Genomic DNA, 82,872 nt, shown 5'->3' with positions numbered 1-82,872 from the left:
TGAGTTCGACCATATCCTCTCATCGCATCAATGCAAGTATCCACGGGTAAAACATTGGTGTCACCATGCATCATTAATGGGTAGTTCATGGGAATCGGTTTGCCTTTGATGCTTGAAGGGGTGACATTTTGAACATCTTGGGGTGAAGTGGAATGTCGGCTTTGCAAAGGCGGGGATTGCGCTGTTTGTTCTGGTGGTTTCAAAAACTGTGGTCGTGTGGCGAGGGAATTAACTCTTTGTTGATAGTCACTATCCGTTTCAATAATTGCCCCGAATTTCTTGGTCATATTCTCCAAAGTTTTGGCAGGGATGGAGCTATCAACCAAGTTAAATACCGCTAGACCTTTTTGGGTTTCCCTGATAACATCTTCTGTTGGTACTTGCTGCCATTCAACTTTTTGAGCAGTTAACCATTTAGTCACAGTCTCAGCTTTCTGGTTGTCAACAGCCAAACCCATGACTCCAAGTTTTTTGTTTGATTCTGTAGAAAATAAGAAAGTAGTCCGCTCTTTAATATGATGTAGAATTTTCGCACTACTCTCAATCATCTCTTGTTGTTCAGAATTAACCGATTGAGTCCCAAAAACCTGAAATTCCTTCGTCCAAATAGTAGGATATTCAACGGTCTTAGGGTCAATTTGAGCGCAAATAACAGAAAAATTACTTTCAATAATAGTGGGTGCGGGTGTTAGTTGTCCGGTTTTGAGCAGTCCAAGCTGTCTGAGCGCGTCTTTGTCTTTTTTAAAGTGCAATACTCCCAAGGGTTCACCATTGAGAAATACTGCATCTCTAGTTTTAGAAGCGGAGGTTTCGATAGTCAGTTTTCGGTAATCTCGATCCGAGAATGACTGACCAGAAAAATCATAAAAGTTAATTTTATTGATTTTGAGGAGATTACCATTTGGGGACTCACCTAGCACAAAAGCTTGATCTCCAGTTTCGGAGATTGACGTGAGCTTTAATTTTAGGGGATTACCATTTTTTAAATAATCAACTTGTTTTAACTGCTGGACAGAATCGCTGTCTAACTCCCCTAATGTTTTACCATCTAACTTAATTTTTACTGTTTTGTCAGTCACCGGCACAGTGCCAAATTCTAAGTTTACGGGTTCGGCGTTAAAAACAAGTCCTGCATAAGAGAAGTTCTTGAGTTCGCGGATAGTAATTTCAATCGGCTCGTTTCCTGGTAGTCCAATAGTTGCTTTGGCAGTAGCAGGTTCTACCCCAATGAAATTAGCTTGCGCCTTTGTGCCAATTGGTAACATTCCAGCCCTGGTTTCGAGCATGGCGAATTCCTTATATTCGCCGTCAGCATCCTGGACAAACATTAGTCTGGAAACGTGGCGTTCATGTCCCGGTGGGTGATGAGAGGCTCTGATTTCTATTGGGTGTTTTTCGTCTGGGTTCCACTTTCTGCCCAAAAATTCATTTGCTTCATTATTAAGTGTGACTAACTTCGGTTCGCTAAATTGCAGTTTCTCCAAGCGGGAGATAATCTCATTGGGGAAAGCAGCGAAGGCAAAATTAGAGACTTTTTTAGCGATCGCTTGGGGGTTTGCGTTTTCTTTACGTGCAACTTCGAGTTCATCCTGGCGGGATGCACAGATATTCCAAGCGGCGGCAGCAGATGCAAGTTTTTCTGACTCTGGGATAGAGGCATAAAATGCTTCTGCCGTCTCCTGCGCCAAGGCAAAGAGTAGTTTAGTTTGGCTTCTAGTAAGTTCTGGTTTTAGTTCTAGGAGTTTAGCTCCCTGCATGGTCATCCCCGCCTTGAGATTGTGGTCAGTCACAGATTGTTGGCTAACTGTCCCCAGGTTGCGGTAGGCGGGTTTCTTATCCTCCCCAATCTCACCATTGATTTGTGCAAATGCTAGTAATTTGTGGGGGCGTTCTTTAGTTCGCCATTTCTCTGGTATTTCGTCTAGGCGAATGTTCAACGTTTGGGCTTTCCAAATCAGAGGATGTTCGTAATGGGTGAGATTGGTAATTTCGAGTTGGCAAGACTGTGGAGTTTGGATGATTGCTGATGGCCCTTTCTCGGTTTCCCGCCGTCGCTCCATACGTACCGCAGCATTGAATTTCCGATCAAACTCGTATTTGGCGGCGATCGCTGTAAATTTTTGCTGTGGTGTAAATTCTACCCCTTTGAATAAGTCTCTAAACTGGACGATGGGGCGCGATTCTAACTGTGATTGCTGGAAATATTTATTGGTTTGGCTAATTAATAATTCTACTGGTGAGTAGCCCTTTGGTGTTATCCCCGTGCTTAAATAAACTGACGAAGATTTCTTATCTTTAATATAATTAACATCACGATACAAGTAGCGGCTGTTCTCCCGGATTTTATCCATCTCAGGTTTTTTTGCACTTTTGAATAAATCAACCGCTATTTGGTTTTGATAACATCCCTCACCAATCATTTCTCGGTACATCAGGCGGTTAACATCCATCGCCTGTTGAATAATCTCTCTTCTTCTGTTAGAATTCTCTGCTAGAGCTACAACAGATTGCATGAAAGGTTTGTACTCTGCTCTAATTGGTTTGGGCTTCTCGCCATATTCCTGTTCAAATAAACTTTGATAATGGCTAGAAACTTGGTCTAAATAAGTCAATTGTTGTTCTAAAGTACCGTAAGTTTTAAGTACCTCAATTTCCGATTCTAATGCTTCCAGTGCTGTCACTTGATTGTTGATTATGCCCACGCTGATGCTATCGCTCATGTGAATAGCGATTTTTTCAAATGGGGGCTGGCTTCCATCAGTGGGATCATAAAATGATTGTTTTTTGAGCTTAACCGTGGGCGAATAGGCATTTTGGGGAAGATTTCTTCGCTCTGCCTCTGCTGTTAAATTGGGGTATAAGCTAGCTTTTGCTACACCAATGCAGTCGCCATCGTAGTCTCGTGCTTGGCGTTCTGATTCGGTTTCTGCCGGATCTATAAAATCAACATCAATCCCTCGTCCTTCTAACTCTGTAATTCTTTGCTGTATGCGCTTGTGGTCTTCGTCATTAACTACAATTATGCCTTCTAAGGGTTCACCATCTGGAGCAACACGGTCTTTAATGTGTTTATTAGTAGAAACACACAAGCCATTAGAGTTAAGAAAAGGAGAGCGAAAGTTAAGAACTTTTTCTCCTTGCTCCAGCCAAGGGGCACAGATTTCACCATTTTTTAGTTCCTTGGAAGGAATAATCATTGCTCGGTCAAAAGTAAGCATTTTCCCAATAGCAATATCTCGCCACTCACTTTGTACAAAACGACTTAATTCCTGTTTGACCTTCTCAGTTTCTAATAGCTGTTGATGACCAAGTAAATCAGCTTTAATGACTTTGTACATAAACAAGTCATCTTTAGCACTCTCGTCATCCAACTCCTGATCTGCATCTAAGTCATTATTTGTCCCTAAGTTTTTAACATTTGTTTCTTGATTGATAATGTCTGATGTTTTTAATTTACTTTGGCTCAATGATTCTTTACGTTTTTCGTATCTTTCACAATAGTAAGCAGCAACAATTCTTGGGTCATCTTCAATAGAGGCTAATCTTTGAGCTTGTACCTCTAGTTCTTCGGCAAAATCTTTAATTCCTTGGGGGAAAGATGCCAGCAGTTGGGAGATAGACATCTGACCTTGTTGAGATTGTGCTTTTTCGGCTAACCAAATATTTTGCTGATATAATCCTGGTTGAATTTGAGGTTTAGTAGGGCCTTTGGGTCTATCCTTGTCTGTTCCCTTAAAACTGCTTACGGGAAGAATTATATCGATTTTTGGTTCATTTTTAGAATTTGCATATTTTATTCTATCTAGTCTGTATGGTCGCAGTGTTCCTTTGCCAAAGCGATATTCAGTCGTATCTTCTCCAACTCCATCTACCCAACCAAATCGATGTTGAATTACACGATAGCTTTTATCTGTTTGGGATTCCCTTAAGGTTAGCTTGTCATAAAGTTGTGTTGAAATCTGCCCATAACAATCGCCAACTAATTTATATGCCAAATCATTCGATAATATCCCTCCATTTTCACCCCTGTTATCAGTAGAATCATCTACTACTAAAATGTTTAGCTTTTCGTGAATCGCATTTTTACAAGCCCCAAGTAAAATGGAACCATAAGCACCCCGGTCTTTACTATCTGGACAAATTTTTTGAATTGTTTCTAAACATTCTTTATCTCCATAAAGTAAGCGAGTCTTAGAAGATAGTAATAAAATTTGTCCATCTGGATGATTCTTTAGTTCTTCAGCAGTGCTGTATTCATCAGAATGTCCAAATGAGAATTCTTTGTCAGGAAAGTAAAATTCTAGTAAAGTATTACTGAGCTTTTCAGTTAAAATTGATTGAGAGTCGGTTCTGCTATCGTCTATATAGATCCACTGATTTAAACGAGGGTCAAAATGCTTTAATTCCAAAGTCATAAGATTTGAAATTTGATGAATATTAATTAAATTTTTGAGAGGTTTTTATGTCAAGGATTAAGCGTTGGATAAATATGAATAATGAAGAATTCAACCCAGATGGAAGTTTGAAAAGTGAAGCTCGGCAAGAAATGTTATCCAAAGGTGAAGATCCAGGAGCAATTGATAGTTATGCTCGTAGAGCAAAAGAAGAGTATGACGAGTGGAAACACCTGGACGAGACTGATCCAGAGCCGTGGCCAATCTACACAGCCTACGATTTCTTCACTGAACAAGAAAAAAAAGAATTTAACCCAGATGGTTCTCTCAGACCTGAATATGTAGAATACGCTCAGAAAATTGGTATCAGTGAAAGTGCCCTCGAACAACTTGAGTGGCGCAAGAAAATGGAGGTTGATAATTACAATAAAGTGTCTGCCGATCACGTAGAACAAGGCATCAACTTTGGTGCATGGTTGATGAGAGGAAGGATTGAAGATAGCAGAACATACGGACAACGTCGGCAGCAGATGGAGCAAGACCTGCGTAACTTTGAGGATGTTGACAGCTTGCCTTTCGACAAAGATACAGCATATTAGGTGAGCCGAAGCAGAGCGAGTGATAATATAAGCTGAAAGCATTATCAAACAACGCTCTCAGCTTTTTAGTGGCATCCTTTTACATCTGCAATTGCTCCCCTTGCACTGAGCATAGCCTCTCCAAGAGTTGTATTGCGACTGGGCGAAAAAGCGGATTGTTTGGTTAATTGGACTGCCGTTCTATAGCTGGAGGGATTACCCCAGGAGATCGCACAACTGACTTGTTGGAAGCGGCAGCAAGGAACGCAAACATTCCTAAAATAGCAAAGGACGTAATAATCACTTGCTGTACGGATGCAAAGACCGACTTTTCTTTCTCCTTTTGGACAGTAATGCGATTCAGATTCTGTTGAAATGCCGAGAAATACAAATAATTCAACACTTGTTTACACAAGGTAGGGTCTTCACCTATCTGTACTTTCTGGCACAAGAGAATTTCTAGATGCTCCCGGCGGCGATCGCTTGTAGATAAATCGCGGTCATCCCACAGTTTTACTTGGGTTGCATCTAAAGGTCTATCAATACCTAATAAACTCATAAATATGGCCTCATTTGATTTAGGAGTTAGTTGAGGGAACAGGTGTAATTGATAAGTCAATTACACCCTACTGTGCTTTTTGAAAAATGGAACTTATACCTAACTTAAGAAGTTTAAATATGCTTTCAAAAAAGAACTAGCAACTTGAGTACTGAAAAAATCAAAGCTCAGGTTGCTAGTAAAGTTTGAAAATATATGCTATATTTCCCAGTCAAAATCTTCAGTTGGAGATGGAGATAAAACCTGTGCTTTCGGTGGTGGCTGGGGTGTATCTGGCTGCAATGGGTTCGTCCCATCCTGAAATAATTCTTGTGCCAGAGTCCGCCCATCTGAGTCAATGTCACTACTCAAGAAATACTCCAAAACCTGCGGTGTAGCACCATCAATTGCTGCTTGTGCTAGTAGGGATTTGATGAATTGGGGAGATGCTTCACTATCAGCTAGTACCTTCAAGGTTTGCTCGGCATCTTGGATGGTCATTCTGGAGATATCTTTAACTCCAACTTCATCCCAGACATCCCCGAAATACTGTCTATATTGCTGATTGAAGTCTTGCTCTTGGGCAAATCGTGATAATTCTTGTACCTGCAAATGTGTCGTCTCTGGCATATCAATTTGCTAATGTTAATTGTTCACGCTTGTTATTGTTTGAGCCAACCATCTTGAGCAATTGTTGATTAAGATAATTTTGAGCCGAAACGTAGAGATTATCCCAGATAATTGGGTTCCGGCAGATTTTACTCCCAACTGTATTGCCAGCTAACTTCTCTGATACCAAATACTTGCGGTAGTAGTTTGCCCATAAATGCTCTAGAAAATCAAGGGCGAAATCATCAAAAGGAATTAACCAGTTATAGTTCTCATCCAAAAAGACTCGATAGGCGGCAACAATGGGCATAGCAATATCAGCCGGCGCACTAAACCCAAATGAGTAGCGGCTATCGGGTAACAGCGTATTCTTTCGCGCATCAATTGAAGCTAGGTCTACCCCTTTTTTCTTGGGGTTGGTGATGTAAGCTTCAATGGTTTTGAACAGTTGTTGCTCAATCCACATAGCCTTGGACAGTAGCGGCAACAATTTTGACAACCTTTGTCTTTCCGCATCGCTTAAAGAGGGATTGTTGCTGACAGGTGGATGCTTACCTTTAGATTTATTCGGGTTGTACTTGTTCCTGTCCAAGCAATTCATCAACTTAATCAAATGGTTGACATTACACTGTGGACTCTTGGGCACACCACTTTGATGTTGATAGTAAGCAATGCGGAATTTTATTTCTTCCTCCATCTCTAATTTTGCTAAAAACTGTTTGAGAAATTTATAATCACCTCTGGCATTAACTTTAGAACGTGCATCTACTGGGGCTGATGTGTTGGATGCCAGAGCTATATCTTTCGCTTCGTCTTCACTTAGCCCAATATGGATTGTGACTTTGACTCTGGCTAGAGAGAGGTCATACTTGTTTGCTCTAGCTTGCTTAAATGCTAATACTGTATGCCCACCGTTGATAATGCCATCGTTGCCGCCTTCATTAGCCTGTAGTACCTCTAACTCCAGTTCAGTTTTATTTTTGGGCAAAACCTTGTTAACACACAGTACAATTCCGTTATTTCTTTGAAAGAATTTTTCCGGCTGGGTGGTGAGTGAATCAAATAGTTGTTTGTACGTTGAGGTTTTAGGATTAGGTTCGCGGATATTTGGTTCTAGGGGTAGGTCGGAGGGAAAACTATCTACATGGGCGGTAGCAATAATGCAGTTAGAATTTGCATTGATGTACTGGTCTATTTTCAAAGTCCAATTCTTGGGCATATTCTTGTTCTTGTATAGGTCAACATACTTAACAAACACTTCCCTTTGGCGGGCCGTTGTCCGTTGAGTGCATCCATCAAGGTTGATTTCCCACTACCACTCACCCCAGCAATCACAATAAACTCGTTAGGTAAGAACGACAGCTAGTAGTGTAGCAACCCAAAATTGCTACGTGGAGGTAAGCAAGGGAGCAGGTTCGCTAGTGGGAGAAGGGGAGAGATTGATAAGTTAAGTTCTTTCCCCTCTGCCCCTCAGCCCCTCCGCTCCTCTCTCCTCTGCTGACCACTACGCTTGCGTTTCCTTGGCAGAGTACTAGATTTCATTGAGTAACGTTGTCGAGGCGAGTATGGGGTAGCTATTTTTTCAATTGCAAGCCTTGGGGTTAGAAGAACTTGCTAGTTAAATATCCATTTTTAGCCCTCATCTCGGCTACCGACAAAGGAGAAGGTGGCTGAACATAATAATCAGGGACTAAAGGTTTATCTTGGCGATCATATTTTAAATTCAAATCCAGCATTTTGATATGGCTAATGTGAGATCCCCAAACATCACATACTCTATCTCCTAATCCCATTGTGTCTAGATATTTAGGAAGCTCCATCCCACCATTCCAGCAAATGGGAATGCCAACACTTTCAAAATGTTGGGTTAGCTCGTGACGTACAAAAGTTGCTGTTCCCCCACAAATTAGCACCTCATCCATAACAGCTATACCTTTTACCCATCGTAATAAGGCACGGGTGTATTCTTCACGAACTAGGGGTAATATCTTCTCGAATAAATCTACATCCAATTGTATTTGCTCTGGTTTATTTTTCCGTGATAATCGACGTAATGAGTCAAAATCCCCATCTCTGGCTTCTACTATTGCTTTAACTAAGCGTGAATCTTCTTTGGACAAACCTACCGCAGTTCTTTCAACAAACTGACTCACAAGCCAATTCATCCCTAAATCCGTTGATTCCGCTTTTGATGAATTGCCTTTCATTGAGAGGGTAAAACTAGCATTCCTATACCCCAACATCAACATTCCTATATTTTTTTGGAAATAGTTGACATTGACATTACGGCTGCGATACGTCAATAGTCCAGCCCCTTCTAGTGCCGCATTAAAACTTCTGATTTTACATTTGAACTTCCCTGTTGGTGTTTTGACACCTGTTTTTAATCTCTGTGTTAATTGTTTACCCAAATGATTGGCATGAGCTATTTCTCCTGGTGGCAACAATATTTGTAAATAAATCCCCAAATCAACTTTTACCCCCAATTCCAACCGCCGAATTGCCAACCACATCAATGCTGCTATCTTCGGTAGGGCATAACTGTATTTCAAGTCTCTGATTGCTGATGTCCCAGCAAACATACTTTTCGATAATGCGCCTAAAACATAATATTCTTCACCAATACCTATCCATACTGTATTGTCTTGTACCGAGGATTGACTTGATAAAAACTCTATTGAACCATAGCCCACATCTGCTATCTCTGGTTCCATCGTTATTACCATTGGTACTCCGTCTGGGTATACCTGTGCTATCGCCTTGGTTGTACTCGCCCCTAAATCCAACGTGAGGACAACTTTTGTGGACTCGGCAGAGTCCGAAATGCTCTTTCTATTCATGTTTTATTCCTTGCTTTCGTCCCGTTATTACTTTCTCTATCTCAAAAGGCAACAAAATTTGTGTCTGGATCTAGCCCAGCTTGAAAACATGATTGCGAATCAGGCGATGTCTACGACTTGGCTTGCGCCTACGCTCTAACCGTTCCAGCCCAACATCTGATTAGCCTGTTTTACCTCTTCTGGAATTTCCATTTGCATCCATTCTTCATCTTCATCCGCGTTTAACTGTCCTGTTTGTGACATTTTTCCTAAGATGGATGCGTTCTCGGATGATGTTGTCACTGTTATTTGAGGCTTAATTAATGAATTAATTGCTACTGGGTCATTCTCTATTCCACAAATCCGCCGTATACAGCTTATTTGTGCTTCTAACTCTCCAATTGCCCAAATACCATTCTGCCTTAGCCTTTCATCCCTGACCCCTGATGACAATAATGCTAAAGGTAGCCAGTGCTTCTTGAGCGTAGCCATGACCAATTCTGAGAAATCTTCCTCTAACGCTAGTGGCGTAGATTTTAGATAGCTGATTATCTTTCCATCTATAGTCTCGGCGACCCTTCTAATGGAAATTATTTCCTGTTTTATTTCATTCATGCTTATTCCCAAAAATTCCAATTACTGGAGTCAAACATTTTTAGGTAAAGCAGTTCCATTTTTCACTTAAGCACATTTAAAAGGTTAAACCTTTCTCGTCTCATTTTAAAACAAATATTTTTTATTTTTCATTTGCTGTTGATTAAAATTAATTTTGCAATCATTGAATCTTTACATGTCTTCATATCTAAATTCTTGGCGAAATTCCCAACTTTTCACCCTAAGTCCGCAACCTTTGCCTACGACACGCTACACGAACATCAAGATTGGGGATGGTGAAACCCTCTTTGGGTTTAAGTTCCTCAAGAAAGCCTTACTACCCCGCTCACCCCACACCCTAAACCTCACGCTTTACACCGTCTACCCTTTCAACATACTCTGAAAAGTCAGGTGAATTTATCTTCTCTTTTAAATTTACTAAGGCACACAATTTAGTAGACTTTCTCAGTGCTAAAAAAGTATCCCTGAATACTTTACTCAACTGGTAGCTGTTGGGTAGCTCTACAGGTGATAAACAGCTACCTGTTATGACACAAAAAAATCAGTTTGTTATAGTTTCATGACTTCCCAACTGGTAGCTGTTGGGTAGCTCTACAGCTACCAGTCTGGCATCAAATTTTGAGAAATAAAATAGGGTTGAAGCCTTACCAGTACTGCTTTTGAGCTACTTTTTTACTCCATTTTTATTCTCAATAACTTCAAAATTATTGAGAATGCGTACTACAAGCTTGTTGCAATTCCACTTCAAAAAAGCAGTTTTTTTCTGTTTGTGCTACGAAACACTACTAAAAATTACAATTTAGCGCTGATTAACTTTGAGCGGCTACTGAAAAATTCTGTTATCAACCATTTTATTCTTGAGGTATCCCTGAAAAAATCCGTGAGCAGTTAGTTTACTCTTGAGTAATCTCGAAAAATTCTGTGAGCAGCCCATTAATTCTCATTAATTAAGGGTTATTGACAGGTAAATAGCCCAAAACCCTTGCTGTTGCGTGGTTTTTTAGTCCAAGCCCTAGAAAGTCTGGTGCTTCCTACTTAGGCTGAAACTGTGCCGGAAGTGACTGCGATACTAGCGGAATATTGGGATGGCGGGAGAATTGCCTGTGAAATGCTGTAGGGCGGCTTAGAATAGTCGTACTTACTACGGTTATTTCCCCATTTTCGCATCTGAGCGATTTGGCTTTAAAATAGGCGTGAAATCGGGAAAAAACAGCAAGAATTTGAGTGATATTTGTTTCTCAATCAGTCAGCCCAAAAACTTGTATTTCCAAATTTTAGCGTAAAGAAAAAATGGCATACGCGATCGCGCGATTAAAAAAATTAAAGCGGGGTAATATATCAGGGAGTGCATCTCACACCGCACGAGAGAGAGAAACCCCTAATGCAGATCCCACTCAAAAAAATATTCGGTTCATCGGTAGCCTCAACCCACAGGAACGACTAGAGGATTTAGTCTTAGCCAAGATAGGGGACTCGGAGCAGAAGCGGAAGATTCGCACTGATGCGGTGTACTGCGTGGAGTTACTGTTGAGTGCATCGCCCAGTTATTTCCGTCCCAGCTGCCCCACTCAAGCCGGTTACTATGAACCACAAAAGCTGGATGAATGGCTAGAAGCGACTCACCAGTGGTTAGCGGATGAATATGGCAATCGCATTGTCCGCGCCGAGTTACACCTGGATGAAGCCACACCCCATATTCACGCTTATTTTGTGCCTTTGGATGATGAGGGACAGCTACGGTGCAATCATTTCTTTGACGGACGGCAGAAAATTCATGAGTTTCAGGATTCGTACTACCAGACAATGCGGTTAATTGGGTTGGAGCGTGGGATTAGAGGAAGTAAAGCCCAGCACCAGGACATCAAAGACTTTTACCGCATTGTGGAGGAGGGGCGTGACTTAGAAGTTGATGAGCTAAGTGCAGCGCAATTGAAGGCCAAAGCTGCCGACCGAGACAGGGCGAATCAACGTAAACAGGAAATGGAAGCTACAGCCAAAGCTCTCTCAGTTGAGAATGACCAATTACGGCGGCGGATAGAGCAATTGGAGCGAGATAATCAATCAATAAAAAAACTTACCGAATGGTCAACTGATTTAGCTTTGGATGATGTTGCTTGGGAGTTGGGACTGTGGCGTAAAGGGAATGAATGGGTTGGAAGAAACCACATCATTAATATAGATGCCTCTCAATTTACTGACTTTGGCAATGGTTCTTCGTTAGGGGGTAACAGTGCTATTGATTTAGTCAAGCACGTTAATCAATGTAATCAAGCCCAAGCGATCGCATGGCTGGGGGAGAGATTTGGTGAAGCTGGGGCCCAACGTGCAGCGAGCGCTCATGCTCAAAAAGTTACGGCTCTTATTATCCAAACTCAACCAGTACCCCAATTCACTCCACCGATTGAGGATAAAAAACAGTGGCAGCAAGTAGAACATTACCTAACTCAGAAACGAGGCATACCTTCTGATTGCGTACAAATGTTACATAACCAGGGACTAGTTTATGCCGACTCAAAAGCAAATGTAGTTTTTGTGATGCGGGATCTCAACGGAAAAACCAAAGGAGCATTTTTAGAAGGGGCAGCTAATAATTTCTCTGGTTATGAGTTAGGTACAGTTCGCCGTGATAACTGGTTTTACTTTACTTTGGGGAAAAAGCCTAGCGAACAAACTAGTACTGTCGTACTGTCTGACTCTCCCATTGACACCATTTCAGTAGCCATGCTGGAATATCAGGTTAAAGGAATACCAGAAAACAGAACAGTTTACATGGCAGTAGATGACACTTCAAATTTACCTGTTGAAAGATTACGTAATGTTCCTTGTGTACAAGTAGCTTTTACTCAATCAACTGCGGCACAGGCTGTTAAAGAACTACTGCCACACTCGACTCAACTCAAGTGCGAAAGTCGGGATTGGAATACGCAGTTAATCAATTTCTCCCATCAATTGCAACAACGTTATTCACAACAAAAACACGAGGAATTAGAGCTATAGTTGCAAAAAAGTCAAGCTACTCTAGTACCGATTTTTTCAGTACTAAAGTAGCTAGTAAAGAGTTTTAGCTATCAATAATATTGGGGTGAAATTTAACTAAATCCCTAATGAATGATGAGTTAATTAAACAAATATTTGGATTAATTAAGCTTAACAATAAGCTGATTGCTGTCGAGTCTCCATTGCAAGAGAGGGTCAGGCTGCTCATCAATCTAGCCAGTGAATGCGAACAATACAATATTAACTGTTACCTGTGGACGCTGGAGGATGATGCGCTACAGCAGTTATCTACTAATGAGGAGGGATTAAGTTTACAAAGAGTTGACCAGTATCAGGCGATCGCCAAAAGCAGACGCGAACATTACTTTGAAATTCTGCGGTTTTGGAAAACCACTGATTTACAGGGCATTCTCATACTGGAGGGCATATTCCCCTGGCTGGGTGAAGTTACCACTGACCCCGATTTCTTTTTGACTTCCGAGTGGATTAAGTCAGCCCTCATTAACCTGAAGTTGTACAATTGCAATGCTAACAAGACAGCGATTCTCTTAGGGTCAAACGCCACTGTGTCATCTGACATTGCCCCCGAAGTTCCTACCATTGTGCAACAACTGCCAGCTATAGAGGAAATAAGCACTTACTTAGCTCAAGTATTACCTGATTACAGCCGCAGCGATATTCATGCGACAGCGAACGCCTCAGTAGGGATGTACTTGGCAGACATTGACTATGGAATCAGACAGGCAATCGCAAATCATGAAATTACACCGGATGAGTTAGTAGAAAGACTGTCCGCTTACAAAATCGAACTGTTTAAGCGGATTTATAATATCCAATTTCTACAACCCCCTAGCACTCCTATCGGTGGGCTGGAACTGATGCAGCAAGCGTTTAAAACTTATAAGCGCCTTCTATCCACATTAGCTAAAGCCTATAATCTGCGCTTACCCAAGGGGATTTTATTAATCGGCCCACCGGGAACAGGAAAATCTTACTCGGCTAAAGCAAGTTCTGCACAATTGGGGCTACCTCTGATTATCTTAGAGTGGGGTAGTTTCCGCAGTTACGGTAATTTGGCTGAGTACAAGCTAAAAAGCTTACTCGCACTGGTAGACCGAATCAATCATGTCATTCTCTATCTCGATGACTTTGATAAAGGATTCGCCGGGGATGATGATTTATCCAAACGCCTAGCTGGTATGCTTTTGACCTGGATGCAAGAACGTACTAGTGAGGTTTTAATTATCGCTTCGGCTAACAATATTCAATGGCTACCACCAGAGCTAACCAGAAGTGGACGCTTCGATGAAATTTTCAAGGTGGATCTCCCAAATTACGGCGAACGGCACGAAATATTCAAGATTCATCTAGCTAAATTCGATCCTCGTTTCCGTGACCGGGGCGATGGGTACAGCGAAGAAGAATGGAAAAGGTTACTCAAAGCCACGCAGCGATGTGTCGGTGCGGAGATTCAAGCCATTGTTGAACGTGCCGCCGTCTTTAGTTTCTGTCAAATGTTTGGTGATGATGTTGCACCAGCTAGCGAACTGCCATCACTTGAGATTACATTGTCGGCATTGTTGGCAGCAAGGCAGAGTATGAATCCTCTGGCCATCCGCGAAGCTGACCGAGTTGAAAGTATGCGTAACATTGCGGCTTTACATGGCCTTCCATCTAGCCCGATTGATTCATCTATATATAGTCTCGGCAATGTTGATATTTTTGGTGAAACATGAAAACTTTAAAAATTAATTCTGAAAAGGATTTATATGTTGCTGCTTTCAAGTTACTGAACATACTAGGCCCTGTTGCTGGAGTATTAATTATCATTGGCACTGTGGCGCTGGGTTACGTCCAAACTCGTCCCCAGGATTTACCAGTTACGCACCTTCTCACGAAAGGCAATCGCACATTTAAGCTCTCAGTCGCTTCTACACCAGAGCAATTAGAGAAAGGGCTGAAATTTCGCTCATCCTTAAATGGCGAACGCGGGATGTTATTCAACCTGGGAGGAGAAATTTACAACGTGCCTTTCTGGATGTACAAGGTAAATTTTCCATTAGACATCTTTTATCTTAAGGACAATGTGGTGACAACTGCGGTTTACAATGCCCAACCGTGTTACAAAACCCCTTGTCCCATCTACAAGGGGAAAGTTGCCTCCCAAGTGCTAGAGCTAGTAAAAGGCGCTGCCAATATCAAGGTTGGCGATCGGCTGAACATTCAACCGTTATCAGTTTTGCCTAAGAATAATATTGGTATTTATAGCGGCAATTATTTGAAAACCAAAAATAATCGCTAGTAATTGTATAACGTATTTTTTAAAAATCAAGAAACTATAGTACTGAAAAAAACAGTACCTAAATAGCTTCATGTGTTGAATCAAATATGGCAATCTATTTATGGGAAGAGTATGGACATATTGGGAATTTGATCACCCTTTAGGTAGCACGGTGCGGGTAATCTCTACCCCATTAGGGCTAGAGATATTTGCCGAAGATGTGTTTAACATCGTTGCAGCAGAACTGAATAACAAAAAGGTAGTACTGATGAATATTCACAGTCAAGAACGTTATGTAGTTATTGAAGAAGAGGTAGTAAAAGTAAAAACTTTAAATTTTACAGCCATCAATACCTTAAAGACGATTGTCAAAGCGGACTTGATTAATAAATTTGTGCATTGGGTACGAATTAAAATCCGACCGATATTTCAAAGACAGTATCTGTAAAACAATTAGTCAATATTAAAAAGAATCAAAGAAAATGACAATTTTACACATTGAACAAAACAACCAAAATATGAATAGCAGTTTGCCAGAAATAAGCACTAGTAACACAGAGCTAAATAAGCCATTATCTAGCGATACAACGGGAAAATCCCCTATTAATACAAAGCCTAAAAATTCGGCAAACACAGACAACAATGGGAATAACAACAATAAAAATAATCCACAACAACTAAGAAGATTAGTAATGGTGACAGGAGATAAAGGAGGTGTTGGTAAGTCAACCTTTGCCAGAGGTTTAGCGCAAATTTACATAGATAACACAGTAAAATTTGTCGGGTTAGACGCGGATAATTCTAATCCACACTTGATCAGATTTTATGAAACATCTGCAAACATTCAACGTTTAGATATATCTAACTCAGATAAATTAGACGAATTTGTAGATAATTTAAAAGAATTAGTGTATCCCAAACCAAAAGAATCGGGGGAGAATCAAGAGGAACAATCTTTGATACTACTAGAAACGCCATCACAATTTCTACCAACTCTAAAAATTTTAATAAAAGAGATGGGGTTTTTAGGCGTGGTAAATGATAAATGTCAAATGCGGGTAACTATAGTAGTAGTTATAAGTACAATAGTTGATTGTATAAATCAATTATTAGAACTTTATAGTTACTGTGGTGATAATGTTGATTATGTAATAGTAAAAAATTTGTTTTACGGAGAGGTAGAACAATTTAATTTTTATGATAACTCGCAAAAAATAAAAGAAATAGAGCAGCAAGTAAAAGCAAAAAGTCATACTTTCACAAGTATAACTATGCCAAAGTTAGCGAAAAAGTCTTACGATTATTTGGATGTTAAAAACATGACATTTAGACAAGGGATTGAACAAGATGAATATCCGTCTGTATTTGGGAGAATCCTAAGCTGGTTGAACAACTTCCAAGGGCAAATAAAGCCAATCAAAGATTTATTTGGCATAGAGAAGATTTTATCTGAATAGGAATAAGAATGTCAAAGAGAATAATTATAACTGTAGGAGATGCGCGGGTAGGTAAATCTACAGTTATCAAGCTATTGCTAGAAATGTTAGCCCAACAAGGAAAACGGATCAAGGTTTATAACCAAGAATTATTCCCTGTATTTAAAGCTTATGAGCAATTAGCAACCATCAAAAAGTTTGATTTATCAAATGACGATGCTGATGCAATAACAGATGACTTAAATCATCCTGAGTTAGATGTGATGATTGTTGATATGCCCGGACAAGATATTGAAAAAGTAATTCAATATATTGAGAGTGCTAGCTTATTTGAGGTTGTAGTAAAATTTGGTTGGAATTTAACATTTCTTCAACCTATTTCTCACAGGGAAGACTGTATATATTACTTAAATGCAATCATCCAGAACGCGACTAATAACGCTAACTACGTGGTGGTGAAAAATTACCATTTTGCGCCAGAGTTTAGAGAATATGAGGAGAAGATACGGAAAAAGCTGTTAATCATAGGAGGGACAGAAGTAGAATTAATGGCTCTACATCGAAATCATTATCAAGCTATGGAAAAGGCTGATAAACCATATTCACAAGTTTGCCAGGATCTCTCAATAATTTTATTTTGGAGAAGCTTCATTTTTCAGTGGATTAAAAACTTTCGTCATTCAGTAATGAATAACAATTTGGCTATTAAATATCTAGGGCTTGATTGATGACACTACAAGACACATTACAAGGTTATTCCCCATCAGAACAAAAACGCATAGTTGAAGGGGCATATCAACTAGGAATTACACCAGACGATCCAGTTTTTAGGGTGATGGCGACACTGGGCAGATATGAAGAAACGATCATAGACCTCCAGGCAAGAATGGAGGCAATGATAGAAGCGTGGGCAGCACTGATAGACCAAAAACTGGATAAGACAAGCAAACAAGCCGAGTCAATGCATTATACAGTTGTGTCAAATGCTGTACGTGATGAGATCAAAAAAATCAAGCCCACCGGCACAGGCATGAAAGTGCAGGCAGGCTGGGGATTGGGGACAGTATCTCTTGTGTGTGGATTAGTCGCGGCTGGCAGTACCTTGCTGGGTTCGCTGACCACATGGAATCTGGTGCAAAATATAGGAACGAATCAGTCAGTAGTAGTCTCACGTAACGAGATAAAGATTCTCCAATGGGCAAAATCCCAAGAGGGTAAACAGATGTATCAAATCATCTTAAAAAATCAAGCAGCAATTGAAGCTTGTCAAACACAGCAGAGTAAAACCCAAGGCTATTGTTTAATTCAAGTAGGTAAGTAGCTAACCTACCTGAAGGTAATCTTGTTCGATGTAGCCAAGTTTACTAGCTTCAATCAAAGCATTGACGCGATCGCTGACATCCAACTTCGCAAAAATCTTGTTAACATGCCCTTTGACAGTACTTTCAGTAATAAATAACTGCTCGGCAATCAGCTTATTAGAAAAACCGACTGCCATCAAAGAAACAATTTGGATTTCAGTATTAGTGAGATTATCTTGATAAGTCTTACCTTTGATTTTCTGTGGGTGACAAAAATTCCGTCGGCTGATATAAGGGTCAAAAAAACACTGATGGTCATAAAAAGTTGTTTTTATGGCTTCTAACAAAAGAGGAACATTGTTCTTTTTGAGAAGGTAAGAATCAGCGCCGGCATTTAAAGCTGATTGAACAGTGCTTTGAGAAGAATGGGAAGAAAGAACAACAACTTTAGTGTTGCTATTGAGTTTGACCTCTTTAATCACTTCTAGCCCAGATATGTCCGGTAAACCAATATCCACCAAAATCACATCGGGATTTAATTCCTTAACTAAATTAATCCCTTCAATACCAGTACGAGCAACGCCGACCATTTCCATGTCTGGTTGTTGATTGATAGCAGTAGTGATCCCCAACCTAATGAGTTCTTCATCCTCAATGAGCGTTAATCGAATCATAGATCACTTCGATTATAAGATGACTCAATATTTATAACATAGTTGTTGGTGTTAAGCCTTTTACTTTTTGTGTCTGTAATATAAAATATAAGTAATCAAAAATCTTTCCAGATGAATGAAAGAAACTTTAGTACTAAAGTTTGATTGGATAATTTTTTTTATAACTAAAATAAAAGTATTCTCAAATCTTGTAGACATAATTAGCACTTATTCATAAAAGTAGCCAAAATCACCATCTGTCGTTGGAAACACAGTTATGCAACAGGAAGTTTTAAGCATATTAGGTTTGTTACACGATGTTTCAAACAACTATCAAGGAGCATCGTTAGTTTTGAATCAGATAATTGATGGTGCTTATGGACAGTCTTTAGAAGAGATCAAACCGTTGCTGATCGCTTTACAACAAACCAATGAGCGAGGGGTGAGTTTGATTCAATCTGAAAGAACTGCTTTTTTTGAACTAAATCCAGCGACAGTGGAGCAGTTTGATATGTTAAGTTTTTTACAAAATAATTATTCTCGATTCAAACCAATAGCGCAGTATCATTCCTTGAATCTCCACTATGAAACTCAGTCATCGTACAAGCATGGAACACAAGTACGAGGTGATAGCATAAGTATTGACAGAATGCTGTGTAATCTTGTGACAAATGCTATTAAGTACACTCTTGCCGGAGATATCTTTTTAAGGCTGCTCAATCAAGGTGATGATTTAATTATTGAGATTGAAGATACCGGCTGTGGGATTGCCGCCGAACAAATTTCCAATATATTTATCCCATTATGGCGAGCGCCAAATAGCAATTTATTACATCAATCAGGGATGGGACTAGGACTGTACATCGCCTTATGTGTGGCTCATGCTCATGGTTTGAGGATAAGCGTAAACTCGGTAGTTAGACAAGGAACTAAATTCATCATTATATTTCCTTACAAAGATAACGGGGTTTATGGGGTTGATGGTAGGATGTTGCCCAAGTCACAGAGGTTACAAGATGCGTTACCTATATGATGTGAAACTTTGGGACAGAATCGAAACAGGAGTGGAATTTCTAATTTTTGTGGCTTTGATGATAGCGGCAATCATTAAACTGGGGCACAACGATTTTTTACAAGCATTGTTTTACATAGTATTAGCTGTCATCATCTCACCCTGGTCACAATTCGAGCGGGTGACTAAGCGATATGTCTTAGTAAGTGCGTACATTCTTGGGTTGTTTGTCGGGTATTTTAGTTAGTCTAACTCTGGGCCGTCAGAAGATGCCTCGTTTTGTTGTTGCTGTGGCGGTGGCTGTTGCTGTTGCACTCTTATATCGAAGTTGATCAGCTTTTGTGTTTCTTGTGGTGAAAGGTGATTGTGTATTACCTTATATTCTTCCTCTTCTTCTACTTTATAAGCACTAAAAGCCGATTGATTATCACTTTTGCGCCAAACAGTCAGACGCTGCATACCTTCTCTCATCAACAAATTTAATTGATAAGCCATGCCTTCATAGACTCGACCGCCAATAGTATCTTGTCCCTTTGTAACGATAATATTCATTAGTGCAGGAATGAGAGACTTTTTAGCAACCTCATCGTTTTTACTCTCAACCGATTTTGACTGTTGACTGTCAACAAAAGGCAGTTTGCGCCCTTTAGTTTCTAATATCTGCTGTAAGAATGTCTTTTTATTTTCATTGATTAAATCTTCAACTCTTGTTGAGTTATCTATATCAGGTGTTTCCTCGGATTTATTTAAACCAAATTTTTGAGCGTATTCTTGGTAGTATTTTTCCTTAAGGGATTGCCTGTAATCTTCAGTACTTTGAGCATTTCGGGACACAGATAAAGTATTTTTCACCTCACCAATAATATTTTCGCGCTGTGTGGGGTCTAGCGCAGAGATTGAGTGTATTGATTGTGAAAGTGGGTATTTCTCCATCATCAGCGCCAGTCTGTAAGCCATTTGGTTGTCAGAAAAGCCACTGTTGCGGTTGATGGTAGTGATGGTTTCGGCTACTGAGCTAGATTGCATAAGTATTACAAAAGAAGAATTCAGGAGTCAGGAGCCAGAATTCAGAATTGAATTCTGAATCGATTTAGTGGATAGCGCCGGTGGCAAGCGAGTCCGCGTACCCCCAATACTGTTCGGTTAAGGCAAGAGACGCGATAAATCGCCGTCTCTACGAAAGACTGATTATTGTAAAGACGGCGATTCATCGCGTCTTTGTGATGATTTATCGCATCTTTGCAATCTAGAATTTTCATCAAAAAACCTTAACCGAACCGTATTGCGCGTACCCCTACGGGGATCTTGCTACGCTTTTAGCGTCTGTCTGCGACACGCTGCGCGAACGTAGAGAGCGTCTGAATCATGGTCTAAAGCCCCCGACAAGTCTTGGAGACGCTGCGCGAACAGACATGGGGTATTCTGACTCCTGAATTCTGATTTCTGACTCCTTTTCATAATTCTAATTCCTCTGAATTAGTAGTAGGTTGTTGCGGAGTGTGAGATTTTTGGGAATGTACTTCAACCTTGGGCGTATAGGTATTGTTAATAACCTGGCTACGAGTCTTGAGCAAATCCTGAATCACATCACTCAAAGGAGGAAGAGAAATATCAGTTTGCCCTTTGTTGTGCTGCTCGAATTGACTTTGAAGTAGAATTTTTTGGTAAAGTTCACGTTGCTCCCCAATAGTCAGCTTGCCAGTTTGCTGAATTTTAGATTGAAATTCTAAATGTCCTTGTGCTACAGTCTCATGACTTGAACCATCTTTTTCTAACTGCTCCCAATATTGTTTTAAAACTGGATGTAGTGGTAGCACAGCGTTGTCTTGTTTTGGAGAATTAAAGCTTGCTTCTTGTGGGTGTGATTGTGTCTTGCGATCTGGTACGTTGGGCGTAGATTGAGTAGATTGGTGTGACTGATCATCATCTAAATTACGGGTAATTTCGGGATGAACGGGCAAGTCGATGTCACGGGTATCTGTCGGGTTGCCTAACATTGCTTTGTAATTAATATGCAGCTTTTGAGCCAATAGTCTTAACTTCTCCAAATCAGCTTCAGTGATAGCCATCGCTTGGACTTGATGAGTCATACCAGTGTCAGTTTTCTCAAACTGAAAGCGAACAGCTTCCCGATTTGTACCATTGTGTTCAGTTTTGAGTAATTGCAGAGTAGATGTATTGTCACTGGTTTGCCGAAAAATAATCCGGTAATTGCCCAAGGTTAAGTCGTCTTTCTCGAAGCTAGTAATACTTTGTGTGAGTATTTTTAATACCTCGTTTTCTTTGAAACTTTCTAAAATATTGTGTGTGCCTTTAGGAGAGACTGAACCAACGACAGAAGCTATTTTGCGAGGGTCTTCATCAACAGAGGGCAATTCTTTACCAGCTTTCAGGTAGTCAGCCACTAACAAAAACTCCTGCCTTTCAATAGGCAGAATGTTAATTTGTTTTTCTCCCCAAATTTTTGGCTCAGACTCTATTTCTGTGTAAGAAAGTTTAATATTGCCTACGTGTCCCCATTTATCAGCTTGAAAAGTCATTAACTCTACATCATCATGACGACGATAGATACTGTATTTATCAGCACCATGATTTTTGATTACAAAAGCATCAGCATGGTAGATTTTGCCACTGGTCTGCTGTTGTTCATCTTTAGCCTCAACACCATATTTTTTTAACAAAGTATAAGCAGCAAAAGCTATTTGTTTATTCTCGCTAGCTTCTAGGCGCTTTCTAAAAAAATTAGGCTCATAAACTGTAACATTTTCTTTTTTAGCCCAAGAAGAACTAGTTACAAGAGTTTCAGTTGGTTGGGCTGGCTCCGGGGCAACATCTATATGGATAATGTCTGAATCAATAACTTTTATATCTATAATCTGTGAACCAGGGTCAATAGGTGATTTAGCACGACTTTTTTTAAATACACCAATGTTTGGTTCTAATTCGGGATCATCTATCACAGTAGAGCCTCCTTTTTGTTGATCAATTTTTTTGACTGTGCCATCCTTGAGCTTGATAGTAAAACGTAAATTATCAAGTTGATTTTGATGCCACTCCTCTAGAGATATAGCCCCGGCAGATAACTTTTCAAAAGCTTCTTTTCCTTGTGAAACTATAAAATCATCTACACCTTTATCCGGCCCTGGCAGCGTTACTACTTTAACGACAGCACCAAATTCTTGTAATAAGCTTCCTGTTTTCCAAATATCTCTTTGGATATTGAGCTTAGTTTCAGGCTTCGTTTCATAATCAAAGCAGATTTTGATTTCTCTACCAGAAGTTGCGAAAACAGCTAACTCATCAGCCAGATAGGAATCACCAATTTTCTTGCCCCACTCGTTTTTAGGTGAGCGATAGCCGGAGGAAATTCCCGGTAGTCCGATGGCTGCGTGACCTTGGCTTAACAGACTAGCCGCCTTCTTCGCCCCCTCTGTAATGACGAGTGGAATATTGTGTTTATATACACAATACCAAAAACCATTCAAGCGATCGCTATCGCTGGGGTTTACTCCAGCTTTTGAGTAAATATTTTGGGCAATTTCCCCTGGAACATCTAGTAAGAAAATACTCAAATCAACTGATGGTGGATGCTCATATTTAATGAACTTGCCTTCAACCGCAACATTGAACCCATCTTTTTTCACGGTTTTGGGTCTGGGGCGGTTTGGCTTATAACATCCCCATTCTTTAATTTGAGGTTGCTCACCAGGGGTAAGATTTGCAAATGTGCGCGGGTCTACCCCTGAATTACACCACCAGCCACCTGCATCTAGATGGGAATAGAGTTCTAAAAGCCTAATAGAAAGGCTACCTGTATTTGTACGTGAGAGTTTGTCGCTGATCATCAGCCGTTCCCAAGCTTCATGTTCGCCACCGACATAGCTAAAGTGAAGACTAGAGAAGTTGAGATGTGCAATTTCTGGTGCGATCGCGCTGCCTACTACGAGTTCGTGCCAATGTTGCGGATCAATATGTTCTGGGTGATGAGGGATATGTTGAGTATTTTGTGGCTCAAGTTTTTTACTACTTATGCCATTGTTGGCGCTTTCAACTGTAAAAAAAACATTTCTATGGATGGAAGCATTTAAACCTAGATTATCTTGGTCTTGAATAGGTAGATATTCCTGGGTGTTCTGCCACATCTGTATAGTTAAAAACTCAACAGATGTGGCAGAAGGCGGAAGAATTAAGGGGGAATTGGGGTTAGGTAAAACTGGAGGTAAATCAGGCTCAGGAGGAAATTTAGACGGTGTTATATCATTACTGCCGGGAAGAAGTTTAGGCAATAAATATGCCATTATCTCTTCTACTTGTTCTATTGACTCATCTGTTACACCTTCAAAGTTACCTTTAGACCATTTCCAGCCACCATCCTCATCAGGAGTAAGAAAATAAGTTTCTTCCCCTATTTCAATTCGACATTTTAAATCAATAGCTGATTCTATTGATTTGTAAATAAACTCTCCTAAATGATAAATAAAAGCTCTAATAAAATGCTGACTAGCTCTAGCGTAGGCAGAAGTGAGTTGCAAATGTCGTTCATCAAACATATTTTTTGTTAGTTATTTATATACTGTGCGTTGTGATGTACTCTTACTTAAGGACAACAGTTGCAGCGGATCTGTAAATATTTATTATTAGCAGGGTTTTCTAAGATCCGAGAACAAGATTGACGTAAAACCTCATATTGTTGCCACTTAGCCCCCAAGTATTTGATATCAATGAGCTTACCTTGGGGAGTAACCCGATTAAAAATAATATGAATGTAAACGTTACTTGCATTAATATCAAAAAAACAAATGTACTGCAAATCATCCCAGCCAATACCATGAATATATTTATTAACAATTTGAATACATAATTGTTGATTTAGGTTAATATAAATATTTTTCAAACTGATAACAATATATATTCCCAAACTCTTAAGTCTTGGTCTAGTTCCAGACAAGGTATTAAAATTGTCAATGATTTGAGTCGGAGGAATATTAATGTCAATGAAACTACCATTAGCGAGAATATACTGTTGAGATAAAGTTTTAATTAAGTCAAAATTATCAATCTTCAATTCTTCAATAGTCATTTTCATAATATTAAAACCCGATATCAGAAGGAACTTGGTCTTGATTAACCATACTGCCAACATTTTTTGATGTCAGGCCGGAATTATTAGAAACAGCTTGAGGAGTTTGGGGAATGGGAAAGCGTAACTCAACTTGCCTAACTCGTAAAGCTAAATCCTGCCCAGAGGGAAATTTTTGCGTACTTCTCCTAGCTAGTAAACTAACAATTATCGCCCATTTAAGTTGATTGTATTTCTCAATATTTTTCAGAGTCTGAGAAATTTTAATAGTTTTCAAAAGTGGAACTGAACCTTCCTTTTTGTTAGCATAAGTAGGGTTAATGAAAACGCATTTACCAGCAATTAACTTCAGAAATTGAGCCGATTCAAAAAGCTTTCTAGTTTTTTCTTGCTCACTAATACTAGTGCTATTATTTTTACCCCCAGTAGAACGGCTTTTTTGCTTGTACTTAATCTCTTCATCACCTAAGAAGTTGGAGAATAATTGCGCCGACTCGTTCTCACCAGGATTAAATATAAACTTAGTGCTGCAAGCGCCAAGGATAGCCTTAGCGATATCTTTACCGTAGTTCTTCTCAAGCTGCCCCATATTTTGAAAGCCGATAATACCGCAAAAGCCCTCAGAACGAGATTCATTCAGCCATCTATATAAATCAGGTAAGTAAATTGAAGGTAATTCGTCCAATGCAACGATTAATGGATCAAGTCGCTTTTTGGCAATGTTACGGGCGATGGTCATGTGTAAAATGCTGGTCATGAGAGGCCCTACTGCATCTCGGCGTTCTCTGTCTAACCCGAAAATAATCATCTGCTTTCCTTTAATTTCCAAAGGTAAAGTCGTCTTTCCAATGAAGCAGCCTAGTGTGTTTTTGGCCATGAATCGCGTAAACATAATACTGGCGGTAGCAACAATGCCTGCAACAGTCTTTTCAGATGCAGCAGAACTGAACAGTTGCCCAAAAGCAATTTTTACCCAAGGATTGAGAGAAGCAGCCATCAGGCGTTTGACCATAAGTTCGCTAGAAAGTATCGCGGCGCAAGTCATAACATCTGCGAATTGACCGAACTCTTTAGCTAACATTAGAATTGCCTGAGTCAGCTGATCCCCCGATGGGCCAAAGAACCCATCTTCAGTTGAATTACCCAGAAGTCGAAAATTCTTATTGATGACGGTTGAAATTTGTCGGGATGATTCGGCATCACTACTATCCCGGAGAAAATCTAAAGGATTGCAGACTTCAGATTCAGGAAATCCCGGTGCAAAGATGTGGACATTATAGCCCTTGTATTTGGCGTAGGCAGCAACTTTCGCTTGAGAAGGGTACTTAAAGTCATAAACTATACATGGAAAACCCTGATCAATAGCCGAGTAAATCATCGGGTTAATGGCGCTGAATGTTTTTCCACTACCGGGAGCGCCGATAACTGCTGTACCTCTTTGCACATCAGGGATATAGAAAGTAGTGTCACCACCTTTTCCCTGATGCTTACCAATGTAAAGTGCCGCACTATCACATTGGGGATTGACGATTTGCAAGATGGCTTTTTTCTGAGCAGTTGCAGTTTCTTTAGCTCCACCCCAATAAGAGGTAGCAATTTTCTTCTTGTTACCATCGCCAAAAAATACCCTCATCAAAATATAAGCACCAAGTAAAGACAAAACTGTTAGCCTATTGGGGGTAAATAAATGATGAGTGTATTTGCCAATTGCGTCATTATGATTTTGTAATTGCTCAAATCGAAATCCTTGAGGATTAGCGCTATTTACTTTGAAAGATTTGCTCATTTTAAGGTAGAGAATTAGGTTGACCAAGCCCCAAAGGGGCAGGGTGTAGGGTGTGGGGTATAGGGGAAGAATTAGCCTCAATAACCAGTGGGTCACTTGCCTCCACCAATACCATCTTCCCTACACCCAACACCCTACCCCCAACACCCTATTCTGGTTGACCAAGAACGATGGGGTCTTTCTCTTGGTACTCAATAAAAGGTACAGGCCCTATGAAGTATGGACTGCAAGTGCGACCAATGAAAGGGATGGTTTTACAAATACGGAAGAACATAGTAGTCTCCACCTTTCCACTGCCTTCATAAATATTCCAAACAACTTGCTTAAAGCTGGAGCCAAAGGGGTTTCGACCAGTAGGCTCTTTACCATCATTAAGAGCTTTTAAAATGCCAAATCCACCATTAACCTTTTGGAATTTCCCAGATATCCACTGTGTTCCAGTAGTCTTACCAATGCCTGACATTTCCGTATGAGCGCAATTATTTTGTAGACAGGGAACATTAAAGCCATCTTGGTAGCTACCAGATATGGAACGGGTACGGTTAGCTTCAATATCTCCCAATGGCAGATCAACTTTGGCAACAAATGAAAGGTCAAGTGTTCGTAGTCCTGGCAAATTATCCCATGTCAAAGTTGATAGTCCAGGTACTCCGTTAATTTTGGAGTCTTGCCAATTCTCAAATCTATTAATAGATGTGTTTTGAATGTCGAAAATAGATGTTAGTGAGTAATTTTTTAAATTTATTACTCTTCCTAATGGAACGTCACGTAAACGAGAATTCTGGCTGGCGTTACCTATTGTGCCCACAGTAATTCCAAATCTTCTCAAAAAATCGCTCACAGGTTTAACACTTGTAACATTCCTATTACCTAAACCAGGAATCGCTTCGGTTAAAGATGGTAAAGTTTGCCATCTTGTTAATTGAAAATCATCTAATGTTAACCCACTTAAATTGATTCCTTGTACTGAAGCTATGGTTGAGAGATTTAAATTTTCTATTGCTAATTGAGGTGTTTCAAAATCCCCTAGTTCCATAAACTCGCTAATGCTTTGTCCTGCCGTCCAGGTTCTGCTTTCTGTACCACCTCTTGAACCAGGATAGGTCACACTGCCACTAAGAGAAATAATCATGTCGCTGAATTTCAAACGCGACCAATCAGGAGTCAACCCATTAGGGGAATTGATAACGGGTACTTGTGCTGAAGCCTTGGGCAGCAAAAAGCCTACAAAAGAATTCAATAGCCCATATCTTATGAAACTATGAATCAATAAGCTACCTACTAAACCCAAAAAAATGAAGTAACGTAAGGCGTTTTTATTGGGTCGTAAAGATGATTTCATAAGCCATTACCTTGCGTTAAATTATCAGAACTCTTACTCAAAGCAATTAATTTGTTAACTAACTCTTGAGAGATAGAAGCCTTATTAGCAGCAGTAGAAATGTCATCACCTGCTTGTAAATAACCGATTAACTTTTGCAAGCGCTGGTGTAGTTCATCTTGCTGATTTATCCATGCACTTTTAATAGCGACAACAATACCGCCTCGAATTTGGTTAATTGTTTGCTGTGTTTTAACTAATGATTGCAATTGAGGTTTTGGGGTTGTTTGTTCTCGTGCCACATCAGCCTTGATCGCCACTTGACTATATTTAGGAGTGCCATTACTTGTTGCTAGTCGAAAACTGTAAGTCTTGCGTTCACCAGAGGATGACTGCGTAACTACTGTTAACAAAGTGGTAGATGTTTGCGGTATTCCGGGAATGTTTACTCTCAATATCCGCCGCAGATGAATCAGCCCTGCACCGGGATTAGAGCAATTCTCCTCCAGTCCCTCTAAGCAACCATCTGTGTCAAGCAGAATTTGCGATGGGTCGTCTAAGCAAACTTTTTTGATAGTTTCGCCAAGCTCGTAAAATGAAATTGCTACACCGTGACCATTCCAAACGTTGATAGTTTGTAAAATTGCACCTTGGCCACTAGCTTGAGTTTGTTTGATGGTGCGAACGACTGGTGCGGCAATTGTGGATAGTGGTACACAAGCAAATGCGAGAGCCAATGGTATACCAATCAAAAACTTTTTCATGGCAACTCCAAAGAACGATTTACATTAAAAGTGACTTTGGTTCCCTGTGGAATAAACCAAGTATTAGGGCGAGAAGTAATTTCTTGAGTATTACGTTGATTACGTTGGCTGATGTTTTGGCTAACTTGACCAAAAAAACCTGACATTAACGCACCTGTGAGATTGCGCTGATTGCCAGTACTACGTTTGCGAATCCTACCTGTGAATTCATCAGAAATTTCTTCTTCACTATCCGGTTGGTTCATAATCTCCCCAACCTTCCCTAATGCAGACACAGCACCGCCAAACAAGTCACTACGGGCAATCTCGCCACCCCTGTCCTGAAATCTTCGAGCTATTAGGGGTCTACCACCTTCCCCTGTCACGGAAATCGCACCCGCAGAAATCGGATATTCTGTATTATCTTTGATGATCCCCCGAACAGAAGCGACAGCGTAACTGCCGCCATCAACTGAAGCTAACTCGACTGTCAATAAAGTACCCGAAGGGATTGCCACTTGCCCATAGTTATCGCGTAAATCCTCTTGCAGTCTAGCAATAGACTTAGTGTTATTAGAGGTTAGTGTTTGTGTCTGTGTCTGCCCTGAATTATTAACTGTGGTTTGAACTAATGGGGTAACAATCACACCACTAGCAAAAGTGCCAACTGTCAAATAACGAGTTTGCTTACCTTGGAGAATTTGGCTTTCTTGAGGTAAATAATTGTTAGCTAAAGTAATCTTGTTAACTTTAGAAGTCGCTTGCCACCTGGGGCGGATCTTTTCAATCGACTCGCTTGAGTTTTGCGGCGTGGTTTGGTCAAAATTATTTGTATCTGTTTCTTCATTTTGTTCATTCGGTTGATTTTGAATTGCTTGAGCTTGAGCAAGATATGGATCTAATGAAGATTGTTTACTGGTGCTAGTTTCGGTGTAGGCGATTTTGCCATAAGAACCGATGCTACGAAGTTTGTTCAATTGCTCAAGGGGATCTTGGGGCGTGAGTGTCCGCGCTCTTATAGAGGGTCTTGGAGAAAAACTCGTGCGTGTTGGTGGCGGAGTGTAGGTTCTAATCGCTTGTGGTGCAGTCTGAGTTACGCGACGTGGTTGTGTATTTTGAACAGTCCGTGGCGCAGGTTGTGGAGATAGTGGGCTAGATGGCACGACCTTTTGGTTTACTGAAACTGGTACTGGCGCTGGTTGGTCAAATTTATTTTTGTTAATGCGACCTAACTCATCTTCTTGATCCGACAGAGCTAGTTTTGCACGCGCATCACCGTCTCCCTCATCACTTTCTTGGGCTTGTTCAGTGGTGGGTATTTCCTGCGTTTTCAGAGCAATCTTTGGTGCTGGTGCGGGATTGAAAACACCATTGAGCATCAAAAATATTGCTAAAAATCCAACTCCAAAAGGGACAGCAATTATTGCTAGTCTTGACCAAGGAGAAGTGACAATTGTGTGCTTAGTCGCTACTAATAAACTTTCCGGTTCTGGTGCTTTTTTACCATTAGTTTTATTAGCATCATCTAGATTCAGCAAATCCTCTAAAGTCGATACAGACCCATTTTTATTATTCTCTTTACTCATTTTCTTTTGCCCAAATCTAAATCGACAATTTCGGTAATTTCTAATCCGGCTCTCCGGGTGGCATAGATTTTCTTAGCTAATTCGCTAGTATTAGCTGGGATATACTCTGGATTAGAAATTGATGAAAGTGTAATGGTTTTATTAAAAGTAATCCCTTTGCCGGAATTATCACTACGTTCAAAAGTTACCAGCGTTCCAATAAAATCTATTTCCCATTTTCCATCTCTGAGTTGCCGTGGCTGTGAAATAAATCTAGGGATTAAAGATACTTGCGTATCACCATTGAATATGCCCGTGGGAGTAATTGAGGCTAATTTTTTCAGAAATGCGGCTCTAAATCCTCCATTTTCACTCAAAGCAAAGGCAGCATCATAAGCTTTACTTGTGACTCGACTATTAGATTTATTATTAATCTTGCCTACTTCTACCCCAGTATCTTGTTTAGTAATAGGTTCGCCTTTTTCATTGAAAACTTGTACTATCCCATCCCAATTAAACATCTTAATGAAGGTATCAGAAATAAACTTTCTAATCACTTCATCAGAGCGTTCCCCAGGGTCTACTGCCCTAGCGGAAATCGTCTCACCTGATGATAATTGTACCAGGGCTAATTGCTTTTGATTTAGTATGCTGATTGCCCCATAATTGAGAAATTGTAATAAGAGGGAAAATCCCGCCATTGAAAACCCAACTAAAGAGATTATTCCTACTCTAGTTGTCACGTATTTGTTGTAACTAAGTAGTTGTAATGGTTCTCTGGGTTGAGTTTTACTTTTTTGATTCAGCATAGGTTTTATTTAGCTAATTTTCCGACTAAACTACCACCTTTAGTAGCAACACCTTTAGCAACCTCAATGGCAATTGAACTATAAGTTTCAGCAGCTTTATTAATTTGAACTAAAACAGAAATGCCACCACCAGCCGCTAAACCTGTAGCTAAGAATGGCGCAATTATACCAATTGTAAATAGGAAGAACATTGGCTGATAAGATTTAGAATCAGCGACTAATTGCCCAGCGAAGCCAACAATGATATTGAAGCAGAGCTTGCCAAAACCTATACTGAAATATCCGACTAACCAACTGTAGATTGATTTAGCTCCGTAAGGTAGCAGAGAACCACCAACAGCTACAGGCCCCAGCAGTGCTGTTACGAGCATAGTCAGTTCAATTCCCCATTGATAAGCCCCATTCATCCCGACTAGAATGATAGTAATTACGTCTGTTATCGCCGACCCGACAAAGGCATTAATGGGAGACATAATTACATCTGTAACTGTAGCTTTTCCTTGAGCTACGTCCTTGTAAGAATCGATAGCGCCATCAATCGCATCGATAAACCAAGAAAATACCCCATTATTTTTATTAAATTTATCGGGATATGTCTTCGTTAAATCTTCCTTCGCTTTTGTTAAACAGTTTATCTGCTCTTGTTGACTTAAGGATGAATTTTTGCACTTACTAACAGCTAGTCCGATAGCGCTACGTGCAGCTTCAGTGCCTAATGCACTTTCGTATGCTTTCTTGAGATCAATTCCTGCCGCCGCCTTACTAAGAACTATATTGTTTACATTATTAATATAGTTCCTAATTCCTAATGTTGAATTACCTAAAACTTTTCCGTTATTAGATAGCAAAACAATTACTATTAACGGCCAAATAAAATCTGTATAAGCTCTTTGTTCTTCCCCCGCCATCATTTTTTTTGTCCATTCAACGACAAAGAAAGTTAGTGTTGCTATAGCGAATAAAGCACCAACGTCACAAACTGCCCAGTATACGCCTCCATCAAGAGTATTAACCCACAATTCGTCAAATCCTTTCGCTACTGAAGCTGAATTTTCTTTTGCTAAATCAGCTAAATCGCCACCATCTAGTTTGGCTAGTAAATAGTACATAGTTAATATCCTTTTTTGACCAATATTTATCAACCACTCGTACAGAATTAATGCTCAATTCTGACGCTTTGGCGGAGCAACTCCTGCTCCGCTCCTGAGTTCTGAATTCTTCTTCTTGAAGAAGGCAGAAGGAACTTTTTCGTTGGGGATTCAGACCCCAACCAATTGTAATCACCGTATAGACGGTGGGGTTTTATACCGCAAGTTCGCCTTCTCTTCTCCTTCGGAGACGCTAGCGCGAACGAGACGCTGCACGAACGGTCACAGGCAGAGGAAGGAGGCAGTATTCCCTTCTGCCTTCTGCCAACTGAGCCTCCTGCCCTCTGCCTTTCTTGATAAACCTTTAGTCGTTAGCAGATGTCGCATTTAACCGTGCATTAAGTACGACTTCATGTACTAGAGACAATCTGCCATCTTCTTCGGAGTTCTCCTTTTGCCTTTGGGAATCAAGATGCTCCGCTACTTGCGTTAGCATCAAGTTAGAGTAAGCATTGTCCTGTCGGGCTAATAAAGAATCAGTACGCTGCTGTGCCAACATTGACACAATTAAGCCGTTCTGAGACGCGATCGCTTTGAGAACGTTTTGAGAGGCATCCATGTTCTGAGCTTCATCAGAAATATCTTTTGCAAGTTGAGCGATTTGTGCAGTAGTATCAATTTTCTCTTGAGTTTGCTGCTGTCCTTTTTTTCCAATCACGCTGGCAATCGAACCAAGCGTCAGTTCACGCTCTAGCTTCTGTGCTTTTTCTTGGGCGACAGGATAAGAATAATCATCCTTAAGCGTATTTTTCAATTGTTCAGCCGAAGCAATTGGGTCAGGCGCACCCAATTGTCCAATAGAACTATCAATTGCCGCATTAGCATTTTCTTTGATGTCACCCCAAGCACTGTTAATCTCACCCTTGGCCCATGCTTGAATTTCCGAAACTTCTCCTTGAAGATCCAATACGATAGAACTAAAAAAATCGTTGATGCTGATGCCATAGCTAGGTGCAGCAATAAAGAAACTGCCAACTGTAGCAGAAAGTATTACCCCAATTGTCCGCTTTTTCATTTAAACTACCTGTCTTGTATGTGATTTTGAAACTAAATTCTTCGCTAATTCTGATAACTCTTCCCCCCGAATCATTCTGATATAATCCTCACTAAATTTGACTAATCCAAGTAGAGGATTATCTTGATAGTGCTTGAGAAACAAACTGCGTAATTCTTGTTCGTTTGGATTATTAGCAACTGAGGCTAATAAACAGTAGGCAGGATAATAGCGACAGAATGTGAGTTTGCCGTTATCATCAAGCAACCATTGTGAGTAAATCCCCGACTTTTTTGGATAAAAAGCTTCTGTACTGTTGACCCTGATGATTTCAATAGGATATTTAAAGCGAACAATAAACGGGTCAACGGCTGATGATTGAATCCTGCCTACTAAACGTGTAGTGATATTGGCAAATATCTTCTGTGCAGATGCGCTCTGATATATAGTCTCTGGTTCTTGGGCAGAGATGATGACGCGGATACCAGACTTCGCACCATTGGCACACAATCGCCCAATTAACTCAGCTATCGCATCAAATTGGAATAAGATTGGCGCTTCATCAAGGAAGAAGATCGAAGCTTTTGATGATAATGCACGACGTAATGCCGCAGAGTATGCACTAAGAGCGAGTATGGCAGCATCAGCTTCACTCGATAAATTACGTAAAGCGAATACTAACAATTTGGCATTAGTTCTAAAACTGGATGGGCGTGAGATTGATTGTCCTACTCTGGTACTCAACCAATAATTTATTCTCAGCCTGATTTGCTCTAAGGCTTCGGAAATCTCTTGACTCTTACTAGCAATAGAATCTAATTGTATGAAAGCTGGAGAACAAAAATTATAAAAATCTTTGAGTGTCGGAGTCTCGTTCCATTCTTTAGTCCCAAATCCATTTTGTATTGCTGACTTGTAGCGTGATTTAATTTCATCATCATTAAAAAATGTTTTTAAAGCTAAAGCAATGATTGACTCAATATTGGTGGTAATCGTTGGGCTGACACCAATCATGCTCGTCCCCATCACCATTGTCATCAGCACTGATTTGAGAAATTCCTTAAAATCGTTCAATCGCTCATTTCTCAGTTCTGCATCCAGAGAGCGTAAATCAGGAAGTTCAAAAAGATTGTTTGATTCTTTGGAGATGTCAAAGTATGCGCCATTTTCACCCAGCAGATTTGTGTAGTCGGTGAATGTAGAAGTACCATCTGGCTTGGGATAGTCTAGTGCCACTACCGGAATATCTTGTGCTAGCGCTGGGGTAAGAATACCTGCCACCAGCACAGATTTACCTGAACGAGTTGCGCCGAAGACTGCCAAATTCTTGTGGTTTTGGTACAAGTCTAAATGTACTGGTGTGCCGCCTTCTTCTGCAATTAACTCAAAGCCAGTGCGATCGCCTGTAGCAGTCCTAATCAATGGCATCAGCCCTGGTGCTTCCGAACTAAAATATGGCAGTCGGCGGTTAAAAGGCTTGGTTAACAACGGCTCCCAAACAAATGGGCAACACTGCAACCATAGCTTCCAGGCGTATTCAATCTCCCGGTCAACTACCGCCGGACGCAAGAAATAGCTGGCAAGATATCGGCAAGCTTCGTCTAATTCCCGTGGGGTTGGGCGGTGGACGAGAAAAGCAACTGCGGTATGCACTACTACACTACCTTTATATATTGTCTTCTGCGCCTCTACCGCTTCTTCAATATTCATGCCTGACTTGACATCAATATTTCCTTTCTCTGTAGATAAAGAAGTGCTGGTAATTGATTGCTTGGTAATGCGTTGAAGATTTGTTTTAGAGATAGTTTGATTTGCCTTTGTTACCTGACAAATAACCTCGGTATCATAAATACTATCTCTAGAGATTAATTCCCATAGATATCGCAGTTGGGCTTGTTCGTCATACCACCCCCCTGGCTTTTGGCTGAAGTTGAGCGCCCCAATATATTTATTTTGTAGTTTTATCCATTTTCTATCGAAAAATGGCACAGACTCCTCATTCTCTAACATCTGGTGGCGGATGTGAAAATCGCTCGTCTGAGTTTCTACTATTCCATCTATTGGGTCAATTTTTAATGGATTAGGGATTGCCGGAGGAGTAGAGCAATTAAGCTGTTGCCAAATTGTTGACCAAATTTCTTCAGCACTTAAAACCCTAATCCCCAACTTCATCTTGTTGCCCAGGATAGCTGACCACTGTAAAAATCCATCGTTAAATGAATTTTGCAGAATATTTTCAATTCTAGTATTGTTATGGGCGTGAATTTCACCTGTAAAGCGAAACCAGCCCTTTTCTAATTTTCTAATCAGAGATTCTATAAAATCCTTAGACCGTTCATCGTCATCAATAACAGTGTAAGTACACCATAGTCTCAAAAACTTATTCTTCCTAGCTCCACTTTCCGTTAGTTTTTTAGTCCTTAATCTTTCACTACGTATTAACAATTTTAATTGGTCAATCTGACAATTACTCTCTAGCTTGGACAGTTCTTCTTGTCGGTGATAATCAGACGTAAAAGAACCTAAATGTATTGTTAAGTTTTCCCCTTCGGGAATTTCTTTTAGCCCCGCTTCTATCCCCTCAAAGATAGGCAGCATTTGCGATGATTCTAAATTCGGATGAATCCCTAAACAATCAAAGCAGAATTTAATTTGAATATTTTCACCTTTTTTAAGAATTAATGCGCCTACCCCCTGCCTACCTCCTAAGTTGAGGTCGCAAATACCCGCTAAATGGATAATATCTTCAAAGGGAGTGAGCATTTTCACAACACTAATCTGCTCTTTTTCTAATGCGACTTTACCTAACTTATCTTTAACTTTCTTAGAAGAATTTGGCATAAATTTACCAATCACTGAAATTTAATTATCTTCAAAATTGCGAATTGCGAATTGCGAATTGCGAATTGGTTTATGTCTCATATATCCCCTACTAATTCGAGGGACGCTGACGAATTTACCGAAAAAGTCTTTATTTGTAGAAATTGTCCACCATGTTGCCCATCCCCAAGCAATACTTAAGCTAGTACCTAACCAACTTGTTTTCAGTAGATAATTAAAGATAAATACATTTACTACTGCTATTAATGTCCAGGCAAATATTTGATCGGCAGGGAATGGCCCTAGTCTTGGTCTTTCTCCTAAAATCCGATTTACTGTCCGAAAATCATGTTTATTTGACATATTTACTGAATTTAATCAAGAGTTATCAGCTATTAATTCAAATACGTATTTATCAATAACTGATAACTTAAAAAGCTTTCTTACTAAACCTGAACAATCAAACCAGTAATTAAATCTCCAACAAAAACTGCCATAACTATGATTAATGGAGTTCTTGCTAGCGTCTGCCAGTCTTCATCATTCCGGGCAGATTGAATAATCCGAACTAGACTGATCCCAACATATAATAGGAATAAAGCTCTTAATACATTGAAAAAAAGCGCGATAACTGCTGCTGTTTGTCCATTGCCGGCATTACCAAAAGTGGTGGTCATCCAAGTTTGAGCATTATTGAAGAACTGAGCATTAGCTGGAGCCGCCGCAAAATCAATTAGGCAAATTACTGCTAACAGCGCAAATAACACTGCATAGAGATTAATTCCATACTTCCTTTGTAGTTTATCGAAGTTAGTAAATAATGCTTGTGACTGTTTCGGCAAGGCAATTACGACGGCAGACGCAATCATAAATCCACCCATCAATATATTGTGGACAGACATCTCTGCTATCATCAACACACCAGTCACACCCATCAGTGTGAGTGTGCCTTTTTTCGCCCTGTCATTCTTCTCCTCAGGTAAAAGTGTTCCTGTTGCTGAAGCAGCAAAATCTGGGTATCCGTAGTCAGTACGCATCTGCTTTCGTTCTCCTGAACGATATCTTGAGGGATAGGCACATTCTTGAATAAGTCAACCCCAAAATCCACGTACTCTGGTACGGAAAAAAACAGAACTGTAGTACTGTATAAACATTTCTAACAGCAATAATCTACGTAGATAAAAATCTCTTTCTTGTATTATCAGTCTTTGTGCTTGATATACTCACATCCTTAATCATTAATTAGTATAAATCTTTGTGCAACATCTTCAGTAAGTGCCAAATATGGGGGATTGACTATTGACTATTTTTATGATGTAAAACGTCAATTAGCTTTAACAAAGTTTGGGGGTTTAAGTTAAGAGCCTAATTAAAATCCCCGTTACAAAACTGTACTTCCGACTTCCGACTTGTTTAAGTATCCTTACTCTCCATAAATTCAACTTTCCCTTCGATACCTCACCATGTTTTGCATCATAACTAAAAACTGTTAAAACTTGATTACATGTATAGAACAAATATGTATAATACTTGCAGCTTGTACTTCAGCATTTGTTAGAAGTAGATATTTGGTCAAGCAAGGAAATTGGAAATTAATTTTCACGCATCATTTGTTGGAGTATTTATGAATAAAAGAAAAATATTTGCAGCACTTGTTTCAATAGGTGTAGGACTATACTTAGGAGCTTGCCAGTCTGAAAGAGACTTGGTTGCTCAGGCAGAGAATGACTTAAAACAGGCTTATGCGGCGGCAACTGATGATGAGCAAAGCCAAAAAGATAAGGAAGTACAGGAGCAAATAAGGCAATATGTAGAAGAGACACCTAACTTATATAGAATAACTTGGAAGGTATGCGGAGACGGGAACGCTCCGTACAAAAACGGAACAAGGTGCAACGAAACCAAAATCCCTCCAACTAAGGGATATTTCGAGCCTGTCTATGTGTGGGGAGCGAATGGAGTCCAATTTGTTAACAAACAGGACTTTGTAAGAAATTTTTGGACTACAGGATTATTCGTCAAATCAAGAGGGTGCTTAAATTTAGGGAAGCCGCGAGAAGAAGGCTTGTACAATGTGAAAAATTTCATGCTCAAGAAAACAGGCACTACTCCTACGCCAGAGAATGTAAAAGTTGAAGTTTTGTCAAAAGAAGAGAAGCAAAAGGTAGTGGAACAGGCTTTTAAGGATGCAGAAGTAGAAAATTATGCGCTGAAAAATTTCGGTGTGTCAGCAACCACAGGATTAATACCCACTGGGAAAACTTGCTTAACAGTCGACGAATGGAAGAAAACGCAATCGTAGTAAAAATCAGGCACTAGTTGTTAGAGAGATCACAATTCAACCTCCGCAATTACTTCCCATTCCAGCACCACCAGCCACAGATATCTAAATAGTCCAGCATAGTCCAGCGCAGCGATCGCTTCCCATTGCAGCACCACCAGCCAAATCGGTTTGGGGTCAGAGGGAACAGTGAAACCCAAAATTTTTGATGTGAGCAGCGCAGTCAACAGCGATCGCCGTTTCTAAGTTTCTAAGTTAGTTCAGCCAGTAAATAGTTTTGCTCACGCACATCAGTTATTTAGCAAAGTTTTGTAGTTTTTTATACTTAATTTTTGCAGTCATTGATTACTTCATGCTTATACTAAGGGATGGCGTAACCGATCGCTCTATGAAAATCGCAATTTGCCGACCATTGGTCGGCAAAAACTTAATTATGATTCTGAAAAACTAATCCTTTATATGAGCCAAGATCGAGGGTGTTAAAAGGAGCGGGAATTTGCAGACCACCATGCCAAACGATGTCTGTGCCTTCCCTTATGCCCTCTGTATGACTGGTTTTCTGTAATCTAAAGTACCTTATTTTACGCAATTATAACTATTTTAGGCATCGCTATGCAGTAAAACTTTCTGCATTATACTCATCTAGGTAAATAGGCTAAATAAACCTATTACCAACGTATTTGTTTACCTAGACAAGTATCATGATACAGCACAGGAATTTCATTCCATGTTAAACTTGTATTTTTAACTGTGTAATTTACGACATCATAAACTAACTCGCAATCACCTAAAGTTCCTTCGCCCATTAGGGAGCATCTTGGCGTTCGTAAATAGAATTCATTAAAGTAAAATGGCACATCAAATTGGGATAATCTCTTTTAGTCGTAAATATTTTTACCCCTGACCAAGATGCCAGCGCCTTTAAAAGTTGACCTGTCACCAATAGAAGATCAAGCCCTACTAGCACTCACTCAAGCAAAAGGTATACCACCAAGAACTCAAAGTCGTGCCACTGTACTACGATTATCAGCCGCTGGATGGACAGTGCTAAAGATCGCACAATACTTAAAATGGCATCCACAGACTGTACGCGACACAATTCATCGCTGGTACTGGGGCAAACTCGATAGTTTGTGGGATTGTTCGCGTCCGGGTCGCCGTCGCCGATGGCATAACCCAAATATCAAGTCTCTGCTTCAATTCAAAATATCTTTATTTAGCTATCAACTTATTTTTATTTTATTTTCTTACATCTCTTACATCTATTTAATGCTATTTCTCCACAGTCATGGCGTTTCTACTACTTATGCAGTCAAAATTTACAGGCAGTACAAGGATGAAGCACTCGCTACTCTCACCAGTAATCCCTACCAGTTAGCTGCTGACATCTACGGTATTGGTTTTCTGAGAACTGATAAAATTGCCTTTAATTTAGGAGTTGCGCCTGATAGTCAGTTCCGTTACCGTGCTGGTTTAATTCATGTTTTGAACGAAGCTGCTGCCGATGGGCATTGCTATTTACCCCAGCCAAAACTCATTGAGAATGTTATCAAACTGCTGACTACACCAGATCACACACCTGAAGAAGATGCCCTCGCTGATATTATCAAAGACATGGCACTCAAGGATGACTTAATCCGCGAGAAAAGCTCAGACCAAACGCTACTATGTTATCTACCAACCTACTTTCACACCGAACAGAACCTTGCTCAATTAATACAATCTAGATTTTGCCAACCAGTTGCACAAGATATGCCTCGTGTTCGCGCCTGGATTGAGCGCTTCACCAAGAGTCATAAAATCAAACTTTCACCACAGCAACGGCTAGCGGTAGAAATGGCTGCATATTCAAAGGTAATGATTCTTACTGGTAGCCCCGGTTGCGGTAAAACTTTCACCATCCAGACCATAGTCTCTCTGTGGAAAGCAATGGGCAAATCTATCGCCTTAGCTGCGCCAACTGGACGCGCTGCTCAACGCCTGAGTGAAATCACACAACTCGAAGCCAAGACCATACACTGCTTGTTGGAATTTGACCCAAAGACAATGGGCTTCAAACGCGATAATCAAAACCCTTTACCCCATACCGCAATTGTCGCGCTAGAAGCTAGTATGCTTGATTTGTTTCTGGCATCTTCTTTGGTAAAGGCAATACAATACGGTTCCCAACTACTGCTAGTGGGTGACATTGACCAGTTACCTTCTGTGGGTCCTGGTCAATTCCTTGCTGACTTGATTAATTCTGGTCACGTTCCGGTGGTGCGGTTGACCAAGGTATTTAGGCAAGCCCAACAGAGCGCAATTATCACCGCTGCTCACCAAATTAACCGAAGCCAGTTTCCCACTATTGAACCGATTTCCGATAATCCCGTGTCTGAGTGTCTGTGGCACGGCGGCGGTCATCACCCCAAACATGGTGTTAAAGCAATATCCGAAATCATTACAGACTTGATTCCCCGCCTGGGTTACAATCGAGCTACTGATGTGCAAGTGCTTTGCCCCATGTCGCGGGGTTTGCTTGGGACTCGTAACCTCAATACCGTATTGCAGCAGTTGATTAATCCGCCCAGTCCCGACAAAGTAGAGATTACCAGGGGCGGGAATTTATTACGAGAAGGCGATCGGATCATTCAACTGACTAATGATTATAATCACGAAATTTTTAATGGCGACTTCGGAATTATCAAGGCCATTGATCTTGAAGAGATGGAAGTTACTGTACAGTATGGTAAGCATACTGTCGTTAGAACCAGAGCAGACTTAAATCAAATTGCCCTCGCCTGGAGCTTCACCATTCATCAAAGCCTGATTTCAGAATATCCGGTAGTAATTCTGCCAATTTATACGCAGCCTTATATGATGTTGTCTCGTAAACAGTTGTACACAGCATTAACTTGTGCCAACCAGTTAGCGATTGTCGTTGGTTCCAAAAAAGCGATATCCAAGGCTTTGCGTTCTACTGACGGCCAACTGCGATATACGCGATTACAGCAGCGGTTGGAAAGCGCTTTTTTGCACCCGACGATTGCAATTTAGAAATATTCAACTTAACAATTTCACCCAGCTTGCGGTTGTTGCTCTCAATCAAGAGTGAGAAAAGAAGTAGCTAGCTGTGCTTTCGCCCCGTGTCTGGTAAGCGGCGGCGGGGCATTTCATTACTGGTAAGTGCCTTGGCAATTCTTGAGAAACTACTTCTCTAGCTCCCGTTTGCGGTTCTAGAAAAAAAAGTGTCTTAAACACAAAGCAATCAAACCACTCTCAAAAAATAAACTAAAAATGACTCTATAGTTTTATGGCGTGATAGCGCTTAAAAAGCAGTACACTGCGACGTAAATAAACTTTGGAGGACGCTCTTTGACCTCTTATATCAGTTATTAACTATAAAGTCATTTTTAGTTTATTTTTTTCACCTACTTTTAGGTTTTTCAAAATAAATACCCTGCTGAACAATTGCATAACAGTATTGTGTTTGTCACGCTGCTCAGTATTAAAGGTGTACTATACGCAAAAATTGAGAAATTTTCATTCGCTTGAGGGTGAGTTGAAACGCCCATTTTAAAGGACAATAAAAATCAGACACTATAAAACCAGACGAAACCATGCTTGTGTCTGATTTTTAAGGGAGTTATAAAAATGACCCTCTCTCTAGTCCACATAACAGCGCATAGAAAGGCGATCGCTTCCTTGCCAGTAGCGCAGGCGGAGGCGAAGTTGATTGGGTTGTGGTTGGAAGGAAAAGCAGAGTCATCTATCATCTCTTACCGACGGTACACGAGGCGATTTCTGGAATTTTTGGACAAGCCCCTCAAAAAAGTGACTTATGAAGATTTGGTAGAATACGCCAGTTGTTTTGGGGGCAATGCCCAAAGTACAAAGCGGATATATATTGCCGCAGCTAAAAGCTTGATTAGTTTCGCTCATAAAATTGGATATCTCCCTTTTAATGTGGGTATGGCGCTAAAACTCGGTGAACTGCCGGATGTAATTAACGAACGCTATCTCGATGAAGCTGATATTAAATTGTTGGTACGGGCAGCTTCTAAGCATTTAGCTGATGCGAAAACTCCTAAGCGACAGTACACAGCCCTACGTAATTTGTTAATTATCAAACTCCTCTATCAGGCAGGGTTACGGGCAAGTGAAATTTGTGAGTTAACATGGGGAGATTTGACACCCCGTGGCGACAGTGGTCAGGTGTATGTTCGTAAAGCCAAGGGCAGCAAAAATCGCACAATTCTCATCAAGCAGAAACTCTGGACGGAATTAATGGAGTTCAAAGCTTCGGCTCACTCCAATCAAGCAGTGTTTCCAAGTCAAAAGGGGGGACATTTAGACCGTCAAAACTTGCACCCGATTGTCAAAGCAATTGCACAAGAAGCTGGATTAAGCGAACTGGTTTCTGCTCACTGGTTACGTCATGCCCACGGTTCTCACGCGATTGAGCGCGGGACTAATCCAGTGCTGGTGAAAGAAACTTTGGGTCATGCCAATTTAGCCATCACCGATCGCTATCTCAAGGCTAGACCGAATGACAGTAGCGCTTTGAACTTGATGGATCTTTGATATTTACACAAACTCTAAGATTTGAACCAGTGAGAATGCAGCACAAATAAGAACCAGTGGCATCGATTGCTACTGGAAACTAAGCAGAAAAACTGCTTTCAAATGCCAAAGGGATTTTTCCCTAGCCAGCCCCCTCCATAGGCAACACTTCTTCCAAGAGCCATTCATAAAATTCAGGAACTTGAGATTCCACAAGTCGCAGTTCATTTGCCGCGATCGCTTCAAGTTCCAGTACCGTCTCCCAGCGCAAATCACTCTGCCATCGCTTGAGAATGCCTTTAATCGCGTCAACCCCCTGCTTAATACCAGAGCGAAGTATTTCTACGCAGTGGAGCAGCGTGATGCGATCAGTGAAGAGAGCAGAGGGGCAGGGGGGCAGAGGGGCAGAGGGGAAAGAACTTGTACAAATTTCTTCTTTGTTTCTCAACTCTTCAACTCCTCTACTCAAGAGATCCTCTGCCCCTCTGCTCTCATCGGTAGTATCCTCCCCTTGGCAATGGGAGTTCCCTATAGCATCAAGGGGGGGTGTGGATACGGGCTGCTGATTGGAGTTTACACTATACGCAGCAGGGGTTTGAGCAGCATAATAGGTTCGATTTTCTTTTTGATTACGCTTTTCCACGCGATGAGCAATTACATGCATTGCAAATTCTAATTCCTCTTTAGATAAAGAGAAAAGTTTTACCTGTTGACCCCGTTTACCCTGCTTACGGAAGGTCAACTTTAGCCCCAGTTGCTCGACTAAAGTGGCTAGCAACCAAATAGGCTTACAGTCACTGGGAATAGTAAACCCAAGAATTGCTTTGACGTGAGCAGCACAATGTATAGCGATCTCCCTCATCTTGAGTAAGGTGGAATCCGAGGCGGTAACTTCCTCACCTGCAACTAAAGAAGTGAGAATCTGATGCAGCCCCAGGTTAAATCTAGCCAGCCACCGTGCCGAGTAATTGCCCCAGTCGATGCACAAAGGTAGATTGTCGCGCTCGGTGCGGTCTTTTTGGGTGACAATTGTTGGTGGCGTGGGATAACTTTGCCCAGTTTTGGGGTCAACAATTGATTCTTCGGGCTTTGCTAAAATTGCCTCAAGTCCGGCGATAGCTCTAATTAAGCGACCACCTTTATCCATTTCTACAAGTGATTCGGTTACTTCGATGCCGTAAGAATCAGAAATGCGAAACTTTTCACATTCAAAAATTTCATTAGGGTCAAGGTAATCTTTGCTCTGACGGGCGCGGTACTCACTCAAAGTAATATTCTTAGCCTTGGCAACATGAGAATTGTGGGCACAATCCAAAGCTTGTGCCGCTGCTTTTAGACTTTCTCTTGCTTGGTCATCATCATCACTGCCCACACATATAAATGTATTGCCCATTTCGGTGAGCAGCGATCGCAAATCATCACGCAGATTATTGAGAGAATAGTGGCGGTTAGCCATAATTTGGCAGTAAGCCTCAAGCGCCCAATCTTTCTCGGCTCCGCGTTTGCCTGTTTGACGGTCAATCCGCAACAGAAAAGCGGTCATTTCATTGGTTTGGAGCAAGCGCTCTTTAATCTTGGATGCGTTTGTATCTTGGTAGCCAAAGGGAGGACGCGGGGCCACCCAAATATGAAACGGGACTTTCTGGCGATAGCGGTACAACTGCTGGGCGCATTCAGTGGCGGTTTGGGAAACGCCGTGAAACACGCCAAATACTAAGTCAAAATGATACTCCGAAATATCGACACCAGTACCGAGACTGGGAGAGGTGAACAAGGCATCAAAGTTTTTGACGGCGTTGGTGATATCTTTGATGAAAGCGACATTCTCATCACTGCCAGAATTGTCAGAGTGAACAGACCAGATACGCCATTTTTTTTGTGTATGTGATTTTTCGGAGTTAGATTCTTCGTAGTTGATAGTAAAGGATTTGTCGAGTTTTTTGATAAAACGCTTACTGTCACTTGCAACCATAACTTTTTCTCCAAGCATCAGCGCTGCCGAGATTTGGGCGACTAGGGCGCTTGAATTATCCCCCTCGTACCAATAAATTGTGCGTGAACCGTTTCGCCACTCGTTTTTGATAATGTACGGGACTTCACCTTTTGGTCGCATTGCAAGAAAGAAGTTTACCGTTAAATCATCCATGTGTGCATCAGCGATGACGACCAGTGGCGCATTGTATACTATATATTCCAGTACCTCCAAAATGGCGGCACGGTGCTGTTTGCAAGTATTACTGTGCAGTAAGTGGGTGAGGTATTGGCAAGCTTCATCTATAAATATGCAGCCGTAGGTGAGAGACTGAGTATTCAGCTTATGCAAGCTGTCGATAGTAATACTAAGGGCTTGAGCCTGAGCTAAACCTGTGTAACCCAAGTCTGAATACATCGCCGTCTGCAAGCGTTCGGCAAGATTTTTCAGCAAATTTACGCGATGCCCATTGTTGAGGAACCGCGCGTCGGGGTTTTGGTCACGCCACCAGCGCATAAGTTGGGTTTTACCAGTACCCATGTCGCTCCAGAGTACGACTAGTCCTGATTTTGGGAAATTGAAGGTAGGGGATTTCTTCGATTTGGATGAATCAACTCCGCCAGAATTCATAGACTCTTTCTTTCTTTGATGTCCTTTTATAGATGGCGTGAAAAGTTGTTCCTTTTCAAGATCATAAAGCTCAGGCACTCTCAAGCATTTTTCTTCAAGTTCAGGAATACACAAAGCCTCAGAGAGATACTTGACATTAACAGTGACATCCGGCTGGTACTTGCTTAGTCCCCATTTTTTAGCCCGATACGAGCGCTTGTAATCAGCAAGTGATTTAGCATCATCTATAATTGCGGTCAGTAGAGCGTTAGCATCTTCGCCCCGCGCCACAACAAAATCATCAACGCCTTTTTCTGGGCCTGGTAACAGCGCAACTTCACATTCACAACCAGCCGATTCGATTGCTTTTGCAGTGCGAACAGTGGCTTGAAACACCGACCACCTGGTTTTAGAAGAAGTTTCGTAGTCAAAAAGAATTATGAACTTGCGTCCCGCCTGAGCCATCGGTACTAAGTCAGGATGCAACCGTTCATCAAAATCTTGTTTGCCCACGCGCCCGTTCCAAATTCCTGGGAGTGCGATCGCTACAAAGCCCAGACTTAGCAAGCAAGCAGCCTTTTTTTCGCCTTCGCATAAGATAATTGGAATCTCTGGGTGTTGCTTTATCCACTCCCAAAATATTAGCGGATTGAGTTTATCCAACAGGCGCAGCGCTAAAAGTGAATGATAGCGCTTAATTAAATAACGCTTTGCAACTTTGTCCCAGATGGGGTTAGCGACATCGAAGTAGGTAACACGGTTGGGAGTTTTGGGTGGCGACTCGTATTTGACGGGTTTCCCTTTTTGCCAATCAATGCGAGGAAAGTTGGGCTTGATCCTTCCCCACTCCATCGGTTGCCAGTTCTTGAATGGGTCAAGTGACTGAATCCACGTCCCACCCAGTAATAGGTGCTGATACAGCTTTAAGTATCCATCGGTGACTCGCCCTGCATTCTTGCGTGGGATTTTATCAGATATGAACAGGAAATCATAAACTGATTCTCCCTCTACATGGAAAAAGTTGCGCTTAATCAACGCCGGATGAATGGCGCTACCAGCTAACAACTCATGGTACTCCGCAGCCGTGAGGTTGTTTGGGTATTCAATTGTCGCTGAATTCATCGGTTCTCCCCTTGGAATTCCTTGGAGAGAGATGTGTCTAATCTGAAAGTAATATCGGTGCTGAAACTTTTCCCACTCACCAACACGATGTCCAAAAGCAACGCTCTTGAAATCAGCAGCAACAAATCTGTTGCTCTAGTAGTTAGCCAAGGGAACTTGGCTAGGAAAAGAGAAAGGGATAAAGGGGAAAAGTATTTTATCCCTTTCTCTTTTCCCTTTATCCTTTCCCCAATCCTCTCCCAGCATTTTTGAGTTGGTAGACTACTAGGCAGGATACTCCTAAAATTGCCCGATGCTACAGCACAAAGTTGCCGTGCGAAAGCTGCACTCGACCCCATGCGCTCTACTACTGCGCTCTTGGAGCGTTCTCTATTTATCACGATATTTTCCCCTGATAACTTGGTTGACAAGCTCAGAGGGGGCTGCATCAGTTAACAGTCAACAGTTGACAGTTATCAAGGACTGTAAATTCCAACTGATAACTGGTAACTGATAACTGTTATTCGCGCTGCTACATCTTTTAGCTACAAAATTCGGAGTTTTTTCTTAACTAAATTTAACATTTCACTACTTAAAGAATTTTAACAGCCAAAAATCCGCCACCAAAAATTCGACGATTTAGTGACAACCCCTGTATAATAGGGAAAGCAGCGCGGATTTAACTCAGTCGGACAATTTTTGTGGTAATCTTAGTCGCCAAACTTTAACAACCACTTATTTTGTTCCTTCGAGATCAACCCCGCTCTGAGGTTATATGAAATTTAAGATTCGTACAAAGCGCGACTCCCTAGTGGCGCTTTGTGCGTTAAATACGGGTATTGTTGTAAATTCTTCACCTCTATCTTCTTTACGTAACTATTCAGCTTGATTTTACACAACTTATGGTCTTTCCGTATCTAGCGAGATTCTGATTTTTTTTGTTTGACTCCTCCATATTTACCAGCGTTTGTTCCAGCTTACCCTGATTGGGTAATCGCTTTTTCAAGAAGTAGCACCTAACGCAGAGGTCGTTTCTGCCTTGGGCTTGCGCTCGAAAACTTGTATATTGGATTTCTTTAACACGAAACCCTGTTCTGCCTGCTGTCCAAGTTTACCTACAATTGCTCCTACCCATTGAGAATAATTACTTGCAGCATCGGTCAGTTTCTTCCAAATCTTTACTTTAACTGTGGCTGAAATGATTTGTCTGTCGCAGTCTAAGTCAAAATGCTGCCAACCGCACTCTATATCCTTAGATTGTGGCAGTTCATTGATTTTAATTGTAATTTCTAGTTTGCCTGCAATCATAGCTACCTCTGTTAAAATGTGAGCGCTAATTCTGGTGAAGCATTAGATGTATGCACCTGTCCTGGTATATTTTTCCTAATATATTTTTTGACTATAGGTTGAAGAGTAAAACTACTTTCTTCAGAAGCAGAATCTTTAATAGTTTCAATTAAAAACTGCTTTTCCAATCCTTCTAATGCTGTAATTAAATCTGATATTGATAACGATATTGATTCTTTTTGATTCAAGCCATTTAATAAACTAGTAAACTTAACAGGTCTTGAGTTTAAAGTTAACTCTTCTGCTATATAAATCATAATTTCTTGTTGAATTTTACTTAGTAAGTAACCAAAGGCTTTATCAAGCATTGCTTGAAATTGGCTACTGAAAAGCGTAGTTCTATTTTCAAAAAACTTTTGAACACTTCCGCCAAAAAAGTGGTGAATTCTGGTAACTACCGTCTTTAGCTCTAAAGGATTGCCGTAGTAAATTTTAATTAATTCGTTGCATTTCTCTTCGTCATCCAATCCTTGATCAAAAAGAAGTTGCATTGCCGGATCAGTCTCTAATCCTTTTATTTTTAGATATTGAATAGGACGTCCTGCTATTATAAGATCCTCAAATTCATCAGGAAAGACTCGATTAGTTAAGAGCAAGCAGCTTTGATCCATTTCCTCTATTAATCTGCGAAAAAATAGTTTGTACTCTAAGTGTTGCTCTAAATTAGTTGTTTCAAACAAGGAATCAGATTCATCCAATACCAAAAGACATCGGCACGATTGCATCTGCTTGATCAGTACTGAAACCATTGCTTGAGTAAATTTAGGTGAGTCTAGCTTAAGCTCTAAAGGTTGGATTAGCTCTATTAGTTCGGCTATAAAGTCTTGAAACAATGGTGCATGGGCAACTGATTTCCAAATTATGCAATCAAATTTTGGTTTTGATTCTACACTAATCTCTTGTATTAGCTTTGCAGCTAATGCAGTTTTACCAATGCCTGCTACCCCTACTAACGATACGCAGCGTTGCTTTATTATTAATTCTTTTAAACAAGATAGTTCTCCTGCGCGTCCATAAAAACTTGAGATGTCAGGAGGTTTACTTCCTATAATTTGTATCCAATTTTTGACAGGGAAGCTTTTTTCTTCACTAGTAAAAGCAGATTGAGGATAATACTCTTGTGCAAGTTGCTCTAAAAAATTCCGTACATTCTTTTTAGTAACTCGCTTGCCATTTCCAATTGTTTTTGTGAGTATATCCCATAAACGAGTAGCTACGCCTCGTTGTAAGTAATTGACACTGTAAGCTGAATTTTCTGCTATCTCTACAAACTCACGGTTATGCCACGCTCCCCTCATAATAAGTATCTCTGGTTGAGATAAGTATCTACCTCTTTTGGCAAGCACTAAATCATTGACTATTACTAAAGTTTCATCAAAACTTACTGTCACAGAAGAGTGTTTTTGCCCTAAAAGCTCTTGTTTGTTTGAAGCAAGGGGAGAATAGACTGGTGATTTTAGTATTTGGACAGCATTAGAATCCATAGTTATACTCATTCTGTTGTTCGAGCGAGTGACCAACCCCATACGCTTTTTCTCAATGCAACCGCCGATTAATAGTTTCAAATATAACTCAGTGATACTTGATTTATCTACTTAATAGCTGTTTGCTCCAAACAAATAATAACTCAAGTCACCAATTATGCAAAGGGGACGAAAGATAGAGTAGAATCATTATTTACGTACATCTTGAAAAAGTAGTTAATAAAACTACTGCCGTCACTAGATCACAGCAGCAGTTATCAAATGGATTACTTTAAATGCTGGTGTTAAACTACCATCGATACACAAATATTAACAACTTTCCTAGTTATTCTTTATTTTGAAGTTATAAAATATACTTGATTTATCGAAAATGACTACTCAAAATTTTAAATCTTCACTTACATTATCGTTGATGGGAAGAAAGACTAGATTTGGGGTAGGTAGTTTATATCTGGCTATCCTCCTGCGAATGTGAGTTACTGTATAAATCCCCTATGCGAGCAACGTCAAAATCCTAAAGACATTGAAGAATGTCTTTTTTGTGGTACTTCGCTGCTAATTAATAACCGCATCCGCTTGATTAAGCCATTAAGACCGCTGAATGAAAATCCATTCAGCTATACTGAAGTTTTTGAAGTGGAGGACGCTGGTACTCAATGGAATCCCGTCCGCAAGCAGCGAGTTATGAAAGTTCTGAAATTGAACTCGCCGAAACTGGTTGAATTAATCGAGCGGGAATCTCTTAGTTTACGACTAATCCATCATCCAAATATTCCCAAAAGTACCTTAGATGACTTTTTCACTTTTGTTCCTGTCAATACTTCTTTAACCTTACATTGCTTGGTTATGGATAAAATTGAGGGACAGAATTTAGAGCAATGGATAGAATCTAATGGGCGTATTTTGCAATCTCAAGCATTAGAATGGCTAAAAGAATTAGTTGAAATTCTTGCCGCAGTACACCGTGCTAATTTTTTTCATAGAGATATTAAACCTTCTAATATAATTCTCCAGTCAAGTGGTCAATTAGCGTTAGTTGATTTTGGTGTAGCACGGCGAGTAACTAGTACTTATTTAGCTAAAATAAGCGGAAGTGGAGGAGACAGCACGTCTAGAGGAGGAAAATATGAAATTACATCTGTTGGCACACCTCGTTACTCTCCACCAGAACAAACTGATGGACAGGCAGTACCGCAATCAGATTTTTATGCTTTGGGTCGTACTTTTGTCCATTTACTTACTGCAATTCAACTAATCGATTTACCTACGGATAAACAGACAGGAAGATTAATATGGAGAAACAAAGCACCGCAAATTGACAAACCTTTTGGTGATTTTATTGATGAGTTGACGGCTCCTTTACCAGGGCAACGTCCGCAAAGTACTGAAGTTATCCTGCAACGATTAAAATTACTTCCTCAGCAAAGTAAAATTTATAGATTAACGAGGTCTAAAACGTTCAGAGTTAGCGCAGCAATTGGATTTATGATTTTGACAGTCTTTGTGACTTTCAAAGTATTATTACCATTAAGAGCTAAATATTTACTGTCTCAAGGGGAGAAGGCTGAGGCAGCAAATAATTTTCAGACCGCACAAGAGTTTTTTGACTCAGCTATAAAAATTAACCCTCAAGCCAGATACACAATTTCCAAATTTTATTTTGAAAAAGGACTTCGTAGTACGAAGAGTCTAGAATTAGCTAAAAGATACTATGAATTAGCAATTAAATATAATGACACAAATGTAGAATCATATAATAATTTAGGTGTTGTGTGTAAACAATTACAAGATTATCAGTGTGTAATAGATAGTTATGAAAAGGCTTTTAAGTTAACCTCTGATAATTGGGAAGGGCATTATGGATTGGGAACTTACTACGATGAACGAATGAAATATGATTTAGCGGAGCAACAATACCAGTTAGCCATAAAAATTAATAGACAAGCGATAATTGCTATCAATAATTTATCTAGAGTAAAAATTCTACAAGGTGATTATAATACAGCAATCTCTCTTGCCCAAGAAGGACTACAAAAAACTACAAATCCTAGATGGCAAGCAGTTCTGTATAAAAATTTAGGTTGGGCAAAATTTGAGCAGAAGAAATATAGCGAGGCAAAGCAATATTTAGAGAAAGCGAAAGAATTAGATATCCAAAGAACATCTACTCACTGTTTGCTGGCAAAAGTGCAGGGGATTTTAGGTGATTTTGATAACTCTTGGCTTTCCTGGGAAGCCTGTTTGCTAACTGAATCTAGAGAACCAGAGGTTTTCATCTGGCGAGCCGAAATAATAGAAAGAATTAGACTAACGGCTCCTAATTTAATTGGAGATTAACATTCTTGAAGTTAATATTGTCTCACTATTAAAAATTATTATTAAAATTTACAAGCATTATTAAATACCCTTTTTTTATCTCTCCAATTCTTGTATGCTATTAACTTGCATATAGCTATATAAAACTTTTGATGCTGAGTACACACATACAAAAGAACAAAATTGGGAGAAAAGACCGCATCTCCCAATTTTTAGTAGTTGCATCAACGATACTTCTTCTAGGTTTGAGTAATGCGTGGGGTCAGGTAAAGCCAGAAGCAAAACGTAGGTGTAAGGTTATTGGTCGAGTTACTAGCGTGAGCGATCTTCACTGGCGAGTAAATAGCTTGTTGTGTTCAGGAGATCGCATTACTCCAATGAATGGACGAACAGTTAATACTTTATGTTACTTGAACGGAGAATTTCTAGATTTTAAACAAAGTATGATTTTCGATGCTGAAGATAAATGTAGGCTACCGCACGACAGAGTAAGACTATGTACGGGATTAAACCCAACTGAATGTGACGGCATCAAAGGACCAACAGATGTACCAATGCTAATTAGTCCCTATGGCAGTTCAATGTTGAGTACCAGACCTGTAATTTCTTGGTATGCTGTACCTCAAGCTACTAGTTACACAATAGTTGTTAGTGGTTATGAGTTTTACTGGGAGAAGACAGTAGATAAAACTATTACTGCACTAACCTATCCAAAAGAACAAAAGGAATTACAAGTTTTTAATACTTACAAATTTACTGTATTAGCTAATGTGGGTCATACTCCTATTATTTCTTCAGAGCCATTAGTGGTTAGTGTTTTGCCCCAAGAAGAACAAGCTGCTTTTACAGCAAAGGTGAAGAAAATTAATGAGTTAAATTTACCTCCAGATGAAGCTGCAATTTTGGATTTAGACGCTGTATTTATGTCGAGAAATCTTTTAAATGAAACGATTGAATCACTGCAAGTAAGAGTAAGAGCAGGAAGCCAAAACCCTACTGTCTACAGATTATTAGCAGATCGGTATTTAGAAGCATGGCTACCAAAGGAGGCACTTCGTGAATATAGTAAAGCAGCAGAACTGGCAAAAAACACTAATAACTTAGATGAACTAGCTCGTGTACAAGAAGGTTTAAAAATAGTAGAATTTTATAACCATCCACCAACTAGCACAAAGCCTGACCAAAAGTAAGGATGAACATATTTAGTATTGGATAATAAACTTAATTTTCCCTGACGCAGTGCTTCTGCTTTAGTCAAACCATTTTTCAAACCCTTGTAGAATTCTTGCATGAGTATAGCAGTTGAATCCTCATCTACCAGCCATAAACTAGCAATTACACTCTGTGCGCCTGCTTGTGCTGCCACTCCAGCCATTCCCAAGGTTGAACGCTTATTACCTTTGGCTGTCTGACAAGCGCTTAAAACTAATAATTCGATTGTATTTTCATTAGATTGAGTCTTTTGCTTTAGTAAATTATCAAATTCTAATACGTTTATTACTTTGTCATAAGCTAAAAATACAGTTTTATCAGAGTTAGAACTAAATTGCCCATGAGTGCTGATGTGAACAATTGGAAAATCATTTTTAGTTAGTTCTTGTTTGAACTGTAGACTAGTAAAGTTTTCGTTTAACAGTACAGTTGAGGAATCTGTTTCTTTCTTAATCTCGGCTACTTCTACTGCCACTTCCCCTAGTGCTTTCAACCCTTTTGGAGCATTTTTATCCTTGAAGCTGGGGCTTTCTTTGCTGAGTCCAGCGATTAAAGCTGTAAATTTATTTTGAGATAAAGATTTAGGCGGCCGGATTTTAGAACCGAAAGTTTCTACAATGCTGTATTCTTCTATTAAATAGTTTTTTCCATTATAAAGTAAATCCATTGGTAGACTCTGAAATGATCTATCTAAAGCAAATACAAGTGTCCCTGATGAAGGTAAATATGCCTGAATAGGTTTAATCAGTAGCTCATAAAATTTTTGATAATATAAAATAATTTCCTTGTTAGCACTAGAAAAAAATCTGGAAGACTGCACAGTATCTAATATATTATTAACATGGCTTCTAATTAACTTAGCGTCAACAGAGTTACGAACAAGAGAGTGATTAGAGTATTGGGCAATTACTTCTATGCTATCGCCTAAATCAATAATATGAATTATTGCGGTTGTGATAGGCAAGCCTTGAAGCTTATTCAAAGCTACGACATCCAGTTTCCCGCATTTCAAAAAATTCTCCAATTCTGCTATTTGCAGTTGTTCATTCGTCTGAATTACTAACTCTAAATTAGGGTTAGGAGACGATAATAGTAATCGCATATACTCACGATAAACAGGTTCTACTTTCTCATAAAAGGAAAACTGTGTGTCTACGTTACTTGCTAAGAGATTATCACGAACTCGCGTCAGGTTATTAATTGCAGCACTGTAAGCTTTCTCGGCTTTGTCATACTTTCCTTGTTTGTAGTACTGTAAACCCAATTCGTGCTGCCACTGGTATGCGATATCCCATGCCTGAATTGATTGAGCAAAAGCCATAGCTTGTCCAAGATAATCGAGCGAACGCTCTCGTTGTTTTTCTAGTTTGCCCAGTGTGCCGAAAGCATAAGACATAAGCCTCTGTTCATTAGTGCTTTTAGCCGTTTGCAAAGCTGATTCTGCATATTGGATGGCTACTGAATGTAATCGTTCGTCTGGAATTTGATTGAGACTATTGGCAAAGTTTAGCTTGGTATAAATAGATTGGCTAGCAGGCAAATTAGAGAATGCCGAAGAATTTTTCAGTATTAGCTCTACTGAAGGTTTAATCTGTTGATTTATTTGAGTTTCAATAGCAGCTAACTGTCCATTACCTGAATTTGATTCTGTTATTAACCACTTTTCAAAGTCTAATAGTAAGCTCAAACGGTATAGTTGCGCCTGTAGTTTGATTGGTATTGGTGCAGTTTGAGTATTAATTAATGACTGATAATTACTGAGTAATTCGAGTGCCTTTTTTTGAATCAAATTAACAGTTTCTTTTTGAAAAACTGGTTCTTCTATCCAACTATATTTATCCCGTACCTGTTGATATATAGATTTTTCAGTATTATTGAGTGATAGCAAAATTGCACTGTTATCAAAATTAGCTAACTGTTGAGCAATTGATAACGTTTTTCTCAGAACTAATTTTGATTCAGATAACTTGCCTAATTGTCGCAATACATTTCCTAAATTTTGTAAGCCTAGTAGATGTACAGGTATTGAGTTCAACTTATCAATTTCTGCATCAAGTAGTCTTTTTGTAGAATCAGCAGGCTGGTCTGACGAGGTGGCACAGATTTCAGCATCGAATTTCAAAGCTGTGACAACTATCTTGCAGGCCCGAAGATGTAAACCTAAAGCTTGTAGAGCGACGTTCTGATTAATTAAGGTTCCGGTGATTCCTTCTGTATCTTTTATCTGTTCAAAAAGTTTTGTAGCTTGCTGCCAAGACTTTAAGGCTTCTCTTGCCTGACCTAGATCCAGTTGTCTCTGTCCTCTCTGGTTCAGTACTTCAGCTTGATGCTGTTGTGCTTGTTTGCTTACTTCCCGAGCCAGAATCAAAGACGGCTGTCCTATAGCTATGCATAATCCTAGAATGCATAACAACAAGTACTTGAATAAACCCCAAAAACTAATCATTTTAACCTTACCGCTTCTGTTATCGATGATACTGGCGGCGTAGAAGGTAGCTTATGGCATCTAGAAGCAGACACCTCAGCGTAGGGACTTGGTGGATCGGCTTGTGCGGTCAAGACTACATCTCCATCAGCATTTAATATCCAACCCTGGGCTTCTACAATTTCTAGGGGTTCCTCAGCTTTTGATGGCTTTGATTGCTCCCAATTATCAATCGCCTGGACAGGATTAGAATTTCTGTGCCAAGTAGAACTGTTATCTAACTGATTGTCAGAACTAGCTGCTACTCCCCCAGCACCAATATTCACAAATGTACTCCTTACTCCACCAGAATGTCCCTGGCATACTGACGCTACCTCTGGTGTTTTTGCGATCACTTGTGCTTGCACTTTGGTTTGGCTGGGATTTCTGTCTTGAACATTGATCTGTACTGTGCCGTTAATACCTCGTTCTGAACTAGCTGTAACCTGTGTATTAGACGAAATAAATAGTCCTTTTGTGTTGATGCGAATGTTGCCCCCCCGCCCACGGAATGCGTTCGCTGTGAGGGCGCTGTTGTTCGAGGCTGTCACGATGTTTGTGTCGATGCGGATGTTCCCGCCGTTGCCCTTGGTGCCTTGTTTTCCAGCAGTTGCAGAAATATTGCCAGAGCGTAGTTGAATGATTTTAGACGTTATTCCAATATCACCACCTTCGCCAACGGCAGTGGTCGCGGTAATGCCGCCGTTGTTTGAAATATTGATTGTATCAGCGTTAATATTAATTGTTCCAGCGTTGCCAAAACCATCATTCTTGACACTAATTAATGCGCCATCTGCAATATTTAACTTATTAGTATTAATTGTGACATTTCCCGAATCTCCTCTTAGCATCGAAGGCAGCAGGTATAGCTCTTGAAAACTTTCATTGAAATCGATAACAGATGAATTTATGAGACTGGGATTGACAGCGCCTGGGACTCTACCTATTACATCTATAGAATCAGAAGCATTAATAGTAAGGCTGTCAGCTTTCCCAGTTGAGCGGGTAGAAGTATTAATTATTGCGCTATCCCTAACTGTTAACTTTTTTGTATTAACTATTAATTTCCCACTATTACCACTGCTATAAGTTGCAGTAACTAAAGAGCTTGGAGTAAAGATATTTGGTACTACTCCAACAAGTTCTATAGAGTTTTTGGAATTTACAGTTACATCTCCTCCAGAGCCACTTCCAAGAGTTAAAGAACCAATAATACCTCCATCTTTGATACTTAAGAGTCCTGTTGAAAGGGCTAGATTGCCTGCATTACCAGAGCCAGAAGCTCTAGTAACAATAGTACTAGAAAGCTGTGAAGTGCCTGGTAAGTAACCAATTACTTGAGTAGATTCAGCAGTATTAACTGTTAAGTTACCACCTTTGCCAGTACCAAAAGTTGAAGTTAGGATTTCTCCACCATCTTGTACAGACAAATTTTTTGTAGACAGCGTAAGATTGCCACTATTTCCAGAGCCAAAAGTTGAAGTAATGATATTACTAGGTAGTTGAACAACGGAAGAGGAACCGTTAGCAACTTGAGTAAATTCGGAAGCATTCACAAATACATCGCCCCCCCTACCTATACCATAAGTTTTAGCAGCTATTGCTGCTCCATCCTGAAGAATTAGATTTTTAGTTAAAATTTCGATTTTTCCTCCATCTCCTACTAAGGTTTCATTAACCAAGCTAGTAGGAATTGCTCCGTTCCGAGAAGTTCCTATTATTCTCAATTCTTCAAAAGCATTTACAATAATGTCACCTGACAAATTTTTCCCTTGGTTTTGAATTAAAAATATTGAGCCCCCTCCTAATTCCACCTCAGCAGCTTGTGCTTGAATAGAACCACTACCAAAGCCACTAACATCTGCTATTGATTGTTGAGATAGTTGAATATTCTTGAAGCTAATGGCATCTTCATAACTTAAATTCCAACCATTAGAAGCTGGATTAATGTGTACTACTCCTTTATCAACACTACCTAACTCAATTCGCCCTTCACTTGCCCCAAGTTTTCCTCCCTCTAAAGTTACGTCACCACCCACTAAAGCCAAAGTCTTTTCTGGTTTGACACGTAAGCCATTTGAGCTAATGGTTCTAATAAATGGTGAAAATGGGCTATTGAGAGTCAGATTGTGTCCTGTACCTTGAGCTTTAATTACGCCTGGATTACCATCAAATCCTAAACCAATAGGTGAACTCACTGTTAATAAGGGTTGATTTTGTGGAGCTTTTGCACTGAATTGGCTACCATCAGCAAAGTTAATTCTGTTAGCAGTGGTAGCTAAAAATGAGCCACCGATATTTAGGACAGCATTAGGGCCAAGAATAATCCCATTAGGATTAATTAAAAATAGATTAGCATTGCTGTTAGCTTTCAAAAAACCGTCAATGTTAGAGACAGATAAACCAGTTACTCGACTAATAATGTTTTGAACATTCAAAGTATTATTGAAGTAGACAGTACTACCTGTGGATAAGGAAAACTGCTCGAAGCTATGAAATAAGTTGTTTCCTACTTGCGTCCCTCCATTAATATTGATCGTCTTATCCTGGGAAGTAACTAGAGAATTAATCGGTAATGTATTATCTGGAACAATCTGCGCTCTAACTGATGAAGAGAATAATACATAAAATATGGAAGCTAAATGTTGCCAACAAGCAAGGGAAATATTTGATTTTTTCATCTCAATTTTAAATGACGCTTGGAATTAACTCCAGGGAGTATAATTTTTCTGTGATAACTTAACTTTAAGATGTTATATCACGATGAAAGACAAATAAATTACCTGTTGCACCTCGTCCTACCCTAATTTCTTGATCTAAGTAAGAGGTTATCCACAGAGCCTCTCTTTGTAGAAATTCTAATACTGGTATTTTCAACTCAGGAAAACTCCAATTAGATAGTCCAAAAGGTTTTGTTGCTTGTATGGAAAATGAGTTAAAGGACACTGTGGCAGTTTTCTCATCTGTATCCCATTTCCAATGTCCATTAGCTTGTAACTGCCACTCACCTAAAATAGGTAATTCAACCTGGGCGCTATTAGAGGTTGAGATTTTTCTGGTATTATTGACACTAGCCAATCTTTGCCACACGCGTTTAATTTTGATTCCACCTAAAAAATCTGGAATTGATGCAATCTGGCGTGTGACAACTGTCCCAGCAGATGCATACACTAATTGCCAGTTACCTAATAGAGAAGGAAGATCGTTAGGTTGAAGTGGTTGCAGAATAGGACTTATGTCCTCCAACTGTTGTATAAGTTGATCGATAAGTTCGTCAGAGCTTGGAAATAGGCTTTGCTGTAGTCCTAATTTCTCTATACGTAATAAAAGCTCAGTTTTTAAAGCAAATCTCGCTGCATTATCTTCTACCATGTCTATATTCTTCTTTTATGCTTGAAAGTTACTATCAATAGTAATTATTACTCATCAGTGATATTTTTTAACTACAACCAGTCAATCAACTAAATCTGCATGGCGCTGGTTAAGTATTCAAGCGTTAGTATAGGTGTTGAAGTTAGCAGTATCGAGTATCTATAGTCTATAGGTTGCGATCGCAGATATTTCTTTTGTTTGTAAGCTAAGAGCTGATTCGTAAAGAAAATTTTAAGGATATCCAATTCATTGCTGGGTAGGACTTTGAGAGAATAAACGCTTAATTGGCTCAAATTGCTGAAACCCTTATAAATCAGGACTTTACTTTAGTTTATAATTAGCTATAATGCACTACAAATGCGTAAGTAATATTGGTACTTTAGTTTGGCAATACTTGGAATGCCAGCAACATATTTTTTGTAACTCATAGAAATTATGGAAACTCAGCTAAATCGGGAACACAAGAAACACAATAGACAATCGTTCTTCATTGAAAGCAGTTGCTTGTATTATTGACAGCGCTACTAGTAACTGAAAAAAGTAATTTTTCTGCAACAAAACTTTCTTTTGTAAGAATTGCTGATTTCACATCACCTTCACAAGTGAAAATCATGATTTTCACCCTGAACTTAAGATGTAAACATTTATTAGCTTGATATTAAATGTTTAGCATCTCAGAAAATTTTGATAAATAGCTAAAGCTGATGACTGGCATCTGTGGTCAGGATTAATTTTTAACCTCCAAATACTCTGCTTTGGGCTTAAAAAAGCAAATACACTCTTTATTCGCTTTGGATGTAACGAAAGTTCATATCCCCCTTGTAGTTAGAAGCTTTAGCTAAATCTTTGAGGTTCTGTACGCCGCTGCTGCCCGTCGATAAGCCAAGTGGTAAAACCAGGAACTTTCGCAATTACATATATAAGGATGAATAGTGATTGAGTAGTTGTCGAAGCTAACAATTGTATGGTTAAGATTATCGTATTTTGTATAACTGATAACACGAAGCCAAGATATTATTACAGTTTTCCAGCCTTGAATGAAATTACCGCTCCACTCCAAACTACCCTCATTGAGCCACACCAGTAGGAAGTAGACGAGAATTCCAATAACAGTATTGATCAGTGCAAAAACTCTCGGTGTTATCTGGGTTTGACGAAGTATCAGCCATTGCGCCAGACTGAGAATCACACCAAAGATGACGGCAGCGATTGCACACAGAATAACATTACCTAGAAAAGTGAACGGATCTACCGCAAATTTAATGATTAGCGTGATAATCGGGGCAGAGAGCAAAAAGCTCAGGAGTAGGCTAGCACTAATCGCAAGAAACCAGTAACGACCGAGATAACCAAGGCGAAATTCTAACAACGACTCTTGTACTCCAAACAAAGTCGTCCAAAATGCAATACCCGCCGTTAAATAATCAAGCATTAGCCGTTGTTTTACCCATGTGCTGAAGAGGGTATTTTCTAGGATAAGCTGAAATTGAATTCAGTTGGCACAAGTCAGAAGTCAGAATTGAATTTAGGCTCCTGACTTATAAAGTCTTTCTTGTTAACTGTGGTATTGAACTGATTTTCGTCAAAGTATTCTTTCATCGGTGCAAAATATAAAAAGCAATAAAAAACCCCAACCTGTTTAAAGGATGGGGGCATAAATAAAAACACTATATTTCATGATGACACAATTCAATATTTGTTTGACTGCTGTCAGCCTGGAGGTGCGGCAATGAACAAACCACCATCCAGACGCAAAAAAGCTACCTCTGCGGCATCTGTTGAACCAAAGCCAGCCACCGACTCTACTCCCGAAAATATTTCTGCCCAAGACAAGCCAGCCTCAGCAACGATTACGGTGACTGCTGTTGAAGTTACAGAGTTGACTCTTGAAGAACAAAGCTTACGCTTGCAATTGGAACGTCAGGTAGAAAGGGCATTTTTGTCAGCAGGTCAGGCGCTGATGGAGTTGCGGGATCGTAGATTGTACCGTTCCACGCACCGGACTTTTGAAGAATACTGCCGCGATCGCTTCAATTATAGTCGTGACGCGGCTTACTTAAAGATTTCGGCGACTGTGGTTTATGAGAATCTTCAAAAGTTTTTGCCGACCAATGGTCGGCAAATTCCAATGCCGACCAATGAACGACAATTGCGTTTTTTGGCGAAAGCTGAATTGGAACCAGCTGTGCAAGCGGATGTATGGCAACAGGCAGTAGAGCAAGCTGGCAATAAGATTCCATCTGGTCGCATAGTGAAAGACGTAGTGGATAGGATACGCGAAAGGACGAAAGTACCTAATCCTTACCACATTGGGGAAATATGCATTTTTCTGCCCAGAGATAATCCAGACTTGAGGGGTAAAGCAGGTTATTGGGGCGTGATAAGTCACGTTGGGGAATACAGCTGTACACTCCAGACTTGGGACGGCGACTATACCGTGAAGATTGAACACCTAAAGTTACTGGAATTGCTTGATGAAGATTGCCAATTCATGCAGCAGTTATGTGTGAGGTTACGGCAGTTGCATCAAGTGGCCAGCCGTGACTCTTCTGTAGATTGGCTGTTGCAGGGGTTGGGGAAACAAGCTAAACCGTATCTGTCATCCTTGCAGGCAAAGCTGCTGGTGGCTATGGAACGGGAGTACAAAATTGAGTGGAGGCAACAGAAATGATGGTGCAGCGAGGAAACAATAATTTAATGCAACAAAGTTCACTTATCGAGTTTTATTTCAAATATTTCTCGCCACAATTCAAATTCCGGACAATTACACCAAAGGGTAAGGAACCCATCAAAAAGTTTAGTTCCTGAATTTTGAACTCCCCTTGGGAGAACTTGGATCAAGATAGGAATATCTAAATCACATTTCCAATTTTCTATTTCTTTTTGAATTTGGGCAATAGTGTCTTGATGGAATCCTCGGTCGTTGTTAGAACACTGAACAAGTAAACATCCACTATCAGAATCTTTGACTCGCTTGAGCGAGAAATTAATCTGCGTCCACATTGATTGGACTTCATTGAAAATATTAGGCAAACCATAGTAATTGCCTAATATTGCCTTGCGGCGTTTCGATTCACCCATAAGTCCCCCTCAGCAATACAAATTTTGACAAGGATGACGAAGAAGATAAGGAATCTCCTGACGACGAGTAAGCTCAATAGCGCTCAGACTAACCCTCTGGAGGTAATTAACTACTAATACTATTGTAACGATAAATCAAGGGTTTCAAGTATTTTGTAGTTGCAAAAATTGGGGATTTTGCCAAACCTGATCTGTCATCCTTGCAGTCAAAGCTGCTGGCGTTTCTTGAAAGAGAATACAACCTGGTTTGTCAGCAGCAGAAGCAATGAATTTATTGAGTGTCAAAGCAGCTTGAAAGTTCAAAATTTCAAATCAAATCGGGTTAGTGTTAGTGATTGGAGAGCTTTTCACCCAAATATTCCGACTGTTATAAAAATCACCACGCTGTTCTAGTGTAAACCCACCCAGCAATAATCCTAACCATACTTCTACCATCGGCATTTGCAACACACGTTGCAGTTTAACTAAAGAAATCTCATCTTTGACATTTATCAGGTAGTTAGCGATCGCTCTCTGCCATTTTTGGACATCCTCATCTGATGCCAAATTGCGGACATCTTCTAAAGTTGTCACCTCATCGAGCATTGCCAAAACATTCACTTTTTCAACAGGTGCTGCTACAGAATCACCCTCCTGATTAGGAGATGAAAATTGGTGTGGGCCATGTGGTCTAAAGGTTTGTGGTGTTTGCGGTTCAATCAAATCATCTAAATCTAGGTGCATTGTTGTCCGCACTAGACCAGCAAAGATATTAGTACTAATAATTGGCCCCTTTGGGTTATTGCGATCGCGGGTATCTTGCAACAGGATCTCGGCACGAGACTTGAGAATATCCGCAATTTGACTGAAGGCAATACCTGCGGTTGATAATTGGGTTTCAATAGGTAAATCATGCAGTTCTGTATCCAAGCACTGCCATACTGCATCAAGGGAAGAAGTTGGTGGAGATTCGGACAACTCATCCAGCACATCCCAGATTGTTAATTGGTGGTATGTGGTCATTGCTACAATTCAGGATTTAACGGGCAGGGTCGCACTGGGCAGTAGCTTGAGGTAATCTCAAACATATCCTTATATTGATATAGTGAAACACTGTATTGTTTAGCAAAAGCCTGCAACACCTGATCTGTATAGGCGCGGATCTTGCCAGCCGTTAGTCCAAAGCAGTGAATTGGTTCTAAGCGACAAATAGGCTGTTGCCCCAGCCAGAGTTCTGCGCCCAAGGCGTGCAATGGTTTATCGCCTGATTCTTTATACAAATACAGCACTGCAAAATATGTTGCTGGTGGTTCGACTGTTACTGAATCAATTTCTGCTGAATTATTCTGGGAGCGGTGGCGATAAAATGAGCGGCGATTGTGGCAGACTTTAGGATTCCAACATCCATCCCCTGCTGTTCCATGCAGCACTTTAGCTTGGGTTGTTGGTAACTTGGCGCATAACTGACACTTGGGATCTAACGGCTTGGGCATAATCTACTCTGCTTCCTCTTCACCAATCGCGCGATAGTAAGCAGCGATCGCCGCCTCTTGTTCGCTGCGGAGGGTATACCGCCGAAACGCTTTCTCGCTTTGATGCCCCGTTAACTTCCGCGCATGACTGGGGTCAACACCCAATAGCAATAAGTCAGTAGCGTAAGTATGCCGAAAGGAATGAGGATGTAAGTCTTCAATATGAGCAAGTTCACCAATTTTTTCTACAGCGAAGTAAATGCCGTGATAACTCAAGCGTTCACCTTTATATGAAGCATGGTGTGAAATCATTAGTGGGCTAAGGCTGTTTAACACCTCTCCTTGTTGTTCTCGCGATCGCAAATACTGTGCCAAAACTTCTCGGCTTTCCTTTTTTAGTGGAACTAAGCGTGGTTCATTAGTTTTGGTATCGGGTAAAAACAGTAGCTTGCCATCAAACGACCCAACATTTAATTCCACAATTTCTCCAGCCCGCAGCCCATGACTGAGAATGTGAACCAGTGCTGTATCCCGTTGCTTTGTTTCTCCCAATAACTCTAATGCTGACCACACCCGCTCCATCTGTTCTGGGGTTAAACTCTGGGCTGGTGGCAGTGGCACTTTTTCTAGTTTTATCCCCAGTGTAGGATTAGTAGCAATAATTTCAGGATACGTGTAAGACATCCATTTAAAAAAGCTTTTGAGTGCCGCAATTCCCGCATTAATGCTGCTTTTTGAAAGCGGTTTACCAACATCAGTCAGCATTTCATCTCTTAGGTATTCTTTATATAGCGCAAGATGACGTGGACGCAGTTCATGATAGTGCAGCTCACTCCAAGCCAAAAATCGTTTGAGTTCTCGTTCGTAAAGCTTGCGGCTGTTTGGTGCGAGATTGGTGCTGCGTAAAAACTCCAGTACTTTTATCCACCGTATGTCTGTGGGTGCAGCTATTTTTCCTGCCCTGCTTCTAGATTCTCCCTGTGGGGTTGATGGTCCTTGATCCTGTATGTGGATCAACTTGATTGGCGGTAGGTTGTCAAACTGAGGATTATTTACCATCTTGATCGCGATCGTCTAGAAGCAGTATGGAACTAACACCCAAAATTGTATGTGAATTTAGGGAAAATCTGGCTACCGTGTCACTAGTACTTCACCAACCCAAAAATGCGCTTGTGGAGGTCGGCGCTTGTGCAGGGGAGCAGGGGAGAGATTTGTACAAGTTCTTTCCCCTCTGCCCCTGGGCACCTCTGCCCAAGAGCTTGCCACCACGCAAAGTTTGTGTGGCGAAGCACTAGAATGCTTCTCAATCTTGGTACTGAGGTGAATTGTTGAAAATGTCTACAAATCTTGGGTAAGTGAACTAACTCTCCGTAAAAAGCCGCCATAATCGGACAGTTCACTCTGTACTGATAGTGAGCTGCCCAAAGCTCAATCCACCTGACAATGCAAATAAATCTGCTCCATCGGCAAAGTCAGTAATCGTAGGGAGCAACGCGAAAAAGTGAGATTGTCATTAAATGAGCAGGGGAAACAGCAGGGCTGTTTCATTCGATATGGAGATGGCATTTGTCAATATCATTGGCGATGTCTTTGAGGACATAACTGATGGAAAACCCACATTTAGAACTGGAAAATTCCCCTTTTTTCCAGGAAAATCAAAGTGATCATGATCCGGAAACCTTTGACATTGTGAGCTTTGGAGGGAACGAAACAGCCCTGCCTTCAGCACCAATACACCTCAACAGATAAATTTGTTAACCGAACCGTATTGAAATCAGAAATGCTAATTAGACAATCAGGAATTTCAATGTATTTCTTGTAACTCTAGAGAATTTTCAATATCCTCCAGAATGATATCTGTTAAAATCTTTGTTGAGTATCTGCAATACATCGTTTCAGACGAGTCAAAAAAGCCATTTTCAAAGTATTTATTAGCAGGAGAGCCACCTCCACAGACAGAGAAATATGGACAGGTATGCTGACACAAATCTACCCCTGCTTGAATATCTTGATTGATTCTCTGAAATCGATCTGTTTCACAAGCTGATTCAAACGTGTCATGTTTCACATTACCCAAAATAAAATCACCATAAGTAGAACTTTTCATAGATAAAAGTTCTGGCGAGAATGTGGAAAAATTACCTTGATAGTCTATGCTGATGATTATGAAAGGTGTAAACTGTTCTTTTATTTCTTTGGATATTCCGTAACAAATCTTACTTTTAAGCTTCTCAAACTCTCTAACTTTTAAATCCCAATTTGTGCTTTTTACTAATTCATAAAAACGTACCATAAAATTACGGTAGCGTTCTTCTATGCCCAAAGTCTCAAAAGATGATGATTCATGAGCGCCTATTTTTTCGTCAATATTAAATCCCACTTTTTTAATGCCATTTTCCATGAAGAAATTGAACATCTCTTCTGGATAATCTAAAGAGTCTTTAGTCAGTACAGCAATTACACGAAAGTCAATATTATTTGCTTTGAGCAGTGATATTCCTCTCATTGTGCTGGCATGAGTACCCAAGCCTTTCCTAGTCTTGCGGTGAGCATCATGGATAAAATCCAGACCATCAAGGCTAATACCCATCTGCACTTGATAGCTTTTAATCAAATCACACCAATCTTGATTAATGAGTGTTCCATTAGTTTGAATGGACTGATATATGGTGCAGCGATTTTGGTTGAAGTCTTGATTGAGGTTATTAATAATTTGAAATGCCGCATGATAAAAAGCGACCGGCATAGACAAGGGTTCACCTGCGTGCCAAATCACAGTAAATTCGTGATCAATTAATTGGCTGTGAAACAAATTTTTAAAGATTGGTTCGAGTAAATCGAGTGACATCTGAGCTTTAGATTGGCGATTGGGTAGATAGCAGTAATCGCAATCTAGATTACAGAAGGGAGTGGGTTGAATGATGAAGAGTTTGACGGGTACAATGTTAGCGTCTTGCATGGATTTCGTCACCAAATTTTTAGACGTTATAGTTTGCACGGTTCGGGCTACTTACTTGTTCCATGGGGGAGGTGGGGGAGGGGACATTGCCGATGCGCCTAAAAAAATATCTTTACCCTCTAGATAATCTTGCCGTGAAGATACAGTGCAATACGAGTCTATGAATTCTTCTCCTCTCTGCTGTATATGTTTTCTCACCTTCAGTAACCGCTCTTCTATGTTTGACTCTGAAATGCTTGCAGCCTCAACTACAGCAGAACTAAAAATCATAGCAACTATTGTTACTGTAAAAATTTGCAAATCTTTCCATTCATTATGTTTTGATTCCATTAGTCAAAACTCCTATTTAGGTTGACAGAATGATAAATTCTTTTTGGCATCAGGATGGGTTGCGAGATAGTCCTGAAGCCAATCACAACCACTTGCTACCAAGTTATCTAAGTTGTCACTAACCTGTTGTTTCTCACCCGAAATATCCCAGAAACGGACAATCCCTTTGTCGTAACCAGCAATTAGAATATTCTGATGGGGATTGAAACTGATGCTCAATACTGGCATTCGACCTATGTAGCCTGGAAATTCTTCTTGTTTCTCACCCTGTATAGTCCACAAGCGGACAGTGTCGTCAACGAAACCAGTGGCTAAGAGCTTCCCATCAGGGCTGAAACTGAGGCTCCAAACACTACCCAGATTTGGCAAAGTTAGAAGAGCCTTGGGAGGTTGGAGGTTTTGGAAATCCCACAGGCGGACAGCACCACTTTGGGAGCCAGTAGCTAAAAGCTTCCCATCAGGGCTAAAGCTGAGGCTATAAACTGGATCTTGAGAGACTTGAAATTCTTCTTGTTTCTCACCCTGTATAGTCCACAGCCGGACAGTGCCGTCAACGGAGCCAGTGGCTAAGAGCTTTCCATCAGGGCTGAAGTTGAGGCTTAAGACTTTATTTCCTGGAACTTGGAATTGATTTTTTTGTTGACCATGTAAGGTCCACAGGCGGACAATGCCATCATCAGAGCTAGTGGCTAAGAGCTTTCCATCAGGGCTGAAGCTGAGGCTCAAGACTCTACCTCCGGGAACCGGGAATTGATTTTTTTGCTGACCCTGTAGCGTCCACAGACGGACAGTGCCGTCGGCGAAGCCAGTAGCTATGAGCTTCCTATCCAGACTGAAACTCAGACTATACATGTCACTCTGAGGCATTGGGTGGAGAATCAGGTTATTTTTTTCGTGGATGTTATTCAAAATTGTTTGTAAGACTTGGATTGAGTTATTTTTATACTCCTTAATTGAAGGTGCGAGGAAAGGGTTCCAAGTGAGTAATGGATTTTTTAATAAAGTTGAGAACCTATTTCCTGCCTGGATTGTGTTAATTAATCCAACAATCTGTCCAGAGGGTCGAGAGGATTGAGGATTATAAGTATCCAAAGCTTGTTCTATCTTAGTCTTCACTACTAATAATTGATGTATATGATTACTTACGTGAAAAAACAATGCTGACATAATAATGCTGAATAATACAATTTCTCCCCCAATTAAACTGCCTCTCCGAATCTGTTTTTCTGCTTTCTGTTTTCCTTTTTCTTTTTCTTCTTTGAGTCTTTTTTCCAGTAAGTATCGGTCACGCCATTTTAAAATCGGTAAAGCTATAATGTCGTGAAAAATCTCATAGCGTTTTATATCTAAATGATTAGGAGCTTTGACTGTACGCAAGATGCGTTGTCTGTCGAGTTTGTCTAGCACCGATATGAGTTCACCTTCGTTAAGCCCAGTAGTCTCCGGTAGGTCGAGTAAAGGATAAGCAATCTTAGTCCCTCCTGCACTCACTAAGTATTTAAAGACAGTTGCCATAGCATTCCGTTCTCTGTCTGAAAGAATATTCATCTGTTCACTGAGATGCTCGTTGGCGATCCTTTGGGCACCAGTTATGTTCTTCTCTGGAATGCTGAATTGATTCAGTGTCTCTAATCTTAGGCAGCGTGAGCCTTTTTTGCCGATCTCTTCTTTCCAGAGGCGCTCCATTACCAGCTCTAAAAAGGGAGCTTCAATTTCTACATTTCCCTGGGAGGTAGAAGGAATACTTATCCTACCCTGATCGGTTTCGATGAGAGAAACCATACCCACCTGAACCTGATTTAAGACCTCCTCAACTAGTTCGGGTTCGATCGCGATCGCCTGGCTGGTTTGGTCGCTTGGTTCTTCAATCGGTTTGACTAAATCAGCAATCTCTGAGTCTTCCTCTAGTTGTTTAATCTGCAAGGGGTTGTCAAAAATACCAGGGATGCGCTGTTCAAAATATTTGAGCAGGCTTAATTCCTCATCACGGATAGCAATCAAGAAATGGACAGGCAGTTCCGAACTATTGACCGCATGGGCAAATTCGGCAACAAAGCTTCCTTCTCCCATGTCCGGCTGCTGATACTGAAAATACTCTTCAAATTGGTCAAGGATGATAAAAAGTTTACCCTTTCCTTGTTTTCCACCAATATGCTCCGCCCACTCCTGTAAAGTTTGAGCCAATGAAGCCCCGACTTGAGGAACTTGAATATTAGGAAAGAGTGTTGTGATCTCTCTGGCTAGCTGCTGTTTTAAATTAACAACCGGATTACCGCGCCAGGAATGAAAAATAACAGTAGCTATTTGGGCTATGCCCTGATTGTGTAGATTTTGCTGGGCAATCTGCTGCAAGCGATGGGCAATACCATACTTGAGGATGCGACTTTTTTCCATGCTAGCTGTGGAGAGCAGGGTTAGTCGCGAGGTCATCAAATGGTTGGTGATAATCTGTTGCAGGTTGTATTGCCCAATTGGCTTGACAATTGCGTCTCGTGCTGAAAGTCGGTCAAGGCGCTGGAGTAGCAGTTGATTGTCAAATATATTGATAATTCGCCCCTGGAAGTGATTGAGTTTGGCTAGAGCATCCTGGCGCATAGCAATCAGGAAATTGATCGACAAGCTGGGATGATTGACCCATCGGGGAAACTCATCGGCGAAGGTTCCTTCTCCAGACTCCTGTGAATGATACTGAAAATATTCCTCAAATTGGTCGAGAATAATGAAAATTTGACCTCTTTGTGGTTCTCCACTCAACATCTCTGTCCAGGTTTGCAGACTTTCGGTGATTGTTGCCTCATCTTTCAAACTAGTCGGGTCAATTTTTAGCGCTGCGGCTACGGAATTCCGAATCTCGTTTACTACCAGTTCAAGTGGATTATCACTGTGCCAGGCATTGAACACAACCACAGCCCACTGAGGCTTACCATCATGTTCTTGTCGATTTTGTTCGACATCTCGGTGGAACTGAGGAACAACACCAGCTTGCAGAATGGAACTCTTGCCGACTCCACTTTCCCCCAGCAGGACTGTCAGGCGTGAAACCCTAAGATTTCTGGCGATCGCTCTTTTTTGCTCATCCCGTCCAAAAAAGAATGGTGCGTCTTTTTCTGAAAATGGATTTAAACCCAGGTAAGGTACTTCATCCATAGAATTAACTCCAAAGCTGATACAGGGACTTCTTGGGTGGCAAATTTTCTATCCCATTGGCTAAGTCAGTACAGTAATCTTCTAAGCGGCTATCGATCAGTTCTACCTGTCGCCTATTCCAAAAGGTTTTATCTAGTTCCCCTGGCTTTGATTGATGGATCATCCAAGATTTTTGCCCAACTACCCGTTTTCCCCAGATTCGATTGATGATAACGCGCAGATCCGGATCGCTGGGGTTATAGCCCATAAACAAGATATTGTGACTTTCCCATAAAATTTCCAAAACATCCTTAGGTAGCAATTGTCCAATCTCTCGGTAGACTAAATAATTGATATGATGATCTTCAGTAATGACAAAATTGCACTGTTGACTCTCAATTAAGTCAACTACGCCATAGAGCTTGAGAATAACCGGACAATCTTTTGCTTTACCGATGACTTCCAATTGATTGGGCTTGTCAATGGGACGGGCTTTCTCTTCAAACGGCTTATATTTGAATCGACCACGTGTTTCTTCACCTTCCGCTACATAGAACACTAAATCAAATGGTTGATTAGCTGCTCTAAAAGCCCGTTCTAACATATCATCGTAATTGGTAGTTACGATTAACTGGTAAGGCAAAGGATATTGCTTCTCTTTCATTTTTCCAGGGAGATTAGCCAAGAACAGATAAAATCGACTAGGACTGTATCTCCCTCTCAACACTTCGTACAATCTTTCGTAAACATTCTTGATGCCGTAGGTGAGTTGGATATATTGGGCAAGGCACTGAAGATTCATCTTCGCAATGGCCAGTGCTTGTTCATTAGCGAGTGCACAAGCTGTAGTATTACCTTGTAGTAGGGCTTTCTTGACAGGGCAATCTGTGGGCAGATCATCTGCACTGACAAGGCAGAGTGGGCAGGGGGCCCCCACTAAATTTTTATAGGGAGAACCGAAATCTTGGGCTAAGTAATCTACTAGTTCAATCTCACTAAGTCTTGGATTTGTTAACTGGTCATCAAATAAGTTGAACCCCGGACCAATGAAGGGAACTAATAGTCCGCTTTTTAGAGCGTTAATAATATCTAGGTAGTGGTGATTAGTCGGGGGATTCTCAGGCAGGCGTAATTTGAGTTGGGTATTATTCCAAAATACTATCAAATCATCCGATATTCCCTCCAAATCGAGGGCAATACAACCGAAGTCACAGGCATCTTTATAGGTACGGCCAGCGATTAGGGCACCATAAAAACCGACCGCAAATTTAATGGCTGCTGTGTCCTCAATCTGATTTTTGATGCCAATTACGTAATTGATATATTCATTGATTGCCTCAGCTTGAAATTCGGAATAGCAAGCATTTAAGAGAACACACTGAACTTCATTCCTAAATTTCTCAAATAGTTTTACTAGGGCTTCTGCACTCACTAGCTGAGACTGTCCTGCTTCATTCTCGAAAAATAAACCTGCTTCCTTTCCATGTCCAGAAAAATGGACAATTTCTGGTTTTTCGGCTTCTAGAACCCGAATTAAGTCACTAGGGGTCACTGCCAATTTAAAAACAATTTCAAAGTTATCGCGATTTTTAGAGCGATCTAATTCTTGCTCGATTGCTTTGATTTCTTTATCTACCCGCAACCTTAGATGATTTTCTGGGCTGGCTGTTAAAATTAGTATTTTTTTCTTAGACATTGAAATTTCATCTTTACTTTCTTATCCACGCGTTTTCTTGTTTTTAGTAGCTTTATTGCTTTCTTCTAGTTCTGTTTCGCTGAAATTAGAATTACTATCCTCCTGTTCTCCACGCATTATTTTTCTCTTGATACCTCTTTTTATTTCTACAAGTTGATCTTCGGTTAAACTACTCTTGATCTCCTCATTACTAAAAATTGGTACAAGGGTGACTTTTATAGTATGTATATCTTTGCGCTCTAGTTTTCCAGATGCTTTCCCACTAGCTTGTAATTCGCCCATTTTGAAAAAATCTACTCCTAGAACACTAATTTTTAAATCAGATGTTCCCTTTACTTCACCTTCAAGAGATCCCTCTTTTGAAACTGCTACATTAATCTCTAATTCTGCTTTTTCTAAAAAAAATATTGGTGTATCTTCTGTCGGTTTTAAGTCCTCTTTTACTTGGGCAATAAATTCATTTAAGCTAATTTTGTTGGACATTTTAATTTCTATTTAGGGAAGTGTTTACTTTTGTAAAAGTATAAGTTAGCAATATTTATAAGAAAAACGGAATAGAGTTGTCACTAATAACTGACCAATGAAAATAGTGAATTGATTATTACCCCCTTGCTGAAACAGAGCTGTTTCATTCCCTAAAAGACCTTAATTTACAACCGTATCAGCTAAAAAAATCAGGTCGTTAAATAATCTAATTGGATCAAAAACCAGGCGATACCTTCTCTCTCAGAGACACTATCACGAACGGCAGGGCTTCACAAACGCACTTAAATTTACTGGTTGGAGTAGTAATTTTTCGATTGCCAACTCACTAATTTTTTTGGCTGACACTCTTGACAAATCCTTATCTGAGCGAATGAAACAGCCCTGCCTTGCTGAAGCGAAAACAAATACAAAATTCTCTTAACTCTTACCTTAAAATTTTCATGTGTTAGCAACACTCAAACCTCTTACATAAGGTAGAAACTGATTTATGAGTATTGTGCTGACTGCCACAACTGTAAAACTGCTCTAACATCTTAATATAGGCAAAATTAATCAATATGAAGCAATATCAGCAAAAGTTGGAGGAGTATTTCCAAAGTAGTAGAAGAGGTTATATAACTACCGCCAACCTTCATCACTGCTAAACTTTGTTGGTATTAATGGTTTACCTGAAGGTGACGATGCTTCTGTATCAATCCAATCCAGTAGTCCTATCAGCAGGCTTTCGATGTTTAAAGGTGAGCTGATAAAGAAGACGATTGGATTTTTTGCTGGGATCTTTAAATTGGTGTTTAGACTCAGCAATTCTCATTAACTGGTGCGTACTCGACAACCTGAACAACTTGATTTTTGGCAGACGGAGAATAGCATTCTTTCTCCTTTTCACAACTTTGCTAAAAGTTTGTATGAAGACTATGATGCTGTCAAAGCCGGTGTAACGCTTTCAGTGAGCAATGGCCCTGTTGAAGGTCACATCAACCGATTAAAGATGTTGAAACGGCTTTCTTTACGGTCGCTCGCGCCGGGATAGATTTACTTGAGTGACGGTTCTTGCTGGCTATATAAAGCGCGGGCAGGTGAGGGTGAAAAGTAAACTGTATTTTTGCGATCACCTCTGGTGGGCGGGTACGCCATCGCTCAACTAAGAGCATCCCCAAACATGATCACCAAAAGTGGACAAGACGCTTAGGCATCCATATAGTGGGCGTTTTAGCTTAACTTAGTGCCATTCCCCTATGTCCCGTGGCTACCAAGTTTAAGGTCTTGAATCAGGAGGTGATGCAGGTCTTGAATCAGGAGGTGATGCAGGTTTTGAATCAGGAGGTGATGCAGGTTTTGAATCAGGAGGTGATGCAGGTTTTGAATCAGGAGTTGGTTCAAAATTACCAAGCTGACGGCGCAGTTCCTGGCGATCACTCTCGAAAGTAATAGCTTGATCCACAATAAACCAGTTGCCACGATCCACAACTTGTGGATATAGCATCACTGCCGCCTTAACCTGCTGATCTCCAAAATTCATCTCCTTAATAATCTGACTAGCTTGGGCAGATGTGAAGTAGTTTTGAGGCACTGTCTGAGCTAGAAATTCAAGATATTTGGGCCAGCTACGGCGAAGAGCATCCATTAGTTGGTTAAAAGCAGTATTACTTATGACGGTGAACTGAATTTGTCTGCAATTTACCGATTGTGTATACCAACCGTGAGATTCCCAGCCGTTTTGGGCATCATAAGAGAGATAAGCTACATATAATTTTTCTCTATCTTTATCACTATTACAAAAACGGATTTTTGAAAATGATTCTGCGTGTCCTGGTAATTGAACAAAAAGTGAGCTAAGGATTGCAACTAAAGATCCACAAAGTACTACAGAGTTTTTTGTAAACATAATTTTTTTCTTGAATTAATATAGAAAGTTTGCTGTAAAACAGCGAAATCTTTATAAAAGAAAAGTTATAGATTCTTTAAGTTAATTAGAAAACTGTCTATTTGATTGAGTTTATTTTAGTTTTCTAATTAAGCGGAAAGAGTCTTTTTCCCCTCTTAGCTACTCCAAAATTATAGGGAATTAATTGAAAAAATATTGTTGGTAAATAACTTCTAATATCTAGAACAAAGTGCCAATACAAAATATTCTAGAGCGTATTTTAAAACTATAGAAATTCTAAATAAACACTAATGGTCTATACCTTTAGGGAAAATAGACAACCGATATCAAGAATTAAAAGTCTCTGCTAAAAAATCAATAAAAAATGCAATATTATTTAAAATTTTAAGTCAAGCAATAAATGCCTCTATGCTGATTGGGGCAATCACATTTATTGATAGTGAGCAGTAGCAAGAGATATTGGAGCAAAAGCAACGGGGCGTGATTTTAGTCGGTGACTCGTCGCTCAATTAGGCGATGCTGGGACGGGGCAATAGTTAACTCTTGGGGATGTCTTGGTTATAAAAGCCCTGCCCAGCACTCCACTGCGCCACCTAATTGCAACGAGTTCTTGAATTCTGGAAGGAAAGACGCCTTGACTATCGGCAGCGAACGCTTGGCTTGATGGTACTACACGGTAGAGAAAACTAGCTAGACACTTACGAGATCTATACTATATGGATCGTTTTGAAATTCATATTTTTTTCCATCTGACAAAGTGTATGATCTATTGACTCTTACATCCTCTTTTACATTACTATCAAATGCAAGGATTCCTTCTTTCGCTGTCAAATTTAATATCTCATTGGGTTTTTGTGTCCGTGGCACACCATCTATAGTGTAGCCTACATTATAATTGGTAGGGTTGCTAATAGTGAACTTCTTCTGTCCGCCAGTAATAATTTCGCAATCTTCTTCATTCAAACCTTTAAAAAGGTCGTGATTAGTAGAAGTAATTTTATCCATTCTCAACATGGCTTTACCCTTGATTTAAATTGATACAAGTATATAAAGAGTAGTAATTAACTTTCATTTATAGAGGAAGTTAATTAACCTATTAGAAGCAATATTGCCGCTAAAACCACCTTTCTTAAGAACTAGATTTTAACTTGAAGAATACCTCTTATGAGATAGAAGCTAATAGTTCTAAATATATTACTGTTGATGGAGTCAAAGTAGGTGATAATGTTTTAAAAGTAGGCGTAGATATAGCGTAGATACCGTACTCACTTGTCAAGCGCATTGCTGTTTCAACGCGTAGTTTTGGTCAAACGGCTGCCTCTTTGTAACAACAGCCCAAGCAATGTGCAATAATTTTCGTGCAGCCGCACAACGTGCTACTTTCATGGGCTTGCCCGCAGCCCTTAATCGGTCGTAGAAGGTTTTAATGATTGGATTAGTCTTTGGACTAAAGAGCTAGAGAAAAGCAGTCAGTAATGACACTGACTGCCGTAAAGTCAATGGATATTGTTAATAAATCATTGACAGCTATGATACTGACACAATTAGAAAAATTCCACCAAGCCCTGTATGATTGTCTGGGCTTGGCTAAAGACGCAGTATTTGAATTGATGGATGCAGTATTGACAAGTCCAAGTATCCCATCATTTGTCAGCTTGTCTCAAAGCCCAGTATTTCGACGCCAATGCTCGAGTATTTATGCAGCGCTGCATGATAGTCGTCCACCTAGAAAGAAACTGATGAAGCTGCTGGTGAAGGAGGTAGCCACAAACGAGCAGCCATTTCTAGCAGGAGAGCATAGCTTTTGGTCACGACCAGAAGCGAGGAGTATCCCCTCAATACTTTGGGGTAAGGAGTTATTCTGGCATCCACGACCAACCAAACGAGCGACCTGTTTTGAAACCATAAAGCGAGCAACTTGCTCATCTTATGCTTACAGTGACAGTATACACGATCGCGGTGTGAAGACAAAATAACGTACCCTTATCTTTTATCCGACATAAACTACGATAAAAACTACTTTCCTTGATACATAACACTTTCACCAACATGCGATCGCTCTGGGTGCATGTTGGCAACGGAGTAGAAACTATTGCGCTGCCGATAAATTTTGCTTGTCTTTGGTATCGCTTTTGATGCGTAATCCAAGCGATAACCATTTACAGGGTGCTAACTTCCAGTTATAGTTAGCCGTAACTTATTATAGGCACAATGCAACTATAGCTTTGACTTGGTGCAAAGATAGTTTACAAAAATTGCTCAGGCGGTTGCATATTATCGTTTTAACGAAGTATTGAGGTATTGCTGCACAAGAATGCATTCAGGAAAACTTTTCTCCCTTACTTCGTGCCTGTTCCTCAATCTCTGACATTCGGATCGTGGATAAATGCAACCGCCTTGATGGTCAACCGTCTGGGAATACAAATTGCCTGCTTTAAATTAACTACAAAAATCATCTACCCGAATATCCCGCCAGACATCAGAAACCTGCCAGCCGGAATTGCCCACAGACTGTACTGGAGGATTGTCAAGCAATGGAATATAGTCAGGAACTCTAGGCTCTGAAATCGCTACTGGTTTCTCCTCAATCTCAACCACAGGGGCAGTAGAATTGTCAGTATTAGCTTGAAGAAGTTGGTCTTCAGCCTCCTCGATTAGCTTCATCTGTCTCAGGGTAAGCTTGTCGGATTTTTTGATGATCTTCTTGGTATCTATATCATTAGAAGTTTTCATTGGCTGTTCCCTCAAAGGCATTGGCTTAAAAATTGTCTGAGTAAAGTTCGGAGAAATTAGGTATAAATAATTTGCACGGAATTAATAAGGTACACCAAATCGATGGAAAATACGAGTCCCTTGCTGAAGAATTTATCTTTTTCGATACAAATTTCTTTTTCGGGTAGATGCCTTAGCATAATAGGAGCATAGATGGCTTCCAGCGATCGCTTCTTTCCTCATAACTGTACGTCAATACTGTTTTGTGGTTTTGACCGAGAAGATTGGAGATTGAAGATCGCAGATTGAGTGTTAGATATGGATGCTTTTTACGCATCGGTAGAGGAGAGGGATAACCCTAGCTACGCCCAGCAAACCGTTAGTTGTTGGTGGCACAGGGCAGTCCTAATCAACGAGGCGTGGTTGTAGCTAGCGATCGCTAATGTTGATAAAATTGCTTAGATATGGCAGTGTAATCAGCCTGTACTGCAAATTCTCAAAGGAGATTAAGCCGAAGATTGGCAAGTTGTCTTCAGTCCTGACTGTAAAATGGTGGCTTCAGCCAGTGGTGACTTATGACTAATAGCATTGATTTAACAGGAATCACCTTACCTAATGCTATCAAATTAAAACTTGGACTGTCAGAGGATGTAAATTTAGTCTTCTCAAGTTCAGGAACTTATTTAGATTTTGACCAGGATTTGCAGTTAAATTTAGACAAACTTTTTAGCATTAATAGTACAGTTCCATACATAAATGTGGCACTCGATAGAATCATTGTTGAAGTATTTGGCAAACCTGAAATTAGAATATCTTCACTCAAATATAAAATTCATAAAACTTCTCAAGAAGTCGAACTCCGCTTTAAAGGATTACTAAATAACCAAGGTATTGAATTATTTTTTGGCAAGCAAACTACATTAAAATTGAAATTAAATGAAGATTTTATTTTTAGCAACATAGCTAGTAAATTTCCTATTATCAACGATTTAAAATTAAGTGAGCCAGAGCTAATTGTTACTGATGTTGGGCATTCTTTTATACATTCAAAGTTAGGTTGTATTAACTTAAGCAGAGGATTCAACTTTATTGGAAATATTGATTTCAATAATCTCCAGACGAATTTGAGCAGTTTTATTCATCGAAGCTTAGGAATTGGGTGCTTAGGAGCGATAATTAACTTTAATCCGGCAGGACAGGTTAGCTTAACAGGTAATATTGCAGACGAGATTCAGCTATTTTCCCAGCAACAATTTAAGGCGATTTTTAAAAACTTGCTCATCGGGTTAAATATTGGTGCTGATTTAGAGCCAAACTTTGGATTAACAGGAAATTTAATTCTTCAAGGCTACGATCTCACACAAGAAAAAGAACCTAAGTTATTTCTCTCTGGTAGTCTTTCTCTAGAACCCGAATCTTTAACAGCATACTTTTGTCAACAAGGTGAAAAATCTTGGTTTAATCCCTATGGATTGGTAGGAACTGAACTTCGCAATATCAGGTTTCAAGGAGGCGGAACGTATTTACCTCCTTACTTTGATAACTTTGGCTTTATTGGTGATTTGAAATGGGAAAAAATAGACCTTGAGGTAGCTTTTCTGATGGACACTAATGATCCTGAAAGATTAGCTTTAATTTTAAATCCCAAGCAAGTAATTAGCTTAATAGATTTGTGGCGTGGGCCAGTCGCTTCCTTTCTTAGCAAACAAGTAGTTTATTCAACGGATTTAATTAACAAAGCACTAGGGCTTTTAGAAGGCTTAGTGAACTTAAACATCGAATCAATTGATGGGGATGAAGACGGAAAAATTAATCCTTTAATTAAGTATGTTCCTTTTCCGACAGTAATTGCGGCTCAAGCGATATCAGAAGGTTTAGAAATTAATGGCAAACTTAATGCTTGGGGTCATGAGGCGATCTTAATCCTTCAAGCAGATAAAACTTTTAATAATATCTCTGGTTCCTTAAAAGTTCTAGAAATTGATTTAGGATTTCTGAGAATTAAAGGAACGGATGACGATAGTTTAGATTTATCTTTAAAGGTAACGCCTAGTGAGCAGTATCTTCAGGGAGATGGTTATCTAGAAATTCTTGACAACGAAATTGCGAATGTTGAATTTAAAATTACGCCAACCAATACTACCTTTAAAAACTTTGACCTGAGTTTAGGGAATCTGTTGAGTATTGATGTTGATGCCCTGAGTATCGATATAAAATCTGGTAGCGGTAGTGGTTTAGGAACAATTTCAGTTTTTGGGAATACTCTAGCAGGCATTATGTTTGATGTTACTCAAAATACTGTCAATTTGATGAATATTCGGCTGAGTTTAGCAGGCTTCTTGACTTTGACTATTCCGAACCTCACAGTTAATTTGAAGAATAAAAGCGCAACAGGAACGGCAAATATTATTGCTTTTAATCAGTCTTTGGGTAGTGGCACATTATCATTTAACACTCAAAATGTTTCAATTAATAATGTAGCTCTTAACCTCGGTAATGTTATAAAGCTCAATGTTCCTAGTTTTCAACTTGATTTAACCAATAAAAAGGTTTTTGGTTTAGGCGATGTTACTCTCTTAGGAAAACAATTCACCGCGTTAGGTATCAGCCTGAACGAGAGCGGATTTCAAGCTACAAGCAATTTCAATTTTGGCATTTTAGCTTTCAACGGCGCTACAGTCACTCTGACTAAAGGAACTAATGGTAATATCAATAATTCTGCCAGTATTGCAGGAAGCCTCAAGTTTTTAGGCTACACCTTTGCCAATATCATGGCTAGTGTAAATAGCAGCAAATTAATTGCATCGGGTAGTTTTAATTTTGGTGGTATTCTAATACTTAAAGGAGCAAATAATCGAAGGAGTGCGACAATAACGCTTAACAGACCAAAAAACGGACTGTACAATTGGGTTAGTATTATGGGTAGCTTTTATCTGTTGGATCAAGAGTTAACATCACTCTCTATGAGCCATAACAACAATACTTTAAAAATTTTAGGTATGCACATTATCAGAAAGCCCATCCATTAAAGCACTCACGCTTAGATGAAGACTAACTTGTGAATTTATATGGGGAATTGCTAACTCTCGTCAGTTTGATGGATGTCTGAAAGTGCTGAATCTGGTGAAATTGTTGGTCAAGAAAACGTTTAATTTAAAGCTTATAGAGTATTAGCGATGTCTACGACGGGCTGCGCCTACGCAATTGGCTCAATGTGGTTCAGTTAAGAAAGTTCCTCTATGAAGGTAAGGGAACAGGGAGAGGAAAAACAGGCTGATCTAAACTGTATTGGTTTATCGCCCAAAGGTACAAGAAATTAGTACAATTTTTGGATACTGGAGTTTTCAGCAGGAAAAAGATTTGAGCCAAAGTCTACCTATAGAACCAAGCCGAAAACTGAAGATTACGATCCTAACAGTAGGTTCAAGGGGAGACTTGCAACCCTATTGTGCTTTGGCTATTGGCTTGAAGCGTGCAGGGCATGAAGTAACGATTGCAACGCATGAGAACTTTGAGTTATTTGTTAGGAAGTTCGATTTAAAGTTTGCAGCGATCGCTGGCAATATGGAAGAGTTTTTGCAATCCAAGCAAGGGCAGCGATTGATTGCGGGAGAAAAGTTGAAAAAAGAAGAAGCAGATGAGCTTTTGCTTCAACAGTTGGAGTCAGCTTGGAGTGCGTGTGTTGGAAGTGAGGTGATTATCTACACGCCGTTAGCTACCTTTGGATATCACATTGCAGAGAAATTAGGCGTACCTTGCTTTTTTGCATCAGTTCTGCCGTTGACTCCTACAGGGATGTTTGGGTTTTTAAAATTTGCTCAAATAACTAAAAACCCGCTAAAGAAAGCGATAAACTATGGTAGCTACTTGCTAGTAGAGTTTTTGCACTGGCAAAGATATCGTCCACTGCTCAATCACTTCAGAACAGAAACTTTGAAATTGCCACCCTTGCCATATTTGGGCGGACGCTTCAGACAGAAGACTCCGGCGAATGTATCACGAATCCCTGTGTTGTATGGGTTTAGTTCGCACGTCATCCCAAGACCCCGTGACTGGCCTGCATGGGTGTATGTAACTGGTTTTTGGTTTATTGACCAAGCCTCCGAATACGAGCCACCCCTGGAACTAGAAGATTTTCTTGGACTAAAGCAATTACCTTTGTGTTTTGGATTTGGGAGCATGACAATGCCCAATCCAGAATATCTCACACACTATATCGTGGAAGCCTTAAAGAAAACACATCAAGGCGGGATTATATTGTCAGGTTGGGGTAACGTTGGAAGAACAGTGAATATAAAAGATTCGCTACGAGTGTTTGTGATTAAGGAAGTTCCCCATGATTGGTTATTTCCTCAAGTGCCAGCAGTAGTACATCACGGAGGAGCTAGTACAACGGCAGCAGTGTTACGTGCGGGGACACCATCAATTACTGTACCCTTTTTTGCAGATCAGCCGATTTGGGGTGAAAAGCTAACTCGGTTAGGAGTCAGCCCTGCGCCGATACCGTACAAGAAAGTGTCAGATAAAACTTTAGCAGCAGCGATTGAAATCGTACTGGGCGATGAGGTGATGCAGAAAAAAGCCCAGGAGTTAGGTGAGAAAATCAGGGCTGAGGATGGTGTGGCGAATGCTGTTGAAGCATTCCATCGATATTTGGGGTTGATTGGGTGAGAAATCCCACACAATTAAAATACATCATCACACCCACAACAGCAGTAAATGTCCCAAGTGAAAGTTTATACGGTACTCTGTGTGAACAGCAGTATCCTAATGGTTTTTTACACGCCAGGGCATTGCTGGCAGTTTCGCATCATTAGCCGCACGGGTGGGATATTCGGGGAACAAAAGATTTATTACACGGCAGAGGCAGCTTTGAGGATTGGGTTAGAGTGGTTGCGGGATGAATGGTGATGAGTGCGTATATGCGATCGCCGTTCGCGCTAGCGTCTCCATTAGCTCATGTCCTACTGTAGGCGGTAAGCGTAGCCATGCCGTCAGGCTTATCGGTCTGGTAACTAGATGATATTTTCTAGCCAGTCACTTGGGGATAGGTTCATTGTCAGATTGTTTTAAATTTCTCTTGCTGTAATCAGAGCATAATCATAAATTTTTGGGCTGATTCTTGTTCCTTTACTCATTAAATCATCTAAAATATTCTTGACATTATCAATCAAACCTTGCTCTTTTGCTAAGATAATCACTCCAACTAAACCAATAATTGGCAAGCCTCTACTAATAGCAACTTTTCTCCCAGCTTTTTCATCAATTAAAAGTTGATCTGCTTTTAATTCTTCTGCCAAAATAATTGCCGAACATTCTCCTAAATCCAAGTCGGTTTCTAATTGTAATTGTTCAATGAGTTGGTTATTACTTATAGAAATAACTTCTAGCCATAAGGCTGATTTTACAGCTAAAACTGCGGGATGATCCCCCGTTGTTAATTCTGCATAGACTTGTTGAGGAATTATTACTCTACCAAAAACAGCCTGAAGCAAGTCTAATCTACCAACTTTAGAAAGTTCACTTAATGGGGTTGTATCTGAGACAACAATCATAGATTATTGCCTTGTAATTTCACTTTTGCTTGATTAACTTCTTGCTGAAATTCCTCTAAAGTCATACTATCGTCAAATAGGGATATTTCATGCTTAGACATTAAATCTATTACGTCTAGTCTAGGAATTCCTAGTAATTGACTAGCCTTACCACTGCTAATTTCTCCATATTTAAGTAGAGTCATCACATAAGCTTCTTTGGCTTTAGTTTCTGCTTCTTCTCTAATGGTATTATTAACAGAATGAACGGGAATAGTAAATTCTACTTTAGTCATAATTCCAGAATATTTTCTTTGTAATATTTCATTTTCAACAGGGTTGATATTATATAATATATCGTTTTTCTATCGGCTAAAGTCGAGTTATTCGGCGATTCCAACTAGTCAATTTTACTACGGTAGTATCAAGTGTAAACTGTCATACTCGCACCCTCTCTAAATCATAGTAAGTCACTCGTGCGATGGGCGAAGCCCCGCCAAGGGCGATCGCATCTCTGAAAGTAAAAAGCTCGTCACGGGGGAACGGCTTAGAAAATGGGGCAGGCTTTTTGGGGGTGCTTGTCTGCGTAGATGGAGGATCGGTTGGGTACGAAACCTGCCCCATTTTCTCTGACGCTCGAAAACTCGCTACCGCTCCGCTAACGCCAGATGCGTCACCGTTTTCAGATATTCCTGGGGACATCCATTCGATGCAGTAGAACCAGCAATCGCAAATCAGTTGAATGCCCTGGACAATACGAATCGGTGGGCCATCGCCATGAAACCGAAACTCGACTAATTCGCCCAGGCGGAACACAGGTTTTTCTTTGGTAACTAATTGTAAGTTGCCTGTAGCAATGATTTCACGTCCTAAAACAGTAATATTGGTATTACAAGCGAAGATTTCATATTTCCAGCCATGTTCTGACCACTCCACGCCAGTGCAATAACCGAAAGCTTTGGCAGATTTAACATAGACTCGCTCTAACAGGCTGACTAGCACGGGCGGGATGTGTTGACCCCAAGGTGGAGACATGTACCAGCACTGTTCTAAGTTTTGGACAAGATTAGTCATACACGCACTCCTAATAATTTACTCTGTGCAGATATAAATAGTTGTGTTGCGAAACTGGGAGGGACAGAATAGCCGATAATTGATCCCGCCGTAGCAGTCTCAGGCGGGAACTCATACCAAGACGGAAAACCTTGCAAAATGGCTGCACCTTGAATTGACAAGGATTTGACCGTACCACCAGGCAACCAGATATCAGCGAACTTACTACGGTTGCAACCTTTGTGATCTGTGAAATGCGATCGCAGAATGGTGTTACAAGGTAAATGTCCAGGTTTATATTTGGACTGTGTACGCCCCCCAACTCTTTCTATTAGCAGTGGTGTTGGTTCGTTAGCCATC

At 40.2% G+C, this 82,872-nt stretch carries 69 protein-coding genes and 1 pseudogene; 24 read left to right on the top strand and 46 right to left on the bottom strand.

From position 1 onward, the window contains the following. On the bottom strand, positions 1-4,415 hold a 4,415-nt coding region (locus tag RM347_RS25120), incomplete at its 3' end, for a hypothetical protein (RefSeq protein ID WP_428850612.1). A gap of 47 nt (positions 4,416-4,462) precedes the next feature. Here RM347_RS25120 and RM347_RS25115 point away from each other — a divergent pair. Then, entirely contained in the window at positions 4,463-4,993 is a 531-nt protein-coding gene (locus RM347_RS25115) for a hypothetical protein (protein WP_322716441.1), read from the top strand. Between the two features lie 163 nt (positions 4,994-5,156). Here the strand turns inward: RM347_RS25115 and RM347_RS25110 are convergent, their stop codons facing one another. The 6 genes from RM347_RS25110 to RM347_RS25085 all read right to left on the bottom strand — a co-directional run bounded on the left by RM347_RS25110 (position 5,157) and on the right by RM347_RS25085 (position 9,553). Beyond that, positions 5,157-5,531, bottom strand: a complete 375-nt coding sequence (locus tag RM347_RS25110) for a hypothetical protein (protein ID WP_322716440.1) — start codon at positions 5,529-5,531, stop codon at positions 5,157-5,159. A gap of 198 nt (positions 5,532-5,729) precedes the next feature. Next, positions 5,730-6,140: a hypothetical protein gene (locus RM347_RS25105; protein ID WP_322716439.1), complete on the bottom strand. Its 411-nt coding sequence runs from the start codon at positions 6,138-6,140 to the stop codon at positions 5,730-5,732. 1 nt (position 6,141) lies between these two features. Continuing rightward, the gene (locus tag RM347_RS25100) at positions 6,142-7,338 is read right to left on the bottom strand and encodes an AIPR family protein (protein ID WP_322716438.1); all 1,197 of its coding nucleotides are present in this window, start codon (positions 7,336-7,338) and stop codon (positions 6,142-6,144) included. Further along, entirely contained in the window at positions 7,317-7,442 is a 126-nt protein-coding gene (locus RM347_RS25095) for a hypothetical protein (protein WP_322716443.1), read from the bottom strand. Before RM347_RS25095 ends, RM347_RS25100 begins: the two co-directional genes overlap by 22 nt. Before the next feature lie 278 nt (positions 7,443-7,720). Beyond that, a complete protein-coding gene (locus tag RM347_RS25090; RefSeq protein ID WP_322716437.1) occupies positions 7,721-8,959 on the bottom strand; it encodes a ParM/StbA family protein in 1,239 nt (412 codons plus the stop codon). A 135-nt stretch (positions 8,960-9,094) separates the two neighbouring features. Then, positions 9,095-9,553 carry a hypothetical protein gene (locus RM347_RS25085; protein WP_190881036.1) on the bottom strand — a complete coding sequence of 153 codons (459 nt, stop codon included), beginning with the start codon at positions 9,551-9,553 and terminating at the stop codon, positions 9,095-9,097. A 175-nt stretch (positions 9,554-9,728) separates the two neighbouring features. Between RM347_RS25085 and RM347_RS25080 the strand changes: the two genes are divergently transcribed. The 8 genes from RM347_RS25080 to RM347_RS25045 all read left to right on the top strand — a co-directional run bounded on the left by RM347_RS25080 (position 9,729) and on the right by RM347_RS25045 (position 17,588). Further along, positions 9,729-9,935 carry a hypothetical protein gene (locus RM347_RS25080; RefSeq protein WP_322716436.1) on the top strand — a complete coding sequence of 69 codons (207 nt, stop codon included), beginning with the start codon at positions 9,729-9,731 and terminating at the stop codon, positions 9,933-9,935. Between the two features lie 908 nt (positions 9,936-10,843). Continuing rightward, positions 10,844-12,550: a MobV family relaxase gene (gene mobV, locus RM347_RS25075; RefSeq protein WP_322716435.1), complete on the top strand. Its 1,707-nt coding sequence runs from the start codon at positions 10,844-10,846 to the stop codon at positions 12,548-12,550. Between the two features lie 107 nt (positions 12,551-12,657). After that, entirely contained in the window at positions 12,658-14,286 is a 1,629-nt protein-coding gene (locus RM347_RS25070; RefSeq protein ID WP_322716434.1) for an ATP-binding protein, read from the top strand. After that, on the top strand, positions 14,283-14,852 hold the full coding sequence (locus RM347_RS25065; RefSeq protein ID WP_322716433.1) for a DUF192 domain-containing protein: 570 nt from the start codon (positions 14,283-14,285) through the stop codon (positions 14,850-14,852). The genes RM347_RS25070 and RM347_RS25065 overlap by 4 nt, the downstream gene beginning before the upstream one ends. 100 nt (positions 14,853-14,952) lie before the next feature. Further along, positions 14,953-15,279: a hypothetical protein gene (locus tag RM347_RS25060; protein WP_322716432.1), complete on the top strand. Its 327-nt coding sequence runs from the start codon at positions 14,953-14,955 to the stop codon at positions 15,277-15,279. Positions 15,280-15,313: 34 nt separating this feature from the next. Beyond that, positions 15,314-16,288, top strand: coding sequence for a hypothetical protein (locus RM347_RS25055; RefSeq protein WP_322716431.1), 975 nt, complete (start codon positions 15,314-15,316; stop codon positions 16,286-16,288). An 8-nt stretch (positions 16,289-16,296) separates the two neighbouring features. Beyond that, positions 16,297-16,995 carry a hypothetical protein gene (locus RM347_RS25050; protein WP_322716430.1) on the top strand — a complete coding sequence of 233 codons (699 nt, stop codon included), beginning with the start codon at positions 16,297-16,299 and terminating at the stop codon, positions 16,993-16,995. Further along, a complete protein-coding gene (locus RM347_RS25045) occupies positions 16,995-17,588 on the top strand; it encodes a DUF6753 family protein (RefSeq protein ID WP_322716429.1) in 594 nt (197 codons plus the stop codon). The genes RM347_RS25050 and RM347_RS25045 overlap by 1 nt, the downstream gene beginning before the upstream one ends. Here RM347_RS25045 and RM347_RS25040 read toward each other — a convergent pair whose 3' ends face one another. Further along, on the bottom strand, positions 17,589-18,242 hold the full coding sequence (locus tag RM347_RS25040) for a response regulator transcription factor (RefSeq protein ID WP_322716428.1): 654 nt from the start codon (positions 18,240-18,242) through the stop codon (positions 17,589-17,591). Between the two features lie 256 nt (positions 18,243-18,498). Here RM347_RS25040 and RM347_RS25035 point away from each other — a divergent pair, with 256 nt between their 5' ends. Beyond that, a complete protein-coding gene (locus RM347_RS25035) occupies positions 18,499-19,254 on the top strand; it encodes a sensor histidine kinase (protein WP_322716427.1) in 756 nt (251 codons plus the stop codon). Further along, positions 19,238-19,480, top strand: a complete 243-nt coding sequence (locus tag RM347_RS25030; RefSeq protein ID WP_179070171.1) for a hypothetical protein — start codon at positions 19,238-19,240, stop codon at positions 19,478-19,480. Before RM347_RS25035 ends, RM347_RS25030 begins: the two co-directional genes overlap by 17 nt. Here the strand turns inward: RM347_RS25030 and RM347_RS25025 are convergent. The 13 genes from RM347_RS25025 to RM347_RS24965 all read right to left on the bottom strand — a co-directional run bounded on the left by RM347_RS25025 (position 19,477) and on the right by RM347_RS24965 (position 36,536). Beyond that, positions 19,477-20,259: a hypothetical protein gene (locus RM347_RS25025; RefSeq protein ID WP_322716426.1), complete on the bottom strand. Its 783-nt coding sequence runs from the start codon at positions 20,257-20,259 to the stop codon at positions 19,477-19,479. The two genes, RM347_RS25030 and RM347_RS25025, sit on opposite strands and share 4 nt — an antisense overlap. 428 nt (positions 20,260-20,687) lie before the next feature. Then, positions 20,688-23,783 carry a DUF3854 domain-containing protein gene (locus tag RM347_RS25020; RefSeq protein ID WP_322716425.1) on the bottom strand — a complete coding sequence of 1,032 codons (3,096 nt, stop codon included), beginning with the start codon at positions 23,781-23,783 and terminating at the stop codon, positions 20,688-20,690. Positions 23,784-23,830: 47 nt separating this feature from the next. After that, positions 23,831-24,319: a relaxase/mobilization nuclease domain-containing protein gene (locus RM347_RS25015; protein WP_322716424.1), complete on the bottom strand. Its 489-nt coding sequence runs from the start codon at positions 24,317-24,319 to the stop codon at positions 23,831-23,833. Positions 24,320-24,323: 4 nt separating this feature from the next. Further along, positions 24,324-26,099, bottom strand: coding sequence for a type IV secretory system conjugative DNA transfer family protein (locus tag RM347_RS25010; RefSeq protein ID WP_322716423.1), 1,776 nt, complete (start codon positions 26,097-26,099; stop codon positions 24,324-24,326). A 148-nt stretch (positions 26,100-26,247) separates the two neighbouring features. Next, entirely contained in the window at positions 26,248-27,441 is a 1,194-nt protein-coding gene (locus tag RM347_RS25005; protein WP_322716422.1) for a hypothetical protein, read from the bottom strand. Further along, entirely contained in the window at positions 27,438-28,184 is a 747-nt protein-coding gene (locus RM347_RS25000; RefSeq protein ID WP_322716421.1) for a hypothetical protein, read from the bottom strand. Before RM347_RS25000 ends, RM347_RS25005 begins: the two co-directional genes overlap by 4 nt. Continuing rightward, positions 28,181-29,749: a TrbI/VirB10 family protein gene (locus RM347_RS24995; protein ID WP_322716420.1), complete on the bottom strand. Its 1,569-nt coding sequence runs from the start codon at positions 29,747-29,749 to the stop codon at positions 28,181-28,183. Before RM347_RS24995 ends, RM347_RS25000 begins: the two co-directional genes overlap by 4 nt. Next, on the bottom strand, positions 29,746-30,537 hold the full coding sequence (locus RM347_RS24990; protein ID WP_322716419.1) for a hypothetical protein: 792 nt from the start codon (positions 30,535-30,537) through the stop codon (positions 29,746-29,748). Before RM347_RS24990 ends, RM347_RS24995 begins: the two co-directional genes overlap by 4 nt. 5 nt (positions 30,538-30,542) lie before the next feature. After that, a complete protein-coding gene (locus tag RM347_RS24985; protein ID WP_322700072.1) occupies positions 30,543-31,646 on the bottom strand; it encodes a hypothetical protein in 1,104 nt (367 codons plus the stop codon). Positions 31,647-31,989: 343 nt separating this feature from the next. Further along, positions 31,990-32,700, bottom strand: coding sequence for a hypothetical protein (locus RM347_RS24980; RefSeq protein WP_322716417.1), 711 nt, complete (start codon positions 32,698-32,700; stop codon positions 31,990-31,992). Next, a complete protein-coding gene (locus RM347_RS24975) occupies positions 32,701-35,520 on the bottom strand; it encodes a hypothetical protein (protein ID WP_322716416.1) in 2,820 nt (939 codons plus the stop codon). Positions 35,521-35,541: 21 nt separating this feature from the next. Further along, entirely contained in the window at positions 35,542-35,862 is a 321-nt protein-coding gene (locus RM347_RS24970) for a hypothetical protein (RefSeq protein WP_322716415.1), read from the bottom strand. An 83-nt stretch (positions 35,863-35,945) separates the two neighbouring features. Then, the gene (locus RM347_RS24965; protein ID WP_322716414.1) at positions 35,946-36,536 is read right to left on the bottom strand and encodes a hypothetical protein; all 591 of its coding nucleotides are present in this window, start codon (positions 36,534-36,536) and stop codon (positions 35,946-35,948) included. Between the two features lie 548 nt (positions 36,537-37,084). On the opposite strand from RM347_RS24965, the gene RM347_RS24960 reads away from it, so the two are divergent. Continuing rightward, positions 37,085-37,801, top strand: a complete 717-nt coding sequence (locus RM347_RS24960) for a hypothetical protein (protein WP_428850611.1) — start codon at positions 37,085-37,087, stop codon at positions 37,799-37,801. Between the two features lie 29 nt (positions 37,802-37,830). On the opposite strand, the gene RM347_RS24955 is transcribed toward RM347_RS24960, so the two are convergent. Beyond that, positions 37,831-38,007 (bottom strand): hypothetical protein, encoded by a 177-nt coding sequence (locus RM347_RS24955; RefSeq protein ID WP_189525012.1) that lies wholly within the window; start codon positions 38,005-38,007, stop codon positions 37,831-37,833. A gap of 682 nt (positions 38,008-38,689) precedes the next feature. Here RM347_RS24955 and recD2 point away from each other — a divergent pair. Both recD2 and RM347_RS24945 read left to right on the top strand, forming a co-directional pair. Next, on the top strand, positions 38,690-40,816 hold the full coding sequence (recD2, locus tag RM347_RS24950; RefSeq protein WP_322716412.1) for an SF1B family DNA helicase RecD2: 2,127 nt from the start codon (positions 38,690-38,692) through the stop codon (positions 40,814-40,816). Positions 40,817-41,413: 597 nt separating this feature from the next. Beyond that, entirely contained in the window at positions 41,414-42,343 is a 930-nt protein-coding gene (locus RM347_RS24945; protein ID WP_322716411.1) for a tyrosine-type recombinase/integrase, read from the top strand. Between the two features lie 121 nt (positions 42,344-42,464). Here RM347_RS24945 and RM347_RS24940 read toward each other — a convergent pair whose 3' ends face one another. From RM347_RS24940 to RM347_RS24930, 3 genes are all read right to left on the bottom strand, one after another. Beyond that, positions 42,465-46,025, bottom strand: coding sequence for a plasmid replication protein, CyRepA1 family (locus tag RM347_RS24940; protein WP_322716410.1), 3,561 nt, complete (start codon positions 46,023-46,025; stop codon positions 42,465-42,467). Positions 46,026-47,006: 981 nt separating this feature from the next. Further along, on the bottom strand, positions 47,007-47,312 hold the full coding sequence (locus RM347_RS24935; protein ID WP_292843337.1) for a fertility inhibition FinO-like protein: 306 nt from the start codon (positions 47,310-47,312) through the stop codon (positions 47,007-47,009). Between the two features lie 11 nt (positions 47,313-47,323). Continuing rightward, positions 47,324-48,835 carry an ATP-binding protein gene (locus tag RM347_RS24930; RefSeq protein ID WP_322716409.1) on the bottom strand — a complete coding sequence of 504 codons (1,512 nt, stop codon included), beginning with the start codon at positions 48,833-48,835 and terminating at the stop codon, positions 47,324-47,326. A 471-nt stretch (positions 48,836-49,306) separates the two neighbouring features. Here RM347_RS24930 and RM347_RS24925 point away from each other — a divergent pair, with 471 nt between their 5' ends. Beyond that, a complete protein-coding gene (locus RM347_RS24925) occupies positions 49,307-51,172 on the top strand; it encodes a serine/threonine-protein kinase (protein ID WP_322716408.1) in 1,866 nt (621 codons plus the stop codon). Between the two features lie 131 nt (positions 51,173-51,303). Then, positions 51,304-52,341 (top strand): tetratricopeptide repeat protein, encoded by a 1,038-nt coding sequence (locus RM347_RS24920; protein WP_322716407.1) that lies wholly within the window; start codon positions 51,304-51,306, stop codon positions 52,339-52,341. Here the strand turns inward: RM347_RS24920 and RM347_RS24915 are convergent. The 4 genes from RM347_RS24915 to RM347_RS24900 form a co-directional block, all read right to left on the bottom strand. Beyond that, entirely contained in the window at positions 52,299-54,731 is a 2,433-nt protein-coding gene (locus tag RM347_RS24915) for a CHAT domain-containing protein (protein ID WP_322716406.1), read from the bottom strand. The genes RM347_RS24920 and RM347_RS24915 overlap by 43 nt on opposite strands. Before the next feature lie 74 nt (positions 54,732-54,805). Further along, positions 54,806-57,508, bottom strand: coding sequence for a filamentous hemagglutinin N-terminal domain-containing protein (locus RM347_RS24910; protein WP_322716405.1), 2,703 nt, complete (start codon positions 57,506-57,508; stop codon positions 54,806-54,808). A 64-nt stretch (positions 57,509-57,572) separates the two neighbouring features. Next, a complete protein-coding gene (locus RM347_RS24905; protein ID WP_322716404.1) occupies positions 57,573-58,199 on the bottom strand; it encodes a PAP/fibrillin family protein in 627 nt (208 codons plus the stop codon). A gap of 838 nt (positions 58,200-59,037) precedes the next feature. Beyond that, positions 59,038-59,631, bottom strand: a complete 594-nt coding sequence (locus tag RM347_RS24900) for a hypothetical protein (protein WP_322716403.1) — start codon at positions 59,629-59,631, stop codon at positions 59,038-59,040. Positions 59,632-59,928: 297 nt separating this feature from the next. Between RM347_RS24900 and RM347_RS24895 the strand changes: the two genes are divergently transcribed. Then, positions 59,929-60,870: a hypothetical protein gene (locus tag RM347_RS24895; RefSeq protein WP_322716402.1), complete on the top strand. Its 942-nt coding sequence runs from the start codon at positions 59,929-59,931 to the stop codon at positions 60,868-60,870. Between the two features lie 38 nt (positions 60,871-60,908). Here RM347_RS24895 and RM347_RS24890 read toward each other — a convergent pair whose 3' ends face one another. From RM347_RS24890 to RM347_RS24870, 5 genes are all read right to left on the bottom strand, one after another. After that, a complete protein-coding gene (locus RM347_RS24890) occupies positions 60,909-61,280 on the bottom strand; it encodes a hypothetical protein (protein ID WP_322716401.1) in 372 nt (123 codons plus the stop codon). A gap of 144 nt (positions 61,281-61,424) precedes the next feature. Then, positions 61,425-61,583, bottom strand: a complete 159-nt coding sequence (locus tag RM347_RS24885) for a hypothetical protein (protein WP_322716400.1) — start codon at positions 61,581-61,583, stop codon at positions 61,425-61,427. Between the two features lie 9 nt (positions 61,584-61,592). Beyond that, positions 61,593-62,282 (bottom strand): hypothetical protein, encoded by a 690-nt coding sequence (locus RM347_RS24880; protein ID WP_322716399.1) that lies wholly within the window; start codon positions 62,280-62,282, stop codon positions 61,593-61,595. A 2-nt stretch (positions 62,283-62,284) separates the two neighbouring features. Then, positions 62,285-62,752 carry a hypothetical protein gene (locus RM347_RS24875; protein ID WP_322716398.1) on the bottom strand — a complete coding sequence of 156 codons (468 nt, stop codon included), beginning with the start codon at positions 62,750-62,752 and terminating at the stop codon, positions 62,285-62,287. Positions 62,753-62,755: 3 nt separating this feature from the next. Further along, positions 62,756-63,790, bottom strand: a complete 1,035-nt coding sequence (locus RM347_RS24870; protein ID WP_322716397.1) for a tyrosine-type recombinase/integrase — start codon at positions 63,788-63,790, stop codon at positions 62,756-62,758. A gap of 546 nt (positions 63,791-64,336) precedes the next feature. Between RM347_RS24870 and RM347_RS24865 the strand changes: the two genes are divergently transcribed. Further along, on the top strand, positions 64,337-64,480 hold the full coding sequence (locus RM347_RS24865) for a hypothetical protein (protein ID WP_322716396.1): 144 nt from the start codon (positions 64,337-64,339) through the stop codon (positions 64,478-64,480). A gap of 55 nt (positions 64,481-64,535) precedes the next feature. On the opposite strand, the gene grrM is transcribed toward RM347_RS24865, so the two are convergent. The 5 genes from grrM to RM347_RS24840 are packed head-to-tail and all read right to left on the bottom strand — an operon-like array spanning position 64,536 to position 71,325. Then, the gene (gene grrM, locus RM347_RS24860) at positions 64,536-65,690 is read right to left on the bottom strand and encodes a cyclophane-forming radical SAM/SPASM peptide maturase GrrM/OscB (protein WP_322716395.1); all 1,155 of its coding nucleotides are present in this window, start codon (positions 65,688-65,690) and stop codon (positions 64,536-64,538) included. 51 nt (positions 65,691-65,741) lie between these two features. Continuing rightward, positions 65,742-66,020: a hypothetical protein gene (locus tag RM347_RS24855; protein ID WP_322716394.1), complete on the bottom strand. Its 279-nt coding sequence runs from the start codon at positions 66,018-66,020 to the stop codon at positions 65,742-65,744. A 12-nt stretch (positions 66,021-66,032) separates the two neighbouring features. After that, positions 66,033-69,167, bottom strand: a complete 3,135-nt coding sequence (locus RM347_RS24850) for an NACHT and WD repeat domain-containing protein (RefSeq protein ID WP_322716393.1) — start codon at positions 69,165-69,167, stop codon at positions 66,033-66,035. 4 nt (positions 69,168-69,171) lie between these two features. After that, the gene (locus RM347_RS24845; protein ID WP_322716392.1) at positions 69,172-70,842 is read right to left on the bottom strand and encodes an SIR2 family protein; all 1,671 of its coding nucleotides are present in this window, start codon (positions 70,840-70,842) and stop codon (positions 69,172-69,174) included. Positions 70,843-70,863: 21 nt separating this feature from the next. Continuing rightward, the gene (locus RM347_RS24840; protein WP_322716391.1) at positions 70,864-71,325 is read right to left on the bottom strand and encodes a trypco2 family protein; all 462 of its coding nucleotides are present in this window, start codon (positions 71,323-71,325) and stop codon (positions 70,864-70,866) included. An 817-nt stretch (positions 71,326-72,142) separates the two neighbouring features. Between RM347_RS24840 and RM347_RS24835 the strand changes: the two are divergent. Beyond that, positions 72,143-72,368, top strand: a pseudogene (locus RM347_RS24835) (transposase); the annotation flags it as partial. Positions 72,369-72,583: 215 nt separating this feature from the next. Here RM347_RS24835 and RM347_RS24830 read toward each other — a convergent pair. Both RM347_RS24830 and RM347_RS24825 read right to left on the bottom strand, forming a co-directional pair. After that, complete coding sequence (locus RM347_RS24830; protein ID WP_322716389.1) at positions 72,584-73,213, bottom strand: DUF4476 domain-containing protein; 630 nt, start codon at positions 73,211-73,213, stop codon at positions 72,584-72,586. Positions 73,214-73,903: 690 nt separating this feature from the next. Continuing rightward, on the bottom strand, positions 73,904-74,227 hold the full coding sequence (locus RM347_RS24825) for a hypothetical protein (protein WP_322716388.1): 324 nt from the start codon (positions 74,225-74,227) through the stop codon (positions 73,904-73,906). Positions 74,228-74,688: 461 nt separating this feature from the next. Between RM347_RS24825 and RM347_RS24820 the strand changes: the two genes are divergently transcribed. Further along, positions 74,689-75,189, top strand: coding sequence for a hypothetical protein (locus RM347_RS24820; protein ID WP_322716387.1), 501 nt, complete (start codon positions 74,689-74,691; stop codon positions 75,187-75,189). Positions 75,190-75,652: 463 nt separating this feature from the next. On the opposite strand, the gene RM347_RS24815 is transcribed toward RM347_RS24820, so the two are convergent. Further along, the gene (locus RM347_RS24815; protein WP_322716386.1) at positions 75,653-75,946 is read right to left on the bottom strand and encodes a hypothetical protein; all 294 of its coding nucleotides are present in this window, start codon (positions 75,944-75,946) and stop codon (positions 75,653-75,655) included. A 554-nt stretch (positions 75,947-76,500) separates the two neighbouring features. Here RM347_RS24815 and RM347_RS24810 point away from each other — a divergent pair. The 4 genes from RM347_RS24810 to RM347_RS24795 all read left to right on the top strand — a co-directional run bounded on the left by RM347_RS24810 (position 76,501) and on the right by RM347_RS24795 (position 80,948). Continuing rightward, positions 76,501-78,954: a hypothetical protein gene (locus tag RM347_RS24810; protein ID WP_322716385.1), complete on the top strand. Its 2,454-nt coding sequence runs from the start codon at positions 76,501-76,503 to the stop codon at positions 78,952-78,954. Positions 78,955-79,213: 259 nt separating this feature from the next. Beyond that, a complete protein-coding gene (locus RM347_RS24805; protein WP_322716384.1) occupies positions 79,214-80,596 on the top strand; it encodes a glycosyltransferase in 1,383 nt (460 codons plus the stop codon). Between the two features lie 99 nt (positions 80,597-80,695). Beyond that, positions 80,696-80,836 carry a hypothetical protein gene (locus tag RM347_RS24800; RefSeq protein WP_414518191.1) on the top strand — a complete coding sequence of 47 codons (141 nt, stop codon included), beginning with the start codon at positions 80,696-80,698 and terminating at the stop codon, positions 80,834-80,836. Continuing rightward, a complete protein-coding gene (locus RM347_RS24795) occupies positions 80,826-80,948 on the top strand; it encodes a hypothetical protein (protein ID WP_292697131.1) in 123 nt (40 codons plus the stop codon). The genes RM347_RS24800 and RM347_RS24795 overlap by 11 nt, the downstream gene beginning before the upstream one ends. 46 nt (positions 80,949-80,994) lie before the next feature. Here the strand turns inward: RM347_RS24795 and RM347_RS24790 are convergent, their stop codons facing one another. From RM347_RS24790 to RM347_RS24775, 4 genes are all read right to left on the bottom strand, one after another. After that, positions 80,995-81,480: a DUF3368 domain-containing protein gene (locus tag RM347_RS24790; RefSeq protein ID WP_179069695.1), complete on the bottom strand. Its 486-nt coding sequence runs from the start codon at positions 81,478-81,480 to the stop codon at positions 80,995-80,997. Continuing rightward, the gene (locus RM347_RS24785; protein WP_104902113.1) at positions 81,477-81,755 is read right to left on the bottom strand and encodes a UPF0175 family protein; all 279 of its coding nucleotides are present in this window, start codon (positions 81,753-81,755) and stop codon (positions 81,477-81,479) included. Before RM347_RS24785 ends, RM347_RS24790 begins: the two co-directional genes overlap by 4 nt. Before the next feature lie 142 nt (positions 81,756-81,897). Then, positions 81,898-82,533: a DUF1392 family protein gene (locus RM347_RS24780; RefSeq protein ID WP_322716382.1), complete on the bottom strand. Its 636-nt coding sequence runs from the start codon at positions 82,531-82,533 to the stop codon at positions 81,898-81,900. Then, positions 82,530-82,872: DNA cytosine methyltransferase (locus RM347_RS24775; protein ID WP_428850610.1), on the bottom strand; the 343-nt coding region annotated here is incomplete at its 5' end. The genes RM347_RS24775 and RM347_RS24780, both read right to left, overlap by 4 nt.

Origin of the sequence: Nostoc sp. ChiQUE02 (assembly GCF_034531305.2) — a bacterium.
Taxonomy (GTDB): domain Bacteria; phylum Cyanobacteriota; class Cyanobacteriia; order Cyanobacteriales; family Nostocaceae; genus Nostoc.
Note: the sequence above shows the minus strand (reverse complement) of the source record. Positions and strands in the feature narration are given on the sequence as shown.

Bases quoted from the DNA above. Each gene is read 5' to 3' on its own strand.
- RM347_RS25110 (WP_322716440.1), bottom strand. From the start codon at position 5,531: ATGAGTTTATTAGGTATTGATAGACCTTTAGATGCAACCCAAGTAAAA.
- RM347_RS24890 (WP_322716401.1), bottom strand. From the start codon at position 61,280: ATGGGTGAATCGAAACGCCGCAAGGCAATATTAGGCAATTACTATGGT.
- RM347_RS24840 (WP_322716391.1), bottom strand. From the start codon at position 71,325: ATGTCCAACAAAATTAGCTTAAATGAATTTATTGCCCAAGTAAAAGAG.
- RM347_RS24795 (WP_292697131.1), top strand. From the start codon at position 80,826: ATGAATGGTGATGAGTGCGTATATGCGATCGCCGTTCGCGCTAGCGTC.
- RM347_RS25070 (WP_322716434.1), top strand. From the start codon at position 12,658: ATGAATGATGAGTTAATTAAACAAATATTTGGATTAATTAAGCTTAAC.
- RM347_RS25050 (WP_322716430.1), top strand. From the start codon at position 16,297: ATGTCAAAGAGAATAATTATAACTGTAGGAGATGCGCGGGTAGGTAAA.
- RM347_RS24940 (WP_322716410.1), bottom strand. From the start codon at position 46,025: ATGAATTCAGCGACAATTGAATACCCAAACAACCTCACGGCTGCGGAG.
- RM347_RS24990 (WP_322716419.1), bottom strand. From the start codon at position 30,537: ATGCTGAATCAAAAAAGTAAAACTCAACCCAGAGAACCATTACAACTA.
- RM347_RS25015 (WP_322716424.1), bottom strand. From the start codon at position 24,319: ATGAAAATGACTATTGAAGAATTGAAGATTGATAATTTTGACTTAATT.
- RM347_RS24875 (WP_322716398.1), bottom strand. From the start codon at position 62,752: ATGCCCAAGCCGTTAGATCCCAAGTGTCAGTTATGCGCCAAGTTACCA.
- RM347_RS25035 (WP_322716427.1), top strand. From the start codon at position 18,499: ATGCAACAGGAAGTTTTAAGCATATTAGGTTTGTTACACGATGTTTCA.
- RM347_RS25090 (WP_322716437.1), bottom strand. From the start codon at position 8,959: ATGAATAGAAAGAGCATTTCGGACTCTGCCGAGTCCACAAAAGTTGTC.
- RM347_RS24975 (WP_322716416.1), bottom strand. From the start codon at position 35,520: ATGCCAAATTCTTCTAAGAAAGTTAAAGATAAGTTAGGTAAAGTCGCA.
- RM347_RS25055 (WP_322716431.1), top strand. From the start codon at position 15,314: ATGACAATTTTACACATTGAACAAAACAACCAAAATATGAATAGCAGT.
- RM347_RS24780 (WP_322716382.1), bottom strand. From the start codon at position 82,533: ATGACTAATCTTGTCCAAAACTTAGAACAGTGCTGGTACATGTCTCCA.
- RM347_RS24935 (WP_292843337.1), bottom strand. From the start codon at position 47,312: ATGATTGCAGGCAAACTAGAAATTACAATTAAAATCAATGAACTGCCA.
- RM347_RS25000 (WP_322716421.1), bottom strand. From the start codon at position 28,184: ATGAAAAAGTTTTTGATTGGTATACCATTGGCTCTCGCATTTGCTTGT.
- RM347_RS24815 (WP_322716386.1), bottom strand. From the start codon at position 75,946: ATGAAAACTTCTAATGATATAGATACCAAGAAGATCATCAAAAAATCC.
- RM347_RS24880 (WP_322716399.1), bottom strand. From the start codon at position 62,282: ATGACCACATACCACCAATTAACAATCTGGGATGTGCTGGATGAGTTG.
- RM347_RS24895 (WP_322716402.1), top strand. From the start codon at position 59,929: ATGAACAAACCACCATCCAGACGCAAAAAAGCTACCTCTGCGGCATCT.
- RM347_RS24820 (WP_322716387.1), top strand. From the start codon at position 74,689: ATGACACTGACTGCCGTAAAGTCAATGGATATTGTTAATAAATCATTG.
- RM347_RS24785 (WP_104902113.1), bottom strand. From the start codon at position 81,755: ATGACTAAAGTAGAATTTACTATTCCCGTTCATTCTGTTAATAATACC.
- RM347_RS24790 (WP_179069695.1), bottom strand. From the start codon at position 81,480: ATGATTGTTGTCTCAGATACAACCCCATTAAGTGAACTTTCTAAAGTT.
- RM347_RS24845 (WP_322716392.1), bottom strand. From the start codon at position 70,842: ATGTCTAAGAAAAAAATACTAATTTTAACAGCCAGCCCAGAAAATCAT.
- RM347_RS25010 (WP_322716423.1), bottom strand. From the start codon at position 26,099: ATGAGCAAATCTTTCAAAGTAAATAGCGCTAATCCTCAAGGATTTCGA.
- RM347_RS25080 (WP_322716436.1), top strand. From the start codon at position 9,729: ATGTCTTCATATCTAAATTCTTGGCGAAATTCCCAACTTTTCACCCTA.
- RM347_RS24865 (WP_322716396.1), top strand. From the start codon at position 64,337: ATGGAAAACCCACATTTAGAACTGGAAAATTCCCCTTTTTTCCAGGAA.
- RM347_RS24920 (WP_322716407.1), top strand. From the start codon at position 51,304: ATGCTGAGTACACACATACAAAAGAACAAAATTGGGAGAAAAGACCGC.
- RM347_RS24810 (WP_322716385.1), top strand. From the start codon at position 76,501: ATGACTAATAGCATTGATTTAACAGGAATCACCTTACCTAATGCTATC.
- RM347_RS24965 (WP_322716414.1), bottom strand. From the start codon at position 36,536: ATGCGTACTGACTACGGATACCCAGATTTTGCTGCTTCAGCAACAGGA.
- grrM (WP_322716395.1), bottom strand. From the start codon at position 65,690: ATGCAAGACGCTAACATTGTACCCGTCAAACTCTTCATCATTCAACCC.
- RM347_RS24800 (WP_414518191.1), top strand. From the start codon at position 80,696: ATGGTTTTTTACACGCCAGGGCATTGCTGGCAGTTTCGCATCATTAGC.
- RM347_RS24830 (WP_322716389.1), bottom strand. From the start codon at position 73,213: ATGTTTACAAAAAACTCTGTAGTACTTTGTGGATCTTTAGTTGCAATC.
- RM347_RS25030 (WP_179070171.1), top strand. From the start codon at position 19,238: ATGCGTTACCTATATGATGTGAAACTTTGGGACAGAATCGAAACAGGA.
- RM347_RS24825 (WP_322716388.1), bottom strand. From the start codon at position 74,227: ATGTTGAGAATGGATAAAATTACTTCTACTAATCACGACCTTTTTAAA.
- RM347_RS24980 (WP_322716417.1), bottom strand. From the start codon at position 32,700: ATGAAAAAGCGGACAATTGGGGTAATACTTTCTGCTACAGTTGGCAGT.
- RM347_RS25060 (WP_322716432.1), top strand. From the start codon at position 14,953: ATGGGAAGAGTATGGACATATTGGGAATTTGATCACCCTTTAGGTAGC.
- RM347_RS25085 (WP_190881036.1), bottom strand. From the start codon at position 9,553: ATGAATGAAATAAAACAGGAAATAATTTCCATTAGAAGGGTCGCCGAG.
- recD2 (WP_322716412.1), top strand. From the start codon at position 38,690: ATGCCAGCGCCTTTAAAAGTTGACCTGTCACCAATAGAAGATCAAGCC.
- RM347_RS25065 (WP_322716433.1), top strand. From the start codon at position 14,283: ATGAAAACTTTAAAAATTAATTCTGAAAAGGATTTATATGTTGCTGCT.
- RM347_RS25020 (WP_322716425.1), bottom strand. From the start codon at position 23,783: ATGTTTGATGAACGACATTTGCAACTCACTTCTGCCTACGCTAGAGCT.
- RM347_RS24985 (WP_322700072.1), bottom strand. From the start codon at position 31,646: ATGTACTATTTACTAGCCAAACTAGATGGTGGCGATTTAGCTGATTTA.
- RM347_RS25040 (WP_322716428.1), bottom strand. From the start codon at position 18,242: ATGATTCGATTAACGCTCATTGAGGATGAAGAACTCATTAGGTTGGGG.
- RM347_RS24970 (WP_322716415.1), bottom strand. From the start codon at position 35,862: ATGTCAAATAAACATGATTTTCGGACAGTAAATCGGATTTTAGGAGAA.
- RM347_RS24930 (WP_322716409.1), bottom strand. From the start codon at position 48,835: ATGGATTCTAATGCTGTCCAAATACTAAAATCACCAGTCTATTCTCCC.
- RM347_RS24910 (WP_322716405.1), bottom strand. From the start codon at position 57,508: ATGAAAAAATCAAATATTTCCCTTGCTTGTTGGCAACATTTAGCTTCC.
- RM347_RS25100 (WP_322716438.1), bottom strand. From the start codon at position 7,338: ATGCCCAAGAATTGGACTTTGAAAATAGACCAGTACATCAATGCAAAT.
- RM347_RS25025 (WP_322716426.1), bottom strand. From the start codon at position 20,259: ATGCAATCTAGCTCAGTAGCCGAAACCATCACTACCATCAACCGCAAC.
- RM347_RS24900 (WP_322716403.1), bottom strand. From the start codon at position 59,631: ATGCTTGATTATTTAACGGCGGGTATTGCATTTTGGACGACTTTGTTT.
- RM347_RS24995 (WP_322716420.1), bottom strand. From the start codon at position 29,749: ATGAGTAAAGAGAATAATAAAAATGGGTCTGTATCGACTTTAGAGGAT.
- RM347_RS24855 (WP_322716394.1), bottom strand. From the start codon at position 66,020: ATGGAATCAAAACATAATGAATGGAAAGATTTGCAAATTTTTACAGTA.
- RM347_RS25115 (WP_322716441.1), top strand. From the start codon at position 4,463: ATGTCAAGGATTAAGCGTTGGATAAATATGAATAATGAAGAATTCAAC.
- mobV (WP_322716435.1), top strand. From the start codon at position 10,844: ATGGCATACGCGATCGCGCGATTAAAAAAATTAAAGCGGGGTAATATA.
- RM347_RS25005 (WP_322716422.1), bottom strand. From the start codon at position 27,441: ATGAAATCATCTTTACGACCCAATAAAAACGCCTTACGTTACTTCATT.
- RM347_RS24905 (WP_322716404.1), bottom strand. From the start codon at position 58,199: ATGGTAGAAGATAATGCAGCGAGATTTGCTTTAAAAACTGAGCTTTTA.
- RM347_RS25045 (WP_322716429.1), top strand. From the start codon at position 16,995: ATGACACTACAAGACACATTACAAGGTTATTCCCCATCAGAACAAAAA.
- RM347_RS24850 (WP_322716393.1), bottom strand. From the start codon at position 69,167: ATGGATGAAGTACCTTACCTGGGTTTAAATCCATTTTCAGAAAAAGAC.
- RM347_RS24870 (WP_322716397.1), bottom strand. From the start codon at position 63,790: ATGGTAAATAATCCTCAGTTTGACAACCTACCGCCAATCAAGTTGATC.
- RM347_RS25105 (WP_322716439.1), bottom strand. From the start codon at position 6,140: ATGCCAGAGACGACACATTTGCAGGTACAAGAATTATCACGATTTGCC.
- RM347_RS24945 (WP_322716411.1), top strand. From the start codon at position 41,414: ATGACCCTCTCTCTAGTCCACATAACAGCGCATAGAAAGGCGATCGCT.